Source organism: Tenacibaculum holothuriorum, from assembly GCF_002120225.1.
GTDB classification, from domain to species: domain Bacteria; phylum Bacteroidota; class Bacteroidia; order Flavobacteriales; family Flavobacteriaceae; genus Polaribacter; species Polaribacter holothuriorum.
Genome location: NZ_LAPZ01000002.1, coordinates 230,685 through 346,027 on the forward strand (window position 1 = coordinate 230,685; position 115,343 = coordinate 346,027).

The window sequence follows — 115,343 nt, forward strand, 5'->3', positions numbered from 1 at the left end:
ATATTATTTGCTTTAATAAGTATTCCAAGTATTTACATCATTTCTCCAATGATTCAGCTTTTCCCTGTTGCTTTAGGATTAAAAGTGTTATTCATTTCAGCAATTTTTACAGTAATATTATTCGGATTTATTTTACCTATTTTCTATTCTGAAAAGAAGAAAAGTAAACTTCAATTTTTAATGCTATTTTTCGCTATTTATTACTTTATTTCAGCAAGTATGAATAGTGGATACTCTGTAGATAAAAAACTACCAAATAGTTTAGTCTACATTCAGAATGCTGATACAAACGAATCTTATTGGGGAACTTATAATAACAATTTAGATGCTTTTACTCAACAAGTTTTTGATGATAATTATAGTTCAGGAAGCGTTTCTTTTGCTGAAGGAAAAAGTAAGTATAATACACGTTTTACATTCCATAAAAAAGCCAAAAACATTAAGCTAAAAAACTCATTAATTCCTATTGAAAAAGATACAATTTATAATAACCAAAGACACATTGATTTTAAAATTGAACCACAGAGAAGAATCAACAAATATGAATTTATAACCAACTCCCCTTTAAATATTGAGAAATTTACCGTAAACGGAATTCTTGTAAATAACGGAAAACCATTTACCAATGAAGGAACGCTGTTAATCTATCAAATGGGAAATACCGATAAGGATTTGAATATTTCATTAACCATCGATGAGAATGAAAAACCTAACATAACACTTAATGAAATTTCTTACGATTTACTGAATAATACTGAGCTCAACATAAAGCCTCGTAGTGAAAACATGATGCCAATGCCTTTTGTTACAAACGATGCTATAATTAGTTCAAGAAAATTAAAACTCTAATAAAAAGCCTCAACAAAATGTTGAGGCTTTTTATTCTATTTAAGTTTATTTTAGTCTATTTGAGAAACACGCAAAGTGTTTACCATTCCTTTAGCTTTCACTGGCATAGAAGAAAGGTTAATCACAAAATCTCCTGTATTTACAAACCCTTTTTCTTTAATAATTTCGTTAACATCATCAACTGTATCATCAGTACTTAAATTTCTGTCATAGTAATAAGCTCTCACTCCCCAAAGTAAATTTAGTTTTCCTAAAATTCTTTTTTCAGAAGTAAATGCAATTACATGTGATTTTGGTCTCCAAGCCGAAATTTGAAACGCTGTATAACCACTATTTGTTAATGTAGAAATTGCAGATGCATTAATATCATCTGCCATTAAAGCTGCATGGTGACATACCGATTTAGTTATAAAACGATTTGTACGAATATGCGGTGCTTCTTGCGGAACTTTAATTAAATCTGAAAATTCAACACTACCAATAATTTCTGTCATTTTCTTAATAACTCTTACTGGGTGTTTACCTACTGATGTTTCTCCAGATAACATTACAGCATCTGCTCCATCCATAATAGAGTTTGCAACATCATTTACCTCTGCTCTTGTTGGTACAGAGTTTTCAATCATTGTTTCCATCATCTGTGTAGCAATAATTACCGGAATTCTTGCTTGTTTAGCTCTATGCACTAAACTCTTTTGAATTAACGGAACATCTTGCATTGGAATTTCTACACCTAAATCTCCACGGGCAACCATTAACCCATCACAATATGGTATTAACGCATCAATATTTTCAACTGCTTCTGGCTTTTCTATTTTTGCAATTACTGGTACTCTATAACGTGATTTTTGTTTAATTAAATCACGTAACATACGTAAATCTTCTGGTGTACGCACAAATGAAAGTGCAATCCAATCTACTTCTTGCTCTAAAGCAAAAACAACATCTTTTTTATCTTTCTCTGTAAGTGCAGGTAACGAAATTGCTGTATTTGGAAGATTAACTCCTTTTTTAGACTTTAAAGGGCCACCGACAATAACCTTAGTTACTACTTCTTTTTCTTTATCTGTAGATACTACTTCGAACTGTAACTTACCATCATCCACTAAAATATTTTCACCAACTTTTACATCTTTAGGAAAACGTTGATACGTCATAAAAGCTCTTTCTACTGTACCCGTGCATTCTTCAGTTGTAAATATAAATGTATCTCCAGCTTTAACCTCTACTCCATCTTCCATTACACCCACACGTAATTTAGGACCTTGTAAATCGGCAAGAATAGCCACATTATAACCTCGTTCTTTATTAATTTCTCTAATTTGACGAACTCGTTCTTTTACAATATCGTAATCGGCATGAGAAAAATTAATACGGAAAACGTTCACTCCAGAAGCTCCCATTTCTGCTAAAATTTCTTTAGTATTTGTTGCGGGTCCTAGGGTAGCTACAATTTTGGTCTTTTTATTGTGTGGCATAGGTTAAAAAATTAAATTTTCTTTTGATTTTAGTGTATCTGTTTCTACTGTATAAGAGGTTGCTATCTGCGGAATATATTTTATTTTCTCCAACGTTTTAATGATGTACTCGTACTCGAAATCTCCTTCTATTTTTAAAAAGTAGTCGACTTTTTTCTTTTCAGGAATTAAATACGTTTTTACATCACTTTCTTCAAATAAAGTAGTAAGATCAGTTTTTCGTTTTTCTTTAAAAACATTCGTAATTAAAAACCAATTATTATCTAACTCTTTATCTAAGTACTCAAAAACGGGATAAGACGACTTATTATTATTGTTATTAAAGTCTAAATCGTAATTAGCTCTGGTTAGCTTAATTCCTAAATATTTGTTGAGTAAATATGCAAGTTTATAATCATTTAATGGTGTATGAACACTTATTAAAGTATACTCACTACAACAAAAATCATTGATTTCTAACGAATAAGACTGCATAGACAAACCTCTATTTTCTTATTGCTAAGTTAAGGAATGAAATGATAAGAAATTGTGAAATTAACGAAAACGTTTTCGGCTAAGTGTTAAGAACTCTTCATTTGAGTTTGCATTGCATAGTACACTCTTTTGGCTGCAATTTCTTCTGCCTTTTTCTTAGAAGTAGCTCTTCCTTTTGCCATAACTGTGCCCTCAATACTTATTTTCACACTAAAGTGCTTTTTATTTTGGTTACCAGAATCTTCGTAAGATTGAAAACTATACTTTTTCTTATTCTTTTGACACCATTCTATAACATAACCTTTATAGCTACTTATTTTGCCTTCTAAGCGTTCTAAATCTACATAAGGTAATATTACTTGTTCGTAAATAAATTGATGACAGTAGTTATATCCTCTATCTAAATAAATAGCACCTATTAAAGCTTCGAAAATGTTTCCATGAATATTATCACTAATATGTTCTTTAGCAATATTACTCTTTACAAATCGAATAAGTTCTAAATCTTTACCTAAAGAATTTAAATGTTCTCTACTAACTACTTTAGAGCGCATTTGGGTTAAATATCCTTCGTTTCCTTTAGGAGATTCTTTGTATAAATAAGATGCTATTACAGAACCTAAAATAGCGTCGCCTAAAAACTCTAAGCGTTCATAATTAATCGGATTTCCTTTGCTATCAACTAGTTTTAGAGAACGATGTGTAAAAGCCTTCTTATAATGAGAAAGCTTTATAGGTTTAAAATTTAATAATTCCTTTAATTCGTAGTAGAAGTCCTCGTCTTCTTTAGATTGTGGCTTTACTATTCTACGAAGAAAATTCATTCATTAAATTTTAGTCCAACTTTTTAAAAGCAACACATGCATTATGACCACCAAAACCAAACGTATTGCTAATTGCAACTTTAATATCTCTCTTTTGAGCTTTATTTAATGTTAAGTTTAATTCTGGATTGATATTCTCATCAACTGTAGTGTGATTAATCGTTGGAGGAACCATACCATGTTCCATAGCCAATAATGTTGCAATAGATTCAATTGCTCCTGCAGCTCCCAACAAGTGACCTGTCATAGATTTTGTTGAGTTAATGTTGATGTTTTTAGCATGATCTCCAAATACTTCAGAAATTGCTTTTAATTCAGCAACATCTCCTAATGGTGTAGAAGTACCATGAGTGTTAATATGATCAACTTCTTCTGGTTGTAAGCCAGCATTTTCTAAACAGTTTTTCATTACTGCTATCACTCCAACTCCTTCTGGGTGAGGTGCTGTCATGTGGTGAGCATCCGAAGATAATCCTCCACCAACAACTTCAGCATAAATCTTAGCGCCTCTTGCTTTAGCATGTTCGTATTCTTCTAATACAATTGCTCCTGCTCCTTCTCCTAAAACAAATCCATCTCTAGTAGCGTCAAAAGGTCTAGATGCCGTTTTATGATTTTCATTGTTTGTAGATAAAGCGTGCATTGCATTAAAACCTCCCATACCTGCAATTGTAACTGCAGCTTCTGAACCTCCTGTTACAATTACATCACAATGACCTAAGCGAATGTAGTTTAAAGCATCTATCATAGCGTTTGCTGATGATGCACAAGCAGATACTGTAGTATAGTTAGGCCCCATAAATCCGTTTTTAATAGATATGTTACCTGGTGCGATATCTGCAATCATTTTTGGGATAAAGAATGGATTAAACTTAGGAGTTCCATCTCCATTAGCGTAGTTTAAAACTTCGTCTTGGAAAGTTTCTAATCCACCAATTCCTGCTCCCCAAATTACACCAACGCGTAATTTGTTAACTTCATCTAGATTTAATTTAGCATCTGCAATAGCTTCATCTGAAGCTACCATAGCATATTGCGTAAATCTATCCATTCTACGTGATTCTTTTCTATGTATGAAATCATTCACGTTGAAGTCTTTCAATTCACATGCAAAACGAGTTTTGAACTTGGCAGCATCGAAATACGTTATAGGTGCTGCTCCGCTAACTCCGTTAACTAAGCCGTTCCAATATTCTTCTTTATTGTTTCCTATTGGCGTTAATGCGCCAAGTCCAGTTACTACAACTCGCTTTAATTGCATATAATTCTTATTTTTTTGCGTCTTCTATATAGCTAATCGCTTGACCTACTGTACCAATATTCTCAGCTTGATCGTCTGGAATTTGAATATCAAATTCTTTTTCGAATTCCATGATTAACTCAACTGTATCTAAAGAATCTGCTCCTAAATCGTTAGTGAAGCTTGCTTCGTTAGTTACTTCGTTATCGTCTACTCCTAATTTGTCTACGATAATTGCCTTTACTCTTGATGCAATGTCTGACATAATTTTATAAGTTTTAAAATTTAAAATCGGGGCAAAAATACAAATCTTAGCTTTTAATTCTAATTTTTGTTAAAAAATTGTGATGTCTAAAATAAAAAAAATACTTCAATCTTTTACTATTCTTGCCTTTGTTGTTAATAATTATTCTTTTTTTTGCAGTAACAACACAACAAAAAACCAATGAAACGTATCGTAATTTTTGCTTCGGGCTCTGGTACCAATGCCGAAAATATTATTAAATACTTCCAAACTTCATCTGTTGCTAACGTTACTCATGTGCTGTCTAACAATGAGCATGCCAAAGTTTTTGAGCGTTGCGAACGCTTAAATATAGACGCTTCATTATTTGATAAAGAGAGCTTTAGGAAAGATGACACGGTACTTAATTTTTTACTAACGGAAGCCGATTTTATTGTTTTAGCTGGTTTTTTATGGAAAATTCCAGAAAAAATTGTGGAAGCTTTTCCAAATAAGATCATAAATATTCATCCTGCTTTACTTCCTAAATACGGAGGAAAAGGTATGTATGGAATGAATGTTCATAAGGCAGTTAAGGAAAATAATGAAGTAGAAACTGGAATAACAATTCATTATGTAAATGAGAATTACGATGAAGGGGCTGTTATTTTTCAGACTTCTACCTCACTTTCAGAAAATGATACTCCTGAAGATATTGCTAAAAAAGTTCATGAATTAGAATATTTACATTTCCCAAGAATAATTGAAGAAATCATCATAAAAACTACAATTTAAAATGCCTAAAAAAAAGTTTTATGTAGTATGGAAAGGAAAAAAAGCAGGAGTTTTTACCTCTTGGAATGAATGTAAAAAACAGGTAGATGGTTTTCAGGGAGCGCAATACAAAGCTTTTGCTAATAAAATAGATGCTGAAAAAGCGCTTACAAAATCTTACGAAAAGTATAAAGGTAAAGACACTAAAAAAACGGTTTTATCTCCTACTGAAAAAGCTAAATACGGAACTCCAATTATGGAAAGTATTTCTGTAGATGCCGCTTGTGCTGGCAACCCTGGAATTATGGAATATAGAGGGGTTTTAACACACAATAAAAAAGAAATTTTTAGAATGGGACCTTTTAAAAACGGTACTAATAACATTGGTGAGTTTTTAGCTTTGGTTCATGGAATAGCCTTATTAAAAAGTAAAAATCAACCAATAATTCCTATTTATTCTGACTCTAAGATAGCCATGAGTTGGATTAAACAAAAACAATGTAAAACCAATCTTGTTTTTGATAGCTCTAATAAAGATATTTTAGATTTAATTAAACGAGCAGAGAATTGGTTAAAAACTAGCACATATAAAAACCCCATTTTAAAATGGGAAACCAAAGCTTGGGGAGAAATTCCTGCTGATTTTGGTAGAAAATAAAAAAGGTTGAGTTTAAAAACTCAACCTTTTAATATTTATAATAGTAGTAGTTACTTAATTGCAATGTTATTCGCTTCTTTCCAGTGTTGTACACTTGCCACAGCATTATCTTTGTAGTTAATTTCTTTAAGTCCATCATTACTCCACATAAACCATTTCCCTACTTTTTTCCCGTTTTCATAGTGGGCAATAGCAGTTTTATTTCCTTTTACATCAAAAGTAGTCCAAGTTCCAGCTAATTTTTTATCCTTAAAAAAGCCTTGCTCTTTTACTTTACCATTCTCATGAAAGAAAGTAACTTTTACTAATTCTCCTGCTTTTTCGTATTTAGGCTTTATTTCTTGTGCACTCATTAACGAAACTGACAACATACATGCTATAACTACTATTTTTTTCATATTCAATACTTTATTGATTAACACTTACATTACAAATATATTTAAAAGTTTACAAATTTCCAACATTTACATAACATTAAATTAACATTGAGTGTTTTATAAAGAATTTTCAACTTTAATTAGAGCATATTTTTTAATATATTTACAAGTAGATATTAACCGATAAAAAAATTATTATGGCAGTAATGAAAGTTATTGAGATTTTAGCTAACTCAGAAAAAAGTTGGGAAGATGCAACCAAGAAAGCAGTAAAACAAGCATCAAAATCTGTTAAAGGTATTAAATCTGCCTTTGTGCAATCTCAAAGTGTTGTAGTAAACGACGATGAGGTTTCTGAATTTAGAGTGAACTTAAAAGTTACTTTTGAAGTAAAGTAATTTATGTATATAACTACTACTATAGCGGTTTAGAAAATTTTCTAAACCGTTTTTTATATTTAAAATTAAAAATTATGAATACCCTTAACTTAATTTTCCTTGGCTTAGTTGCTTTAATTCATATATATATTGTCGTATTAGAAATGGTTTTATGGACTAAACCTAAAGGAATAAAAACTTTTGGATTAAAGAGCAAAGAGTTTGCAGAGGAAACTAAAGTATTAGCTGCAAACCAAGGTTTGTATAATGGGTTTTTAGCCGCTGGTTTAATATGGAGTATGATATCACAAAAAACTGATGTAGCTATTTTCTTTTTAGCATGTGTATTTGTCGCTGGAATTTATGGAGCCTATTCAACCAAAAAACCAAGAATATTCTTTATACAGTCTATACCCGCTTTACTTGGTATATTATCTTTCTTAATGTAAATTGCGCTTTCAAATTTAACACTATACTACTACCCAAATAATTATTAATTTATAACATTCAATTTTATTAAACATGGAAAAGTATTGGAATAAAATTCAAACTTTACTTATCGATTACACTCCAAAAATATTAACCGCTTTAGCTATTTTAATAGTTGGTTTATTTGCCATTAAATTTATAGTAAAAGCTACTAAAAAAGTAATGCAAAAACAAGGAGTAGACGTAACACTTCAACGATTTTTAGGTGATTTAATTAGCTGGTCTTTAAAAGCTTTATTATTTGTAACTGTAGTTTCTAAACTAGGTGTTGCTACAACTTCTTTTGCTGCTATTATTGGTGCTGCTGGTTTAGCGGTTGGTTTAGCCTTACAAGGTTCTTTATCTAACTTTGCTGGTGGTGCACTAATAATGATTTTTAAACCTTTTAAAATAGGCGATTTAATCGAAGCACAAGGAATTACTGGTGTCGTAAAAGAAATTCAAATTTTTACAACTCATGTTAACACTCCGGGAAATCGTTTAGCTATTATACCAAACGGAGCATTATCAAATGGAAATATTATCAACTACACAGCCGAAGGTAAACTACGTGTAGATTTAACTTTTGGTGTTTCTTACGATGCTGACATTAAGAAAACAAAAGAAATATTAATGGAAGTTTTAACTTCTAACCCAAAGGTATTACAAGATCCTGCACCATCTGTAAACGTTTCGGAATTAGCAGATAGCTCAGTAAACTTTGCTGTTAGACCTTGGACTAACACTGCTGACTATTGGGATGTTTACTTCGGGACTACAGAAAATGTAAAACTAGCACTAGATAAAGCTGGTATTGAAATACCATATCCACACTCGGTTGAGATTCAAAAAGAAGGTTAAACTTTCTTCTTCTCAGAAGTAACCACAAAGTCCTTTAAATAAAAAGGTTCAAAATAGGCGACATCTTCGATGTCGTCTTTTTTATATTTATGAAAACTTAAAGCAGCCATTTCTTTTGCTGATGGAAACTTATCGTCTATAAAATTAGCGTTCTTATGTTGAATAACTTCTTTACATTTTGCAGCTCCGTCACCTAAGAAATATACATTTCCTTTTTCTAAATATTCTGAGAAAGAATTTTTATCAATAATCTCTGCTTTTATTTCTCTTGCCTGATTTCCTTCAGCATCATAAACTGAGGAATACACTTCCATTCTTCTAGCATCTAACATTGGTACTATTACTCCATCTTTAACAGTTATAGAACTTGCTAAAGATCTCAGTGTTTCAATAGAAATTAACGGTTTATCTAATGAAAAGCATAATCCTTTTGCTGCTGAAACCCCAATACGTAAACCTGTGTATGATCCAGGACCTTTACTTACTGCAATTGCATCTATTTCTGATTTAGAAATCTGTGCTTCTTCTACTACTTCATTAATAAAAGGATGTAATTTTTCTGCATGTGAATAATTACCATCATTCAGCTCTTTAATCGCTATAATCTTTCCTTCTTTTGCTAAACTAACCGAGCAGTTTTTTGTTGCCGTTTCTATATTGAGAATAATTGCCAATGTAATCAAATTTTAAGCAAAGATACTTAAAAGAAAAAACCTTGCTGAATTAGATTCAACAAGGTTTTTATACTATTATTTTGTACTATTTAATCTATAATAGATTCACCAAAGTAAAACTTAAGAACTTTTGTTCTAAATACATAATCGTACTTAGCCCTAATCATTGCTCCTTCTGCATTTACTTTTCGGTTTCTTACTTGATCATAATCAAACTGAGTCATAGCACCATAATTATAACTTTCTTGTGCGTTTTTAAATGCTTCATTTTGAGCTTCTAAAGAAATTTTAGCGGCTTCAAAAGTTTTAGCAGCAGCTTTTGCATCTAAGTAAGCTTGTTCTATTGTTTGACGTAATTGTAATTTTTGATTTTCTAAAGCTAATTCAGAATTTTCTTTACTTATAATAGATTTAGCTACTCTGTTTTTTGTTTGTAAACGATTAAATATTGGAATATTTACATTTACTCCTAAAGAGTAATTTAATTGATTATTCAATTGTTTAAACAACCCAGGCTCACCTAAATCTCTCTCTAAATCATAATAAAAGTTAGTTCTTGCTCCAGCAGAAGCAGTTACTGTTGGATAATAAGCACTCTTTTGAATATCTATAGCTAATTCAGAGTTTTTAACATTAAGTTCGGCTCTATCAATTTCTGGTCTATTGGTCAGTGCTTTATTATATACTTGGGTTGCACTATTATATAACATTGCAGATGATGGAGAATCTATTGTTAATTTTTCCACATCAAAATTATCTGAAGAAACTTGTAACAACTGTGCTAATCTCAACAAAGCTAGATTCAATGTATTTTCTTGAGTAACTACATTTTGAGCATCAGCTACAGCAGTAGACTGAACATTTAATAAATCTCCTTTAGGTATTGCCCCTGCATCAAATTGAGCTTGAGCTCTTTCAATTTGTTTCTTACTGATCTCTGCTTGAACTTGGGCAACAGATAAGTTTTCTTTTGCAAACAATACATTTAAATACGTGTTAACTACATTTAAAGAAATATCGTTCTCAATTACTTGCAAATCTAATTTACTTCCTTCTACACCCAACAATGCTTGTTTTTTAGTATTTAAGTTTCTAAAACCGTTAAAAACATTAATACTTGAAGTAACACTACCAGATCCTGACAATGAGTTTGTTGATCCTACTCTAGTATTAGTTACCTGATTAATAACTGGTCCGATTGCAAATGACGATCCACCAGAAGCATTTAAATCAGGTAAAAAATTACCTTTAGCTATAGCAACATCTTTTTCAGCCAACTGAACATTTAACTGGTTTTGCTTTACTGAAATATTATTCTTTAAAGCATAATCGACACATTCTTTAAGTGTCCATTTTTTTTGTGAAAAAGTTGCAGTAACAGATAGTAGTAAAGTGGCTAGTAATACAATTTTAGTTTTCAAAACGAATTCTTTTTTGGTTTATATAAGCTTTTCAATTAGTAATCCAAAAAAAGAAAACAATATAAAAAGCTAATTATCAGTATTTTGACAAAACAAATTAATTAAAACATGTTCAATTATGAACAATAATTAATATAAAATTGAACATGTTTTAATTAATTGCTTCTATATGACGACTAAAATTAAATTATGTTACACTATTTTTTTCTTATTGAAGTGTTAATTTTCTGCTTTCCTTCTATATCTTATTAAAAGATAAAAAAGTAACGCCACCAAAACGTATGGAAACACCATTAAATACGTGATTCCGTTATTTACTCCTTCAGCTATAGTTTCATTACCTCCTTCAACCACAGCTTTACACATTGCGCATTGAGCTGAAACTTCAACAGAAAAAAATATAACGAATAGTATAAAAAGTTTTTTAAACATAATAAGGTGATATCATTAAATAAACCACTACCCCACTAACTGCAACATATAACCATAACGGGAACGTAATTTTCGCTATTTTTTTATGCTCAGGAAATTTTCCTAATCTAGCTCGCATAAAAGTTACCAATACAAATGGGATGATAATTATTGATAATACAATATGAGTAAATAATATAAATAAGTAGATGTATTTTATAACTCCTTCACCTCCAAACTTAGTCGAATTAGAGGTCATATGATACGCTACATACATTATTAAAAACAACACTGAACATACAATAGCTACTGTATTTAATTGTTCATGCAGTTTTCTGTTTCCTTTTTTTATAACTACTACCGATGCTACTAATAAAACAGCTGTTAATGCATTAATACTTGCATAAATAGGCGGTAGAAAACGAAGAGGTTCTACATCTAAACCTAACTCTCTTAAATTAACTCTAAATAATAATGCTACTGCTAATGGTATTACAATTGATACAATTGTAATAAATCGTTTATAGTTTTTTTCTTGTATTGATGTATTACTCATTTAACAACAATTTAATATCTTCTTTTAATTCTTGAATTTGATCTGAAAGACCGTGTTCATCTAACGCTCTATAGAATGCGATAGGGTTTCCATGTTCATCGTAACGAGATCTTAAGTTTCCATCTTTATCTACCAATGCAAACATACCAGAGTGATAAAATCCGTCGTGAGTTTCATCTCCTATACCAACAGGTAATTTAAATCCGTCGTTAGATAATTTAAAAACTACATCGTCTGGTTTTCCTGTTAATAGATTCCAGTTTTTATGATTAATTCCATAATGAGAAGCATAGCTTTTCATTACATCTGGAGTATCGGTATCTGGATTAATAGAAAATGATGCTATACCGAAATTTGGATTTCCTAAGAACTCATTTTGAATCGTTACCATTTTTTTATTCATTATCGGGCAAATGGTAGAACATGTTGTAAAGAAGAACTCTACTACATACACTTTACCATCATAATCTTTATTGGTAATTGTTTTTCCATTCTGATTGATAAACTCAAAATCTGGAACTTTATTAAACGTATGTAAATCGGCTTTTTTGAAGTGTTTTATAATTTTTGGTACTGAATAAATACCAAAAAGCAAAACTATAAACGAAATTCCTACGTATGAATATTTACTTTTTTTCATTTTTAATTTTATCTATTCTTCTTTCTGAACTACCATATTTCTTTAAAGCAAAACTGTATTCTGCTAAAACAACTTTTACATCGTCATGCATGTCATTTTTAAGTTCTGCTACAGACTTCATATCATACCCAAAAAGTCGTTTGTCTTTTTGACCATTAATCGTAGACTTTCCTCTTCTTAATTGATTCTCTTTATCAATAATATATGCTTTTGAAGAATGATAATTATCGTCTAATTTAGACTCTAATTTCAATCCTTCATAAATCGCTTCTATTTCTTTTTCTGAAACCGTCACAAAATGCCATTTTATTAAATTGGTATTTATTTGAAGTTTCTTTTTAATTTTCTCAATCTCTTCTTCTTGTCCTTTAGCTACTAATGCTATCAGCTGAAAATCTGTATACCCATAAAACTTTTTATATACTTTTTCATTTAGGTTATACAATTCTCCTTCAGCAGCAATCAAATCATTCCCTAAGAAAGCTACTACTGTAACTTTATTTTTAAAAGTTTTGTTTTTATCTACTAAAGAAACATCTAATATATCTTTAGAAACTACAGGTAATTTACCAAAGTTATGTGTGCCTAGTTGTAAGAAAATATAGAACAACAACGGAACTATAAACAAAGTAAACAGTACAATATATTTTTGAGTTTTAGTCATTTTTTGAGTTTAGTTTTAGGCAAAAAAAAGGTGGTTAAACACCACCTTATATTTTATTAAAAACATATTACCATTTTACAAGTGGTGCTAATGTTTCGTGTAAATAACTTCCTTCTATTAAAACGATAAACGTTAAGTAAGAAATTAAGAAAACTGCAGTCCAAACTAAAGAACGTCTAAACCATTTTTTCTCTCCTTCTAAGTGCATGAATGCCCATGCAATATAATATGCTTTTACAATTGTTAAGATTAAGAATATCCAGTTTAACCAACTAGTTCCAAAACCGTTTAAGTGTAAACTTTCTGGCTTAGCAATACCTAATCCTACCTCGACAGCAGTTACTACCGATAAAATTGCTAATACAATCCAAATTCTTTTTGTGTTAGATTCGTGTGCGTGACCCATTTTTGCTATCTTTTTATGATTATACTAAGTAGAAGAAGGTAAATACAAATACCCAAACTAAATCTACAAAGTGCCAATATAAACCTACTTTTTCTACCATTTCGTAATGTCCTCTTCTTTCGTAAGTACCTAAGATAACATTAAAGAAAATGATGATATTTAAAACAATTCCTGAGAATACGTGGAATCCGTGGAAACCAGTAATAAAGAAGAAGAAATCTGCAAATATTGGGTTACCATATTCGTTCTCTATTAAGTTTGCACCTTCAACAACCCTAGTTGCTAATGCTAATTGCGCTAAACTTTCTTCTCTAGATAAAACAATTTTTTGTTTTGTTTCAGGATTTACTCTTTCAGTTCTAATTAATAAAGATGGATCTTTTTTAAATGCCTCTTGTACCTGAGCTACAGAATATTGAGCAATTGCAGGCTCTTGATCGAACCAAAGACCATTTTTACGTGTATGATGAATTCTATCATCCTTTCTATCTGTATGGATAAAATCTGCTAATGCTATTTGATGCCCATCTTTTACGAATTGTAAAATATGATTATCAGAAGTTTTAACAGCTCCGTAAGAACCTTTAATAAAAGTTTTCCATTCCCATGCTTGAGAACCAACGAAGATTAAACCAAAAACAATAGTAGCAAACATATACCATGCTACTTTTTTCTGTTTCATTTGATGACCTGCATCTACCGCTAACACCATTGTTACCGACGACACGATTAATATAAAGGTCATAAACGCTACATAATACATTGGGAAATTACCATGTATAAACGGAATGTGAGTAAACACTTCGTCGGCAATTGGCCAAGAATCAATAAATTTAAAACGCGTTAAACCGTACGCTGCTAAGAATCCAGAAAAGGTTAATGCATCTGATAAGATGAAAAACCACATCATCATTTTACCATAACTAGCGCCAAATGGTTTTGCTCCACCTCCGCCCCAGGTTTCTTTGTTATCAGAATTTACAGCAATATTTGCTCCCATAAATATCTTGTTTGTTAATTTTTGTTAAAACAATGCGCCAAAATTACGCAATTTTCATCACCTAATAAAATAGAAAAAGAAAAATAGATAAATCCACAGTACATCTACGAAATGCCAAAAGATTGCACCTAGTTCAAACCCAAGCATATCCGTTGATGAATACTTCTTTTTATAATGATTATAAATAACAACTAAAAGCACTATAACCCCTGCTAATAGGTGTATTACGTGCATAAATGTTATTCCTATGATAAACGATGTAGATACTGTACTTTCTGGTCCTGTAAAAAATAATCCAACAGATTTTAGTTCATTAAAACCTACATATTGATACCATACAAAACCTAGACCTAATAGTAATGTTGCTATTAACAATATAAATGAACCTTTTATATTGTCTTTTTTTAACATTCTTTGAGATAAAAACAATGTTATGCTACTTAAAACAATAAGTACCGTACTTGTATAAAAAGCAGGAGGTAAATCGAAAGAAACCCAATCTTCTCTATTCATACTTATCACATAAGCACTAGTTAAACCTGCAAAAAACATAATCATGCTAATAATAGCAATCCACAACATTGGTTTTGCCGATTTTCTTTTTCCTTCTCTTAATTCTTCCTGTAACGTTTGTCCGTTCATTAATGTAAAAATTTATCAACCACATATATTATTGGCACAATGGTAATATAAAACACACTTGCCAACATTAATTTTCTTGCATCAGTATTTTGCTCCGACTTATATAATTTAAAAGCATAAAACAGCATTAAACAACCTAATAAGAAAATGATTATTGCTGTTATCGGGTATATATATAACTTTCCTGTAACTTTTAAAACTGGCGCTACCGACATTAAAATCATAACACAAGTGTAAAATATAATTTGCACTACAGCCCCTTTGTCTTTTTTATCCATAGGAAGCATATGCAAACCTGCTTTATTATACTCTTCGTACTGTAACCAACCTATTGCCCAAAAATGTGGAAATTGCCAAAAAAATTGAATCATAAACAAGAATCCTGCTTCAATTCCAAAATTACCTGTTGCCGCTACCCAACCTAACATAAAAGGAATCGCTCCTGGAATCGCTCCAACAAAAACTGCTAGTGGAGTTACCGCTTTTAGTGGTGTATAAGCACTTGTATATAAAAAAATTGAAATTGCACCAAAAAGCGCACATTTAGGATTTATTGAATACAATATAGCTATTCCAGCTATGGTAAAAATCGCAGCAATTATTAATGCCACAGTAGTACTCATTCTACCTGAAGGTAAAGGACGATTTTTAGTTCGTTGCATTAAAGCATCAATATCCTTTTCTATTACTTGATTAAATGCATTTGAAGCACCCACCATTAAATATCCACCTATAGCTAATAGTAATACTACTGAAGTTTGAATTGTTTCGGCCCCTAACAAATATCCCGTTATAGAAGTAAACACAACACTTACCGATAACCCAACTTTAGTTAATTGTTTAAAATCGGAAAACATAGTTTTTAACGACATCTTATCTTCTGCAATTGAAACCAACTTTTGCTTGTATTATAAAATTTGTGCAAAGATATTTTATTCTTAGTTAACCACCATATTTTTTATGAATTATTGAAATATTTAAAAAAACTTAAAAAATAGCTTTGCAATTAAAAAAACAGTGTTATATTTGCACCCGCATTACAACTAATGCAACGATCATTAAAATAATGACTACGCGAAAGTAGCTCAGGGGTAGAGCATCACCTTGCCAAGGTGAGGGTCGCGGGTTCAAATCCCGTCTTTCGCTCAATCCTTTTAAGAGATTATGCTGAAGTGGTGGAATTGGTAGACACGTTGGACTTAAAATCCAATGAGCCGTAATGCTCGTGCGGGTTCAAGTCCCGCCTTCAGTACCAATAAGCCTCACTTTAATGAGTGAGGCTTAATTTTAAAAGTAGTCAAAAAAGCATAATCGCTGAAGTGGTGGAATTGGTAGACACGTTGGACTTAAAATCCAATGGGCCGTAATGCCCGTGCGGGTTCAAGTCCCGCCTTCAGTACAAAAGCCTTAACAAATTTGTTAAGGCTTTTTTTATACACAAGATTTAACATCACTTTTTAATTTTCAACCAACAAAAAACCCAAAAACATAAAGTTTTTGGGTTTAAATTATTTTATATAATTCTAATTACTCTACAGTAACCGATTTAGCTAGATTTCTAGGTTGATCTACATTTTTCCCTAACATTACCGCAATATGATACGACAACAATTGTAACGGAATTGTAGTTAACAATGGTGTAAATGCCTCTTCAGTATCTGGAATTTCAATCACATGATCTGCAATTTCTTTTACTGTTGTATCTCCTTCTGTAACTACAGCTACTATCTTTCCACTTCTAGACTTTATCTCCTGGATATTACTTACCACTTTTTCATAATGCCCTTTATTAGTGGCAATTACAAAAACAGGCATGTTTTCATCTATTAATGCAATTGGACCGTGCTTCATTTCTGCAGCTGGATACCCTTCAGCATGTATGTATGAAATTTCCTTTAATTTTAAAGCTCCCTCTAACGCTACTGGGAAATTAAACCCTCTTCCTAAGTACAAACAATTTTTAGCATCTTTATAAATAGAAGCAATATTTTTAACATGCTCATCAATCTCTAATAACTTTTCTACTTGTGCAGGAATTAACTGCATTGTTTGTAAATATGTTTGAAAAGCAGCTTTAGACAAGGTTCCTTTTTCTTTAGCTAACTTCAGTGCTATTAAAGAAAGAACTGTAATTTGTGTAGTAAATGCTTTGGTAGATGCAACTCCAATCTCAGGACCTGCATGCGTATAAGCTCCTGCATGAGTTTCTCTTGCAATAGACGAACCTACTACGTTACAAACTCCAAAAACAAATGCCCCTTTAGATTTCGCTAATTTAATAGCCGCTAAAGTATCTGCAGTTTCTCCAGACTGAGAAATAGCTATTACCACATCTTTCTCAGTAATAATCGGATTTCTATATCTAAACTCTGAAGCATACTCAACCTCTACTGGTATGCGTGCCATATCTTCAAAAAGATATTCTCCTACTAAACCAGCATGCCAAGATGTACCACAAGCAACGATAATAATTCTATCGGCATTTAAAAATTTAGGTAGATTATCATCAATACCTGCCATTCTAATAATACCTTCATCAGCAAGCATTCTACCCCTGTAAGTATCAATTATAGCTTTAGGCTGTTCATGAATTTCTTTTAACATAAAGTGATCGTAACCGCCTTTTTCAATTTGCTCTAAACTTAGTTGAAGTTCTTGTATATTAGCATCAACTAATTTATCATCATCAATCTTACGAACCTTTATTCCTTTATCCTTTTTGATAATTGCCAACTCACCATCTTCAAGGTAAATAGCATCTTTTGTGTACTCAATAAACGGAGAAGCATCAGAAGCTACAAAGAACTCTTTATTTTCTTTTCCTACCCCAATAGCTATTGGACTCCCTAGGCGGGCCACAACCAATTCATTAGGTTTTGTTTTATCAAAAACAGCAATAGCATACGCTCCTATAACTTGTGTTAGTGCTATCTGCACTGCCTTACCCAGTTTACAAACTTCGTTTTTCTTAACCTCCTCTATTAAGTTTACTAACACTTCAGTATCAGTATCACTTTTAAACTTGTATCCTCTGGTAATTAACTCTTTTTTTATTGTATCGTAATTTTCAATAATTCCATTATGAACAATTACTAAATTTCCAGATTCAGAAAAATGAGGATGAGAATTGGTGTCATTAGGTACTCCATGAGTAGCCCAACGTGTGTGTCCAATACCTATCCTTCCGGATTTTCTTATTTCTTCTTTATTAGTGATTATCTCTAAATCTGAGACCTTTCCTTTGGTTTTTGATAAGTGCATTTTCTCACCATCATACATCATAATTCCAGCACTATCGTAACCACGATACTCTAACCTCTTTAAACCATTAATCACAATTGGATAAGCTTCTCTATACCCAATATATCCTGTAATACCACACATAACAATTAGTTTTTTTCTTTAGAAAATGATATTTTTAATACAGCTTTTTTTTCTCCATTAGCTGTATTTCCATTTAATAGTGTAACTCCTCTTGGATTCCAGTTTCTAGATGAAACATTTTCATCTATTTGATTATTCTTAATAGCGTCATCAGTAGGTGAATTATACACCTTTAACACAAGTGAAGAAAAATCATTGGCAGAACCATCAAATAAATCAGAAATATAATCAGTTATTCTAAATAAATATTTTTCTGGTTTCTTATCAGCATTTTGTAAACTCCCTCCAAACAGTGCTATCTCCCTATATGCATCGGTTAATTGAGCTGGAGCATTTCCATCATCTTTATTTTGATATAAAAATAACCTCTGAGGAACTAACGCTGTATCTTTACTAATCTCTTGATTCACATAAAAACCTAACGAAGCATCGTTAATTAACAGTTTAGCCCCTCTAATTTTTCTTAACTCAGCTAGCTCTTTCAAATCTAGATAGTTATTATTATCGACATCTAACTCCGTTAAATCATCAATATTATTATTATTTGAATCTCCTTTCAACTCATTAATAGCATCAGCATCATTTAAATTTAACCCTAACACTTTTACTTGAGCCATTGTACCTGCTGTTCCTTGAATTTTAAAATTTTCTGCTGGTGTAGCGTTAGTAGCAGGAGTCATCTTATATATACTGTTTTTTACACCATTGAAAGCAAAAGAATATGTTCTTGGCAAAGTATCTTTTACTGATAAATTTGTTTGCCCTTCTTTTTTCTCAAACGTAGTAATTGTATAATATATATCTAAAGCAGCGTTAGACCCTAACTGTAATGGAACCATCGAACCATCGTTTCCTGAAGCCTCTACTATCACACCTCTAAAGTAATCGTTAAAAGCAGCAGCGGTTTCAAATTCTACATCTTTCCTCTTATCCCAAAACAATTCTTTCATTTTGTTTCTATCTAATTGGATTCTGATAAAAGGTGTAGTAATTCTCTTAGTAGCATTGTCAACTATCTTAATAGTATCATTGTACACATTACCATTACTCAACTTTCTCTCTAATGGTAAAATTGTATCCTTTGCTTTCGGGGTAAAATCATAAGCCTCTCCTTTATCATTTAAAACCTCAGCAGAATTAGCTTTTTCATAAATTTGGTTAGATAAAAATTTATTTGATTGTGCTGGATTAGATGGATCTAATGTATTTAAAAATGTATTATTTCTATATACGTTAATTTTTGTAGCTATAGACTCATTACCCAAGACAGAATCTAATCTAAACTTTGGCTCACTATCTCCAGTTGCTCTTGTATTTACCGCAGTATAAGGTATTTTTAAATAAACATAATCTAATGTAAAAACTGAATCTACTTTTTTACTCTCATCAGTTGTATCATCAATAGATAATTTATCATCCAAAGAAAAATTAGCAGGCACAGTTAATTGACTTACAAAAGAAGCTTCAATAGTTTTATAATCTCCGCTGTTATATACTCCTAACCAATATTCTCTTAAAGATCCAATACCAATATTATCGGCACGAACTTCATCTAAATCAATTGGAGTTATTTCCAATTCTAATGGAAAACTTCCTGTACTAAATTGTCCATTATTTACAATATTAGTACCTATATCATTAAAATCTTTTTCACAAGAAATGGTTATTGCTAACACAAGTAAGCAAACACCTATAATACCAAGTTTTTTAATCATTTTACTCGCTTAATTCTAATACGTTTTCTTTATAAAATTCTAAATGCGATTCGGTTAGTACTTCTTCAGAAGGAAAATCTAAAACCTTAACATCTTTTTCAGCTATATAAGCTTCAATTTCGTCAGATAAAGTTTCACTACCTTTTATGATAGCATCTGAGTTTTCAATAGCACTTTTTAATATATTAGTATGGTTTGGTGTTTCAAAAACTGTAGTTCTTTCTTCTTCAATTTTATCAAAACGAACCTTATTTGCTAATTCTGAATTTAACTCACCTTCGAATCCGCTATTATACAGCGAAGTTACAATCTTACTTTCGGCAAACAATGGTTCTTCTTTATAAAATTCTCTTAAATATAGTGGAAGTAAAGAAGCCATCCATCCATGAACATGGATAATATCTGGTGCCCAGTTTAATTTTTTCACGGTCTCAACAACTCCTTTTGCAAAGAAAATCATACGTTCGTCATTATCATCAAATAACTTATCGTCTTCATCAGTATACACAGCTTTTCTTTTAAAGTACTCATCATTATCGATGAAATAAACCTGCATTCTTTCTTTAGGTATAGAAGCAACTTTAATTATTAATGGCATATCCATATCATTAATAATCAAATTCATACCAGACAAACGAATTACTTCATGTAATTGATGTCTTCTTTCATTGATAACCCCAAAACGAGGCATAAAAATACGTGTTTGAACTCCTTTAGAATGTGCATGTTTAGCAACATTGAATGCAGTAGACGATAACTCTGTTTCTGGTAAATAAGGTATAACCTCAGAAGAAACATATAATATTCTCTTATCCTTCATTAAATCGAACTCTTTTTATAAAGTTGCAAAATTACGAAATTTTATGCTAAAATCGTGTTAAATTGCTAATTTTGCGCACGTATTACAAAAACCTTACATGAAAATTTTCGAAAAAAAGGCAGATTTAAAAAAGTATTTAGCTTCATTAAAAAATGAAGATACTAAAATCGGATTTGTTCCTACCATGGGCGCATTACACGAAGGACATCTTTCTTTAGTTAAAAGAGCTAAAAAGAAAAACGATGTAACTGTGGTAAGTATTTTTGTAAATCCCACTCAGTTTGATAACAAAGAAGACTTAAAGAAATACCCTAAAACACTTGAAAATGACATCAAATTATTGGAAAGTGTTAATTGTGATGTTCTTTTCACACCATCTGTTGAAGAAATTTATGCAGAAAACGTTACTGCTGAAAAATATAATTTTGATGGATTAGAACATCAAATGGAAGGAAAGTTTCGTGATGGTCATTTCGATGGTGTTGGAACCATTGTAAAAACTTTGTTTGAAATTGTAGAACCTACCACTGCTTATTTCGGAAAAAAAGATTTTCAGCAATTACAAATCATAAAAAAATTAGTTGAGAAATATAATATTCCTGTAAAAATAAAAGGAAGACCTATTTTTAGAGAAAAAGATGGTTTAGCCATGAGTTCTCGAAACACACGTTTAACAAAAGAGCACAGAGAAGCTGCTCCTTTCATATACAAAACATTAAAAAAAGCCAAGAAAAAATTTGGCACAAAAAATGCTAATGAATTAACCAAATGGGTAAATAAACAATTCAAAAAACACCCGTTATTAGAATTGGAATATTTTACCATTGCCGATGAATCGACTTTACAAACAGTTACCAATATTGATCCTACAAAAAAATATCGCGCATTTATTGCCGTTTTTGCAGGTGAAATTCGCTTAATAGACAACATGCGTTTAAAATTAAAATAGTTACTGTAGAGTTTCATCAAAAAATTAATCAGAAAACTTAAAAAAATAGTAATTTTGCCCCTATGTTAGTTCAAGTTGTAAAATCTAAAATTCACCGAGTAAAAGTTACTGGTGCAGATTTAAATTATATTGGAAGTATTACCATTGATGAAGATTTAATGGATGCTGCAAATATTATTGAAGGAGAGCGAGTTCAAATTGTAAACAACAATAACGGTGAGCGTTTAGAAACGTACGCTATTCCAGGACCAAGAGGAAGCGGAGAAATCACCTTAAATGGTGCTGCTGCTCGTAGAGTTCAAAAAGGAGACACACTTATTTTAATTGTATATGCTTTTATGGAATTAGAAGAGGCAAAACAGTTTAAACCGGCTTTAGTTTTTCCTAACGAAGCAGACAATACGCTTACTTAATTTTGAATTTAAAAAAAGTCTTAAAAATTATATTACCTCTCATTTTGGGAGGTTTTTTAGTTTGGTATTCTATATCAAAAGTGTCAATAGACACCTTATTACAATACTTTAAAAATGCGAATTATTGGTGGATTTCTTTAGGTTTATTCTTCGGAATATTAAGCCATCTTTCAAGAGCTTATCGCTGGAAGTTCTTATTAGAACCTATGGGTTATAAACCCGATTTTGGTAATAGCATCATGGCAGTTTTAGTAGCATATTTAGTTAACTATGCAGTACCAAGAGCAGGAGAAGTTTCGAGAGCTGCAGTAATGACTAACTACGAAGACATTCCTTTTGAAAAAGGATTCGGAACTATTGTTGCTGAACGTATTGCAGACTTATTAATGATGTTAATCATTATTACATTCACGTTATTTGTTCAGTTTGACTTCATCTACGAACTACTTACTAAAAACTTTGATCCAACTAAAATTGGAATAGGGCTTTTACTACTATTTATTAGTGGATTTATCTTTACGAGATATGTAAAAAAAGCACAATCAGGAATTGGGTTAAAAATTAAAAACTTTATTTCTGGATTAATAGAAGGCGCAACCAGTATTTTCAAAATGAAAAACAAGTGGGCATTTATATTCCACACGGTTTTTATTTGGTTAATGTACATAGCAATGTTTTGGGCAACGATTCCGGCAGTTGAAAATTTAAACGTTCCTTTTGGAGCTGTTTTAATTGGCTTTATCGCTGGCGGATTTTCAATCGCAGCCACTAATGGTGGTATTGGTCTATACCCTATTGCTGTTGCAGGAGCTTTTGCCTTATTTGGAATTCCGGAAGAACCAGCGAGTGCATTCGGTTGGATTATGTGGACAGCCCAAACAGCTATGATTATAGTCTTTGGAGGGTTAGCATTTTTAATGCTGCCATTATACAATAAAAATAAAAAGACCAGTTAATACTGGTCTTTTTTTGTTTACATAGTGTAAAAAAACTGTTCGTTAGTTATTTTCCCATCTTTTACTTCAAACACACAAACTTCTTCCATTTGTTGTCTTCCTCTGTCTTTAAAAGTGATGTCAAAAGCCATTTTTGAAGTAAAATGATTCGCTGCAATAACTGGTTCAGAAATTTCGTTAGAGTGAAATTCTTGCACATTTTCTAACCATTGTTTACTCTTGTTATAAACTTCTTGTTTGCCTTCCACTAATTCTCCATAAGGAACCCCTGGCATTTCTTTACTAACAATAGTATCTGCATACAATTCATTAATGCATTCTAAGTTTTTTCCTTCTCTGCACATTTGCGCCCATTTGTTTGCTACCTCTTGTGTTGTCATAACCTATGATTTTAAAAATTAACCCTTTACAAGTTAATTAAAATTACAAAGCAAAACATGTAGCAATAAGTTATTATTTAGTTAATTAAAGCATTTTTTAATCGCATACTTTCTTCTATTTTTGTATCAATTCTGAAATGACCTTATTAAAATGGCTAAAACCAAAACAACTTTTTTCTGTCAAAACTGTGGAACCCAACATGCAAAATGGACTGGACAATGCTATGCATGCAAAGAATGGAATACGATTGTTGAAGAAGTTGTTCAAAAGGAAGAAAAAAGAAGTTGGAAATCATCTACAGATACTCAGAAAAGAGTTACTAAACCTTTGCGAGTAGAAGATATCCAGTTAAATCCAGAAGAACGTTTTGGAACTAAAAACCAAGAATTAGATACGGTTTTAGGCGGTGGATTGGTAAAAGGTGCTGTTGTTTTATTGGGTGGAGAACCTGGAATAGGGAAATCTACCTTATTATTGCAAATAGCTTTACAAATTCCACAGAAGGTGTTGTATGTTTCTGGGGAAGAAAGTCAATCACAAATAAAAATGCGTGCAGAACGATTGGATATGAAAAATTCTAATTGTTTAATTCTTACGGAAACCAACACTCAACAGATTTTTAAAAATATTGAAGAAGTTCAGCCAGATGTATTGGTAATCGATTCTATTCAAACCTTGCATACCAATTCTATTGAAGCATCACCAGGAAGTATTTCTCAAATACGCGAAACTTCTGCTGAATTGATAAAATTTGCCAAAGAAACTGCGACTCCCGTATTATTAATTGGGCATATTAATAAAGAAGGACATATTGCAGGACCAAAGATTTTAGAGCATATGGTAGATGTGGTATTACAATTTGAAGGTGACAGAAACCATACTTACCGAATTTTACGTTCACAAAAAAACCGTTTTGGGTCTACTGCAGAATTAGGGATTTATGAAATGCTTTCAGATGGATTAAGAGAAGTATCAAACCCATCGGAAATATTAATCTCTAAAAAAGATGCTGATTTAAGCGGAACTGCAATTGCTTCAACCTTAGAAGGAATTCGCCCTTTAATGATAGAAATACAAGCTTTGGTTTCTACTGCGGTTTACGGAACCCCACAACGTACAACTACGGGTTATAATCTAAAGCGTTTACATATGATCTTAGCGGTTTTAGAAAAACGTGCTGGATTCAAATTAGGAGCAAAAGACGTGTTTTTAAATATCACAGGTGGAATTCAAGTAGATGATCCTGCAATAGATTTAGCGGTAGTTGCAGCTATTTTATCATCCAATCAAGATTTGGCGATTAACCCAGATGTATGTTTTGCTGCAGAAGTTGGGTTAGCTGGTGAGATCCGTCCTGTATCTAAAATAGATCAACGAATTACTGAAGCTGAAAAATTAGGTTATAAAACTTTTGTAACTTCTAAGTATAATAAAATCACAAGCAAAAATCATTCTATAAAACTGATTTTGGTTAGTAAAATAGAAGAGGCTTTTGCTACGTTGTTTGCTTAAGATTAAGCAACAGTAGTTTTTATTCTGTCATCCATTTTATTAAATCTTTTTCGTTTACGATTGCCCAAGAATGTGGATGCCTTTCTCCGTTTGCACGATAACCTCTATTTTTTGTTTCAATAAGTTCAATGTTTTTACTTCCGAACTCAGTTTTTAATTTATCTGATAACTTTTTAAGATAATAGGCATTTAGGTCTTCATAATTGTTTTTTCTGTTCTCTTGCCACCATTTTAAATCAGGTTCTGTGTAAAGTCTAATTTTTAGATTTTTAAGGTTCCTTAAATTTTGGATGTTTTGTGTTTCAAGAGTGAAAGGTGAATTATTTTCATATTTAGCTATTCCGTCTTTCGGGTTTCCAAATTCTTTGTCAAAAAAGCTTTTTATCCAAGTTGCCTCTTGAATAGAAGGCTGTGAAAAATTTAGTTTTAAATTTTTTTGAGCCGTTTTATAAAGTGCTAAAAGGTCAATAGGTGAATCCACCACAAATACTCCTTTGGATTGAATTTTGCTTTTATTCTGAACAAGATAATCACTGATTAAAAGACTAACATTCCCACCACTTGAAAAGCCACCAATAAACACATTTTCTTTGGGTAGATTATTTTCGAGAACTATTTTTTCTAACTGCTCAACCAATTCTTGTTTTTCTATTTGTGTTAAGAATAAACGCTGGTTTAAATTCATTGCCAAAACTGAAAAACCATTTTCTATGCTTATATCCGAAATTTTAAATTCAGATAATGTGTTTTTGGCATCACAAGGAAAGCAAGGAAATAAAATCAATAAACCTTTTTGTTTTTTAGCCTTGATTAACTCGTATTCAGAAGTTATTATACTTTCTGATATTGGTTTTTCAGTGAAATCACTTTTCTTGTTTTGTCCTTTACAGGAAACTAAAATTAAAACTAAAATTATGATAAGTGTTCGCATTTCTCAAATTGTAGTTAACGATTAGTATATGAAAAGCAGGCGGTTGCGAATGACTAAACATTCGGTTAATCACAAAGTTTGACACGAGCCAAAAGCCTTGAATTTATTAATGTTTCGCCTATTTTTTATATACATTGTTAGCTGCTGGTGCTATTTTCAAATTGTTTCCTAAATTTTTCCCACCTTCCAAATAAGTATGGCCAATCTGTTTCTAAATTAGTATAAGTGGAAGATTGTTGGTCAAAGTAATTAATGAGATAATCCAACTGAAAATGACTTTCTTCACTAATGTCTTTGAGTTGTTTTAATAAAAATTCTATAACTTCATTAAGATTCGGTCTGTCAGAAGGATTTATAGAAAGCATTTTTTTTATGAATTCGAATGAATCTGTGTCAATGTTTATTCCTGTCGGTAACCTTATTTGACAACCTTCCTTAACCCATTTCTGCCAAGGAGCAACTCTTGTCCATTTTTTGCTGTTTTCTCCTTTAGGTGTTGGATAAAAATCACTAAGTTTAATACCGACAGGATGAAATCCGTCTGTAATTAATTCAAAGAATATAACACCTAAAGCAAAAATGTCTGATGCCTGAGATAATTCACATTTACCCCATTGCTCAGGTGACATATAAGGTCGTTCTCCATCATATACTTTGTAATCAATGAAAGCGTTTGCAAGTCCAAAGTCCGCAACAATTGCAAAATCATATATGTCTAAATCAGGTAGTCCAACAAAATTATTTTTTATATTCTGAATGAAAATGTTTGAAGGTTTTAAGTCCTGATGCGCGACCAAACCTTTACTGTAACAATGTCTTAAACCAATACAAGTATAAACCATAATTGAAAGTTTTGTTACTTGACTTGATTGGCCTGTTCTAATTATGTTTCCTAAATCGTTCCCCCAATATCTGAAAGAAGCAATTGGAACATTATATGCAGAGTCAAAGTCATATGCCCAATGGACAAATTTGTTATGGTAGAATGATAATTGAAGTTTTAATTCCCTTACAAAACGGTTTGCGATTTCTGCATCAGAAACATTTCTTAGTGGTTTGGGCACTTTGATGCAGGTATAACGTGGATGGGTGTTTACCCCTTGGTCAATCAGATATATGTCTCCGCACATACCACCAGTAAGAAAAGAACACGTTCCCTTACTATGAAAAGATTCTAAATAGAGTTCTTTTTGTCTGTCGTCTAATTGATAAAAATTAAAGTCTTCGTTCATTATTTAGATAACAATTGTCCGTTGGTTTGTGGATCGTTATACTTGCAGCTAACTAGTTATATCTAATAAAATATATTGTTTTTAGGTTAAATATTTCTTGATAATAAAACATTTACCTTGTTTTATCTGCTTAGTTATTTGTTCTTAGGAAGCCCCAAAATATAATATCCTTGTTTTTTCCCTTTTACATTTTTAGCGTGGTCAATCTTCCATGTATAAGAATCGTTTTGTAAGTCTTTTAGTAAATAGTTTTCTATATCCTTAAATGTGTACATTCTAACTAAAGACGCTTGTCCGTCCCAAGCATATACTAACGGAATTATCGGAATTAAATAAGTAAATAGTACTTGCTTAAATGTTAGGTTTTTTACAAAAGGAGTCATAAAAAGTACCATTACTACCATAATTACGATTGAAATAGGCAATAGCAACCACCAAAGGAGGATAGGGATGTTATTTTCTCCCATTTCATAAATCAATAAAGGTTGTTTGTTCTCTTGTGCTGTTTTTAAAATATTTTTTGCGCTTTCTGGCGGCATATGATGAAAACTGTTCATCATTGTTTTTAATCCTTCGGGAGCATTTTTAAAATCAGTTGCATTTAACGATTCATGTTGGTAGCGAACGTTTTTAATGTTTAAACTGTTAATATTGTTTACAACTGAGGCATTCGGATATAAATCGGTAAGTAATAAGTTAACTGGCGTATTACTGTTTTTATTTATTTCTTCAATTACATCAATCATCACTCCACCAGAACCAGAACCTAAATCAACAATTTGTTTAAAATCATGTTGCATTTTAATATCGTGGATAAGAGCAGCAACAACATCTTTAGTCTTTAACATTTTAAGAAGTAGTGCCAATAAATTAGTAATACTACTTCTAATAAAAGATGGAAGCCAATTAAAATCTTCAAACTCAAAAAGCTGTATACGTTTCATAAAACAATAATTTTGACTTAAAGATAAAGAAAAACCCTTGCTAGAGGCAAGGGTTTCAATTCTTTTAAATGAAATTTAACAGCATCCGCCACCATCGTAATGGTAGGTAGATTCTGAAAAATAAATATCGTCTCTACCTAAAGCTTTTAATGCTGCTGCTGTTTTATCGCAAATAGCTAAAGGCTGGTTTTTTAATAAAGTATGTCCTGCTCCATCATCAAAGTAATCTTCGTCACCAAAATAAATAGCAGCTTTTCCTGTAAAAACACAAGGTCCATCTTCTGGCATTGGATCTTTAATTGCTGCAACTTCAATAGACTCAATATAAATCAATTCATCTGTAGGATAATTCTTCGGATCTAAAATTCTATAAGGTTTTCTTGCTCTAATTTCAATCGTTCCAAAACCAGCATCAGTAAGCATTTTTACATATTCAGCAATTGGTAAACTTCCGCTTAAACACAAAGCACGTAAACGTTCATCGTTACGTAATGTTTCGTTCATTGGTTGTTCACAAGTAGGGTCACTCATTACCAAACGTCCGTGTGGTTTTAAAACACGATACATTTCAGCAATCGCTTTCTTTAAATCGTCTGTTTTAAAGATGTTGAACAAACAGTTTTGTGCTGCCACATCTACCGAATTATCTTCAACAGGTAAATTTAAAGCATCTCCTTTACGTAAGTCTACAAACTCACTTTTAAACCAGTCGTTTTCCTCCTCGGCAATTTTAAAGTTTTTACGAGAAGCTTCTAACATTTCATCCACAACATCCAATCCAATTACACCTCCTTTATTTCTATTGAAGTAAGCAAATTGTAATAACTCCATTCCACCACCAACACCAACATATAACATTTTTGGATTGTTGGTTAAATCACGTGCATGTACTGTAGAACCACATCCGTAGTTCATTTCTTGCATAATTCTTGGAATTTTTAATCCTGGTAATTCCCATATTGGATTGGTAGTACAACACAAACCAACATCTGGAGTTAAGGCTGCTTCTTTATATACATCTTTTGTAGTTTCTAAATAACTCATATTTTTTGAGATAAGAGAGACGAGAAACAAGAAGTAAGACAGTTTTATAGTTTATCTTGATTCTTGAATCTAAAAGTCTTGATTCTATAATTGTTCTATTAATTCTTTAAATAATGTTATCATTTTCGGTTCTGCTTTTCCTGCAACTTCAATAATTTCCTGAATATTCACAGGTTGTAAGTTTTTAGGATCACATTCATCTGTTAAAACTGAAACTGCAACACATGATAACTGTAAATGTTTTGCAACAATAACCTCAGGCACAGTACTCATACCAACAGCATCAACCTCTAAAATTTGAAGCATTCTGTATTCTGCTCTCGTTTCTAATTGAGGCCCTACAACACTTGCATACACACCTTCTTTTAAATCTATGTCGTTAGCTTTTGCAATAGCTTTCATTTTGGTATTCAATTCTTTTGAATATGGCTCTAGCATATCGGCAAATAAATCACCCATTTCACCAGCTCTTTTAAAAGCTAAAGGTGAACTTCCTTGAAGGTTTAAATGATCATCAATAAGCATTAAATGACCTTTTTTGAAATTTAAGTTCACTGCTCCTGCTGCGTTAGAAATCAACAAGATTTTAATCCCTAAAGCGTGCATGCTTCTTATTCCATAGGTAACTTCCCATAGATTATAACCTTCATATACATGAAAGCGACCCGACATTACCAAAACTTTTTTCCCCGAAAGTGTACCGTAAATCAATTTTCCTGAATGGAATTCTACAGTTGCTTGTGGAAAATGTGGAATTTCTGAATATGGAATTTCATGTTCAATATCAATTTCATTTACAAGTTTTCCTAAACCTGTTCCTAATACAATTCCAACTTCTGGATTTGAAATTCCTTTATCTTGAAGAAACGTTGTTGTTTCTTGTAACTGTTGTTTTTTTAGCATTTTACTATTTCGTTTGTCATTGCGAGGAACGAAGCAATCTTTTATCATAAGATTCCTTCATTTCATTCGGAATGACGATTATTTTAAAAATTGTTCGAATACAGGATTGTCTTTGATATCGTCAAAAACATCTACATCATTTAAGGTTTCCAACAAATGTACAGAAACGTTTTGTAAATCATTTAATGTGTCTTGTCGTACAGTTGATGTTCCCCATTCTTTGTTTTGAAAAACTGCTGGATGCATAACTTTCATTCCTAATAGATAATATCCACCATCTTCGGCAGGTCCTATTACCACATCATTTGAATTGAGTTTTTCAAAAGCTTCGTTGATATGTTTTTCTTCTAAATCGAATAAATCGCTACCAACAATTAATATCTTTTCATAATTATTATCAAAACCGTTTTGAAAAGCATTGTGCATTCGAACACCTAAATCTTCACCAAACTGCGGGTACTTTTGATATATTGAAGCATCCCAAATATCATTCTCTCTAACTTTTACCGAATAGTAAACTGCTTTATCACAAGCTATTTTTTGCGTAACTTCTTTGGTGTGATTTAATAAGAATTTATAAATGTTTAACGCAGCTTCGTCTCCAACTGTTTTTGCTAAACGTGTTTTTACTTTTCCTAATTCTGGATTTCTGGTAAAAATCAATAATAAGTTTTTACTCATATATCTTTTCTCCTTTATGTAGCCACTTGCTCCATTCTTTATTGAAAGCGTGGACTTTTTCTGTAGGTTTATTTTGATTGTTAACTACTGTGTTATTTTGGTTTTTCCACTCGAAAATCCCACCGTATAGATTAAATACATTCGTGTATCCTGCTTTTTGAAGTTGTTCAGCAATATCTTCAGAACGGATTCCTAATGAGCAGTATACAACTATTTTGCTGTTTTTGTCTTTTGGAAGTTTTTGTAATGTTTTTTTTAAACTGAAAAAATCATAACCAACACAAATAGCATTTTTAAGGTGACTAACCTCGAACTCTTTAAGTTCTCTAGCGTCTAATAAAATTGTATTGCTGTCTTTTTGTAAATCAGACACAGTAATATAAGGAACACTTTCTGTATTGTATTTTTTCAATAGCTGTTTTAAATTCTTTTGAGAAAAAGAACTCACAGAGATTAAACAAAGAAAGAATACAATATTTTTCATGTTTTACGCTACAGTTCCTTGACAACTACTTCCTGCTCCTGCAGTACAACCATAACAATGTTGATTGATAATAATATTTCTGTTTTGTAATAACTCTTCATTATACTCCGAAATATGTTTTGCTTTACTATCAACTTTTAGGTTTAGCATTTGGTTGAAATCGCAATCGTACAAATAACCATCCCAACTTATTGATAAGGTATTGGTGCACATTACATTTTCTACAGCCATCGGATTATATGCTTCTACCAACGCGTACATATAATCTTCGTAATTTTCAGAAGCTATTAAATAATCTAAAAATCGGCTTATGGGTAAATTGGTAATTGCAAATAAACTGTTGAATGAAATTTCAAAATCTTCGTTTAAAGCTTTTTTGAAATCACTCTCTAAAGCAGCCTGATCTCCTGGTAAAAATGCACCAGATGGATTGTATACTAAATCTAATTGTAAGCCAGTTCCGTTAACTCCATAACCAACTTCATTTAGCATTTGTAATGCTTTGATTGATTTATCGAAAACTCCATCACCACGTTGTTTGTCAGTTTTACCACGAGTCCAATGAGGCATCGAAGAAACAACGTGTACATTATGTTTTTTGAAGAACTCAGGTAAGTCGTAATACTTTTTATTAGCTCTAATAATTGTTAGATTAGAACGAACAATAAAGTCTTTAATTCCTGCTTTTGAAGCTTCTTCTACAAACCAACGAAAATTAGGATTCATTTCTGGAGCTCCACCAGTTAAATCTAAGGTATGCGCTCCTGTTTTTCGAATTACGTCTAAACATTGTTCCATGGTTTCTATGGTCATAATCTCTTTTCGATCTGGACCCGCATCTACATGACAATGCGCACAAACTTGGTTACACATGTAACCAACGTTTATTTGTAGTATTTCGAGTTTTTTAGGTTTTAGAGGAAACTGATTGGTTTCTCTAATTTTTTTGGCAAACGTAGGTAGTTCACCATCAGCAAAAATTCCATTCGATAAAATTTCTAACTGACGCTGTGTATTTGCTAAATCATTATTTCGTGCTAAAAGCGATTTCTTCATAATAAGTTTTTATGCGTCGTTATTAGCATAATCTATTAATGTTTCTATTACTTTATCTGAATCAAAACTTTCACTCTCTTTTATTTCATCCATAAAATCATTAAAGAAATCAAAGTCGAAAAGATTGTGAAATTTAGTGTTGTTTTCTTCGATAATTAACCTTCCTTCAGAATGTTCAATTTCAAAAAAAGCAAGCTCAGAATTTATATGAATTTCATTTTCCATATAAATCTCAATACATTCAGAATCTACATTCAAAGAGTTACTTTTTAAAAAAGAATTAAAATGGACATTACTATTGAATATAGTTAACTAAATTTATTAGTTTCATTCTACATCTCCAATTTATTCACTTTGTTCATCATTTGAACTCCGTGTACTAAAGTAGCTCCACTTTTAATGGCTGCTCCTACATGAATAGCTTCCATCATTTCTTCTTTAGTAATTCCGCGCTGTAAACCGTCTTTTGTATACGCGTCTATACAATATGGACATTGTTCTGTATGTGCTACAGCTAATGCAATTAAGCTTTTTTCGCGAGCTGTTAAGGCTCCTTCTTCAAAAACTTTTCCATAATAGTCAAAGAACTTGTTTCCAAGTTCTTCGCTCCATTCTGTTATTTTACCGAACTTACGTAAATCGGCTGGGTCATAGTATGTTTTAGACATGTGTTTAATTTTCTGATGAAAAGTAAAAATACAAATTGTTTTAAGAATTGGTATTTAGATTACTTTCCGTTTAAACTCCAATCGTATTCTAAGTGTTTAATCTTTGCTTTCTTACTAATCTTTGTATTAGCATACTTGTTTATGTAATCAATTAAAGATCCTTTTTTAGTAAAATCCCCTTTGAACCATTCGAATATTTTAGATAATTGAATTTTGTCTTCTGAGATCTTGTTACGCTTAGGATCGTTGATAAACTTCTTCATTAAAGCTTTGGTCTTAGCGTTATAGTTTGCTTCTGTAAAAGCATAATTTGGTAATTGAGGACAAGAACCCGAAGCGCAGTTTACTGCTACGTGAATTTTAGGGTCGCTATATTTTTTACGTAAAATTTCGTGTTCTATTTGATTTAAAGTATAGATTTTACCTCCAACTTTAGCAAAAGGAATCTCCCAAGCATTTTTACCCTTCTTTTTAATTTTCATAATACTTTTAAGTGGGTAATTATCTAAAATCAATTTGATCGTATATGCGTTATAAGCATTAGCCCAAAATGCTTTTGCTTTTGCTGCTGACCAAGATTTTTGAGGTTTCGTTGCTGCTAAATAATCTAAGTAAGATTGAAGTTTTGCTTCATCTTTTTTAAACTCTTTATAGTTTACATTTCCACTAGCACTTACGTGTTTTTTTAATAGTGCATTATATTCTTTTGTTTGTGCAAAAACACTTGCAATTAAAAATAAGCTAACTAATACTAATATTTTACGCATGATTTTCTGTTTAATCTGTGAGTTTAGACGTGAACATGCATTATACATTACAAAGAGTGTTCCGAAAAAGTTAAGATTTTGAACCTAACGTTACAAACACTGGTAAATGATCTGAAAACCCTCCTTGATACCAAGGACCTATATAGGTTCTAAATGGCGTTCCTTTCAACTTTCCTTTGTGTACTTTTAACCAATCTTTATTAAAAATTTTGGCTTCACAAAACGATAAACTTGTTTCGCCTTCTAAAAAGGTTCTTGATAATATAATTTGATCAAACAAATTCCATTGTCCTCTAAAAGATAACGTTCCTTTTCCTTTCTTATGTAAGTTTTCCATAGGATTAAAAAGATCTGCCTTCATTAAATGTTCTTTGATACTTTCACTTGAAGGATCATCATTAAAATCTCCCATAATAATTATATTTGGATATGGAGTTTCTTTTTTAATGTTTTCAATTACTTCATGAACCAAATTTGCTGAAGCGATTCTTTTATGCTTTGTTTCCTCTTCTCCATCTCTCCTAGAAGGCCAATGATTTACAAAAACATATACTAATTCATTTTTAAGCATTCCTTTTACAACTAACAGATCTCTTGTGTAGTCTATAATTCCTTCGTCATCTTCAAAATGAATCGCATGTTTATCTGAACTAATGGGTATAAATAAATCTTTCTTATATAATAAAGCCGTATCTATCCCTCTTTCATCTGAAGAATCATAATGAATATAACCGTAATTATATTTTAGTAAATTTTTATGCTGAGTTAAGTCTTTTAAAACCTGTTTGTTTTCTACTTCTACTAAACCTATGATTGCTGGAGCATGAGTTGAATAGTTTTTACCCAATTTAGGTAACACTGAAGATATCTTTCTTAGCTTATGATTATATCTTTTCTTATCCCATTTTTTTCGACTATCAGGAGTAAAATCGTCATCTGCTGTATGTGGATTATTAATTGTATCGAATAAATTTTCTACATTATAAAATGCAATTGTATAAGTATTTTTTCTTTTGAATTTTCGCGTCATATGCTCTTGTTTTCTATTTCGAAAATACAAAAATATATATCGACAAAACATTATGATAAAGCTTCAAATTGATAACTTGATGTTAAAAACTCATAAATACTTTCTTTTTGATAAACCTCTATAAGAGTAGTAATGAAAAAGTTTAAGTAATTTCTTCTTTTCAAAGAAGATTACTCAATATTACCCTAGTGTAAATAAGTTTAATTTTTAACTATTGGCAACTATTAAACTATGATTCTATAACTCTTCTCATAATTGTAAACCATTGATTTTGAGGTATTTTTACAGCATTAAAATTAAACTATAAGAAGATATATAAAAACTTAAAACAAGATTTACACTTCTACAAAATGCCTTTACGTTTGGTACAGAAGTAAAAATAGGAAAGAATAAAAAAGCCTTTAAGATAAACTTAAAGGCTTTTGTTTTATTAGTAATTGAAAGTAAACGAACCGCTTGTAATTATTTTCGCTTTTAATTTATCATTAGAATCGCATTTTTCTAATTTTCCAGAAAAATTTCCGGAAAGAGTAGTATCATCATTCTTAGAAACTATAAGTGTTAAGTTACTTGTTGCATTACAAGAAGAACTTCCTACAGTTACTCCTCCATACGTATAAGTTTAACCATTATCTGTATATGTAAATACTCCTAGTGTATTATTTCCTACTGCTCCTTTTTCTAATAAAAACGTGATTACTTTTGCTGTTGAACTATTAATTGTTGCCGTTAATTGAACAACTTCATTAGTCCCAAAAGGGTTTTGTGCATTTTTATTTACAACTATAGTGTTAAATACTTCTTCTTTTCCATCAATAACAACTTTAAGTTCATTCTTATTTCCTGAGCTTACATCATCATCATTTCCTGAACAAGAAACAAGAGATAAAGTACTAACTAGTAAGAATAGATTGAATAATAATTTTTTCATAGTTTTTTGTTTAAAAATTGATTTCGAAAATACCAAATCTATTAAAAAACAAAAGCCAAAACTTTATTAAGTTTTGGCTTTTTTATATTATAGAAATATGTTTATTCTAATTATTTAAAGCTATGTTTTAACATTTGGCTACGCCTAATTGTTAAGTGCTTCTGCTCCACCAACAATTTCTAAGATTTCTCCAGTAATTGCAGCTTGACGTGCTTTGTTATAAGTTAACTTTAATTCGTCACGTAATTCCTTAGCATTATCAGTTGCTTTGTGCATTGCAGTCATACGAGCTCCGTGTTCGGCAGCAAATGAATCACGAACAGCTTTATATAATTGCGTTTTTAACGATTTTGGAATTAACTCTAAAACGATTTCTTCTTTCGATGGTTCGAAAATGTAATCTAAGTTTACATTAGCGACACTCTCTACAGGTTTAATTGGTAAAAATTGCTCTACTTGTGGTATTTGAGTAGCAGCATTTTTAAATCTGTTGTAGATAACTTCTATTTTATCGTAAGAACCGTCAACATATAAATCCATTAATTTTTCAGCAACTCTAGCAACATTATCAAAAGTTAATTCATCAAAAATATTACTTCTATTTTCGATTACAGTATAATCTTTAGATAAGATATCGTTACCTTTTTTACCGATAGTTAATAATTCAACAGTAGCATTATTGTATTTTTCGTTGATTGTATTAACTGTCTTTTTAACAATAGACGAGTTAAAACCACCACACAAACCTCTGTTAGAAGTTACAACTACTAATAACACTTTGTTTACTTCTCTTTGTGTAGAATATACTCCACCAGCATCACTATCTAAAGTAGCGCTTAAGCTTTGTAATAATTCTGTAAGCTTAGATGAATACGGACGCATTGCTGTAATAGCATCTTGAGCTTTTTTCAACTTAGCAGCCGATACCATTTTCATGGCAGAGGTAATCTGCATTGTTGATCCAATTGAAGTAATTCTGTTACGTATTTCTTTTAAGTTTGCCATCTAATTTGAACTTAAAATTATAAAGCTTCCCGCATTTTACTGCGGGAAATTGATTTTATTTATTAATTAAGCTGAATATTTAGCTGAGATCTCTTTAGCAGCATCTTCTAATACAGCTACAGCTTCATCAGTTAATTTTCCTGCTTTTAAAGTATCTAAAGTATCTCTATGCTTTGCATTTAAGTACTCGATATAACTAGCTTCGAATTCTTTTACCTTGTTTACAGGTACATCTTTTAATAAGTTCTTAGAACCTGCATAGATAATTGCAACCTGATCTTCAACTGTAAAAGGATCTCCTTGATTTTGCTTTAAGATCTCTACGTTACGCTTACCTTTTTCGATTACGTTCATTGTAGCAGCATCTAAATCAGAACCAAACTTAGCAAATGCTTCTAATTCACGGTACTGAGCTTGATCTAACTTTAATGTACCAGATACTTTCTTCATTGACTTAATCTGAGCTGAACCTCCTACACGAGATACAGAAATACCTACGTTAATTGCAGGACGTACACCTGAATTAAATAAATCAGACTCTAAGAAAATCTGTCCATCAGTAATCGAAATTACGTTTGTTGGGATATATGCAGAAACGTCTCCAGCTTGAGTTTCAATAATTGGTAATGCAGTTAAAGATCCTCCACCTTTTACCATACCTTTTAATGACTCTGGTAAATCGTTCATTTCAGCAGCAATAGCATCGTCATTAATAACTTTTGCAGCACGCTCTAATAATCTTGAGTGTAAGTAGAAAACGTCTCCAGGATACGCCTCACGTCCTGGTGGACGACGTAATAATAAAGATACCTCACGGTAAGCAACTGCTTGTTTAGATAAATCATCATAAACAATTAAAGCTGGTCTACCAGTATCACGGAAATATTCTCCGATTGCAGCTCCTGCGAATGGAGCATATACCTGCATTGGTGCAGGGTCAGATGCGTTAGCAGCTACGATAGTGGTATATGCTAAAGCTCCTTTTTCTTCTAACATGTTTGCGATTGCAGCAACTGTAGAACCTTTTTGACCTACAGCAACGTAAATACAGTAAACTGGCTCACCTGCATCGAAAAACTCTTTTTGATTTAAGATAGTATCAATAGCAACTGTTGATTTACCTGTTTGACGGTCTCCAATGATTAACTCACGTTGTCCACGTCCAATAGGAATCATTGCATCTACAGACTTAACACCTGTTTGCATTGGCTCAGTTACTGGCTCACGGTAGATTACCCCAGGAGCTTTACGCTCTAATGGCATTTCATAAGTTTCTCCTGCGATTGGTCCTTTACCATCGATTGGGTTACCTAATGTATCTACTACACGTCCAACAATTCCTTCTCCTACTTTTAAAGAAGCAATTCTTTCTGTACGTTTAACTGTAGATCCTTCTTTAATACCTGTTGATGCTCCTAATAATACAACCCCAACGTTATCTTCTTCTAGGTTTAATACGATTCCTTCTAAACCGTTACCAAAATCTACTAATTCACCGTACTGAACGTTTGATAAACCGTACACACGAGCAATACCATCACCCACTTGTAATACAGTTCCAACTTCGTTTAACGTAGCTTTCGCTTCGAAATTTGTTAATTGTTCCTTTAAAATTGCTGATACTTCAGCTGGTTTAATTGCTGCCATCTTAAATCTTTTGATGTATAATTAAATTTTTGGAATATAATGACTATTGTCAAATTCTCTTCTTAATTCATTAAATTGGTTAGAGATACTTGCATCGTACTGCACATCTCCTACACGTAAAATAAACCCTCCTAAGATTTCAGGATTTACTATATTCTCAATATTAGCTTTGTTTCCAGTTATTTCTTCAACTTTAGCTAATACTTTCGCTTCTAATTCTTTTGTCAAAGGTACTGCTGTTGTAACCTTTGCAACTTGCATGCTCTTATAATAATCGTAAATAACAGAGTATTGCTTTGCAATAGGCTCTAACATTAACATACGTTTGTTTTCTTCTAATAAGTTAAACAAACCTTTAATTACATTATTTACTTTATCGCCAAAAAGTGCTGTTAAAACTTTACGCTTATCTGCAGCTTTTATTACAGGGCTTTTAAGCATTGAATCTAAATCGCTACTTCCAGCAATTGTCTCAACGATTAACTTCATGTTATCGTTAACTTCTGTTTCTTTACCTGCTTCTTTAGCTAGGTTTAAGATTGCTTTTGCGTAACGTAATGCTGGTCTTGCTCCTTTCATTGAATGATTAGTTTAAAGTAACTTCTTCTAACATTCCTTCAACAAGCTTTAATTGATCATCTTGTGAAGCTAATTCTTTCTTAACAACTGTTTCTGCAATACCGATTGATAAATCAGCTACTTTTTTCTTTAATTCAGCTACAGCTGCTTGTTGCTCTTGTTTAATTGTTGCTTTAGCATTTTCAATCATAATAGCTGCTTGCTCTTGAGCTTCTTCTTTAGCCTCTGCAACAATATTATCCTTGATCTCACGAGCTTCTTTTAACATAGCGTCTCTTTCAGCTCTTGCTTCTTTTAACAATCTATCATTATCAGCTTGTAAGTTTTGCATTTCTTTCTTTGCTTCTTCAGCAGCATCTAATGCATTTTGAATTCCTTCTTCACGCTCTGTTAAAGAAGCCATGATAGGTTTCCAAGCAAACTTTGCTAATAAAAATAATAAGATAAGAAGGATTACCATTTGCATGATAAACAATCCTGGAGAAAAATCATTTAATAACTGATCCATTATATATTGAATTTATTCTTTTAAATTTTGTTTTGTTTAATTTGAAAACATTTCCTGCAACCAACCGTTACAGGAAAATGTTTTACTTTTTTGTTTCTTGGGAGATTATTTTCCTAAGATTAAAGCACCGAATGCTAATCCTTCTAATAATGCTCCGATGATGATCATCGCAGTTTGGATTTTACCAGCAGCCTCAGGTTGACGAGCAATTCCTTCCATTGCTTTTCCACCGATTTGACCTAATCCGATTCCTCCACCGATTACGATTAATCCTGCTCCAATTAAATTGTACATACTAATTGATTTATATAATTAAACAAATTCTTATTCTAAATTAATGTGCATGATCGTGTTCATGCTCTTCTACTGCCATACCAATAAATAAGGCAGATAACATTGTAAAGATAAACGCTTGTAAAAACGCCACTAATATTTCAATTACCGAAATAAACAATGTCAATAATAATGAAATACCTGTAGAAGCTACTGCACCAAACTGAGCTTTTAAAGTAATCATTAAAGCAATTAAGCTCATTACCACGAAGTGACCTGCTGTAATGTTTGCAAATAAACGCACTAATAATGAGAAAGGCTTAATTAAAATAAAACCTACCAATTCGATAACTGCTAATATTGGTCTTAATATTTTAGGAACCCCAGGCATCCATAATGTATGTGCCCAGAAATCTTTTGTTCCACTTGTAATGTACACTACTAATGTAAACAATGCTAAACAAACTGTTACAGCAATTTGACCTGTTACGTTAAACCCTAACGGAGTTAACCCCATTAAGTTTAAGATCCAGATAAAGAAGAATACCGTTAATAAATATGGCATAAACTTCTTATATTTCTTTTCACCAATGTTTGGTCTTGCAATTTCATCTCTTACGTATAATACTAAAGGTTCTAAAACGCGACCTACTCCTGTTGGGATAGCTCCTTTTTTGTAACTTTTAGCTAAAGAACCAAAACCTAAGAACATTAATAAACCTGCTAACAACATTCCGAACACAGACTTAGTAACAGAAAAATCTAATACTTTGTGAGCATTTGTAGCGTGGTGAGTTTCATCAAAAGCAACCGTTGTAGCTCCTTCGTTTAATTCGTAAATTTTACTGTGAATCTTTACTAACTTAACATCCCCTTTGTCTACGATTACAGTTCCGTCATCATTATGATGGAAAGCTGAAGACATAAAAGTCTTTAACCCTTTACTAGTCCACACTATAACCGGCAACGGAAAACCAACATGTTTACGTTCACCAGCATCGTTTGTATATGAATACAAAGCGAAGTCGTGCGAATCTGCTAAGTGATGTTTAATATAAGCGTTAATTTGTTCTGGTGTTTTTACTTGCTCTCCTTTATCTGAAGAACCACCACCTCCTGCAAATGCAGTGAACGAAGAAAATACTATTGCTAGTACTGTTAAAAACTTGATAGAATTTTTTGCTATCATCATACCTTTACTAAATATAGATTTATGCTCTCTAAATTTCCGTGCAAAGGTAAACAATTAATTAAAACTACAAACCCTTTTTTTATCTTAGTTTTTTTAAGATGTTTTTTTTAGGTTTTTTGTTTTAATTTTAACCAAACTGTTTGTTATTCAACAGTTTTGAAACCGCAATTGCTTCAATAATTAAAAATAAGAAAAGTGGAATTACTAATGAGATTCTTTCGGGTTTTGTAAGTTGCTCATTTGCAAAGACAGATGCTTGAAAAATAAGTACAAAAAAACCTATTTTTAAAAAGATAGAAGCTAAGTATGCATACCCAGCTTGATTAGGCAAGTAACTAGCTACCAACTCTACAATAGTATATACAATTATTGCTGCTATTACATGAAAGCCATATACACTAAGTAATGAAAATGAAAGATAGGTTTCGTTCTTCATTAAGAACATATCGTGAGAAAAATAACTTACTGCAAACAATACTAAGATTGACACAATAAATAATATAATACGTTTAATCATTATCTTTAGAAAGTTTTGTTACTTGAACAATGACCGAAAGCATTGCTGCAAAAACGGCTACAAGTGTACAAATTTTTGTGTAAAGTTGATCGTTATTTGGATATTTTTGATCTAACCATTCACCTAGTAAGCTTCCTAGATAAATGGTTAAACCCATTTGAAGTGCAATTCCAGAAAAACGGATGTATTTATTAAGCGGTTTTTTCTTTTCGCTTTCCTTCATCTTTCTTTAATTCTTTTACCGCTCCTTTCATAGCACATGTAGCATTAAAAGTTGCTCCAGGTTCTACCGACAATTTACCAATAACAACATCTCCATTAATTGTTGCAGTAGACTTAACTGTTAATGTGTTAGACACCATTAACTCGCCAGAAAACTTCCCTTCTACATCTGCATTAGCGCATTCTACTTTTCCTTGAATAAAACCAGCATCACCAACTATAACTCTACCATCGGTTTTAATAGTACCTTCTAAAGTACCGTCTATTCTGAAATCTCCTTCAGAAATAATATCACCAGATATTTTGGTATTCTTTCCTATAAGATTTCTTTCCATAACTTTATTTTCTCCTGATTTTGATTTTTTACTTTCTTTACTAAACATGGTTTGGGGAATTTTTAAAAGAAGGTTATTTCTTGTTTTTTTCTAATCGCTTTATAATTTCTTGTGCTTTCTTACCTTCAACAGTATTCGCATAACTTAATGCTACAAAGTCTAAGGCTTTTTTATACGTGTCTTTATCTTGATATTTACCTATAGCTAAAGCTTTTAGGAGTGCAAATTTAGGAATTAAATTCGAATCTGCACCGCTTAAACTATATTTATCTATCTCATTAACAACCTCTTGAAACTTATTTTCTTTATATAAATAATAGAATTCTTTATACTTTAAATAGTCTTCGTCTTCTTTTTTAGACTCATCTATTTTCTTTTTAGGGTTTAAGATGATTTGTGCAAAAGTACTTTTTGGGTACTTTGTTACAATAATGTTCTTACTATAATCACTTTTATTTTTATCATTTTCTCTTTCATATAGTTGATATAAATGATAGTTAATTGGCAACTCTAATTTATTATCTGTTTTTTCTTTAGATAAACGCTCAAGATTTGCAATAGCTCTTTCGTTATTTTTAAACTGTTCTTTATAGATTAATCCTAATTGATACAATGCCTCGTTTTTTTCTTCAACCAAAGCATCTATTTCTTTTTTCTCGGTTGGAATTGCATCTAAATATGTAGCTAACTGATATTTCTTATTTACTTTTTCAGTAGAAGCTTCTACTTCCTCTTCATTTTGATCTTGACTGTTTGTAGATTTATCCGAAATTCTCCAATTATCTTCTAACTTTCTAGTTCCCCAAACTTTTTCAAATTCAGCTTTACCAAAACCAATAGATTGGGTGTTATAAAAATACCATTTCCCTCTGTTTGACGCATTGAATGATGAACCACCTCCAAACGAACTTCCGAAGTTCTGTGTATTTAATGCTAACTGACGAAGTTCTTCGTCTTCTTTTTTGATTTTCTCAATGTATTTTTCAAAAAATGCACCCCTCTCATCTTTGGTCATAGCAACTAAACCTAATACACTATCATTATATGTTACCGTATCTTCATACTTCTTTAGAGTTGCTAATCCTTTACTCTTTCTTTTTATTCTACGGATTCTTTTAAGATTTGTATATTCTTTAGGCACTACTTGCAAAACACTATCGTAGTACGAACCAGCATCAATATAATCTGCTTTGTTAAAAGCTATATTTCCTAAACGTTCAAAAGCAAATGTTTTTTGATAATCGGTATTGTTTTTAGCAGCTAATGATTTTTTGTAATATCCTACCGCATCATCGATACTATCACGAGCTTCTTCTAAAACTCCTGCTTGATAATACAAAGCATTTAAAAACTTTCTATTATCTGTGTTTTTTATCAATTTCTTAAGTCTATATAAAACTACCAACGAAGCTGTATCGTTTTCTACATTTTTTGCCAATTCTACATTAGCACGAATACGATATTTATAGGGTGCTTTCTTATAGTCTGCTAGCTTTTTAAACACCATAGCAGCAGAATCTTTTCTATTTAATTCACTATACACCTGACCAAGAATAAACATGTTTCTTGCTGCTTGTTCTTTATCGGTAAATGTTTCGGTAGATTTTGCTAAGTGCTCAATTACCTTCTGAATTGTATCTGTCTTTTCATACGCCATTGCTAAGGCTGTATGCGCTTTTTCTCGTTGTAAATCGGTAAGTGTTTTTTCGTTCTTGTCAAGCTCTAACAATAACTTCATAGACTCGATAGCTAATTTTTCGTTATCTAATCGAACATTTGTCTTTGCTCTCCAGATTTTAGTGTCGTAAATTAAATTTGCTTTAGGATAATTAGCTATTATATAATTGAAAGATTCAATAGCAGGAATAAAGCGCTGTGTGTAATATCTTGATTTTCCTAATAACAAATACGCATCATCTATTTGACGGTTTTTCTCATAACCTTTAATATTCATTGAATGCTTTTGAATAGCTTTTACTGCTTTTTCTTCAGCTTTATCGAATTTTGTAAGGTTTCTGTTTTCATCTTCCTCTTCAGCAGTGCTTAAATCAAAACCAGAACCTGGTTGAAGTGCTGGCGCTACTATTTTTCTATCATCAAAAGTTATGGGTTCTATTTGTAATCGCTCCCAATAATTATCTTGATGTTTATTTCTTACCTCTTCTAACCCCTTAAGAAAAGCTTGCTCACCATTAAACAACACATTGTATTTGGTGGTAAGTGCATGAAAATTTCTGTTTAAAAAAGCATCTTTCTTTACACTACACGAGTAGGCAATTATAGAAATTATAGTAAGAACTACGATTTTAGGTAATTGTTTCATAAAAAATACGCTTTTACTTTACAACAACTTTAATGGATTGTTATTGTACGTAAAAGCGTAAAAATAGTAATAAAAAGCTAATTTTAAAGGATTTCTTTTTAAGCAGAAAAATAGCTTTCTAATTCTTGTAATGTTTCTGGTGATGTTTCAATATCTTTTACTACATCTCCTTTATCTAAAACCACAATTCGTTCGCACACTTCGGTTACATGACTTAAGTCGTGACTCGAAACTAAAACTGTAATATCTCTATCTTCAGTAAGTTTTTTTATGATATTTTTTAAACGAATTTGTGTTGTAGGATCTAAATTAGCAAAGGGTTCATCTAAAATTACTACCTGAGGATTTCCCATCATAGCAGCAACAATACCGGCCTTTTTTTGGTTACCCTTACTTAAATCGCGTAAATACTTTTTCTTTCCTAAAATTTCTCCATTAAAAAACTCTTCAAATTGATTTAAGAATGTTTTTATATCTTCTTTGTTCATCCCTCTTAAATCTCCTATAAATTCAAAATATTCTTGAGGAGTTAAGTATCCAATTAAAAAGCTTTCGTCAATAAACGAGCCTGTAAAGTTTTTCCAATCTTCACTTGTGTTTACTTGAACATCGTGATTGTTAATTTTTCCGCTAGTTGGACGAATTAAATCTAATAATAAATTGAATAATGTTGTTTTTCCTGCTCCATTATTTCCAACCAATCCGAAAGATTGACCTCTTGGTATTTCTAATTCCTCAATATTTAAAACTTGAGTAGAACCGTATTTTTTTGTGATGTTATTTATTGTAATCATTGTGTCTTTGGTTTAGTTAATCTTTTTGTTTAAATCCGTGGATTGTAGCGTATTTCTTTTTTTGGTACATTCCTTCAATAAAGTTCATTATAGGTTTCTTTAACAAGAAAGAAATTACTCCAATTACAGCTATAGCAATTACTGCTGCATTGAATCCGAAAACCTTATTAATGATAGCATAAACAATTATTGGCATTATCATTACAGGAATAATAACAATAAACTGTGCTGCACTTGTTCCTTGTGTGTTCCCAAATCCGCTTGCGCTTAAATCGATTCTCTTCTTATTAAATGCTCCCATAAACAACATTATCAATGGTGTAAATCCTAAGTTGAAAAAGAACCCTGCGACAATTAATAAATATTTTTGAATACCAAAATAAATATATGGTGTACATAAAACGAATAAAACTGTAGTCATTACTGTCATTAAATACCATTTACTTTCTAAGAATTTACGGTAAGAAAAATTTTGACTCATAAACATTCTATAATGTTCACTATCCCAAGCTGGAATGAATTGCCCATAATTTAATGCAAAACCTCCCGTCATAAATATACATGCATATAATTGCATTACTTCTGAGTCTTTATAGGTTTCCATAGTAAAGAACATTAACCCGAAAAGTAAAAAGACAAAAGACATTAAAAACACTGTTTTAGTTCTTTTATTCCTCCAAATTAAACGCATATCATTTTTGATAAAAGGAGCTACATCTCCTAATTTATTTACAAATGACAAGTCTGAAGTTTTCACTTCTTTTTCTTCGGTTTGTACTGCCTTATCTAAATAAATAATCTTAGACAATTCTCTAAAATTCATGTAGTATAATACTCCAGCTAACACCATACCTACAACAGCTAAAACAGGGGTTTCATATATCGCATAAAAGATATTCCCAAACACTGAGGTAACATCAAATAATTGATATTTAAAAGAAAACCATAAAGCAGCAAGTACTACTAGTAAAATTCCAAAAGCAACATTGTTTTTGTTGATTAAAAAATTGATAAAGTTTAGACATAGTGCCAACATAAATATAAAAAAAGTCCACCCTAAAACACCAGCAACATTATATCCGTTTGCAATTAAAACTACTGCAAAAGGCACATACAATACTAATGAACTTACGTTAAAAAAAGAGAAAATTGATTTTGTTAATACATAGTTTACCAACTTACTTTTTTTAATGGGTAAGATTAACATTGGCTTGATACTCATTACTGGAATTTTCTGCATTAAATAGCGAAAAATTAAATCTACTATTATTAGGAAAATTAAGAATTGATTTACCAGCACAAATGGGTCAGTCTCTGGAAATTGTTTTTTTAAAAATGGATATGCAAAAACTCCTATAGATAAAAAGCTTACTAAAAGATATATCGCAAAAAACGCCATAATTATCTTAAGTGCTAAACTTTTCCCAAAGGATGCCGAACGAAAAAACTCTTTCCATTCTAATTTTAAAAAGCGTATAATCATTTGATTAATTAATTGGTTGATGCTTATAAGTAGCCAAAATTTATTTTTGTTACATAAAAAAAGCATCAATCTAAAAATTGATGCTTCTATATTTTCATTTAAATATAATTATGCCCATTTACAAAGTATGCCTCCCATTAAAGCTAACGTTACTACCCAATAACCAACATTCATAGCTATATATTTAAAACTTCTTCTTTCAAACAACGATTTAATTGTAATTACAGAACCTACAAATAACAACCCTAAAATTGTACCATGTAAAGCTCCATGACCAAAGGTTCTAAAACGGTCTCCGTAGTTTGTCATAAAATCTTGAAAATATACTGCTACATCACCAGTTCCTTCAGCAAAACCTGGTTCATTAATTAATGTAGAGAATGCTCCCCACTGATGAATTACCAATGTTTGTAACACAAATGCAATTAAAAAACTACATACATAAGACAAACCGAAAATAAGTGCCATATTAGCTCCTTTCATACTTTCTTCTGTAAAGCCCATTTCTTTCATCCAAGCTTTTCCAAAAAGTGGCCCGTACCAAATAGATCCCATAATCATTGGTACTAAAGCAGCTACAGCGCACATTAAAAAATTAAATTTCATAAGGTTATAAAGTTTTGGTTTATAACCAAATATAACAAAAAAAGCTTCAAACAAAATTTGAAGCTTTTTCTTAAAAGTTAAAAGTGCTTTTATTTAATTTTCATTGATTTAGCAATTGCTTCTAATTCAAAAACAAAATCTCTTTTATTTACAGATGGTGCGTAGGTAAACCCTTCGAAAACGATAAGTCTATTATTTTTCTTATCAACTATAGTATAATTTAGGAATGGTCCTGCCATAAAATCGTTTTTCACTTCCCACTTACCTCTAGTTTCATACGCTTTTTTTCCATCTAATTCCGTTTCGAATGTAAACGGTGTATAGGCTTGCTCAGTAATCATATACATTCCTTCTTTACTTCCAGGAATATACTTTTTACCAATAGTATCTCTTACCGCAGTAATATTATCAGCAACTTTAGTTTCGTCTTCTAAAGGAACGCTATAAATTAAAATATTATTTGTTCCATCCCCTCTTGCAATTCCACTTTTTAAATGTTGACGTAACCATAAGAAATCTCCCGTGTCATCAACCAACTTAAAACGTTTTGGAATGTCAATAGAAATCCCTAAGTTTTTAAGTGTTTTAAAATTTGAATCTGCTAAACGCTCTTTTTTAAAAAGACTTTGAAGAAATTTTATGTCTGCATTTTGAAATGTATGCATCATATCCTTTCCTTTTGTTTTGATTAAGTTAATTAATCCTTCATCGTCTTTTGCTGTAGCATATACCAATATTTGAGGTGCAGAATATTTATTTTTCTTAACAACTACTCCTTCTTTTTCTCCTTTTTGAACCAATAAAATCGCTCTTGTTTCTCTCACAAAAGATTTAAAACCAGAAGGATCTATTTGACTTACCGACAACAAGGTTTCTGGTTGTGGCAACCCTACTTGATGCTCTCCAAAAACAGTTCGAATTTCGTCTCCTACTTTTCCTTCCCAATCTAGGGTATTCATTACCACTAAAATTTTATTTACGGTTCCTACCGATCTTGGTAAAATAACCTCAGCTTTTTTACCTCCTTCTTTACAAGAAACTAAAACAGCTAGTAGTAGCATTAGTGAAAGTATTTTCTTCATAGTATTAGTTTTTAAAAATTTTAAGTTTCATTTGTGGTTTTAAGCTTTTTACACTCCAAATATTATTCCACTTTTTAATTTGCTCTATACTTACTGATGGAAATTTCTTTGCGATCTCCCATAACGAATCTCCTTCTTTAACTACATACACCTCGTACTTGCCTGACTTCAGCTTTTCTGAGTTTTTCTTTCTTGCTTTTGGTATTGCAATTTTCTTAGGATAAATACTTAATCGTTGTCCAATTTTTAAACGGTGATTCCTTAAACCATTCCATCGTTTAATATCACTTACGCGAACTCCAAATTTACTAGCTATCTTTCCTAAATAATCTCCACTCTTTACTCGATAACGAATACGTTTATCCATTTCGAAATATTTAGGCAATGGCTTTTCTCTCTTAGCTTCATCTTCTGCTGCTAACGTATAAATTTCTTGCTCTTTATCTAAGAAATCTACCATTTTTACACGAGGTAATCGCACACTATATTTCCTATTTTCAACAAATGGAATAATATCTAATTTATAGGCTGGATTTAAAAAAGAAATCAACTCTGTATCAATTCCTGTTTTTTCAGAAATTTGATCAAAACTCACCGTTCTTTTAACACGAACTGTATCAGTTTCAAAATTGAATATTTTAGGAGTTGTCGGATATAAATCATGCTCTTCTGCATATTCAAAAATATACATCGTTGCATAAAATGCTGGAACATATCCTGCTGTTTCTCTTGGTAAAAACGGACGAATATTCCAGTAATTACGATAGCCTCCTGAACGCTTTATTGCTTTTGAAACATTTCCTGGTCCTGAGTTATATGCCGCTAGAGCTAAATCCCAATCACCAAAAATCTTGTATAATTGACTTAAATATTTACACGCAGCAACTGTTGCTTTTACTGGATCTTGACGCTCATCTACATAAGAACTAACTTTTAAATCGAACTGCCTTCCTGTTCCGTACATAAACTGCCATAATCCTGTTGCTCCTACTCTAGATCTTGCATCTGGTCGTAAAGCAGATTCTACGATTGCCAAATATTTCATCTCTAAAGGAATATTGAACTGATCTAAATACTGCTCGAACATTGGAAAGTAATACTTAGCTCTTCCCATTAATTTCGGATAATATTTCGTTCTGTATTTTAAATATCCGTTAATTACTTTTTCTAAGGCAGGATTATACGCTAAATGAAAAGGAGTTCTCTCGTCAATAGATGCTAAACGTTTTTTTAAAATTTCAGTAGGAATTTTGGTATAAACACCTTTACCAAACTGAATATCTTTATCGTTAATTACATAACGAATACTATCAAATAAAGAGGAACTAAATTGCTCTTCTATTAACAAGCTATCTATCTTCTTTAAATCTGCATCGCTGTACAATTCAACTGTTTGTGGTTTTTCAATTGAATCTTTGGCAACGAATATAGAATCGACTTGTACTTTAAGACTATCTATGGGTTGTTGCGCAAAAATAGTTGCAGCTAAAAATAATAGTAGTAAAAAAGTTTTCTTCATTGTATACTTTTAGTGTTAATGACCTTTATTATTTCACTATCAAAGTCAATTATTATTTATCGCATTGCGATTAAAAAGTATGGTTTGGTTAATTTTACATATCTAATTCCACCACTATTGGGCAATGGTCTGAGTGCTTTGCTTCAGGTAAAATATAAGCCCTCGAAATTTTATCTTTTAACGGTTCTGTAACCATCGCATAATCTAAACGCCAACCTTTATTATTAGCTCTTGCATTTGCACGATAGCTCCACCAAGAGTATTCTTGCCTATCTGGATTTTTAAAACGGAAGCTATCTATAAATCCACTGTCGATAAATTTACCTAACCACTCACGTTCTTCTGGTAAAAAACCAGAAACTCCTTTCATTTTTGGATTATGAATATCTATTTCTTCATGACAAATATTATAGTCTCCACAAATCACTAAATTCGGAATGGTTTTTCTTAATTCAGTAGCATACTCTAAGATTTCATCCATATAATTGAATTTAAAATCTAAACGAGCCTGATTTGTTCCTGATGGTAAATACATACTCATTACCGAAACCTCATCAAAATCTACTCGAAGATTTCTTCCTTCAAAATCCATAGATTCGATTCCAGTTCCATACTCAACATGATTTGGTTCTTTTTTACAGAAAATAGCTACCGAAGAATAGCCTTTCTTTTCAGCAGAAAACCAATAATGGTAGGGATAACCCGCATTTTCAAATTCAGTTACATCTAATTGCTCTTTATGAGCTTTAGTTTCTTGAATACAAATTACATCTGGATTTGCAGCTTGAAGCCAATCAATAAACCCTTTTTTTAATGCAGCACGTATTCCATTTACGTTATATGAGATTATTTTCATTTCTAATTTCGTTCCAATTTATCTCTTCAGATATTTGTTTACAGTAATAGCATCCACTCTTATTCCCATCAATATTATACCATTTGTGAGCAGCACCAACAGAAAAACAATCAATTCCTTTCTCTCCAATTCCTAAATTTATCAAGAACCACGGTAATCTTTGCCTAAGCCAAAGTCTTATATAATATGGATGGTTTTTCAATGAATTAAATATCCATTTCTGGAATTACTCCATTAACCACTAAATCTCCTTCAGTAGCTGCTTGAATTTCTTCAACAGAAACTCCTGGAGCTCTTTCTAGTAAATGAAATGCATTATCTTTAATTTCTAACACTGCTAAATTGGTAACAATTTTAGTTACACAACCAACCCCTGTTAACGGTAAAGAACATTTTTTTAACAACTTAGACTCACCTCGTTTGTTGGTGTGCATCATTGCTACAATAATATTGTCAGCAGATGCTACTAAATCCATAGCTCCTCCCATACCTTTTACCATTTTTCCTGGGATTTTCCAGTTAGCGATATCTCCGTTTTGAGCAACTTCCATTGCTCCTAAAACTGTTAATTGAACATGTTGCCCACGAATCATTGAAAAACTTGTTGCAGAATCAAAAATAGATCCTCCATCTAAAACAGTAACGGTTTGCTTTCCTGCGTTGATTAAATCAGCATCTTCTGTTCCTTCAACTGGGAAAGGCCCCATCCCTAATAATCCGTTTTCTGATTGAAATTCAACTTCAATTCCTTCAGGTATATAATTGGCAACCAATGTCGGTATTCCAATACCTAAATTAACATACCATTTATCTTGTAATTCTTGTGCTATTCTTTGCGCTATTTCTTGTTTACTTAATGCCATGACTTACGATTTAGGAGTTACAGTTCGTTGCTCAATTCTCTTTTCATATTTCTCTCCTTGAAAAATACGTTGCACAAAAATTCCTGGGATATGAATTTGATTCGGGTCTAATTCTCCAGCAGGAACTAATTCTTCTACCTCAGCAACTGTAATCTTAGATGCTCCACACATATTTGGATTAAAATTACGGGCAGTTCCTTTAAAAATTAAATTACCCGCAGTATCTCCTTTCCATGCTTTTACAAACGAATAGTCTGATTTAAAAGCTGGTTCTAACACATACATTTTACCGTCGAACTCACGCGTTTCTTTTCCTTCAGCTACTTCTGTTCCGTAACCAGCAGGCGTATAAAACGCAGGAAAACCTGCTTGTGCAGCTCTACATTTTTCAGCCAAAGTTCCTTGTGGAGTAAGTTCTACTTCTAACTCGCCAGATAACATTTGACGTTCGAATTCATCATTCTCTCCTACGTAAGAAGAAATCATTTTTTTGATTTGTTTATTCTGTAATAATAATCCTAAACCAAAATCGTCTACACCTGCGTTGTTTGAAATACAGGTAACATCTTTTATTCCTAATCGTACCAATTCTGCAATTGCATTTTCCGGAATTCCGCAAAGACCAAAACCACCTAACATAAAGGTCATTCCGTCTTTAACACCAGAAACTGCTTCTTGTACGTTATTAACTTTTTTATTTATCATTGTTTAGTTGTTTGTTATGTTCTCGATACTAATTTATTCGTTCCTCATGAATTCATTCGAACTGACAGCCTTAGAGTTCGTTCTTTAATTCAAGGTAATATTAAAAATCGGTATCGTCTTCTTCCTCTTCTTTCTTTTCAACGTCTCCTTCTACCTTTTTAATTTCTTCACAATCAATTTTTATTGATAGTTCTCCAGAAGGTTTTTCAAAATCTTCTTTACTTATGTTTAAGGTTTTGTCTTCATAGCATTGTTTCATATACAATCCCCAAGTTGGTAAAGACATAGTAGCTCCTTGCCCATAACCAATTCCTTTAAAATGTGTTGCTCTATCTTCTCCACCTGTCCAAACTCCAGTTACTAAATTAGGAACAATTCCCATAAACCAACCATCTGATTGATTTTGAGTTGTTCCTGTTTTTCCTGCTATAGGATTGGTAAATCCGTATGGAAACCCAGTTGATATTTTAGAATGAGTAGTCCATTTTGAACGTAACCTAACTCCAGAACCAGATTGAGTAACTCCTTTCATTAGATCTAAAATCACATACGCTGATTCTTCACTTAATACCTCTTTAGTCTCTGGTACAAATTCTTCTAAAACGGTTCCGTTTTTATCTTCAATACGAGTAATCATCATAGGGCTTACACGTAAACCTTTATTTGCAAAAGTTGAATAAGCGCTTACCATTTCGATTAATGATAAATCTATTGACCCTAATGCTATTGAAGGATTTGCTTCTATTTTAGATTTTATACCTGCTGACTCTGCTAAACGTGCAACATTTATTGGTGAAACCTTGTCAATTAATTGAGCAGTTACAACGTTGGTAGATTTTGCTAAAGCATCCTTTAATGTTAATTCTCCACCATAATCATTGGTTGCATTTTTAGGTGTCCAATCTTCTGGCATTCCATATTTTTCCTTCGGAATTGTATATTTTACATTTGGCAACTTATCGCAAGGAGACATTTTTAGCTGATTGATAGCTGTTGCATATACAAATGGTTTAAATGTAGAACCTACTTGACGTTTTTGTTTTTGAACTGCATCGTACTTAAAATACTTATGATTAATACCACCAACCCACGCTTTAATATGACCTGTTTGCGGTTCTATTGAGGTTAAACCAGAACGTAAAAAATGTTTATAGTATATAATTGAATCGTAAGGAGTCATAACTGTATCTCGTTCTCCTTTCCAAGAAAAAACACGCATATCAGTTTCTGTATTGAAATTCTTTTCAATTTCTTTTTCAGACTTACCTGCAGCTTTTAAACGCTTGTATCTATCAGAATTTTGTTTTGCTCTTCTAATTATTCGAGAAATATCACTCTTTTCAATATCGTAAAAAGGAGCTGTTCTATTCTTCTTTTGTTCTTTATCGAAGAAAGATTGTAAGTTAGCCATATGAGCAGTTAATGCGTTTTCTGCATACTGTTGCATACGAGAATCAATAGTTGTATACACTTTTAATCCATCTCTATAAATATCGTATTTCTCTCCATTAGGTTTACTATTGTTTTTAGCCCATGTTTTAAGCTCTTGTTTTAGGTGTTCTCTAAAATATGTTGCTAAACCATCACTATGACTTTCTGGTGTAAACTTATATTTTAATGGTAACTTTTGTAGTGAGTCTTTTTCTTGCTGAGTAATCACTCCATTTTTTGCCATTTGAGCAAACACCACATTTCTTCTTTGTAACGATTTCTTTTTAGATACTTTTCTATGTGGATTGTACTGCCTTGGATTTTTAAGCATCGCCACTAAAATAGCCGATTCTTGTAAATCTAAATCCTTAGGCTCTTTACCGAAATAAATTCTTGCTGCAGAACGAATACCTGTTGCATTAAATAAAAAACCTTGTGTATTTAAATACATGGTCATTATTTCTTCTTTGGTATATTGACGCTCTAACTTTACAGCAACAACCCATTCTTTTAATTTTTGAGAAAGTCTTTTTAAAAGACTGCTTGCTCCTCCTTTATTAAATAGGTTTTTTGCTAACTGTTGTGTAATAGTACTTGCTCCTCCTTTTCTACCTAAGTTTGCAAAAGCTCTAGCAGTTCCTCTAAAATCGATACCAGAATGCTCATAAAAACGTTCATCTTCGGTAGCAACTAATGCCTTTACCAAATTAGGTGATAAGTCTTTATATTGAATTGGCGTTCGATTCGCTTTTATATAATATTTTCCTAAAGTTTTTCCATCTGCAGAAATTACTTCGGTAGCTAAATCACTTTGAGGGTTTTCTAACTGTTCAAAGGTTGGAAGCTCTCCAAAAGCTCCCCAAGAAGCTAATAAAAATAGGAAAGCAACAAATGAGAACCCTCCTAAGAAAATTCCCCAAAACCATTTAAGGTATTTTGTAAAACTTGTGGTTGTTTTCTCTGTCATTATTGTATTTTTTCAATTCTAAGACCAACATCAGTAATTCCATCTAAAGTTTCTACACCATTCACATCACCATTTTTTCTCATAGCTTGACGAATTTTGAAACTATAATCTCCTGAAGTTGGAAATAATATATGTTCTTTATAAAATAATTTATTCTCTTTTATATCTGTAAATCCCGTTCCTAAAAACTTTCCTGTTACATCTGCCATGTCGTACTCTAATGTATCGATGACTTTATTTCCGTCAGGAAACTTCATTTCTGTTATTACAAATAAATTGCTGAAAGGATAGCTTTTATTATTTCTAAGATTTATAAATACGTTTTTTCTTTGCACCGTATCGGTAATCGAAAAAGTAAACGCTACTTCGTTTTCTTTATGCCAAGTACTGTTGGGTATTGTTTTATACTCGTCGTACTCTCGTTTTTTGTCACAAGACAAAAAATTTAAGGTTACTAAAACAACAGATAAGATACTACTTAGTTTCTTTAGTATTTCCGTCTTTGTTTCCGGCATTCTTTGGCGTATTTTTTCTTCGATTGTTATTGTTTCTTCTCTTATTATTCTGAGGCTTTCTCTTATTTGGAGATTGTTGGTTTTCTCCTGTTGGTTTCGCCTCTGTTTTTTTCTTTTGATTTCTTGGTTTTTGAGCTTGTTTCAGCTGGTTTTGATTTGGTTTCTTTCTTCTAGAATCTTGCCTTTTAGCATCTAGTTTATTCCCTCCTGCATTTTTAGCTCCTGCTTTTTGAGGCGACTTCTTTTTATCTCGGGACTCCGTTTTCTTGTTATTAGAAGTATTTCGTTTAGGTCTTCTTCTATTTTTTCTTGGTTTTTTAGGAGCATCAAAACGTGTTAAACTATCTTGACCAACTACATTCTCAAAATCAATTTTTGGTTCTTCAGCTATTTCTGCCTCATAATCTTCTAACGGAGAAGACACTTCGTTATTTTCATTCAATTCAATTATTTCTTGAACTTGATCTAGCGACAGTTTGTACCACTTAAAACTTTCTTCTTTATAGGTATACCAAAGTAGTTTTTTAAAGATGTCCATTTTAACAAAAACAGCATCTCCTTTTTCAGTTTTAAGAACTAAATCTTGCTTAGGAAAAGATTCTAAAGCATCTAAATAACTATCTAACTCAAAATTTAAACAACATTTTAACTTACCACATTGTCCTGCTAACTTTAATGGATTTAGTGATAATTGCTGATAACGAGCTGCCGCAGTATTTACTTTTCTAAAATCTGTTAACCAAGTAGAACAACATAATTCTCTACCACAAGAACCGACACCTCCTAAACGAGCTGCTTCTTGACGCATACCCACTTGGCGCATTTCTACTCTAATTGAAAAAGCTCCTGCTAAATCGCGAATTAACTGACGAAAATCTACACGTTCATCTGCAGTATAATAAAATGTTGCTTTGGTTCCGTCACCTTGAAATTCAACATCAGAAAGCTTCATTTTTAATCCAAGCTTACTAATAATTTCTCGTCCTTTACGTTGAGTTTCTAGTTCACGATCTCTGGCAGTTTGCCAAACATCAATATCTTTCTGAGTAGCTTTTCTGTAGATTTTCTTTACGTTGTCACTATCTTCAGTAACCTTACGTTTTTTCATTTGAACTTTTACCAATTCTCCTGCCAAGGAAACAATACCAATATCGTGACCCGAAGATCCTTCAACAGCAACTACGTCTCCCATAGACACTGTAATGTTTTGAGAATTTCGATAAAAGTGTTTTCTTCCGTTCTTAAAACGAACTTCAAAAATATTATATGGAGCTTCACCGGAAGGTAAAGTCATATTCGATAACCAATCAAAAACAGCTAATTTATTTCCGCTACCACAAGTACCTGTTGCACAATTTCCATTGCTTTTACAGCCTTTTGGCACGCCGTCCTTGTTAGTTGAGCAACTGCTACAACTCATAATTTTTAAATATATCTTTATAAAACACTTCTTAAATCTGATTTTTAATCAGTATCAAAAAGTATTTTGTTATTGATTTTTAGCTAGATAACACTTCTTAAATGAAGTAGTTATTAATGAGTAAAGATACAGATTCTGTTGGAAAGTGAAAATGCAATTTTTTGTTAATGACTCTTTCTCTTTAATTCTACTACTTTTTAACAAAAGTAACACACAATTTTATAGTCTCTTCTAATTCTTTAGGCATTGTATTTTCTTTCCAAGGATGCTTCGCATTAAACACATGATTTGCATCTTTAACAACGTTAAAAACACTCCCAGGATTCCACTCGTGTTGTAATTCTCCTTCTCTGATTAAAACCGAAGTATCATTATCTCCATGAATAATTAAATGCGGTATTGTAAGTTCTTTAACTGCTCTTTTTATATTTAAACGGACTTCGTTTTCTTTAAAATTCTCATAAAACTGATAAAAGTGTGGCATTTGTTGTTTTGTTCTACCATTCAAAACATATTTTACGCCATCTTTTTTCCATTGTTCAAGTTCACCAATTGTAGCTGTTCTTTTTCCTAAATCACAAACTCCTGCTAAACTTATTACAGATTTTACTCTTTTATCTTCGGATGCTTTTATGGTTACAATTCCACCACCTCTACTATGTCCAATCAACGTAATATTATTAACATCAGCTTCAATAGTTCTTTGCTCTTTATTACAAACCCAATCGATAACTGTTTCTAAATCGTCTAATTCTTTGGTGTAATTATTATTTCCGAAAGCTTCTAAATCGGGAAAATCAATAGGTTGCTCAACAGTTCCTCCATTATAAGAAAAGTTAAACTTCACAAAGTAAAAACCTGCATTCGCATAAGCTTCAGCCATTAAGTTCCATGCTCCCCAATCTTTAAACCCTTTATAACCATGGCAAAAAATAACCACAGGCTTTGGTTGATGAGTTTCTTTGTAAAAAACATCAACTAAAATTGGTTTATCGTGTTTTCCTTCTAAAATATGATTAAGTATTTTCTTCATTTGATAAAAATAAAAAAGCGCATCAAAATATTTTGATGCGCTCTTAAAATTTATTTTAAGTGTAAATTATACCACACCTTGTGCTAACATTGCATCTGCAACTTTTACAAATCCTGCAATATTTGCCCCTCTTACATAGTCGATAGAACCATCATCGTTACTACCGTACTCTTTACAAGAAGCATGAATATCTTTCATAATTTGCATTAACTTAGCATCTACTTCTTCTCTTGTCCAGTTATAACGTAACGAGTTTTGAGACATTTCTAAACCAGATACTGCCACACCTCCTGCGTTAGAAGCTTTTCCTGGAGCAAATAATATTTTAGCTCTGTGGAATTCTTCAATTGCTTCTGGTGTAGAAGGCATATTTGCTCCTTCACTTACACAAACACATCCGTTAGCTACTAATGTTTTAGCAGCATCACCATCTAATTCGTTTTGCGTAGCACACGGTAATGCGATATCACATTTAACTCCCCAAGGCTTTTCTCCTTTAAAGAATTTAGCAGATGGATATTTCTCTACGTACTCATTAATACGACCACGCTTTACATTTTTAAGCTCCATTACGAAAGCTAACTTCTCTGCATCAATTCCTTCTTCATCATAAATATATCCCGAAGAATCTGACAACGTTACTACTTTAGCTCCTAATTGAGTAGCTTTTTCACAAGCAAACTGAGCTACATTTCCTGAACCAGAAATAGTTACTACTTTACCATTGAAAGACTCTCCTTGAGTTTCTAACATATTTTGCGCAAAGTATACGTTACCATATCCTGTAGCTTCAGGGCGAATTAAAGAACCTCCCCAAGAAGCTCCTTTACCAGTTAAAACTCCAGTAAACTCATTTTTAAGCTTCTTGTACATTCCGAACATGTATCCTATTTCTCTTCCTCCTACACCAATATCTCCTGCAGGAACATCTGTATTAGGACCAATATGACGGAATAATTCACTCATAAACGCGTGACAAAAACGCATAATTTCATTATCTGATTTTCCTTTAGGATCGAAATCAGAACCTCCTTTACCACCTCCCATAGGAAGTGTAGTTAATGAGTTTTTAAATACTTGCTCAAATCCTAAGAATTTTAAGATTGATAAGTTTACAGATGGGTGAAAACGTAAACCTCCTTTGTAAGGTCCAATTGCAGAGTTCATCTCAACTCTATAACCTCTGTTTACTTGAATCTCTCCACTATCATCAACCCAATTAACTCTAAATGAAATTACTCTCTCTGGCTCAACCATTCTTAATAAAATGTTCTTACCATTATATATTTCTTTAGAAGTAATGTAAGGAATTACTGTTTCCGCTACTTCTTGTACTGCTTGTAAAAATTCTGGTTCATGTTGGTTACGTTCTTTAACCAAATCCATAAACGCCTGTATTTTAGATTCCATAATTTAGTTGTTCTTTAATTACGATATTTACAATTTTGTCCTGCAAATATAGTTAATTTACAATTCGTTAAATTTTATTTTATCGTTTATTTTCCCTATTTCTACAACGTTTTCGCAAACAGTTTAAAAACCACGTTTTTTTTCGTAAAAAACTGTAAATTTGCAACCTAATTTTTCGGATTGAAACAATGTTAGACAAGGTAAAAGAATTGATTGGTGATGTTGAAGCTTTTAAAGCAACATCGAAAGAAGAAGTTGAAGCTTTCAGAATTAAATATTTAGGTAGCAAAGGTTTGCTTAAAGGTTTATTTGCAGAGTTTAAAAATGTAGATGCAGAATTACGTAAAGATTTTGGTCAAGCATTAAATAATTTAAAAAAATCTGCTGAATCTAAAGTAACAGAATTAAACGATGCTTTAGAAAGTGCTATTGAAGACAAAGGTGTTTATGGAGATTTAACGCGTCCTTCTGAACCAATCGAATTAGGTTCTCGTCATCCAATTTCTTTGGTTAAAAATCAGATTATTGAAGTATTTAACCGTATTGGTTTTACTGTTTCTGAAGGACCAGAGATTGAAGATGATTGGCACAACTTTACCGCTTTAAATTTACCAGAATATCATCCAGCACGTGATATGCAGGATACTTTCTTTATTGAAAAAAATCCTGACACATTATTAAGAACTCATACTTCTTCTGTACAGGTACGTTATATGGAAAACAACGAGCCTCCAATTCGTACAATTTCTCCTGGACGTGTATTTAGAAATGAAGATATTTCTGCGCGCGCACACTGTATTTTCCATCAAGTAGAAGGATTATATATAGATACCGATGTTTCTTTTGCCGATTTAAAACAGACGCTTTTATATTTTACCAAAGAGATGTTTGGTAAATCTAAGATTCGTTTACGTCCGTCGTATTTCCCATTTACTGAGCCAAGTGCAGAGGTAGATATTTACTGGGGATTAGAAACTGAAACAGATTACCGTATTACCAAAGGAACTGGTTGGTTAGAAATTATGGGATGCGGAATGGTTGATCCGAATGTATTAAAGAACGCCAATATTGATCCTACAAAATATAGCGGCTATGCTTTTGGAATGGGAATAGAGCGTATTGCAATGTTATTATACCAAATTCCAGATATTAGAATGTTCTATGAAAACGATAAGCGTTTCTTAGAGCAATTTAAGTCTGTGATTTAATTTTTTAAAAAATAATAAAATAGAGATAAAAGAGGAGAGACAAGTAAGTCTCTTTTCTTGTTTCTTATCTCTCTAATCTTTATAAGAAATGAGAAAAGATATTCATATACCAAAGGTTACTGGAGTAGAAATAGCTGTTGTTTTAGACAAAAACGAAAAAGACAACACCGATGAATGGGGTGTATATATCATCAACAGAAAAAACGTTGACTTAGAAATGGTTGTTATCGTTTCTCAAGGATTTTCTGAAACTAAAAAAACCTCTTTATTTAGAAGAAAAATAGATGTATTACCAGCAAACTCATACTCTAAATTTGAAGTAATGCCTCCAGAACTATTTGCCTTAGATAATCGTTTTCAAGTAACATTCTTTGAGAATAATCAGTTACACGATAAAACTTATATTTTTCAAGCAGAAACTATTCAAGAAGGATTTGCACGTGACATCGATATGTTAGACAAAAAAGGAATAGCTATTAAATAGATTCGTAAGTTTCTACAGTAATATCTGCCATTACATTTCCTGTGTGTTTGGTACTTAACGGTTCAAACAAAAGCAAATGTACCTCTTCTTTGGCTATAGGCTTATGATCTACTCCTTTAGGAACAATATAAAACTCTCCTTCGTTTAGCGTAATAATCTCATCTCGTAACTCAAGAAGTAACTGTCCTTTTAAAACCATAAAAAGTTCATCTTCATTTTCGTGGTTATGAAAAACAAATTCTCCTTTAATTTTCGCCAATAAAATTTGTTGACCATTTAATTCTCCTATCTTCTTTGGAGACCATCTATCTGAAAACAGATTTAACTTTTCTTGAATATTTATTACTGACATCGTTTTAGCTTATACTCCCTTTGGTTCGTATTAGAGCTCATTAAATTACTCTTTTTCTATGATTATATTCAACCATGTTTAATTTAACACAACTATTTTTTATTTGTTAAGCTCTTATTGTTTTATAATTATATTGAAATTTCTTTCCCTAAATTAGTTCTTTTAAAACTAAGTACATGTTTTTATCTATTCAAGATATTGTAGCGCAATTCTCCAGTTGGGTTTGGGGGCTTCCTTTGTTAATTCTACTAATTGGTGGTGGACTATTTTTATTCATCTACTCAGGTTTAGTTCCCTTCCGATATATGGGACATGCCATTGCAATCTTACGTGGTAAATACGACAAACACGATTCTCCTGGAGATTTATCTCATTACGAAGCTTTATCATCTGCAATTGCTGCTACGGTTGGAATGGGAAATATTAGCGGAGTTGCCATTGCAATAGCCACTGGTGGACCCGGAGCAATATTTTGGATGTGGGTAAGTGCATTTGTAGGTATGGCAACTAAATTTTTCACTTGTAGTCTTTCTATTATGTATCGAGGAAAAGACGAAAACGGAAATATTAAAGGAGGGCCAATGTATGTTATTACCGAAGGTTTAGGTAAAAAATGGAAACCTTTAGCTGTCTTTTTTGCTTCGGCTGGTTTGGTAGGAACCTTACCTGCATTTCAAGCCAATCAATTAACGCAAACGTTGGTAGATGTTTTTCAAGTAAACGAAGGCAATTTATTTACATCTAAACTATTACTTGGTTTCGTTATAGCACTAATTACTGGACTTGTTATTTTTGGCGGAATACAACGTATTGGCAAGGTAGCAGGTAAATTAGTACCAGTTATGGTTGTTATTTATTTGATAACTGTACTTACTATTTTAGTTTTAAGAATTGAACAAGTGCCAGAAATATTCTCCTTAATTTTTTCGGATGCTTTCTCTGGAAAATCAGTTTTGGGTGGTGCTTTAGGAACATTGATTATAACTGGAGTAAAACGAGCTGCTTTTTCTAACGAAGCAGGATTAGGAACTGCACCAATGATGCATGGAACTGCAAAAACCAAAGAACCAATTCGAGAAGGTTTAGTTGCTATGTTAGGTCCAGCAATCGACACACTTTTAGTATGTACTTTAACAGCGTTGGCAATTCTTTCTGCAGGAATTTGGAAAAACTTTTCTGGAAACGGAATTTCTTTAACCTTAGCTTCTTTTGATGCTGTTTTACCAGCAAGCATAGGAAGTATTATTCTTACAATTTGTGTGTTAATTTTCGCGTTCTCAACGTTGTTTACCTATTCTTTTTACGGTTTTAGTTGTTTAAGCTATTTAACCAATAGTAAAATCGGTAAATATTATAATCACATCTATATAATTACCATTGTTATTGCTGCTATCATTAAGTTAGATTTTGTTATTAACTTAATCGATAGTGCCTATGCCTTAATGGCAATTCCTACAGTATTATCCACATTGATTTTAGCTCCAAAAGTTAAAAAAGCAGCGACAGATTATTTTACCCGTTTAAAAAATCAAACCACTTAAATCATTCTTCGTTCATTTCCGTTTATTTACGTAATTTTGCACCTCAAAATTTCAAGAAATGTACAGAACGCATACTTGTGGCGAGTTAAGAGCGTCGCATATCAATACAGAAGTAACCCTTTCAGGTTGGGTGCAAAAATCACGTGATAAAGGATTTATGATTTGGGTAGATTTACGTGATCGTTACGGAATTACACAGTTAATTTTTGATGAAGAGCGTACTGCTAAAGACTTAATGGAAAAGGCAAAAACCTTAGGACGCGAATTTGTAATTCAAGTAAAAGGAACTGTTATCGAACGTGCTTCTAAAAATGCAAACATTCCAACAGGAGATGTTGAAGTTTTAGTTTCTGAATTAGAAATTTTAAACGAAGCAAAATTGCCACCGTTTACTATTGAAGATGAAACAGATGGAGGAGAAGATATTCGTATGCAATATCGTTATTTAGATATTCGTCGTAATCCAGTGAAGAATAGTTTAGTATTCCGTCATAAAGTTTCTATGGAAGTTCGTAAATATCTTTCTGACAAAGGATTTATCGATGTGGAAACTCCATATTTAATTAAATCAACTCCAGAAGGAGCTCGTGATTTCTTAGTACCTTCTCGTATGAATGCTGGTCAGTTTTACGCATTACCACAATCGCCACAAACCTTTAAACAATTATTAATGGTAGGTGGAATGGATAAGTATTTCCAGATTGTAAAGTGTTTTAGAGATGAAGATTTACGTGCCGATCGTCAACCAGAGTTTACTCAAATAGACTGTGAAATGGCTTTTGTTGAGCAAGAAGATATCTTAGAAATTTTTGAAGGAATGACGCGTCATTTATTAAAAGAAATCAACGGAGTTGAGGTAGATAAATTTCCAAGAATTACGTTTGATGAGGCAATGCGTAAGTACGGAAATGACAAGCCAGATATTCGTTTTGGGATGGAGTTTGGTGAGTTAAACGAAGTAGCACAACACAAAGAATTCAAAGTATTTAACGATGCTGAACTAGTAGTTGGTATTGCTGTTCCTGGAGGAGCTTCGTATACACGTAAAGAAATTGATAAATTAATAGATTGGGTAAAGCGTCCACAAATAGGAGCTTTAGGAATGGTATATGTAAAGTGTAATGAAGATGGTTCATTTAAATCGTCTGTAGATAAGTTCTACGATCAAGAAGATTTAGCAAAATGGGCGGAAGCTACAGGAGCAAGAGCAGGAGATTTAATCTGTGTACTTTCTGGGAATACCAATAAAGTGCGTGCACAATTAAGTGCGTTACGTATGGAAATGGCAGAACGTTTAGGTTTACGTAAACCAGATGAGTTTGCACCGTTATGGGTAATCGACTTCCCATTATTAGAGTTAGATGAAGAAACAGGTCATTATCATGCAATGCACCACCCGTTTACTTCACCAAAACCAGGTCAGTTAGCGTTATTAGATACAAATCCAGGTGATGTAAAAGCAAATGCATACGATTTAGTATTAAATGGAAATGAAATCGGCGGAGGTTCTATTCGTATTCACGATAAAGAAACACAAGCGATCATGTTTAAGCATTTAGGATTTACCGAAGAAGAAGCAAAAGCTCAGTTCGGATTCTTAATGGATGCATTTGAATATGGTGCGCCACCGCACGGAGGTTTAGCATTTGGTTTAGACCGTTTAGTAGCTATTTTAGGAGGACAAGAAACCATTCGTGATTTTATCGCATTCCCTAAAAACAACTCTGGTCGTGATGTAATGATTGATGCACCAGCAACAATTGACAATGCACAGTTAGAAGAATTAAGTATTCAATTGGATGTTAAAGAATAAATCAAAATATAAAATTATGAAAAAGATAAAAAGTCTATTACTTTTAATCACTTGTATCATTATTACGTCATCATGTTCAGATAATAATGGAGTAGATAATTTGACAGATAAAGAGTTGTTATCTAAAAAATCTTGGATTTTTAACAAATTTGAATTTTTAAGCTCTTCTTTCAATCCGCATAATTTTACCCCTGAAAATTTTGAAGATCGAGTAAATACTGTATATAAAGATTTAAGCATAACCTTTAACTCTGATGAAACTGGTAAGATTAAATCATCAAACATAAATAAAACCTTTACATGGAAATTAGTTGATAACAAATTAACAATGACACTTCCTAATCCTACTGAACCGACAGATGATGTTGTTGATTATATTCTTTCTATTAATGATACTGAAATGCAATTAAAAATGATAGATAGTTTTACTTTATTTATACAAAATAAAGAGGTAAATGCTAAAGGAATTCAATATTATAAATAAGTAAAATATTATTATATTATTATGTCCCGTTCTAAATTAGAGCGGGATTTTTTGTTACTTTTAATGTATAATAGACTTTAAAATGAAAAAACTACTCATACTTCTTATTTCAATTGTATCTGTTCAATCATATACTCAAGAGCTTACAGGAAAACAATTGTTAGATAAAGCAATTCAACATCATGATCCGAATGGAAATTGGAAAACTTTTAACGGAACTTTGTTCGTTACTATGGAAACTCCTAAAAGACCAAATAGAGATAGTGAAATACAAATAAATCTTCCAGAAGAATATTTTTATATCAAGGCTACTAGAGGAGAAAACACTACAGAATATACTCTCAATAAAGAAAATTGTTCAATTAGTTTCAACAGAAAAACACCTACAGAAACTGAAAAAAAGGAACATAAATTAAGTTGTAAAAGAGCAAACTTGTATAAAAATTATTATACGTATTTGTATGGACTTCCGATGAAATTAAAAGACAACGGAACCATTATACATGATAAAGTGGAACGTAAAACTTTTAAAGGAAAAGAGTACTTGGTGTTAAAGGTTACTTATGATCAAAAAGTAGGTTCGGATACTTGGTATTTCTATTTCAATCCGAAAACCTATGCAATGGAAGTGTATCAGTTTTTTAAAGATAAACCTAACAGTGGAGAATATATTTTACTAACAGGAGAAGAAGCTATCAACGGAATTAAAATGCCTAAAAATAGAGCATGGTACTACAATAAAAATGATGGTTATTTAGGAACAGATATTTTAAAAAATAAATAATATCGTTGCGAGAAATGGGGCAATCGTTTATTTTATCCGTAAAGTTTACCGTAAAATGCCAAACACAAAACAACTATTTAAAAAATTACTCATTTGGAGGTATAAATACATTTCTGAAAGACAGTTTGTATATGTGCTGAGTGTTTTAGTTGGTTTTTTAGCGGGTTTAGGTACGTTGGTACTTAAAAATTTTACTTACTTTTTTCAAAATATTTTAGAAGGAAAATTTGTCAAAGATATTCATCATTTACTCTATTTTATTTTCCCAATAATTGGACTTTTTATTGTTTTTTACATAAAAAACAAGTTCATCAAAAAAGAAATAGGACATGGTATTTCAACTACCTTACATGCTATTTCTAAAAGAAGCGGAATCATAGAACGCTATAAAATGTATGCTTCTTTATTAACAGCACCTATTACGGTAGGATTTGGAGGTTCAGCAGGATTGCAAGGACCTGCTGTAAGTACAGGAGCAGCATTAGGGTCGGGAGTAGCGCAGTTGTTTCATATGAATACCAAAACACGTATGTTACTTATTGGATGTGCTACCGCTGGAGCAATGTCATCGATGTTTAAGGCACCCGTTGCAGCCATTATTTTTGCAGTAGAGATTTTTAGTTTAGACTTGGCCTTTGCATCCTTAGTCCCGTTGTTGTTGGCATCTGTTTCAGCAGTGATAACTTCTTATTTTTTCTTAGGAAAAGATGTATTATTAGGATTTCAATTACAAGATGAATTTCAAATAACCGATTTATTGTTTTACGTGTTGTTAGGAATAGGCACTGGAATCGCCTCAGTATATTTTTCTAAAATCTATTTTGCAATTACCAATTTTTTCAAAAGAATCAAGAAGCCTAAACATCGTCTAATTTTTGGAGGAATTATCATTGGTTTGCTACTGTTTTTAATTCCACCTTTATATGGAGAAGGATACCATTTAATTAATAGTTTATTAGAAGGAAATGCAGTAGAAGCTTTAAAAGATATTCCTTATAGTTTGAACTTCGAGAATACATGGACAGTCATCATTTTTTTATTGATAATTACCTTGTTTAAAGCCATAGCAATGACCACTACATTTGCCGCAGGCGGAGTAGGAGGTATTTTTATTCCAACGTTAGTAATGGGAAGCGCTTTAGGAAATGTATTTGCCAAAGTTATTAATCAGTTTGGAGGAAATGTTTCGGAAAGTAATTTTACTCTTATTGGAATGACGGGATTAATGGCGGGAGTGCTTCATGCTCCTTTAACTGCCATTTTCTTAATTGCTGAAATTACGGGAGGGTATGAGTTGTTTGTGCCTTTGATGTTAGTAGCAGCCATTTCATATGCGTTGACAAAGTATTTTGTATCAAACTCTATTTACACTATTGAATTGGCTAAAAGAGGGGAGTTGATTACACATGATAAGGATAAGAATGTGATGATGATGATGAAAATAGATAAGTTAATTGAGAAGAATTTTGTAGCTATTCATCCAGACATGACTTTAGGAGAAATGTTAAGAGAAGGGGTCGCAAAATCATCCAGAAACTTATTTCCAGTATTAGATGATAAACAGCGTTTTATGGGAGTTGTTTTATTAGATGATATACGTCCACTATTGTTTGAACAGGAGATGTATGATAAGCTAACCATTGAGGTGTTAATGAAGAGTGCACCAGCGGTTATTTTTCATAATGATACCACAGAACAAGTAATGCAAAAGTTTAAGGAAAGTGGGGCTTGGAACCTTCCTGTAGTAAAAGATAATAAGTACCTAGGATTTATATCAAAATCTAAATTATTATCTGTTTATAGAAAGAAACTTATTGAGGTTACTGTTTAAAAAGAAATGCCACCATTTTATCTGGAAAATCTGTAAATCCACCATCTACATTTGCGTCAATCAATAAAACATGTATCATTTCATCAAATGAAGAAAACTCGTCTAACTGATCTGCTCTAAAAGTATACGGGTGTACTTTTAAACCATATTTATGAGATCGCTCTACTAAACTTGTAAAGGCAAATTTCCCATCTACTTTTTTCGATATAATTTGTTTGTACCAAGGACCAATACCATCTGCATAGGTAGCAAAATGTTTTAACCGCTTAGTTTCTTCTTCAAATTCGATTAATTGAACTAAAAACAAGTTCGAGTTAAGCTCTTTTCTCACACGCTCTAGCTCTTTGGCGTCAAAACATTGAAAAATACATTTGTCGGATTTGGTTTTATATCCATATTCGCGAAGAACATCCAAAGTAATTTTGGCAATGTCTTTTCCGTTGGTATGATGAAACTCTGGATTTTTAATTTCAGGATAAATCCCAATATTCTTACCAGTACTATAGTTTAATCCTTGAATCAGTTCTATTTCTTGCTGAAGAGAATGCAGTTTGAAGTTTCCTTTTCCTTTTGGAAAACGATTTGAGTAAAACTGTTTTCCTGTTTTAGGATTAAATCGTTCTGTAACTTGTAATTGTTGTAATTCATCGAAAGTAAAGTCAATTACATAATAACGATTGTCAGCTCTTTTTCTGTCAGGAAAAACTTCGTAAGCATTGGTAACATCATCTAAATAAATATCATGAATCACTACTGGGACATCGTCTTTACTTAGTACCAAATCTTGTTCTATATAATCTGGATTCATTGCATGGGCCATAGCTTTGGCTTCCATAGTGTGCTCAGGTAAATATCCAGAAGCTCCTCGATGTGCAACTACAATTTTGTTTCCCATAATTTTTGATGATGATTTAGAGGTGTTACAATTGTATAAAATACATAAAACAAATATGAAAATTAGTTTTTTCATGAATGATAAATTTTAAGTATTGTGTTAATATTTAAAAGATAGATAATTCTGTTACTGTAGTGAAGCTTTCTAAAAACTTCATCCCTCTATAAGAGTTGCCTTTTTCATTTAGTTTCGGGCTCCAAACAGTAATACAATATCTGCCTGGGTGAACCGCTACAATTCCTCCTCCAACACCACTTTTTCCAGGGAGTCCAACCCTAAAAGAAAACTCTCCAGATTCGTCATAGAAACCACAGGTTTGCATAATGGCATTTATTCTTTTCGTTTTACTTATACTAAGTACATTTTCTCCTTTGATATTAAAGTTGGTATTTGCCAAAAACATAAAAGTTTTTGAGAGTTCTTGACATGTCATTTCTATAGAGCACATATTAAAATAGAAATCCAAAACTTGTTCTGGATGATTGGTTATGTTTCCAAAAGACTTAATATAGTTACATAATGCTTTATTTCTATAACCAACAGAAGCCTCTGATTTTGCTACTGTCTCTGAAAATTGAATTTGATCACAATTGCTAATTTCTCTTACATATGTTAAAAAATCCTCTTTAGGGTTTTTAAGCTCACTTACAAGAATATCACAAATAACGATTGCACCAGCATTGATAAACGGGTTTCTAGGGATACCGTGGTCTGATTCTAATTGAACTAAAGAATTAAAAGAGGTTCCAGAAGGTTCTACACCAACACGATCCCATATACGATCCCCTAGTATTTTATAAGCCAAACTCAATGATAAAACCTTTGATATACTCTGAATAGAGAACTTTTTTTGCCAGTCTCCAATTCCATGTTCTTCATGTTCAGTAGAAAGAAAACATGCACCAAAATTATCTGCACTAACTTTTGCTAGCTCTGGAATATACGTAGCAACAGTACCATTGTTTTCTTCTGAAACAACGGTTTGATAAATATCTTTTAAAACAGCTTTATAGTTAATTGTTTTAAGTTCCATGTTTTTATTTAATTCAAAAAAATCTAGAACTAAAATAAAGGAATTTATCGAACAGTAAATGTTCTCTTTTCTGATTTTTAGAAATAAAAAAGACCCCATGAATATGAGGTCTTTTATGTAGTCTAATATGTTTATGATTTTAATAAGCTCGTTTGTCGTTTCCTTCGTAATAATTTATAAAGGCATTGTTTACTACTCTATGACCTCCATCGGTAGGATAGTTACCTGTAAAATACCAATCTCCTAAATTATCCGGACAAGCTTTGTGGAGTCCACTTACCGGTTGGAAAATTACTTCAACATCTGCTTTAATTTCAGAGGTCTTCAACATTTCAGCAATCTTCATAGAAACTTGCTCATCGGTAAAAGGAGCATAAATCTCTTTTACATAATTAACAATGTCTTTGTCTTGATTTGCTTGTTGTTGTTTACATTTATTGTAAACGTCCTCTATTATTTGCTCTTGACCAGTTTCTTTTAATAATTCAACTGCTGCTTTAAAGGCAATAAAATCACCAATTTTAGCCATGTCAATTCCGTAACAATCTGGGTAACGAATTTGAGGTGCAGATGATACTACCACTATTTTCTTAGGGTTTAAACGGTCTAAGATTTTGATAATACTCTTTTTTAAGGTTGTACCACGTACAATACTATCATCTATAATTACTAAGTTGTCGGTAGGCTTTACTACTCCGTAAGTAACATCGTAAACGTGTGCTACTAAGTCGTCTCTACTACTGTCATCAGTAATAAAGGTACGAAGTTTAGCATCTTTAATTGCTATTTTTTCAAAACGCGGACGTTGTGATAATATCTCCGTAACACGTTCTTTTGAAAGCTTTCCTTCACCAGCGATAATAGCATCTGTTTTTTGTTTGTTTAAAACGTCTTCTGCAGCTTCAATCATTCCAAAGAAAGAAGTCTCTGCTGTATTTGGTATGTATGAGAAAACAGTGTTCTCTAAATCGTGGTCTATAGATTTTAAAACTTCAGGGAAAACATATTTTCCTAAGTTTTTACGCTCTTTATAAATAGAAGCATCACTACCTCTTGAGAAATAAATACGCTCAAAAGAACAAGCTTTCTTTTCTCGTTGAGCCAATACTTCTTTCATAGAAACATTGCCGTTTTTCTTTATGATAAGCGCATTTCCACGTTCAATTTCCTTAATTTCTTCAATCGGTACGTTGAACGTAGTTTGAATTACCGGTCTTTCAGAAGCAACTACTACTACTTCATCGTCTTTGTAATAAAAAGCAGGTCTAATTGCTGATGGATCTCTTAATACAAATGCATCACCATGTCCAATTAATCCAGCCATAGCATAACCTCCATCCCAGTTTCTAGAAGAACGCTGAAGTATACGCTGAATATCTAAATGTTCTTCAATAAATGGAGACGCTTCTTTTTTACTTAACCCTTCAGCTTTAGCTCTTAAATACAAATCGGAAACCTCGTCTTCTAAGAAATGTCCAATCTTTTCCATTACTGTAACAGTGTCGGTAGCTTCTTTTGGGTGCTGACCTAATTCAACAAGTTCTTTCATTAACTCACCAGAATTGGTCATATTAAAATTACCTGCAACAATTAAACTTTGATGCCTCCAGTTACTTTGACGTAAGAAAGGATGTACATTTTCAATGCTGTTTCCACCAAAAGTTCCATAACGAACATGACCAAGAAATAAGTTTCCTAAATATGGAATGTTCTCTTCTTGCCATTTTACATCATTAAGTTTGTCTTGGTTTTTATCGAAAACTCCGTTAACACGTTCGTTAATTTGTCCGAAAATGTCTTGAATAGGACGTGTTTTGTTAGAACGGATTCTACTAATATATCTCGTTCCTGGTTCTACATTAAATTTAATACTTGCTAAACCTGCACCATCTTGTCCGCGATTGTGCTGTTTTTCCATTAGTAAGTACATTTTGTTTACTCCATAAAACGCGGTTCCGTATTTGTCTTTGTAATACTGTAATGGTTTTAGTAAACGAACCATTGCAATTCCGCATTCGTGTTTTATAGCATCACTCATTTAATTGTTTTCTATTTAGTTGTGTTGTAGGTGTTGTATAAAAAAATCCGCACCAAAAAGCGCGGATTTATATATTATGATAATTCAATATCGAATTGTGTTAACTCTTTAAAAGCCTGCAAACGAGTTTGAACTTCTTCGCTTGTTAGCTCTTCCATTCGTTGTGTTCCGAATTTCTCAACGCAGAACGAAGCTAAATTAGAACCGTAGATAATTGCATTCTTCATATTTTCAAAAGAAATATCTTCGGTCTTTGCTAAATATCCGCAGAAACCTCCTGCAAATGTATCTCCTGCTCCTGTTGGATCAAATACTTCTGCTAATGGTAATGCTGGGGCATAGAACATTTTTCCTTCGTTAAATAATAACGCTCCGTGTTCTCCTTTTTTAATTACCACATATTTAGGTCCCATTTCATGAATCTTCTTAGCTGCATTTACTAATGAATACTCTCCGCTTAACTGGCGAGCCTCTTCATCATTGATTGTAATTACATCAATACGCTTTAAAACTTCATGTAAATCGTTTAAAGCAATGTCCATCCAGAAATTCATAGTATCTAACACTACTAATTTCGGGCGTTCATTCATTTGATCTAAAACTGAAGCTTGTGTCAATGGGTGTAAATTACCTAACATTACGATACCAGCATCTTTAAATGCTTCTGGTACTACAGGTTGAAAATGCTCTAATACATTCAATTCAGTAACTAAAGTATCACGAGAGTTCATATCGTTATGGTATTTACCACTCCAAAAGAACGTTTTTCCATCCTTTACAATTTCAATTCCATCGGTATTAATACCTTTATTTTCCATCATATCTAAGTATGACTGTGGAAAATCTCCTCCAACTACAGAAACTACTCCTGTCTTTACTCCAAATTGAGAAGCTGCTAAACCTACGAAAGTTCCTGATCCTCCTAAAATCTTATCTGTTTTACCAAAAGGTGTTTCAATAGCATCAAAAGCTACCGTACCTACTGCTAATAATTTACTCATTTCTTAAATTTAATATGTAATTTTGCACATTCAAATAAAATCTGTCTGCGACAGTGCAAAAATAGTTCTAAAAAATGACTATCAAAGAAATACAAGAAGAAATTATTGATGAGTTCTCAATGTTTGAGGATTGGATGGAGCGTTACGAGTATATTATTGAATTAGGAAAATCGTTACCTTTAATAAATGACACTTATAAATTAGATGAAAACTTAATTAAAGGATGCCAATCTAAAGTATGGTTACATTCTGAATTAAAAGGTGACATCATAGAGTTTACTGCAGATAGTGATGCTATTTTAACCAAAGGAATTGTTGCGTTATTATTACGCGTTTTTTCCGACCAAACACCACAAGCTATCTTAGATGCCGATACTAATTTTATTGATGAAATCGGATTGAAAGAACATTTGAGTCCAACAAGGGCAAATGGATTGGTATCTATGGTTAAGCAAATAAAAATGTATGCTATTGCACAACAGAGTAAGTTAAACACTTAAATACAAATATTATTATGAAAAAGGTTTTTAGTTTATTATTGATTATTATTTTTTTGATTAGTTGTTCAGAAAACAATGAAGAAGAAATAAGTAAAACACCAAAATTATTAACTAAGATAACAACTACTGAAGTTTCTTTGAATAATGGAGTACCTCAAACTTTAGTTTCTACAACAGACATAATTTATGATACTGACAATAAATTAGTCCAGTCAGCATATAATGAGCATAATGGTTCTTTTATAGAAACAAGTAAATTTATATATTCTAACAACAAATTGACTCAAAGAGAAAATTATAATACAAATAATGAGTTGATAGGAAAAACTACATACGAATATAATGGAGAAAATATTATAAAACGTTCTTCATATGGAAATGGAGGAACGACACTATCTAAAGAAAACTCTTATACTTACAATTCAAATAATCAATTGATTAAAAATGTAGAAGTTGGGTATTTTGGCAGTCAACCACAAACTTATACAAGAAAATATGAGTATTTACCTAATAGTCAAGTAAAAGTAACAAACACAAGTAATAATAATTATTTCGTTGTAACTTTTGACAATAAGAAAAGACCAGAAGCTGAAATTCCTTACTTAATGCCAATTTTAAAACTAGAAGCTGAATCTACTTTACCCAACAACCCAACAAAATGGGAAGATTTTTTAAATGGGCAACTTAATCACTCAAATACCATAACTAACGAATATGATAGTGAAAACTTCTTAGTTAAGAGAATTACGAATAATGGCGCAAATTCAAGTTACACTAGAGAATACACCTATAACAAATAACAATGACAGAAGATAAATTAGAAGAATTAGGAGATAAAATAGTTCGTGTATTAAAGACAATATACGATCCAGAAATACCGGTAGACATTTACGAGTTAGGTTTAATCTATGATGTTTTTGTTTCTGAAGAAAACGATGCAAAAATATTAATGACATTAACGTCACCTAACTGTCCTGTTGCAGAAAGTTTACCAGTAGAAATTGAAGAAAAAGTAAAAACATTGAAAGAAATTAACAACTGTGAAGTTGAAATTACTTTTGATCCTACTTGGACACAAGACATGATGAGTGAAGAAGCTAAGTTAGAATTAGGTCTTTTATAAAATAATGGCAGAAGAAATAATAAATAGAGTAGCAAATAGCAGTCTTATAACTATTGACTTAGAAGATTTTTATCCATCAGGAAATCGTGTTCTTTTCGATATTAAAAATTGGTTATATGAAGGGTTAATTCTTCGTGAAAAAGACTTTAGAGAACACGTTAAAAATCATGATTGGTCTCAACACCAAGATAATTATGTTGCTTTAACATGTTCTTCGGATGCTATAATTCCTTCTTGGGCATATTTATTATTATCAACCCAATTAGCTCCTTTTGCTAAAAAAGTAGTTGTAGGAAATCTTGAATTATTAGAAACTGTTGTATATCAAGAAATCATCAATAATTTAAACATTTCTGAATACGACAACAAGCCTGTAATTATTAAAGGTTGTACCAATAAACCTATTCCTGCTTCTGCATATACTTTACTTATTGAGAAAATTCAGCCTGTAGCTAAAACCATTATGTTTGGCGAGGCTTGTTCTACAGTTCCGTTATATAAAAAGAAAAAATAAACTCCTTAGTTTTCATAAGTAATGAAAAAACTACTACTTGCGATTTTCGTTTGTTGTTCTTTCACTATTTCCTCTCAAGAAAAAAAAGATAGTATTTCTAAAAAATGGACTATTAACGGAAAGCTTACTTTTTTATTCAATCAATCTGCGTTTTCAAATTGGGTTGCTGGTGGAAACAATACAATTGCAGGAAATATTGCTATTAACTACGATTTCAATTACAAAAAAAGAAATTGGAACTGGGATAATAAAATCACTTCTTCTTACGGATTGAGTTATGTAACCAGCCAAGGTGTAAGAAAAACAGACGATAGATTTGAGTATAATTCTTTATTAGGATTAAAAGCACAACAGTATTGGTATTTTTCTTTTTTCAACAATTTTAAGACACAATACACCAACGGATACGATTATAAAAAAACACCTAAAGAGAAAATTTCAAGTTTTTTAGCACCTGCATATTTAAGTTTTGGTCCGGGTATGCTTTGGAAAAAATCTGATAATGCAAGAATAAACATTGCGCCTGCTACTACTCGATTTACCTTTGTTTCTGATGAATTTTCAGGAAAATACGGAGTCCCTGAAGGCAAAAATTCTGTATTCGGATTAGGTTTTAATCTATCTGCTTACTACAAATTTCTAATAATGCAAGATGTAACTATGGAAAACATTTTAGCATTGTATTCAGACTATCTAGAAAAACCACAAAATATTGATATTGATTATCAAATGAACTTCTTTGTAAAAGTTAATAAATACTTATCAATGAATATTGCTTTTCATGCCATTATTGATGATAATGCTTCAAGTAAAATTCAGCTAAAACAAGTGTTTGGATTAGGTGTGAATTACCTTTTCCATAAAATGTGACTTTTTTAAAATATCTTTGTCTAACATTTAAGTAAAGCGTAGTTTTGCGCTCCAAATTTTTGAAATCAAATAAAAAACAATGAAAAAATTATTAGCTATAGCATTATTTATCGGTGCAATAACCGTAAATGCTCAAGACAAAAAAGAGAAAAAAAAGGAAGAAGGTTGGAAAAGAACTGGTAATATTTCTTTCTTGTTCAATCAATCTGCTTTTAACAACTGGTTAGCGGGAGGTACAAACAACATATCTGGTACTTTAGGCTTAAACTACGATTTTAACTACGCAAAAGGAGATTGGACTTGGGATAACAAGTTAATCGCTTCTTATGGTTTAACGAAGTTAAGAGGACAAAATTTACAAAAGACTGATGACCGTTTAGAGTTAAACTCTCTAGCAGGTAAAAAAGCTAGTGATTACTGGTATTACTCTGCTTTCTTTAACTTTAAAACCCAAATGTCTTCTACAGATGTTAACGGAGTTCAACAATCTCACTTTTTCTCTCCTGCATATTTCCAAATTGGTCCTGGTATGTTATGGAAAAAGCATGATAACTTAAAAGTAAACATTGCTCCTGCAACTTCTAAACTTATTGTTATTGATGGTGATTTAACCAAAAACGGAGAAGCTTTTGGTGTAGCTCAAGGAGAAACAACTCGTTATGAATTAGGTGCTTCTGTAAGCGGTTACTACAAGTTTAACTTAATGGACAATGTTTCTGTAGAAAACATTTTAAATTTATATAGTAACTATTTAGAAGATGCTCAAAATGTAGATATCGATTATACAGTAAACGTTGTAATGAAGATAAACAAATACTTATCTGCTAACTTAGCATTACAAACTATTTATGACGATAACGCATTTAAAGGTTTTCAAACAAGAGAAGTTTTTGGTTTAGGAGTAAACTACGGTTTCTAATCAAAGAACTAAAAATAAATACAGCAAACCTCAAGAGTTATTCTTGAGGTTTTCTTTTTTCCTTATTTTAGCCTAAAATTTTAAAAGAATGACTTTATTACTCATTTACGCAACAGTTTCTATTTTCTTTTCTTTTTTATGTTCTATACTAGAAGCTGTGTTATTAAGTGTAACCCCTACCTTTATTAATGTAAAAAAGAAAGAGGGAAAAGCTTTTGCTACAGAGCTTGAAGAACTTAAAAAAGATGTAGACAAACCTTTAATTGCTATTTTAACCTTAAATACAATTGCGCATACAGTTGGTGCAATTTTAGTAGGAGTTCAAGCTGAACAATTACCGTACAAATTCGAAATTTTAGGGATAAATGTGGTAGGTATTGTTTCTGCTATTATGACTATTTTAATCTTAGTAGTTTCTGAAATCATACCAAAAACTATTGGAGCTACTTACTGGAAAGGATTAGCAAATTTTACTGCTAAAGCTTTAAACGCTCTTATTTTCCCATTAAAATGGACAGGAATTTTATGGTTATTACAATTAACTACGAAATTAATTGGAGGTAAAGGAGCTCATGGAGAAAGTGTTTTAAGTAGAGAAGATTTTTCTGCAATGACAGATATTGCTGAACAAGAAGGTGTTTTTCAAGAAACGGAAAGTAACGTTATTCGTAATATGATAAACTTTAAAGAAGTTCAAGCTAAACATATTATGACTCCAAGAACCGTTTTAAAAACTGCGGATGAAAACCAAACTATTCAATCGTTTTTTGATGAAAATCAATCGTTACGTTTCTCTAGAATTCCTGTTTATGTAGATAATCCTGATAATATTTCTGGGTACTTCTTAAAAGATCAATTATTACTTTCAATCATTAAAGGTGAAGGTGACAAACCTTTAAAAGAAATTAAAAGAAATATAATTATTGCTAACAGAGATTTATCTATTCCTAACCTGTTTGAAAAATTAATTGAGCAGCGCGAGCATTTAGCTTTAGTTGTAGACGAATACGGAACTGTAAGTGGATTAGTTACTCAAGAAGATGTTATAGAAACCTTATTAGGCTTCGAAATAATGGACGAAAGTGATAATGTTGCAGACTTACAAAACTTAGCTAGAAAAAGCTGGGAAAGACGTGCAAAACGCTTAGGTATTATTGAAGAAGATACTACTGAAGAATAAATTATTTATATAAAAAAAGGAACTGAAAAAATTCAGTTCCTTTTTTTATTTTTGATGATGACTAATTAATTAGTCATTAATTGTCCAAGAAATGTAGTACATAGATCCAATTAAACCAGAACCTGGTGCTACTATATATTCTTTACCAGTTAAGTTAGTTCCTCCTAACTTAAATCTTGATTTTATAGATGGTACTCTATAGTTAACTTGAGCATCTAAAATTGTTCTCGCATCAACAACTCCATCTAAGAATCTAGACTCCCATACAAATGAATTTTGCCAACGTGCATTAATATTAAATCCGAAGTTTTTAAACAAGTTCGCATTACCAAATTGAACTTTAACTTTATGCTCAGGAGTATTGAAACCTGGCTTAAATTCTTCATCAGTACTTCTATCAAATCTAAATCTTGCCCAGTTATACGCTAATCCGAAATCAAACTTCTTAAAGAATTTCGTCTTTAATCCTAAACCAGCACCGTAAGAAGAAACCTCTGCAGTAGAGTTTGTTTTAATAGAAAAACGAGTTAAATCTCTGTTGTTCCATGCGTTTAATAATGCCGCATCAGGAGCCCCGTTAACAAACTCTCCATAATGAGCAACAAATGCAACTTTTTCTGTTAAGAAATCTTCATAATCGTTATAATAACCATTTAAGTCAATCTCTAATAAGTTTGTATCTGTCAAGTTGAAAACTCCACGATAACCAGCTTCAAAAGATTTTACTTTTTCTGGTTTTACTAAATTATAGTTTGCTCTTTGTGGGTTACCTTGGCTAACAGAAAGGGCTGAAAAAGATCTATCAATAGCATCTTGACCAGTTAAAATAGCTGTTGTCCCATCATTATTTGTTACATTAACTGAATATCTAGATAAGTTATCTTGAGCAGTTCCTAAAATATGTGTAGCTCCAGCAAAGAATCCAATATATTGATCTTGAGTAGTTGGATTACGGAAACCTGTTTGGAACGATCCTCTTAAAATATGATCTTTATTTTCACCTAAACCATAACTTAACGATACCCTTGGTGAAAAGTTTCCGTCAAAGTTTTGAGATTTATCATAACGAACAGATCCTGTAAATTTTAAACGATCATCTAAAAATTTCTTTTGAATTTGAGAATATAAACCAAATTCATCAAAAGATATTCTAGAGTTAGCATCTGTATAAATACTTCCTTGAGAATTTAAATTAAATAAACGGTAACTACCACCTACTTGTATCTCTGCCCATTCAATAACATCACGGAAATTATAATTAGCATCTGCATGATAAAAAGCTGATCTATCTAATAACTTAACACCTCCAGCTACATCTGAAGAAACTGTATTTAACGCTGCTTGATATTGTGCTGTTCCTGGAACTAATCTTCCTGTATCTGCAGCAGTTCTTCCTGCTAAATGAGCTGCTTGTGCATTATTAGCTGGCACATTTGGTATATTTCCAGTGAATGCTCTAGCATAAGCTCCGATATATTCTGCAAACCAACGGTTATTAGACTTCCAACTTTCATTTAAATTGATAGCTGCAAAACGTGTATCAAAAGAGTTTCCTGCATCATTTTCAGAGTAATAACCTCTTACGAAGAAATTCTTACCGATAAACTCTAACTTATGTTGCTGTAATAAGAAATCTTTAAGTGTATATCTGTTTGTTCCTTGATATATGTTATTATCTCCTCTATTGTAACGAGAATTCCATACTATTTCTAAATCTTCATTACCAAAAGGACGGAAATGTAAAGAAGCATCAAATTTTAATCCGTTTGCTCTATAATCAACTAAGTCTTTTTCTCTATATCCTGTTCTACTAACATTTACACTAGGAATTACAGCATCAGTTCCAACAGGTAAAATTCCTAAACGAACTAAATCTCTTGCAATACCATTAATATTACCAGAAACTTCATCTCCATAAATATTAACACCGTCATAATTTGGGTCTGAACCTAAATCTCCAACTCTTCTAAACCCTCCAGTTTCAACACCTCCAATTCCTGTAGTATTACTTTCATTATCTGCATGCCAGTCTTCACCTTCAAAATAAGTAAAGTTTACTTTTGCAGCAAATTTATTAGAAAAAGCATGTGCCATTCTAATTCCTACATCGTAAAAATTATTGCTTCCTGCTGCTTCTTGTCTAGTAATTCCTGTTTTAACGTAAGTGCTAATTCCACCGTACTCAAAAGGGTTTTTACTTCTTGCTAATAAGATACCGTTAAATGCATTTGCTCCATAAAGTGCCGATGCTGCTCCTGGTAAAATTTCTACACTTTCTACATCTAGCTCAGAGATACCAGCTAAGTTACCTACTGAGAAGTTAAAGATTGGCACAGAATTGTCTACCCCATCAATTAACTGTACAAAACGAGTGTTTTCAAATGGAGAGAAACCTCTTGTATTTACTGACTTAAATCCGATACTGTTTTCATTAACATCAACTTCTTTTAAGTTTGCTAAATCTTCATAAAACGAGATTGAAGTACCGTTTTTAACATCATTTAATCCTAAACGCTCAATGGTTACAGGAGATTCTATAATTCGTTCAGGAGCTCTCGAAGCAGAAATTACAACTTCGTCTAAAGACAAACTCTCTTTTAGAATTACATTAAGTTCTTGATTTGCATCAGTTACTTCGATGATTTCAGTTTTATATCCAACTGCTGAAACCTCTAAAGTAAATGGAAATTTTTCTTGTTTTGTTAAGGTAAAGTTACCGTCAATATCGGTACTAATTCTTTGTGTAGACGTTTTTACATTAGCACCAGGAAATGGCTCTAAATATTCGTCATAAACTTTACCACTAATAGTTTGTGCTATAGACACAATACTAAATAACATTAAAAAAACAATAGGTAGTTTTTTAATCATAAATTAAAGTTTTTGATTATCTGTTGTTACGTATAAAAAGATTGGAAGAATGATTTTATTCTTCCAACGAAAATGAAATAGGGAATCCGTATTTTACTGAAGTTCTTTCACCGTTTTTCTTTGCAGGAATAAATCTTGGTAATTGAGCAACTACTCTTTTAGCTTCCTCATTTAAGATCTCTCCTCCTTTTGGCCCTAGAGTTTTCACATTAGAAATGTTTCCATTTCTATCGATAACGAAACGAATCCAAACATCTCCTTGAATTCTTTCTCTTACTGCTTGCCCTGGATAACGGAAATATTTTTGAATATGCTTAATCATTTCCATGTTAAAGCAATCCATTCTATCTCCTTTACTTGAGTTTCTACATTCTTCAAATAAAGGAATTTTATCTACAGCACTAAATTTTTGTGCTTTTTTTAATTCTTCTACAGATAAATTACTTGTTAAACTCTTAATATTATCTTTCTTTAAAGCTAAAGAATTTGTTAATGCAGAGTTGTTAACTGTATTATTTACTCCAGAGGTGTTTAAATTATTAATACCACCTGCTACAGAACGCTTTTTAACAGCTTCTCTCTTTTTTAGATATCTACTTCTAGATGAAGATACTTTAACAGTAATTTGTCTTGATTTTTTATCTTTTGATTTTTTAGAATCTTTAATAGTACACTTAGTAATACTATTAGCATCAAAAGAATCTTCTGGTGCTTCACACACTTCTTTTTGAGCCATTAAGCTCAACGAAAAAGAAGAAGTTAATATTAAAAATAATAACTTTCTCATACTTTGGGAGGGTATTAGGGTTACTCAAATAATAATTAAAAACAGATAGTAGGTCGATCAATCTATTAATAACTTTCACTAAGATTTACTTTTTTCAACTCTTATGGAAAACCCAAAAAAGCTAAGCTCTTAGAACCTACAAACTTACACTATTTTTCACTAATTCCAATTTTTTAACACTCTCCTATTAAACTTTTAACATATTCCTATGCTTTTAGTAGGCTTATTTTGTTAATCTCACAAAAAACTAAGAAATAGTTTATTTTTCTTTGTTTTATTTAACTTTTATTGCAATAAAAAAGACAGTGTTTTAACATAAAACACTGTCTTTTTTATTATTTTTTTAAATTATTTACTGTAAACGGTAGTTTATAGGAAATGTATATACAACATTTGTAACTTTTCCTTTATGCTTTCCTGGAATAAATTTTGGAAGCTTTTTAACAACTCTTATCGCTTCTTTTTCTAACAACTTACCATTTTCTGGTCCTATAGTTTGGATGTTTTTTATTTCTCCTCTTTCGTTTATAACAAAGCTTACCCAAACATCTCCTTCAATTTCTTCTAAGAATGCTTTTTCTGGATACGTTAAATTCATTACTATATGATTACGCATCTCGTAATTAAAACATTCTTCTTTATCCATAAAATCTCCTTCACAATTTGCAAATTGAGGTATCTCTTCAACAGTATCAAAAGAAACTCCATTGGTAGTTTTTTCAAAAGCATTTAAAACTAATGCTACTTGTTTTATATTATTTTTAAGTGAAGACGCATCTGTTTCTGAAACCCCAGAAGTATTTAAACTTTCAATCCCTACAGCCTTATTTCTTCTTTGAATTCTTTTCTTTAGGTATCTTTTGCTAACTACAGCAACTTTCGACACCTTTTTGTCTCCTAACTTTTTAACCTCAACATTACACTTGTTAATTGTAAAATCGTCTTCAATCTTGGTTTCTGAACTTTCGCACACTTCTTGAGCAAAGAAATTACTCGTGCTAAAAAGTAGCATTATTACTATGATAAATCTTTTTTTCATAACCTAGTTATTAATTATAATGTAGCATCTATTCTTCTAAAAAAGAGAAATAGATTAACATAGAATAAAAAACCGACTAATAGCGTGAAGCTATTATCGCTTAACTCTAATTGGAATTAATGTTTTTTGAGAAATAGGTTTTGAGAAACTAGGACTTCCTAACTTCAATAAAAAAAGATGTAATAAATGAAATGCTTTTTGGGGTTTAAGATTTTTCATTTGGCTGGGGGATTAAGGGTTATTAATTGCTTTACAAAATTACTTTTTTTTAAGCTTCGATGGATTAAATATAATATTTTTTTATTTAAAAACAAATAATTATCTGTTTTTCTGAATGTTACTCAGTATATTCTTGGTACAAGAAATCGTTGTAAGGAAAACGTTGAATGTGTATTTTTCTTACTTCTTTATAAACCGTTTCTTTAAACTCTTCTAAATTACCTTTATTTAATGCTGAGATAAAAATACTTTCTTTTTGAAGATCATTCATCCAAGTTTTTTTCCAATCTTCTAAAGTATAATGTGCTTTGGTTTTTTCGGTTATCAAATCATCTTCGTCAATAGTTTGATGTGTATAAGCATCAATTTTATTGAAAACCATAACTGTAGGTTTATCTACACTATCAATTTCACCAAGAATTTTATTTACTGAAGCAATGTGATCTTCAAAATTTGGATGAGAAATATCTACCACATGTAGTAATAAATCCGCTTCTCGTACCTCATCTAACGTAGATTTAAAAGACTCTACTAACTGTGTTGGAAGCTTACGAATAAATCCAACTGTATCGGTCATTAAAAACGGAATGTTTTTTATCACCACTTTTCTTACCGTAGTATCTAACGTTGCAAACAGTTTATTTTCTGCAAAAACCTCACTTTTACTAACTACATTCATTAAGGTTGATTTCCCAACATTTGTATAACCAACCAATGCAACTCGAACCATTTTTCCACGGTTCTTTCGTTGTACAGCCATTTGTTTATCAATAGCTACGAGTTTCTTTTTAAGTAAGGTGATTTTATCTCTAATAATACGACGGTCGGTTTCTATTTCTGTTTCACCAGGACCACGCATACCAATACCTCCTTTTTGTTTATCAAGGTGAGTCCACATTCGAGTTAATCGAGGTAATAAATATTCGTATTGTGCTAATTCTACTTGCGCTTTTGCAGAACTTGTCTGTGCTCTGTTCGCAAAAATATCTAAAATTAAATTGGTTCTATCTAAGATTTTACAATCAAGAATTCGCTCGATATTTCTTAACTGAGCAGGACTCAATTCGTCATCGAAAATTGCAGTTCCAATATTGTGTGTTTCGATGTATGCTTTTACATCGTCTAACTTACCTGTTCCTAAAAAAGTTTTCGGATTTGGCTTCTCTAACTTCTGAACAAAACGCTTCACAGCAACTCCTCCTGCTGTAAGTGTTAAAAACTCTAATTCATCTAAATATTCTTCCGACTGTTTTTCGTCTTGATGTTGGGTTATAAGTCCTATTAAAACCGCTTTTTCAGAAATTGCTTTTCTAGTTTCTATCATAAGGATGCAAAATTACGAATTTATTGCAATTGCTTCTCTATAGATGCTACATCTAAACCACATTGTTTTTGAAGTTCTTCAACTGTGCCATGATGAATAAACTTATCTGGAACACCTACTATTTTAATCTTATTTTTATAATTTTTGTTAGACGCGAATTCGCTAATGACGCTTCCAAAACCTCCCTGTACAGTTCCGTCTTCAATAGTAATAATGGTGTTGTGTTTTTTAAAAACCGAATGAAGTAATTCTTCATCTAAAGGTTTTACAAAACGCATGTCGTAATGTGCTATTTCATCTTTATGTTCACAATTATCAATTGCTTTGGTAACATTATTAGCTATTGTACCTATGGTTAAAACGGCTACATTCTCTCCTTCTTTTAAACAAAGACCTTTACCAATTTCAATTTTTGAAAATGGAACTTGCCAATTTTCAATTTCACCTTTTCCTCTTGGATAACGAATCGCCATAGGCTGCTGTAACCCTAATTGAGCGGTGTATAAAATATTACGAAGTTCTATTTCATTTCTTGGAGCAAAAACAATCATATTAGGAATGCATCGCAAATAAGCTATATCGAAAACTCCATGATGCGTCGCTCCATCTTGACCAACTAATCCTGCTCTATCTAAACAAAAAATTACAGGTAAATTTTGCAATGCAACATCGTGAATTATTTGGTCATAAGCTCTTTGTAAAAATGTAGAATACACATTACAAAACGGAATTAACCCTTCTGTAACCATACCTGCAGCTAATGTTACTGCGTGTTGTTCGGCGATTCCCACATCAAAAGTTCTTTCAGGTAATTCTTCTAACATAAACTTTAAAGAACTTCCTGTTAACATTGCTGGCGTAATTCCTACAATTTTCTCATTCTGTTTTGCCAACTCTACTATCGTTTTTCCAAATACATCTTGAAACTTCGTATACTTACTTGCTTGTTTTGGCAAAACCTCTCCCGAAATTTTATCAAATTTACCCGGAGCATGATATTGTACTTGATTTTCTTCCGCCTGCTTTAATCCTTTTCCTTTTGTAGTAATTACGTGCAAGAATTTAGGTCCTTTTACTTCTTTTAAACGATTCAGTTCTCTCAATAATTCCTCAAAATTGTGTCCGTCGATTGGACCTGAATAATCAAAGTTTAAAGCTTCAAAAATATTGTGTTGCTCTACATCGTTTCGAGTAGATTTTATTCTTGTTAAATAATCTTTTAACGCTCCTACCGACGGATCAATCCCGATTGCATTGTCATTTAAAATCACTAATAAACTGGCATCGGTATCTCCTGCATGGTTTAAGGCTTCAAAAGCCATTCCGCTAGCAATGGAAGCATCTCCAATTATTGCAATATGATGTTTTTCATTTTGTTGAAGTTGAGACGCAATTGCCATCCCTAAAGCTGCCGATATTGAAGTAGAAGAATGTCCTACACCAAAAGTATCGTATTCGCTTTCACTTCTCTTTGGAAAACCAGAAATTCCATCTAATTGTCGATTGGTATGAAAAACATCTTTTCTTCCTGTTAAAATTTTATGTCCGTAAGCTTGATGACCAACATCCCAAACCAATAAATCATCTGGAGTGTTAAAAACATAATGCAAAGCAATTGTTAATTCAACCACACCTAAACTTGCTCCTAAATGTCCTTCTTTCGTAGCCACAACATCTATAATAAATGCCCTCAATTCTTTTGCTAACTGTGGAAGTTGTTCTACTGTAAGATTCCTTAATTCTTTAGGATAATTTATGTTTTGTAACAAGGTGTTTTCCATGTCGCAAAAGTACAAAAAGCTTGCTATTAGACTTAGAAAAGCATAAAACTTTGTAGTTTTGCTGTATGAGCAAATTGTATTTAGTACCAACTCCTATTGGAAATTTAGAAGACATCACTTTTCGCGCTATTTCTGTATTAAAGGAAGTAGATTATATTTTAGCTGAAGATACTCGCACAAGCGGAAAGTTATTAAAGCATTTTGAAATTGACACACCTATGCAATCGCATCACATGCACAACGAGCATAAAACAGTAGATACAATTGTGAAACGTTTACAAAATGGTGAAACATTTGCTTTAATTTCTGATGCTGGTACTCCTGCAATTTCCGATCCTGGTTTTTTATTAAGTAGAGCTTGTGTACAAAACAACATAGAGATTGAATGTTTACCTGGTGCTACTGCTTTTGTTCCTGCATTAGTAAATTCTGGGTTGCCCAACGATAAGTTTGTATTTGAAGGTTTTTTACCTGTTAAAAAAGGTAGACAAACTCGTTTGAAATTCTTAGCGGAAGAAAGCCGCACTATGATTTTTTACGAAAGTCCGCACAAGTTATTAAAAACCTTAACTCATTTCTCTGAATATTTTGGAGAAGATCGACAAATATCAGTTTCTAGAGAATTGACAAAATTATTTGAAGAAACCAAACGAGGAAGTATAAAACAAGTTTTATCATATTTCACAACAAAACCCGCCAAAGGTGAAATTGTAATCGTCGTTGACGGGAAAAAATAATTTTTCTTAATTAGCAATTAATTTATATTCTGGATAATGTTTTTCTAGTAATTCTTCAGATTTCTGAGGAATTACAATTAACGTTATATAAGAAACTAGTATAGTTAACACCACCATAAGTGAGACGAAAAACCTTCTTAATTCACTCATTTCTATCAACTCTTTATTATTAGGAAGGGAAAATTCAAACGCATAAAACATAATAAGAACAACACTACCAATTCCTTGAGCCATCATTATATCTTCTAACATCCATTTTTTTCCTGTTTTTGAAGTTTTGTCCTTGATTTTCTTTTTAAACTGATATATTTTAAATAATTCAATAAAAATTATAGTAAAATAAACTGCCATATAAAGATTATACGCTTGGGAAAATTCTTGAAGCTGATAAAAAATAACAAATAACATTATAGTAACTGCTATTTTAGGAAGTTTAAACCACTCTTTAACAAAGCTTAAAATAAGTTTAAAGTATTTTTTATTCATTTGTTTTTGCTTCTCTTCCACCACATTCATAAAACCGAAAACACCAAACTTTTTAAATGACTTATCTCTAGCTTGTTCAAAAGTTAATGCTGGGAATCTCTCCCATATTTGTTCAATATCATTTGCTAAATGATCTACCAACTCTGTTTGTACATCGTAATGCTCAACATAATGCTGACGTGTAAAACTGTATAAATCTTGTATTTGTTGATCGTTTAATTTCATTATGCTATAAGTTGTTTATATATGTTGTTAACTTTTTTATATTCTTTGTTGAAAAAGCTTATTCCGTAAAACGATTGTATTGTAATGAACCAAAAAAACACCGTAGTCAATAATCTATAATTTAATACATCTATCTCAAAAAGTTTTGGCATATATATAAATGCATTTATAAACATTAAAGAAAAAGTTGCCTTACTCAATGCACTTTCTAATTGAACAGATTTACGAACCCTGTATTTTGTTAAATAATAAAACAAAAAAGCTATCATAACTGCTAAATAAGAAAAGAGAACAATTTTAAAAACTAACTCATATTTACTTATTGAATAAAATACAATCAAGTAACTCAAACTAAACACTATAGTAGACGTATTAATTATTGATGTTTTAAAATATTTCCAAAAGCTTCTTCCATATTCTCTAGAATATACGTTTAGTTTTTCGGCTATTACTTTTTCAAAGCAACTTCCATTGAAATTTTCTTTCCAACCTAAAGAAATAAAAGAATCTTGAACAGCGTCTTTAAACTTTTCACCTAAATCAATTCTTTTTTCAACATCTGTTACTACATGGTCTAGCATTTCCATACGGATATCCCAATAATTCACACCATCTTTTTCTAAACGATTTTCTATGTATTGAACTTGTTCTTCAGTTAACTGCATTTCAAACTATATTTTTTTACAGTTAAAAAATGGCGTTTGTATAGTTTTATACCTAATTGACAAACAAACAAACTGAATAGTAACATCGCTATTTCAAAAATATCTAATCCTCCGCTTTGGGTTAAAAACGAACCAAATAACATAAAAGGAAATAGAATATATGGTAATACTTGACTATTGTATAGAAAACTATAAGATGTTTTAATTTTTGACTTTCTTATTAAAAATCCCCCAACAAGAATTAAAGCTGCCGAAATATAAATCCAAACTTGTGCCATAAAGTTTAGTATTTGTATTCCTTTAAAAGAAACTTCCTGTTTAAAATTTAATAACAATAGCATTATGGCAAAAACACTCCAGATTTTAATTGCGTGTGGTTTACCGTATTTTTTAAGTTTTTCAACAACGACTTTGGGTTTTACATAAGCATAACCTAAGTAAACACTTGAGTCTTCTTCTAATAACTTATTCCATTTGAACTTAACTTTTTCAAAAGCTTTTTCAAAACTTACGGTATTAGTAGCTTGCTCTATTTCTGATATAACATGGTCTAAAACTTCAATTCTCACATCAATATATTGTAGCCTTTTTCTATCTAAATACCATTCTATTTGTTGTATTTGCTCTTTGGTTAATTGCATCATCTAGTTTAATAAAGCCTTGTATTTTGTTAAAATAATTTTCTTTTGTCTTCTCAAAACGATATAAGCTGAAACGCCATATATAAAAGTAAAAAACCAATAACCTGTAAAAATAAATTCGTTCTGAATCAACCAATTTTTAAACCCTAAATTATCTGCTAATGTTACCATTAAAAAAGGCAACCATATTTCTGCGCCTAAATATTTAACTTCATCTAATTTTCTTAATGGTTTTTTATTTATCATACCAAAAATGGCAGAAACTATCATTATTAAGTGTGTAGAAACAACAAATATTAACCAAGCGTTTTTGTTACTAATGCTTTTAGAAATTAAAAAAATAATGAATAGAGTCAGTATTGTTATCGGTAATAACTCTCGAGAAGTAAAAAAGCTAAAAAATTGTCTCCATGTTTGTTTTCCATATGTTTTCTTTACATTTTTCACCTCATTATTAATAAAACCTTTTATAAAGTTTTCCTCATTTGATAAGTATTGATAAAAATCATCTCCTCCTTTTACCTCAAAACCACAAATTAAGTGATCCATTAATTCAATTTTCACTTGCGGACTTAAATTTGGAAACTTCTTATTTAAATACTTACTTAAAAACTGTAATTGTTCGTCTGATATTACTATTTTCTTTTCCATATTCTAATACATTATTCCAACCCAAGCTTAGGATTTACCAACTGCTGCATCGTATTTAAAAACTCTTGCATGTCGGCCAACCGATTTACAGTTTCGGTAGTTCCTTGCTCGGTAAGTTTGTAATATTTACGTAAACGATTTCCTACTTTAGCAACTTCAACATCTAATAAACCTTCAGCTTCTAACTTGTGTAGTGCCGGATACAAAGCTCCTTCAGTTATATGCAATTCTCCCTTTGTTAATTCTTTTACTTTTTGTGTAATTTCATAGCCATACATCTTATCATTTTGAGCCAATAGCTTCAAAATAATCGTTTGTAATGAGCCTTTATATAATTTTTGATTTCCCATAATAGTGAGATATTTCTTTATACCTAAAAAACTTAGGTATGCAAATATACATAATTTTCTTATACATAAAAATCTTAGGTATAATTTTATCATTTCAATAACAGCTCATTATTTAATAGTTCGTTATTTTTGCGCCTCAAATAAAAACTTACATGAGTAATTTTTACAAACTAGCTATTCAGAAAGTAATCAAAGAAACTAAAGACGCTGTTTCTATTTTATTTTCAATTCCAACAGAATTAAACAATGCTTTTCAATTCAAAGCAGGACAATACATAACATTAAAAAAAGAAATTAACGGTAACGATATTCGTAGAGCATATTCTATTTGTTCTTCGGAAAAAAGCAACGAAATTAAAGTTGCTATTAAAGCTGTTGAAAACGGAACTTTTTCAGTATTCGCTACTACTCAATTAAACGATGGTGATATAATTGAAGTAAGCCAACCAGAAGGAAAATTTATTTTAGAACCCCAAGAAAACAAAAACTACCTGGGTTTTGTTGCCGGTAGCGGAATTACACCCGTATTATCAATGGTAAAAACTACTTTAGAAAATACTACCACTGCTACTTTTACTTTAATTTATGGTAACAAAACTGCAGAAGACACTATATTTTACAATGAGTTAAATGGTTTACAAGAGCAATACCCTAACCGATTTAACCTACATTATGTTTTTAGTAGAGAAAATGTTGAAGGTTCTTTATTCGGAAGAATTGACAAAGGTCACGTAAACTACTTTATTAAAAACATGCATAAAGATTTTTCTTTCGATGCTGCTTACTTATGCGGACCAGAAGAAATGATTAACATAGCTTCTGAAACATTAGAAGAAAATAACTTCTCTAAAGAAAATATCCATTTCGAATTGTTTACAGCTTCTACTTCAGAAGAAAATACTTCAGAAATTAAAGATGGAGAAACAGAAGTAAAAGTTGTTTTAGATGATGAAGAAGAAAGCTTCACAATGAAACAGACCGACACAATTTTAGCTGCTAGTTTACGTAATAAATTAGATGCTCCATATTCTTGCCAAGGCGGAGTTTGTAGTAGCTGTATTGCAAAAATTACTGAAGGAAAAGCAGTAATGACTAAAAATTCTATTTTAACAGATGATGAATTAGAAGAGGGTTATGTGCTTACTTGTGTTGCTCATCCTACAACCTCTAAAATTGTAGTTGATTTTGACGAAGTATAGTTAAAAACACCCTATATACAAACTTAAAAACTGCTATCTTTATAAACTATGGATATTTCTCAATTTAAAAACCCTTATTTCATTGGTTTTTTTATGGCTTTTATGATTGGGCCAGTGTTTTTTATGCTTTTAAAAACAAGTATTTTAAAAGGAGCTAGAGCTGCTATTGCTTTTGATTTAGGTGTTATTTCTGGAGATATATCTTTTATGTTAATTGCTTACTACGGTAGTAGAACTTTATTAGAAAAAATAAAAGATGATCCTCGTTTATTTTTAGTCGGAGGGTTAATTCTTGTAATATATGGTTTAATCACTTATTTAGATAAAAGCAATAAAAAAGAAATCGACGAAACGAATGTTGAAGTACCCAAAGCCAACAATTATTTTAAACTTTTTATTAACGGGTTCTTTTTAAACTTTATAAATATTGGTGTTTTAGCAGGATGGTTAGGAATAATGGTAGTTATTGGACCTTCACTTGACATGGATCCCAACAGTATTTTTTGGTTCTTTGTAAAAGTTATTATTGGATATGCCTTAACAGATTTAGCTAAAATACTACTAGCGAAGCAATTAAAAAAGAAAATGACTCCTCTAGTTATTTACAGAATTAAAAGAGCAATGGGAGTTGTTCTTATTATTTTTGGAGCTTTTTTAATGCTAAAAGCATTTATTCCTCTTGAAGAGATAATGGATAATGTAAGTTAAAAACCAAGAATAAGCTGCGCTATTAAAAAGTAAATTAAGATTCCAAATATATCATTGCTCGTGGTAATGAAAGGTCCTGTTGCAATCGCTGGATCAATTCCTCTTTTATCTAAAAACAGTGGAACAAAAGTTCCTATTAATCCTGCAACTACTATTACAACCACAAGTGACACTGAAATTGCTAGTGCTTTCATTAAATCTTGTTCATAAACAAACACGAATACAAATAAGAACAACGCTAAAACTACTCCGTTTAGTAAAGCAAGAAGCATTTCTTTTATCAATCTACTTTTTATACTTCCTTTTACATCATCATTCGCTAAACCTTGCACAATAATTGCTGAAGATTGAACTCCAACATTACCTGCCATTGCCGCAATTAATGGAGTAAAAAAGAACAGAACTGCGTTTTCTTCAAAAGTATGTTCAAACTTACCCATTATTAAAAAAGCTCCAATACCACCTAACAATCCTAAAAACAACCAAGGTAAACGAGCTTTTGTTAAGTCTAAAATACTATCATCAGAATCTACGTCTTGTGTAATACCCGCTGCTAACTGATAATCTTTCTCCGCTTCTTCTTTAATTACATCTACAATATCATCAATTGTAATCCTACCAACCAAAACACCTAATTCATCTACAACAGGAATAGCTTCTAAATCGTACTTACGCATAACATTAGCAACATCTTCTGCAGAGTCATGTACATTTACAGAATCTACTCTTGGTATATACACGTCAGCAATTTTTGCTCTGGTTGATGCCATTAATAAGTCTTTTAAAGAAAGGCGCCCTTTTAACTTTCCGTCATCATCTATTACATAAATAGAATGTACTCGCGTTACCTCTTCGGCTTGTACACGCATTTCTTTTACACAAGTTAACACATTCCAGTTTTCGTTAACTTTTACCATTTCCTTTGCCATTAATCCTCCGGCAGAATTTTCATCGTAACGTAAAAGTTCTACAATTTCTTTCGCGTGCTCTTTGTCTTCTATTTGTTGCATTACCTCCTGCTTACGATCTTCAGGAAGTTCTGCAATTACATCGGCAGCATCATCGGTATCTAATTCTTCTATTTCTTCGGCAATCTCTTTATCGGTAAGCTGTTCAAGAATTTTTTCACGAACATCATCATCAACATCCATCAGTACTTCTGAGGTTGTTTCAGAATCTAATAAACGAATAATATACACTGCTTCATCAAACGATAATTCGTCTAATACTTCAGCAATATCTGCATGGTGAACATCGGTAAAAAAATCGGCTAATTGGGTATTATTCTGCGCTTGTACTAAGTTGCGCACATCTTTTAAAAGCGCTCTGGTTATCTCTAATGCCATAGCTTATTCGTTTTTACTCGAGTTGAGATTTATATTCTATTTTCTAAGCTATTGTGCTTTGAAAAAGTTATTCATTGACTAGTTCTCGATACAATTTTTCGTTCCTCAAAATTACTCGAACTGATAACACAATAGTTACTTCTAAACGTTATCGTTAGCTAACATTTTTGTTAACTCGATAAACTTTTGCACCGATAATTGTTCGGGACGCATCGCAAATATAGGGTCTTCTTTTAAGGTATCCGAAAGATTGAAAGATTTTAAACTGCTTCGAAGCATTTTTCTTCGTTGATTAAATGCAGTTTTCACTACTCTAAAAAAGAATTTTTCATCTACTGGTAAAGTATAATTTTCTTTTCTGATTAATCGGATTACTCCAGAGTCTACTTTCGGTGGTGGATTAAATACCGATGGCGGAACTGTAAACAAATATTCTGCATCATAGAAAGCTTGAGTTAGTACCGATAATATTCCGTAGGTTTTGCTTCCTTCTTTTTCGGCAACTCTTTGTGCTACTTCTTTTTGAAACATTCCAGAAAACTCAGGTACCAAATCACGATTCTCAATAGCTTTAAAAACTATTTGAGATGATATATTGTATGGAAAGTTACCAATAATAGCGACTTGCTCTCCGTTAAACGTTTTGGATAAATCTTGCTTTAAAAAATCTCCTTCAATAATACTGAAGTTATCGGTAGAAGTATCTAATTTAATATGCTCTACGGGAAATGTTTCGTGTAAATATTCAACAGATTCAGAATCGAGTTCCATCACTGTAATCTTTGGTTTCTTTTCAAGTAAATACTTGGTAAGAACTCCCATTCCTGGACCAATTTCAAGCACATTATTATATCCGTTTTCAGTTAATGAATCGGCTATTTTTTTGGCAATATTTTCGTCTTTTAAAAAGTGTTGCCCTAAATGTTTTTTAGCTTTTACAGTCATGTTTTTATCTCGATGTTTCAGTTTTTAGATACAAGAATAAAGAGTCAATCTTATTCTAACATCTTGATTTTTTTTCTGAAAAGATTAATTACTATTTACTGTTGGGTAAAATTCATTAATTACTTTTAACTCAGTACGGAAAGCTAACATTTTATCAGCAAATTTCTGCATTCCGTCTGTACGTAATTTTTCTGCATCGTACTTATAGTAATCGTCTAAATCTTCTCTTGTTTTAGCTGTGTACTGGATTGAATAGGTTACTCCGCCCATATCTTCTTTTACTAAAACCTGAGTCATTTTAGCACTTACAAATCTTCCTGTTGCTAATACTTCTGGAATATGATTTTCTATCCACACTAACCATTCTGCGTGAACACTTTCATCTATATTAACTGTTACGTTGTATATATACATTTTACTCCTTTTAATGGTTTTTAAATATTGTCTCCTCTTAGCTTTCGATACTTCTTTCGAGCATCAACTAAATAGATACTATTTGGGTGGTCAAAAATAATCTTTTGATAGTATTCTTTTGCCTTTTCTGTATTATTTAATTTGTTATTGTACAACTCTGCTACTTTGTAATATACATCATCTACTAAAATTCCTTTTTCATCTACAGCTAAAACTTTTGCATAAACTAAAAGGGCTTCGTCGTACATTTTCTTTCTCTCATATAATGTTGCTTGTTTAAACAACATATCATCTTCAATAGATTGTCCTTTGTAATTTGCTATAACATCTTCTATTACAGTTATTGCTTCGTCATTTTTTTGTTGATAAGCAAGTAAGTCTGCCTTTGCATATTCTTTTAATCCTGTTGAAATACTGTCTTTCGGTTCATTGTCTGATATTACTAAAAACAAATAAGCGGCATCGTTAGCAGTTAACTGAGAAGTAGAACCTTTTAAAACTTTTAATTGTGCTTTTGCCCACTTGAAATCTCCTTTAAAATATGACGTTTGTGCACCTCTATATCTTGCCTCCTGACCTAATCTACTATTTTTATGTTTCGTCTGTACTTGAGCAAAGTATATTAATGCTTTATTAAACTTTTCAGCAAAAACCAATGCTTCACCTAACTTAAGCTTCACTAAAACTTTTAAATATGGTGAATTTGCAAATTTTTTAGCTTCTTCTAAAATTTCTATTGCTTTCCTTGGATTCTTCTCTTTAAACAATACATAATTAGCATACGATACTTGAATAGGAACTGTATTACTATTTACTCCATAATCCTTTAACGCATTTAAAAACTGTTCTTCAGTATCAGCGCTTTCTTCTTTAACAGCTATTAGTAACTTTCTGTTAAGCGCAAAGAATTTATCTCTTGGATAATTGGTTCGTTCAATAACCATATCGAAACACTCTTTGGCCACTTGGTAATCTTCATTTTCAAAAGCTATTTTGCCCAATTCTTTAATTCCAGATAAATTATCAGCATCTCTAGCCAATAATGCTTTATGCTGAATTAAAGCCTTATTGTATTCTTTTTGTTTGATAAATAACCATGCTAATAGGTTGTTCCAAATATCTTTTGGATTACTGTTCGATTTTCGTAATAAAGCTCTTTTAAAGGAAACATTGTTTTCATTTTCTGAATCATCAGTAATGTATCTACTCGTAAACCTTTTTACTGTACTTAGATAGTTTTCATTTTTATCAACCATATCTACATACGATGCAAACATTTTATCAAACTCTCCTTGCTCACCATAAATCTGGGCTAACTGAAATCCGTAGTTAGCTCCATTATTTTTTTGCATTGTAAGCTCATACGCTTTAATTGCTAAGTTGAGTTTGGAATAACTTCTGAAAAAATTAGCGATAATTCCGCCAAAACTTGGTTGTTTATTTATGGAGTTAATTGCTTTTTCATATTCAACATTTGCTAATTCCTGATTTTGCTGACGCTCATAATTTTGTCCTAAAATTACATTTAGGTAACCTAAATCGGGCTGTTGCTTCAATCTACTATTTATCAAATTTTCTACAATATGAAACTGATTGGTTTCTTGATAGCATTTTACTAACCTTTCTAAATATGTAGTGTTATATGGACTTTTATCATATAAAGACTTATATAACTGAATAGCCTTTTCATATTCATTATTTCTAAAATAATTTTCAGCAACAATAAATTGATTCTGTTGCCCGAAAACGAACATGCTAAACCATAAAAAAGAAATAAATAGAATATATTTTTTCATCAATTATTTAAAAAAATTAATATCACCTAAAAAGTAAAGATACTCAAAGTTTTACGAATACTACTGTTAATTAAATCTACTGTTTTTTGTTAATTAATTATTAAAAACACTGTTTTCAGAAGAAAGTTTGTAACATTTTGGCACGAAACTTGTCTATATAATAAACATAACTAAACATCGAACACTATGAAAAATTTAACTAAGCAATACGAAACAGCAAAGAACAACGCTAATATGTTTATGAAAAACGGACAAATATCTAAATATTTTGAAGCGTTATTAGAAATGAATAAATACAAAAAACTAATGGTAGCAGTGGTTGCCAACTAATATATATTTTTGAAGGGGAACAAAAAACCCAAGTTTCTTAATTGAAGCTTGGGTTTTTTACATTTATAATTTTGTTATTTTAGTCAATCATATCAAAACCGCAATAAGGAACTAATACTTCTGGTACTTTAATTCCTTCTGGAGTTTGATAGTTTTCTAAAATCCCTGCTAATACTCTTGGTAAAGCTAAAGAACTGGCATTTAAGGTATGTGCTAATTGACTTTTTCCTTCTTTATTTTTGAAACGTAATTTTAAACGATTCGCTTGATACGCTTCTACATTTGATGCAGAACTAATTTCTAACCAACGATTTTGTGCTGTTGAGTATACTTCAAAATCAAAAGTTAATGCTGCAGTAAAACCAGTATCTCCACCACATAAACGTAAAATTCGATATGGTAATTTTAACTCACGTAAAATTCCTTTAATATGTTCAACAATATCGTTTAATGCATTGTAAGAATTATTTGGGTGTTCAACACGAACTAACTCTACTTTATCAAATTGATGTAAACGATTTAATCCACGTACATGAGCTCCGTAGCTTCCTGCTTCACGACGAAAACAAGGAGTATACCCAGTGTATGCCTTTGGTAAATCGCTTTCTTGTAATAAATCTCCTCTATGCATATTTGTAATTGGCACTTCAGAAGTAGGTATTAAATATAAATCGTCTGCAGTTACATGATACATTTGTCCTTCTTTATCTGGTAACTGACCTGTACCAATACCTGAAGCTTCATTAATTAAGTGAGGAACTTGAACCTCTGTATAACCAGCAGCTGTATTCTTATCTAAGAAATAAGAGATTAATGCACGCTGTAAACGAGCTCCTTTTCCTTTATATATAGGAAAACCTGCTCCGCTTACTTTTGCTCCTAATTCAAAATCGATAATATCATATTTCTTAGCCAATTCCCAGTGAGGTAATGCTTCGTCTCCTAAATTAGGAACAATACCTTCTTTGAAAATTTCTTCGTTGTCTTCTTCATTAACTCCAGCAACCACAGATGCGTGAGGAATGTTAGGAATTTGATATAACAACTCTGTTAACCTATCAGCGGCAGCATTTAACTTTTCAGTTAATTCTTTATCTTGAACTTTTAACTGCCCAGTTTTTTCTTTTAATAAGTTAGCTTTCTGAACTTCTCCAGATTTAAAAAGACCACCAATTTCCTTGGATATTTTGTTAGATTCAGCTTTAACATTATCTAATAAAACTTGTGTAGCTCTACGAGTTTCATCAGTAGTTAATACTTCGTTAATCATTTCCTCGGCATTCGTAAAATTACGTTTTGCCAATCCATCTAAAACAGTTTGTTTGTTTTCTCTAATAAACTGAACCTGTAACATCTTTTTATTTTTTTAAGAACCGCAAAGATATAGGATGTTACAATTTTAAACAATGCTATTGTACAATTGTTTTTAAGTAGTTTAAAGTATTTTCTTTATCCTTTTTTAATTGAAGTTTTAATTCTTCTACTGAAGAGAATTTTTCTTCCTCTCTTAAATAGTATAATAACTCGATTGTTATTTGCTGATTGTATAGGTTTTCATCAAAATCGAAAAAATTAACTTCTATAGTTCTATTAGCTCCATTTACTGTAGGACGATTACCTATATTCATCATACCATGAAACCTTTCTCCATTAATTTTTGCTTTTACAACATATACTCCCTCTTTAGGTATAAGTTTGTAATTCTCTTCAATATGAATATTTGCTGTAGGGAATCCTATTTTTCCTCCCAACTGGTTTCCTTTTACAACTTTTCCTGTTAAAGAGAAATTGTATCCTAAATATTTATTAGCTGTTTTTAATCCTCCTCCTTGTAATGCTCTTCTAATTTTAGTAGAACTTACTGATACGCTATCAATATCCTGCGCTGGAATTTCTTCTACAGTAAAATCAAATAAATGAGAATACTCAGTAAGTTGCTCAATATTTCCTTCTCTATTTTTTCCAAAATGATGATCATAACCTATAACTAATTTACTAACATCAAGTTGGTTTACTAGTACATTTCTAACAAAATCTAACGCGGTTAGTCGAGAAAACTCTTTACTGAATGGATGAACTATTAAATGGTCTAACCCAGTTTTGGCTAATCGTTGTGCTCTTTCTTTAATGGTATTAATAAGTTCTATAGAAGCATCTTGTTGCAATACCATTCTAGGATGAGGAAAAAAAGTTAACACTACTGATTCTTTATTATCTCTTTTCGCCTCAGCAACCAAGTTTTCTATTATTTTTTGATGACCAATATGTACGCCATCAAAAGTACCAATAGTAACTATTGTTTTTGTGTTGGGTGTAAAATCAAAAATTGATCGGGTAATCTTCAATTGATATAAATTTTATACAAATTTACGACTTGTATGAAAATGCAAAAAGCACATCTTAAATTTATGTTATAAAAATGTAAGTATATCAAAAAAAAGAGCAGAAGTATATCAAAATATCAGTTTTATTACTCTTTTATTTAAAAAACCAAAAAAAATTGTATTTTGCACAGCAGTTAACAAATTATTTTACATTATGATTAAAAAACTATTACTAGTTGCATTTGTACTCTTTGGTAGTAGTCTAATGATGGCACAAACTACCATTAGTGGTACTGTTAATGATGCTTCTTTAGGCGGACCTTTACCAGGTGCAAATATTAAAGTTTCGAGAAAAGCGGTAGGAACTACTACCGATTTTGATGGGAAGTTTACTTTAACAGTGACAGACACCCCTCCTTTCACCCTAGAAATTTCTTCTTTAGGGTATGGTACAAAAACAGTAGAAATTACAAAAAACAATCAAGTTGTAACTGTTGATTTAACAGAAAACGCAACTTCTTTAGACGAAGTAGTAGTATCGGCTTCTAGAACTCCAGAACGTGTTATGGAATCTCCTGTAACTATTGAACGTTTCGATTCTAGAGCAATTAAAAACTCATCTTCTCCATCATTCTATGATGCTTTAGAGAACTTAAAAGGTGTAGATATCAACTCAAGTGGTTTAACATTTAAATCGGTAAACACACGTGGTTTTGCTTCTTTTGCTAACGAACGTTTTGTTCAGTTAGTAGATGGAATGGACAACTCATCTCCTGCCTTAAACTTTGCTTTAGGTAACTTATTGGGTATGTCTGAATTAGATGTTAAAAGTGTAGAAATTTTACCAGGTGCTGCTTCGGCTTTATATGGAGCAAATGCATTTAACGGAATTATGTTAATGCGTAGTAAGAGTCCTTTTGACGATCAAGGAATTAGTGCCGTTGTAAAAACAGGAATTACAAGCCAACAAGCTGCTGGTGATAACGGTTTTGTTGACACTAGTGTTCGTATGGCATACGTTTTTGATGATTATTTTGCTGCTAAAGCTACTTTATCTTATTTAGAAGGTGAAGAATGGCACGCAACTGATTATAGAAATACAACTGGAGTTGGAGGAACATATGCTCCAGGAACAAGAGATACTAGATTAGATTATGATGGTGTAAATGTTTATGGTGATGAAGCTGTAATAGATTTAAAAACTGTTGTTGACGGGTTAGTAAGTAACGGTTCATTACCTACTTCTGCGCTTGGTGTCGTGCCAAATGTAAGAGTAAGTAGAGATGGTTATAATGAAGTTGATTTAATGAGTAATGAAGCTAAAAGTTTAAAATTTGGTGCTGCATTACACTACAGACCTTTAGGTAATGATAGAGTAGAGATTATTTGGAATTCAAAATTTGGTAGAGGTAATACGATTTATCAAGGTCAAAACAGATACAATATTGCTAACTTCTTTATGGAACAACATAAATTAGAAGTTAGAGGTAAAAACTTTTTTGTAAGAGGTTATTATACTGGTGAAGATGCTGGTGATTCTTATGATACAAGATTCTTAGGATTAAACTTAAACAATCAATGGGTTAGAAACCCTGTCACAAACCAAATTGTTGCACCTCAAGATGCGAATAACACTTGGTTTGCTAGATATGTATTAGGTTACTTCAATGCAGCTACTCAAGGTGGTCTTACTGATTCTCAAGCTCATGTAGCAGCAAGGAATTTTGCTAACGTAGGGAGATTAGTTCCTGGAACTCCAGAGTTTCAAGCTGCCTTTGACAAAGTTACTAATGACCCAGACTTATTAACTGGATCGAAGTTTAGAGATAATACTAACTTATATCATGTAGATGCAAACTTAAATTTAAGAGACTATATTGATTGGGCTGAAGTTCAATTTGGAGGTTCATATAGAAGATTCAAATTAAACTCATTCGGAACAATTTATACTGATGGAACTGGACCAATTAGATATAGTGAATATGGTCTTTATACTCAATTGCAAAAGAAAATGATGGAAGATCGTTTAAAGTTTACTGGTTCTGTTCGTTATGATAAAGCACAAAACTTTGATGGTAACTTCTCTCCAAGGGTATCTTTAGCGTATGCTGCTGGTGAAACAAAAAACCACAACTTTAGAGCATCATTCCAAACTGGTTTCCGTAATCCTACAACACAAGATCAATATATAGGTTTAGCAACTGGTGCAGGAGTATTAATTGGTACTGCTGAAGACAACTTAGACAGATATACATCATTACCTCAAAGTGTATCAACTGCTGGTCAAGGTTTATCTGGACTAGGAGCAACAACAACATTTACTGGAAGAGATGCATTTACTAGAGCTTTCTCTGCAACTTCTTTAGCTACTTACGGTGCTGCTGTAGCACAAGCTATAGCTGGAGGAACTAACCCACAACAAGCTGCTTTAGCTAATGCTGGTTTATTACAAAAATCTGATTTTGATTTAGTAAAGCCAGAAAAAGTAACTTCTTTTGAAGTTGGTTATCGTAGTGCAATTCCAACAGGAGACACAAAAATTGGTATAGATTTTAGTGCTTATTATAACGATTATCAAGATTTCATTGCAATCAAAAATATTGCTGTACCTCTTTATGGTGGTTTTAATGCAGATGGTACTCCAAACGCATTAGCTGTTGCTGCTGTAGGTAATGGAGATTACACTGGTGTTGGTTTTAGAACGAACTCTAAGGCTGATGTTAGTTCTTATGGGGTAGGTTTAGGTATTAACACAAAAATATTTAAAGGATATAATTTAGGGTTTAACTATACTTGGTCTAGATTTAGCTTTGATCAAGCTTCTGATCCAGATTTTGAGCCATCTTTTAATACTCCAGAGCATAAAATTAAATTACAATTTGGGCATTCAAATTTATTCGAAAACTTCGGATTTAACATTAATGCTCGTTGGCAAAATTCTTTCTTATGGCAATCTTCTTTCTTAGAAGGAACTGTTGACGCAAGAACTGTATTAGATGCTCAGGTAAATTATAGAATTCCAAGTTTAAAATCTGTAATAAAAGTTGGTGGTGCTAACCTAACAGGTGAAGAATACTTAAGTGCTCCTGGTGTTGGTGCAATTGGTTCTCAATACTTTATTTCTTGGACAATCAATAACTAATTAAGAATTAACAATGAAAAATTATAATAAATATTTATTAGGTCTATTAATTTCTACGGGATTAGTTTCTTGTGATGTTAATAACGACTTAGATCCTATTCCTGAAGAGCAACCTGCAGTTGTTGAACTTAATGTAAATGGATTAGATTTATCGAAATATGTTTCTGTAGGTGCATCTTTCACAGCAGGGGTTACTGACGGAGCTTTATTTATAGCTTCTCAAGAAAATTCATTTCCAAATATATTAGCTTCTAAGTTTAAAATGGCTAACGGAGGAGATTTTTCTCAACCTCTAATGAATGATAATATAGGTGGATTTGTAACTACAACAGGGGTAGTTGCTCAGCCACCAAGACTATATTTTAACGGAACTGGACCAGCAGAATTAAACGCAACTCCAACCACAATATTTGGAGCACCTGCAGCTAATGCTGGTAATTTAAATAACTTTGGTGTTCCTGGAGCAAAAAGCTTCCATTTAGTGACTCCAAATTATGGTAATCCAGCAGGTTTAGCTACGTTACCTTTAACAGCCAATCCTTATTTTGTAAGAATGGGAGCTCCTTCGGGCACAACTATTATGACTGATGTTGCTGCTGCGGCACCTACATTTTTTACCTTATCAGAAATAGGAGGTAATGATGTATTAGGTTATGCACTTTCTGGTGGGTACAACCCAGAAGTAAAGCATCCAGTTACAGGAGCTGTAATAGTACCTGCATCTAATGCTATATACCAGTCAGATAATATGGTTAGTCCCGCTAATTATGGAGCAAATGATATTACAAATACTGATGTTTTTGCTCAAACTTTTAATGGTATTGTAGGAGCATTAACAGCTGGTGGTGCAAAAGGTGTAATTGTTACTTTACCATACATAACTAGTTTAGCACATTTTACAACTGTACCTCACAATCCTTTAGACCCTAGAGAAAATTCTGAGTTAGCAGGACAAGTACCTCTTTTGAATACTGTTTACGGAGCTATTAATCAAATTTTTATAGGAGCAGGTCAAACTAACAGAGTTATAACATTTGACCCAAATAATACTAACCCTGTAGTTATTAAAGATGAGAAACTACCAAATTTATCTAGTGTTATAACTACGCAACTTGTTGCAAGTCCTACATTTGCTCCTTTCGTACAGTCTTTAGGGTTACCGGCTCAAGCTGCTCCTTTAGTTGCTAAATTATTAGGAGACCAATACGGGCAAGCAAGACCTGCAACGGCTAACGATTTATTAGTATTACCTAGTAGTACAGTTATTGGTACTGTTAACACTAAAAGTGTACAAACATTAATGGGACAAGGAATTCCTCAAAATTTAGCAGGGCAATTTTCTGCTGAAGGGATTACTTTACCTTTAGAAGATAAATGGGTATTAACTCCTGAAGAGCAAAAAGAAATAAAAGATGCTACAGATGCTTACAACCAAACTATTACAGCAGTTGCAAATGCAAATGCGAATGTTACTTTAGTTGATTTGAAAGATGTTTTAAATCAAGCATCTATGAGTGGTGTTGCTTTTGACAACTATACTTTAACTACTCAATTAGTTTTTGGTGGTTTAATTAGTTTAGACGGGGTTCATTTAACTGCTAGAGGTTATGCTCTAATGGCTAACAAAATTTTAGAAGCTATGGATAAGCCAGAAGCTGAAGGAGGCTTTGGAACAAACTTTACTAAAGCTACTAATGGATTAGCTAAGGCTGGTGATTATCCGACTAATTACTCTGCAGCTTTACGATAAAAATAAATTTTATAAATAAAAAAAGGTGAACTTAATTGTTCACCTTTTTTTATTTATTGGCATTTTCTTTCCATTCATTAATCATATCATCTGTAATGATATATTTTTTATATCTCCCTTCTCTGTATCTTGAATAGATAAAAACTGGCATTAATACAAAAGCCATAAAGAACACACCTAACCCCATTACTACCTGTGCATTATCTTTATCAGCATACAACATATAAGCTCCTACAAGCATCCAAACTAAGAAGATAACGAACAATACTATTACGACTTTTTTCATCCTTAAAAACGTTTAATTAGCGCAAAAATAAAAAATCCTATCATGTTCATGATAGGATTTTAGATATATAAAATTGTTATTACATTTTCATTAACCAAGAACGAACATCTACTTCTTGTTTAATAATGTCTCTTAACTCTTCAATTTTAACACGTTTTTGCTCCATCGTATCTCTATGACGAATGGTAACTGTATTATCTTCTAAAGTATCATGGTCTACCGTAATACAGAAAGGAGTACCTGCAGCATCTTGACGACGATATCGACGACCTACTGCATCTTTTTCATCATAAGATACATTGAAATCCCATTTTAAATCATCAACAATTTTACGAGCTACTTCTGGCAATCCATCTTTTTTAACTAATGGTAAGATTGCTGCTTTTGTTGGAGCTAAAACTGCTGGTAACTTTAAAACTGTTCTCGTAGTTCCGTTTTCTAACTCTTCTTCTTGTAAAGAGTTAGAAAAAACCGCTAAGAACATTCTATCTAAACCAATAGAAGTTTCTACTACATAAGGAACATAATTTTTATTTTCTTCATGATCGAAATATTGTAATTTCTTTCCTGAATGTTCTTCGTGTGCCTTTAAATCGAAATCGGTACGTGAGTGAATTCCTTCTAATTCTTTAAATCCGAATGGGAATTTAAATTCGATATCAGCAGCTGCATCTGCATAATGTGCTAACTTTTCATGGTCGTGAAAACGATAGTTATCTGCTCCCATTCCTAATGACAAGTGCCACTTTAAACGAGTTTCTTTCCACTTTTCGTACCATTCTTTTTGAGTTCCTGGTTTTACAAAAAATTGCATTTCCATTTGCTCAAATTCACGCATTCTAAAAATAAACTGACGTGCTACAATTTCATTACGGAAAGCTTTTCCTGTTTGTGCAATTCCGAAAGGAATCTTCATACGTCCGGTTTTTTGTACGTTCAAAAAGTTTACAAAAATACCTTGTGCTGTTTCTGGACGTAAGTATAAATCCATTGCAGTATCTGCAGAAGCACCTAATTTTGTACCAAACATTAAGTTGAATTGCTTAACGTCTGTCCAGTTTTTAGAACCTGTTAACGGATCAGCTATTTCTAACTCTTCAATCAATGCTTTTACATCCGCTAAATCTTCATTTTCTAAAGACTTACCTAATCGACCTAAAATTGCATCAATTTTTTCTTGGTAGCCTAAAACACGTCCATTTGTAGCTAAAAATTCTTCTTTGTTAAAAGCATCTCCAAAACGTTTTGCAGCTTTTTTAACTTCCTTTTCAATTTTACCTTCAATCTTAGCACAATAATCTTCTACTAAAACATCAGCTCTATAACGCTTTTTAGAATCTTTGTTATCAATTAAAGGATCGTTAAATGCATCTACGTGACCAGAAGCTTTCCATGTAGTTGGGTGCATTAAAATAGATGCATCGATACCAACAATATTTTCGTGCATTTGCACCATTGCTTTCCACCAATAATCACGAATGTTTTTCTTTAACTCTACTCCGTTTTGAGCATAATCATATACCGCACTTAATCCGTCATATATTTCAGAAGATTGAAATACATAACCGTATTCTTTTGCGTGCGATAATACCTTTTTAAATTGATCTTCTTGTTTTGCCATGATGCAAAAATATAGGTTTTAAGTAACATTTATTACTTCAATAATATACATTTGTAAAAAAAATTGATTTTAGTATTATGAAGAAACTCCTACTCGTTAGTTTTTTACTACTTACTAGTTACGTATCCATTGCACAAGTCTTAAAAAAAGGACCTTCAAAATGGATTAACCCTGTTGATTATATTACTGAAACATCGATAACAGAGGAGCAAATTAATCAAGGTAATTTGCTTTTGCTATATGATGAGCAAATCAACATTAATAGAGAGGAAATTTATTTTCATCTAGCAACAAAAATCACAGATAATGTTGGTGTTCAAGCTGCTTCTTCAATACAAATTGATTATGACCCAAGTTACCAAAAACTAATAATTCACTCTTTAAAAATAATTAGAGAGGATGAAGTTATAGACAAAATTAAAACTTCACATTTTCAAAATATTAGAAGAGAATTAAATGCTGAAAATTACATTTATGATGGTAGCTATACAGCTTTAACTAATTTGAGCGACGTTAGATCTGGAGACATCGTTGAGTATAGTTATAGTATTAAAGGTTTTAACCCTATTCATCAAGGTAAATTTTCTGCTGTTTTTAATTTAAACTCAAGTCAACCAATAGGCTTATTATCTCTTAAACTGATTTCAAACAATCCAATAAAAACAAAATTCTTTAATACTAATTCTGAATTAAAAGTTCAGAAACACAATGGTAAACATACTTATTCTTATGTTAAAAAAAATGTAGAAAGTTTTCTTCCTGAAAACAATCAGCCTATATGGTATATTAGTTCTGAAATTTTAAATGTAAGTACATACAAATCTTGGAAAGAAATAGTTGATTGGGGAGTGAAAAATTTTAATGTAAATTCTTCTTTAAGTCCTTCATTAAAAAAGAAAATTTCAGAAATTAATTCAGAAAACAAAAGTGAAGGAGAGAAAGTAACAGCTGTTTTAAACTTTGTACAAGATGAAATACGTTACTTAGGCTTAGAAAACGGAATTGGCGCTTATAAACCTTTTTCTCCAAATAAGGTTTTTAAACAAAGGTATGGAGACTGTAAAGACAAGAGCTTGTTAATGTCTACTATGCTTAATGAATTAGGTATTGAAGCATATCCGATGTTAGTTAATACTTATTTAAAATCAAGCATAAAAGATTTTTTACCAGCTACAGAGCATTTTAATCATTGTGTTGTAAAGGTTATCGATAAAAACAAAACTCAACTATATTATGACCCTACAATTTCAAATCAAGGAGGAAATCATGAGAATACTCATTTCCCTAATTACAGGCAAGGTTTAGTACTAAAACCTGGTAATGATAATTTTGATGATATTACTTCTTATGCTAATAACCTTGTAGAGATTGTAGATAATATCTACATTGATAAAAACGGTAAAGAAGGTTCTTTAGAAATAACCTCTACTTATTATGGTCATGATGCTAATCTAATTCGAAGCTATTTCAAAAACAACAGCATAAAATCTATTCAAAAGGAATACGAAAAATACTATTCTAAACATTTTAACGAAGTAAGAAGTACTTCTTTACCTAAATTTACAGACAATATTGAAGAAAACTCTTTAGTAGTTAGAGAAACCTATAAAATAGACAACTTATGGAGTTCTACTATTGAAGATGATAAAAAGACAGTTTCTTTTCACCCTTATTCAATTACCGAAATACTAGCAATGCCTTCAAAAACCAGTAGAGAAACTCCATTTGCTTTAACCTTTCCTACTGAAAGACATCATACTATTAAAGTTCACTTACCTAAACATTGGAATATTAGTCAAAATAGTTTTAATATAAATTCCCCGAGCATTTACTACGACCAAGATGTTTTTTATAGTAGAATGAATAAAGTTGTTTCTATCGAACATTCATTAAAAATAAAAAAAGATCACGTTGCTGTAGAAGATTTTCATGAATTCTATAATGATTTAAAAGATATTGATAAACAAATAACATATAACTTCATTGTACCCAAAGATGGAGCAAATACATTTAATGAGACTGAGCAAACATCATCAATCGCTTTGAATATTTTAGGCTCATTCATTTTTTTAACAATCCTTGGATTATTCATATTCTTAGCATTTAAATTATACAATTATAATCCACAACCTAAAATAGAAAAGTATTTTGAGGATAATAAACAAATTGGAGGTTGGCTAATTTTATTGGGAATTGGGCTTTGTTTAGCCCCTTTAAAAATATTTATTCAAGTTCTATTTGAGGAAAATTATATTACGGGAGGTTGGATAATGTATTTAACCCCTAATGTCTTTCAACAAAACCCTAGTATTGCATTCATAACATTATTCAGACTCGTCTTAAATACCTTAATGTTCGTTTATGGGCCTTTAGCAATTATATTATTTTTCCAAAGAAGAAGTAGTTTTCCAAAAGTACATGCTATTTACCTGGGCATTATATTTTGTTCTTCTTTAATAATATATCTAATGGCAATGAGTTTATATAAATATGAATACATGAAGAATTATGAAACAAATTTACTTTTAATTTCATTTATCTTTTCAGCTATTGTTATTCCATATTTATTAACCGCAGATAGAGTAAAAGAAACATTTGTAAAAACAAAAAAAGAGAGGCTTTAAAAGCCTCTCTTTTTTATTTTATTTATACTCTTATCTCAACTTAACTACTGCGTTTCCAGAATAAACTCCATCTACAAAAGCACTAATAGTGTATTTTCCTCGATTAATATCGTCTCTATTTACTAATACAAATGATACTAAACTAATTCTATCATTTCTATAATCTACATTAACAGAATCACTATACGTAATATTATCTCCATTTTTTAGATTCATATTTCCTTTTGCAGCGATTACTTGCTTATTTTCATCAAGAATTTGAATGTAAACTTTCTTGTCACCTGCTTCAGTAACGGGGTTATCTAATAAATCAAAATTAATTTTAAAAGCGTCTGTCCTACTAGATCTTGAAGTTGATGTTAATTTACCACTACTTCTTTCTTTCATAGCAATAGCTTTTACTGGAGTAGTTTTTATAATACCTGCTACAGCTACTTTAGCTTTTAAATTTTCAGAAGATTCTTCAAGCTCTTTATTTTTTTCTTCTAACTCTGTATTTAAGTTTTCCTTTTGCTCTATAATTTCTTTTGCTATAGTATTTTCTTGAGCCAGAACTGTGTTTACAGTATTTAAAGAATCTACTTTTATAAACAATTTTTTATTTTCTCTTTCTAAACTTGCTATTCGCTTTCTATATCTTCTTATTAAGTTATAGTTGGTTTCTTTTAGGTTTTTTACAGAATCTTTTAGCTCCTGCATTTTTACTATTTCTTTTCTTAATCGTTTAGATAGGCTCTTTTTTTGAACCACTACAGTAGTATAGTCTTTTATAATTTCATCTAACTCATTTTCTAAATCGGCTTTTTCTTGTTTAAAAACCTCTTTTAACGAAGTATAATCATTAGATTGTTTTACTGTAAAAAACGATAAGAATAGTAATACTAAAAGTAATACGAGTAATACAAAGTTTTTAATTTTTGATTTTGACATAAGGGGGATTTTTGGTTATAATTTAACTTATCTTAATTTAACTTTTACGTATCCTGAGTAAACCCTATCTATAAAAACATTTATTATATACTCCCCTTTAGTAATGTTTTTATTATCTACATATATATAGGCTTTAACTTCTAAATTTTTATTCTCATAGTTTGTTTGAAACTTTTCACTATAAGAAATAACTTTTCTGTTCTTTAATCTTATTTTTCCTTTTGATTGATGTAATTTTCCTTCTGGATTTATTAGCTGAAAATGGACATCTTTTTTCCCTTTTGTGGCTACTTTATTTTCTAACAATTCAAAAGTAACTTCAAATGCTTCAGTTTTACTAGACCTTGAAGTGCTTGTATATTTACCACTTCTTTTCTTTTTCATTGCCTCAACATCTAAATCAACAGCTTTTAAAATCTCAGCATTAGCAACTCTTGCTTGTAACTCATTTTTTCTATAAGTTAAAACTTTATTTTTTTTGTTAAGGTTATCATTTAAGTCTTCTTCTTTCTCTAACTCTTCTTTAACCTCAACATTTTCTTCTAACAGCCTTGAGTTATGATCACTCAAAGAGTCTATTTGAATAAAAAGGGATTTATTTTGTCTTTCTAAATTAACAATTCTCTTACGATAATCAGTAATTAAACTATAACTAGAGGATTTTAAGTTTTGAATTGTATCTCTAAGCTTAATAATTTTATTTAGCTCTTCTTTAAGACGAGAGGAAACATTTTCTCTACGAGAAATGGCGTCTTGATAATCTTTAATAATAACATCTAGCTCTGATTCGAGTTCGTTTTTTTCTACTTCGAATGCTTGTCTTAAATGTGAATAATCTTTGGCATTCTGGTAAGACAGATAACCTATAATCACAACTAAAACAAGTAAGAAACTTATTAAGCCTTTACTTTTTATACTAGAAATCATCACTAGGGGGTATGATGAGTTATTAATTGGTTCGCTGCTAAAATACTATTTTTTAGCACATTTATACACAAATGCTGGCGGAAAATTTAGTGGTTCAAAATCTAACCTTATATTTTCACCAAATACTTTCTTTAACTTTTTATAGTATGTTAAACTATATTGGTACTGAATAAAAAGTCCTTTTCTCTTCAATACTTCATGGCTTTTAATAAGAATATTATGTGATATGTTTTTAGGAATAATAGTTAAAGGTAAGCTTGATATAATATAATCGGCTTCTTTAAATCCTAATTTATTTAATTCTTCAATAATATCTTCTGCTGAAGCTTTTATAAGCACTATTTGATCGTGCTTTATTTTTTCTAATTCTTTAAAAAAAGCATCATTAATTTCAAAACAAATTAAAGTAGTTTGAGGCTCTAATCTTTCTAAAATACTTTTTGTAATAGCTCCATCACCAGGACCTAACTCTACAATAACTTTTGCTTTAGAAAAATTAATATTCTTAAGCATTTTATTTGCTAAATATTTAGAACTAGGAACTACAGTTCCTGATGTTTTATAATTCTTTACGGCTTCTTTAAAAAACTTTAATTTTTTATTCAATTTATTGATATAGTGTGTTTTTCGTATTTTAATGCTCAAACGCTTTGTAAATATGCAATTTTTAAAAGACTTTTTGTATTTATTTTTTCCTAAAATATGTATAACATGTCAAGAGAACCTATTAAGTAACGAGTATATTCTATGTACTATGTGTAAGTACGACTTACCGTTAATTGATAACAATACGCATACCAATAAAAAATTAGCTTCAATTTTCTTCGGAAAAACAGATATAAATATGGTAAAAAGCTTTTTATACTATAGAAAAGAAGGAAAAGTTCAGCAATTAATTCATCATCTCAAATACAAAAACAGAGAAGATATCGGTTCTTTTTTAGGAAACTGGTTTGGGCATCAACTAAAAGAACAAAAATTATTCACAAATATTAATTATATAGTTCCTGTACCTCTTCATCCTAAAAAACTAAAATTACGTGGATACAATCAAGTTACTAAGTTTGGAATTTCTTTATCAAACATTCTTAATATTGAATACAAACCGAATATTTTAATTAGAACTTCAATCTCAAAAACCCAAACACTAAAACAACGTTTTGAGCGTTTTTCAAATACTAACACAAAATTCAAACTTACCAATATTCAGTTTTTTGAGAACAAACACATTCTTTTAATAGACGATGTAATTACAACTGGTGCTACACTAGAAGCCTGTTGTAACGAACTCTTAAAAACTAAAAATATAACAATTAGTATAGCTACTTTGGCTTATACAGAAAAAACATAATTTGTATGCGCATATTTAGTACTTTTGATATTGATTTTAAACCTTACTTTGTGAAGTATTTAAAAATAATATCGGTACTTTTTATAACCTTTCTTATTACAAATTGCGCTAGAAGAGGAAATCCTGATGGAGGTCCTAAAGATGAAACTGCTCCTATAATGGTTACCGCAAAACCTCCGTATGAATCTACGGATTTTAAGGATGATAATATTCGTCTATACTTTGATGAATATATTGTTTTAAAAGACTTAACAAAACAACTTGTGGTTTCGCCCCCGTTAAAAACACCAGCTGTTATAACTCCGCAAGGTACTGCTAGTAAATACATCAATATAAAAATATTAGATACGCTAAAACCAAATACAACTTATACTTTTAACTTCGGAAATGCAGTACAAGACAATAATGAAAACAATAAAATAGAGAGTTTTAAATATGTCTTTTCTACAGGAAGTTATATTGATTCTTTAAAAACTCAAGGAAATGTAAGCGATGCTTACAATAAAAAAACTGACAAAAACATTAATGTAGTTTTATATAGAATTGACAGCACTTTTAACGATTCTATTGTATATAAACGTAAGCCAGATTATGTTACAAATACGCTAGATTCTACCGTATTTAAAATTACCAATGTAAAAGAAGGAAAATACCTTGTTGCTGCTTTAAAAGAAGAGGCTAACGACTTTATGTTTAATAGTAAGACAGATCAAATAGGATTTTTAAAAGACCCTATTACATTACCAAAAGATAGCGTTCTAAAACTTCCTATTCGTTTTTTTAGAGAAGTTCAGCCCTATAAATTTAGAAGAGGAAAAGAAGTTACTAAAGGAAAAATTGAATTTGGTTTTGAAGGAAAACAAAGCAACATGAAAGTTCAATTACTTTCTAGGGTTCCTGAAGATTTTAAAGCTTTTTCTGAATTTGAAAAAGACAAAGACACGCTAAACTATTGGTACACTCCTAATAATGTAAAAGACTCACTAAACTTTATTGTTACTAATGAAAGTTTTATAGATACTGTTACTGTACGTTTAAGAAAAAAGAAAATAGATTCTTTAACGGTAAACTCTAACGTATCAAGGACTTTACATTTAAACGATACGTTGTTTTTAAACACAAATAATCCTATTACAAAAATCGACGAATCTAAGTTTTCTTTAATAGATGCTGATACTGTTGATGTTCCTTATGAACTCAAAAAACTACATTTTAACAAGCTAGCTTTATTATTTAAAAAACAGCCTAAAAAAGGATATATATTTAAAGTGCTTCCTAAAGGAATTATCGATTTATACGAAACTACAAACGACACACTTAACTATCGTTTTGCTACGAAGACAACAGAAGATTATGGAAGTATCATTTTAGACATTCAAAAAGAAACCAAAGTTCCTATAATCATTGAGCTTTTAGATAAAGACCACGTAGTAAAAACTGTGTACTTAAACTCTTCGAAAAAAGTAGAATTTAACCTACTACCACCTAAAGAATACACTGTAAGAGCTATTGTCGATGAGAATGATAATAAAATGTGGGATACAGGAAGTTACTTACAAAAAATTCAACCAGAAAGAATCGTATATTTTGAAGAACCATTTAAGCTAAGAGCTAACTGGATTCAGAATGAAACCTTTATTATAAAAGATAATCCAGAAGAGTAAATTTACCTTCTGGATTCTTTCTTTTTTATTTTGAAGCTAAAGAGTTATTAACTACAAAACCTTTTATTTTAACCGTTTTTCTTTCTGTTTTAGCATTAGAAATAATCGTAAACATCTTAGAGAAACCTCCAACAATATTGGTGTTATACGACACTTTTATTTCTCCTTTTGCACCAGGCATAATTGGTTTTTCGGGTTTCTTAGGCACTGCACAACCACAAGTAGAAAATACATTTTTTATAATTAAAGGAGCATCCCCAACATTGGTAAATTCAAAAATTTTAATTCCGTCAGAGCCTTTTGCTATTTTTCCGTAGTTAATATTTTCTGTTTTAAATTTAAATTCTTGTGCGTTTGCAACTGTTACTGCAAAAACTAAACTTAGTAAGGTAATTAGTAATTTCATTGTTCTATCTATTTAATGTGATTATTTATCTCTTGAAGTGTTTCTAAAATTTCTTTTTTCTTCGGATTTAATGCCAACGCTGTACTATAACTTTGTAAAGCCTTTTTATACTTTTTTGCTTGATACAAAGCTTCTCCATAACTATCAAAAACATTCCATTTATACGGATACATTTTGGTGTTTAATTGAAAAACAAAAAGAGCTTTATCTATTTGATTAGATCGAAGTAATTTGTATCCATACGTATTTAATTCTCTGCTTCCTTTTGTATACTCAGCCAAATACGGAATTAACTCTACTTCTTCTTTTTTAATTTTATCAAGGTTTTTAGCTTTAAACAGAGCGTTTAAATAATGAACAACTGCATAGTTTGGAGCATATTTTTTTCCTTCTATAATTTTAGAAATATCTCTTTCAAAATCTTGCTTCGGATATTCAACAATTCTCCCAATTTCAGTTCCATCTTTATAAAAAATAAATGTAGGAACTCTATGTACATTTAATCCTTTTTCTTCTCCATTTGGTGCTTCTTTATAAGCTTCCTTTGTTTTGTTTACAGCGTAAACTTCTAAATTTTTAGCGTCAAAATTTACCTTATCTAACACTTTATAAAACTTAGGTAATTCTCTTTTACTATCACCACACCAACTTCCGTAAAAAACTTTTACAGTATAATCATTCATCTTATTTTTCAGCTTTTTTACCACATTCGTGTTAACAGCATAAGCATCGTAATTTTTTTCAAACCATGAGAAGTCTTTATTTTTAAAAGCTTGTTTATTTGTTTTTCCTAAAAGCATTGGTTTACCTTTAGCGTCAGCTATAATTTTATTTATGTTTTGAGACCATAAACAGCTTGATAACAAGAATAAGACTAACGTAATTTTTGTGTTCATTTTAAGTTGATTTTTCCTCGAAACTACACAATGAAATACTCCTTAAAAACTTAATTTAACAAGCAATACATAAAACTGTATCAACAACATTTTAGCGAGTATCAACTGCATTTCGTACAGAGAAGAATGCATTTTGTACCTTTAATTTGATGGAATGTGATTTATTGAGTACTTTCAAATCCGAGAAATGAAATTGAACAGAAAACATAGCACACAAATTATAATTCACACATTATTTTGGGCATTATTTGTCTTTGTTTCGCTATTTGTTTTTACGGAGTATTATTGGGCAGAAAATCCGTTCTTACAGTACTTTTTCCTTTTAGTTTCTATTGTATATGTAAACTATTTTATACTACTACCTTACTTTGTTAAAAAGAAATGGTACGCCTTGTATAGCTTACTTTTTACAGCTATTTCGTTTTTAGCGACTCAATTGTATTGTAATGTTTTTACGCGCTGCGGTTGCTCTTTCTTAAAATGTTTAAGTGATTATTTATGGCAAACATTGGTTCCGTTATTATTCTTCTCTTTTTTATGGATGTTGTTTAAATATTTAGATGAACAAGATAAATTAGAAAAAGCTACTCAAGAACGAACCGAAATGGAGCTCAAATTTTTAAAAACACAAATTAATCCGCATGTATTATTAAATAATTTGAATACCATTTATGCGTATTCTATTGAAAAACCTTCAAAAACTCCCGATTTAATTTTAAAACTTTCAGAAAACTTAAAACACGTTTTATACGAAACAAACTCTAAGAAAGTTTCCTTAAAAAAAGAATTGAATTTTATTGAAAACTATATTGAATTTCAACGAATTCGTACCGAAGGAATTAAAGAAATAGCATATCATCAAACTTCAGATAAAACAACTTATAAAATCGCTCCTTTATTATTAATTACACTTATTGAAAATGCATTTAAACACAGTACTACTCATAGTAAAATCTTCATAGAAATTAATACTGAAAATAGTGTGCTTAATTTTACATCAAGCAACACTTACAAAGTTGAAAGTAAACAAAACAACAATGCTATTGGCTTGGAAAACTTAAGAAAAAGGTTGTTTTTGTTGTATCCAAATAATCACCAATTGACTATAGATGAACAAGAAAGTTTATTTACCGCTAAACTCACATTAAATCTAGAATAACACACGCTATGAAATGTATTATTATTGAAGATGAATTACCAGCACAATTAATTTTAAAAAGCTATATTAAAAGGTT

Annotated in this window: 121 protein-coding genes and 3 tRNA genes (2 of these 124 cut by a window edge); 39 read left to right on the plus strand and 85 right to left on the minus strand. The window is 31.5% G+C overall.

What is annotated here, in order from left to right:
• On the plus strand, window positions 1-849 hold the final stretch of the coding sequence (locus WH52_RS03915; RefSeq protein WP_086029626.1) for a M20/M25/M40 family metallo-hydrolase. Its footprint begins 1,449 nt before the window's first position; only the last 849 of its 2,298 coding nucleotides appear in the window; its start codon lies off the left edge, out of view; it ends in the stop codon at window positions 847-849.
• 50 nt (window positions 850-899) lie between these two features.
• On the opposite strand, the gene pyk is transcribed toward WH52_RS03915, so the two are convergent.
• From pyk to WH52_RS03940, 5 genes are all read right to left on the minus strand, one after another.
• A complete protein-coding gene (gene pyk / locus WH52_RS03920) occupies window positions 900-2,327 on the minus strand; it encodes a pyruvate kinase (protein ID WP_086029627.1) in 1,428 nt (475 codons plus the stop codon).
• A 3-nt stretch (window positions 2,328-2,330) separates the two neighbouring features.
• Window positions 2,331-2,801, minus strand: coding sequence for an IPExxxVDY family protein (locus WH52_RS03925; RefSeq protein WP_086029628.1), 471 nt, complete (start codon window positions 2,799-2,801; stop codon window positions 2,331-2,333).
• An 86-nt stretch (window positions 2,802-2,887) separates the two neighbouring features.
• A complete protein-coding gene (rnc, locus tag WH52_RS03930; RefSeq protein ID WP_086029629.1) occupies window positions 2,888-3,625 on the minus strand; it encodes a ribonuclease III in 738 nt (245 codons plus the stop codon).
• Between the two features lie 10 nt (window positions 3,626-3,635).
• Complete coding sequence (gene fabF / locus WH52_RS03935) at window positions 3,636-4,886, minus strand: beta-ketoacyl-ACP synthase II (RefSeq protein WP_086029630.1); 1,251 nt, start codon at window positions 4,884-4,886, stop codon at window positions 3,636-3,638.
• Between the two features lie 7 nt (window positions 4,887-4,893).
• Window positions 4,894-5,130, minus strand: a complete 237-nt coding sequence (locus WH52_RS03940) for an acyl carrier protein (protein WP_028891431.1) — start codon at window positions 5,128-5,130, stop codon at window positions 4,894-4,896.
• A 180-nt stretch (window positions 5,131-5,310) separates the two neighbouring features.
• On the opposite strand from WH52_RS03940, the gene purN reads away from it, so the two are divergent.
• Both purN and WH52_RS03950 read left to right on the plus strand, forming a co-directional pair.
• The gene (gene purN, locus WH52_RS03945) at window positions 5,311-5,883 is read left to right on the plus strand and encodes a phosphoribosylglycinamide formyltransferase (RefSeq protein ID WP_086029631.1); all 573 of its coding nucleotides are present in this window, start codon (window positions 5,311-5,313) and stop codon (window positions 5,881-5,883) included.
• Between the two features lies 1 nt (window position 5,884).
• Window positions 5,885-6,520, plus strand: a complete 636-nt coding sequence (locus WH52_RS03950; protein ID WP_086029632.1) for a ribonuclease H1 domain-containing protein — start codon at window positions 5,885-5,887, stop codon at window positions 6,518-6,520.
• 50 nt (window positions 6,521-6,570) lie between these two features.
• Here the strand turns inward: WH52_RS03950 and WH52_RS03955 are convergent, their stop codons facing one another.
• Window positions 6,571-6,918, minus strand: coding sequence for a toxin-antitoxin system YwqK family antitoxin (locus tag WH52_RS03955; RefSeq protein ID WP_086029633.1), 348 nt, complete (start codon window positions 6,916-6,918; stop codon window positions 6,571-6,573).
• Between the two features lie 176 nt (window positions 6,919-7,094).
• Between WH52_RS03955 and WH52_RS03960 the strand changes: the two genes are divergently transcribed.
• The 3 genes from WH52_RS03960 (at window position 7,095) to WH52_RS03970 (ending at window position 8,603) form a co-directional block, all read left to right on the plus strand.
• The gene (locus WH52_RS03960) at window positions 7,095-7,295 is read left to right on the plus strand and encodes a dodecin family protein (RefSeq protein WP_086029634.1); all 201 of its coding nucleotides are present in this window, start codon (window positions 7,095-7,097) and stop codon (window positions 7,293-7,295) included.
• Between the two features lie 74 nt (window positions 7,296-7,369).
• Window positions 7,370-7,723, plus strand: a complete 354-nt coding sequence (locus tag WH52_RS03965; RefSeq protein WP_086029635.1) for a DUF1304 domain-containing protein — start codon at window positions 7,370-7,372, stop codon at window positions 7,721-7,723.
• A 73-nt stretch (window positions 7,724-7,796) separates the two neighbouring features.
• A complete protein-coding gene (locus tag WH52_RS03970) occupies window positions 7,797-8,603 on the plus strand; it encodes a mechanosensitive ion channel family protein (RefSeq protein WP_086029636.1) in 807 nt (268 codons plus the stop codon).
• On the opposite strand, the gene tsaB is transcribed toward WH52_RS03970, so the two are convergent.
• The 10 genes from tsaB to cyoE all read right to left on the minus strand — a co-directional run bounded on the left by tsaB (window position 8,600) and on the right by cyoE (window position 15,889).
• Window positions 8,600-9,277, minus strand: a complete 678-nt coding sequence (gene tsaB / locus WH52_RS03975) for a tRNA (adenosine(37)-N6)-threonylcarbamoyltransferase complex dimerization subunit type 1 TsaB (protein ID WP_086029637.1) — start codon at window positions 9,275-9,277, stop codon at window positions 8,600-8,602. The two genes, WH52_RS03970 and tsaB, sit on opposite strands and share 4 nt — an antisense overlap.
• 89 nt (window positions 9,278-9,366) lie before the next feature.
• The gene (locus tag WH52_RS03980; RefSeq protein ID WP_086029638.1) at window positions 9,367-10,698 is read right to left on the minus strand and encodes a TolC family protein; all 1,332 of its coding nucleotides are present in this window, start codon (window positions 10,696-10,698) and stop codon (window positions 9,367-9,369) included.
• 219 nt (window positions 10,699-10,917) lie between these two features.
• On the minus strand, window positions 10,918-11,064 hold the full coding sequence (locus WH52_RS03985; protein ID WP_317041836.1) for a hypothetical protein: 147 nt from the start codon (window positions 11,062-11,064) through the stop codon (window positions 10,918-10,920).
• A 58-nt stretch (window positions 11,065-11,122) separates the two neighbouring features.
• Complete coding sequence (locus WH52_RS03990) at window positions 11,123-11,665, minus strand: DUF420 domain-containing protein (RefSeq protein ID WP_086029640.1); 543 nt, start codon at window positions 11,663-11,665, stop codon at window positions 11,123-11,125.
• Window positions 11,658-12,305, minus strand: coding sequence for an SCO family protein (locus WH52_RS03995; RefSeq protein ID WP_086029641.1), 648 nt, complete (start codon window positions 12,303-12,305; stop codon window positions 11,658-11,660). Before WH52_RS03995 ends, WH52_RS03990 begins: the two co-directional genes overlap by 8 nt.
• The gene (locus WH52_RS04000; protein WP_086029642.1) at window positions 12,292-12,969 is read right to left on the minus strand and encodes a thioredoxin domain-containing protein; all 678 of its coding nucleotides are present in this window, start codon (window positions 12,967-12,969) and stop codon (window positions 12,292-12,294) included. Before WH52_RS04000 ends, WH52_RS03995 begins: the two co-directional genes overlap by 14 nt.
• A 67-nt stretch (window positions 12,970-13,036) precedes the next feature.
• Window positions 13,037-13,375, minus strand: a complete 339-nt coding sequence (locus WH52_RS04005) for a cytochrome C oxidase subunit IV family protein (RefSeq protein ID WP_086029643.1) — start codon at window positions 13,373-13,375, stop codon at window positions 13,037-13,039.
• 19 nt (window positions 13,376-13,394) lie between these two features.
• The gene (locus WH52_RS04010) at window positions 13,395-14,375 is read right to left on the minus strand and encodes a cytochrome c oxidase subunit 3 (RefSeq protein ID WP_086029644.1); all 981 of its coding nucleotides are present in this window, start codon (window positions 14,373-14,375) and stop codon (window positions 13,395-13,397) included.
• 57 nt (window positions 14,376-14,432) lie between these two features.
• Entirely contained in the window at window positions 14,433-15,017 is a 585-nt protein-coding gene (locus tag WH52_RS04015) for a cytochrome c oxidase subunit 3 (protein WP_086029645.1), read from the minus strand.
• Window positions 15,017-15,889 carry a heme o synthase gene (cyoE, locus tag WH52_RS04020; RefSeq protein ID WP_086029888.1) on the minus strand — a complete coding sequence of 291 codons (873 nt, stop codon included), beginning with the start codon at window positions 15,887-15,889 and terminating at the stop codon, window positions 15,017-15,019. Before cyoE ends, WH52_RS04015 begins: the two co-directional genes overlap by 1 nt.
• Before the next feature lie 202 nt (window positions 15,890-16,091).
• Between cyoE and WH52_RS04025 the strand changes: the two genes are divergently transcribed.
• The 3 genes from WH52_RS04025 to WH52_RS04035 all read left to right on the plus strand — a co-directional run bounded on the left by WH52_RS04025 (window position 16,092) and on the right by WH52_RS04035 (window position 16,416).
• Window positions 16,092-16,163: transfer RNA gene (locus tag WH52_RS04025), tRNA-Gly, on the plus strand.
• A 20-nt stretch (window positions 16,164-16,183) separates the two neighbouring features.
• A tRNA-Leu gene (locus WH52_RS04030) sits at window positions 16,184-16,272 on the plus strand.
• Between the two features lie 58 nt (window positions 16,273-16,330).
• Window positions 16,331-16,416, plus strand: a tRNA-Leu gene (locus WH52_RS04035).
• A gap of 128 nt (window positions 16,417-16,544) precedes the next feature.
• Here the strand turns inward: WH52_RS04035 and glmS are convergent.
• From glmS to WH52_RS04050, 3 genes are read right to left on the minus strand one after another with little or no spacing between them, the layout of a single operon-like run.
• Window positions 16,545-18,401, minus strand: coding sequence for a glutamine--fructose-6-phosphate transaminase (isomerizing) (glmS, locus tag WH52_RS04040; RefSeq protein ID WP_086029646.1), 1,857 nt, complete (start codon window positions 18,399-18,401; stop codon window positions 16,545-16,547).
• A gap of 5 nt (window positions 18,402-18,406) precedes the next feature.
• Entirely contained in the window at window positions 18,407-20,116 is a 1,710-nt protein-coding gene (locus WH52_RS04045) for a DUF4270 family protein (protein WP_086029647.1), read from the minus strand.
• A gap of 1 nt (window position 20,117) precedes the next feature.
• The gene (locus WH52_RS04050) at window positions 20,118-20,936 is read right to left on the minus strand and encodes a glycogen/starch synthase (RefSeq protein ID WP_086029648.1); all 819 of its coding nucleotides are present in this window, start codon (window positions 20,934-20,936) and stop codon (window positions 20,118-20,120) included.
• 97 nt (window positions 20,937-21,033) lie between these two features.
• On the opposite strand from WH52_RS04050, the gene panC reads away from it, so the two are divergent.
• The 3 genes from panC (at window position 21,034) to WH52_RS04065 (ending at window position 23,254) form a co-directional block, all read left to right on the plus strand.
• Entirely contained in the window at window positions 21,034-21,885 is an 852-nt protein-coding gene (gene panC / locus WH52_RS04055; RefSeq protein ID WP_086029649.1) for a pantoate--beta-alanine ligase, read from the plus strand.
• Between the two features lie 62 nt (window positions 21,886-21,947).
• The gene (panD, locus tag WH52_RS04060) at window positions 21,948-22,298 is read left to right on the plus strand and encodes an aspartate 1-decarboxylase (protein WP_086029650.1); all 351 of its coding nucleotides are present in this window, start codon (window positions 21,948-21,950) and stop codon (window positions 22,296-22,298) included.
• A gap of 2 nt (window positions 22,299-22,300) precedes the next feature.
• Window positions 22,301-23,254 (plus strand): lysylphosphatidylglycerol synthase transmembrane domain-containing protein, encoded by a 954-nt coding sequence (locus tag WH52_RS04065; RefSeq protein WP_086029651.1) that lies wholly within the window; start codon window positions 22,301-22,303, stop codon window positions 23,252-23,254.
• A 17-nt stretch (window positions 23,255-23,271) separates the two neighbouring features.
• On the opposite strand, the gene WH52_RS04070 is transcribed toward WH52_RS04065, so the two are convergent.
• Window positions 23,272-23,634, minus strand: coding sequence for a SnoaL-like domain-containing protein (locus tag WH52_RS04070; protein ID WP_086029652.1), 363 nt, complete (start codon window positions 23,632-23,634; stop codon window positions 23,272-23,274).
• A 151-nt stretch (window positions 23,635-23,785) separates the two neighbouring features.
• On the opposite strand from WH52_RS04070, the gene radA reads away from it, so the two are divergent.
• Window positions 23,786-25,147 carry a DNA repair protein RadA gene (gene radA, locus WH52_RS04075; RefSeq protein ID WP_086029653.1) on the plus strand — a complete coding sequence of 454 codons (1,362 nt, stop codon included), beginning with the start codon at window positions 23,786-23,788 and terminating at the stop codon, window positions 25,145-25,147.
• A 19-nt stretch (window positions 25,148-25,166) separates the two neighbouring features.
• Here the strand turns inward: radA and WH52_RS04080 are convergent, their stop codons facing one another.
• The 12 genes from WH52_RS04080 to WH52_RS04135 all read right to left on the minus strand — a co-directional run bounded on the left by WH52_RS04080 (window position 25,167) and on the right by WH52_RS04135 (window position 34,887).
• Entirely contained in the window at window positions 25,167-25,931 is a 765-nt protein-coding gene (locus WH52_RS04080) for an alpha/beta fold hydrolase family protein (protein WP_143592045.1), read from the minus strand.
• A 284-nt stretch (window positions 25,932-26,215) separates the two neighbouring features.
• Window positions 26,216-27,310, minus strand: coding sequence for a protein kinase domain-containing protein (locus WH52_RS04085; RefSeq protein ID WP_086029655.1), 1,095 nt, complete (start codon window positions 27,308-27,310; stop codon window positions 26,216-26,218).
• Between the two features lie 134 nt (window positions 27,311-27,444).
• Window positions 27,445-28,254, minus strand: a complete 810-nt coding sequence (locus WH52_RS04090) for a hypothetical protein (RefSeq protein ID WP_086029656.1) — start codon at window positions 28,252-28,254, stop codon at window positions 27,445-27,447.
• Between the two features lie 75 nt (window positions 28,255-28,329).
• Entirely contained in the window at window positions 28,330-29,298 is a 969-nt protein-coding gene (arsM, locus tag WH52_RS04095) for an arsenosugar biosynthesis arsenite methyltransferase ArsM (protein ID WP_086029657.1), read from the minus strand.
• 84 nt (window positions 29,299-29,382) lie between these two features.
• A complete protein-coding gene (locus WH52_RS04100; RefSeq protein WP_086029658.1) occupies window positions 29,383-30,201 on the minus strand; it encodes a purine-nucleoside phosphorylase in 819 nt (272 codons plus the stop codon).
• 78 nt (window positions 30,202-30,279) lie between these two features.
• Entirely contained in the window at window positions 30,280-30,882 is a 603-nt protein-coding gene (locus tag WH52_RS04105; RefSeq protein ID WP_086029659.1) for a TIGR04282 family arsenosugar biosynthesis glycosyltransferase, read from the minus strand.
• Window positions 30,875-31,366, minus strand: coding sequence for a rhodanese-like domain-containing protein (locus WH52_RS04110; protein WP_086029660.1), 492 nt, complete (start codon window positions 31,364-31,366; stop codon window positions 30,875-30,877). Before WH52_RS04110 ends, WH52_RS04105 begins: the two co-directional genes overlap by 8 nt.
• Before the next feature lie 3 nt (window positions 31,367-31,369).
• Entirely contained in the window at window positions 31,370-32,425 is a 1,056-nt protein-coding gene (gene arsS / locus WH52_RS04115) for an arsenosugar biosynthesis radical SAM (seleno)protein ArsS (RefSeq protein WP_086029661.1), read from the minus strand.
• A gap of 6 nt (window positions 32,426-32,431) precedes the next feature.
• Window positions 32,432-32,680, minus strand: a complete 249-nt coding sequence (locus tag WH52_RS14950) for a hypothetical protein (protein ID WP_198938371.1) — start codon at window positions 32,678-32,680, stop codon at window positions 32,432-32,434.
• Window positions 32,681-32,754: 74 nt separating this feature from the next.
• Window positions 32,755-33,090: an arsenosugar biosynthesis-associated peroxidase-like protein gene (locus tag WH52_RS04125; protein WP_086029663.1), complete on the minus strand. Its 336-nt coding sequence runs from the start codon at window positions 33,088-33,090 to the stop codon at window positions 32,755-32,757.
• Window positions 33,091-33,149: 59 nt separating this feature from the next.
• The gene (locus tag WH52_RS04130; protein WP_086029664.1) at window positions 33,150-33,857 is read right to left on the minus strand and encodes a DUF547 domain-containing protein; all 708 of its coding nucleotides are present in this window, start codon (window positions 33,855-33,857) and stop codon (window positions 33,150-33,152) included.
• Window positions 33,858-33,927: 70 nt separating this feature from the next.
• A complete protein-coding gene (locus WH52_RS04135) occupies window positions 33,928-34,887 on the minus strand; it encodes an endonuclease/exonuclease/phosphatase family protein (protein WP_086029665.1) in 960 nt (319 codons plus the stop codon).
• 437 nt (window positions 34,888-35,324) lie between these two features.
• On the opposite strand from WH52_RS04135, the gene WH52_RS04140 reads away from it, so the two are divergent.
• Window positions 35,325-35,507: a hypothetical protein gene (locus WH52_RS04140; RefSeq protein ID WP_086029666.1), complete on the plus strand. Its 183-nt coding sequence runs from the start codon at window positions 35,325-35,327 to the stop codon at window positions 35,505-35,507.
• Window positions 35,508-35,509: 2 nt separating this feature from the next.
• Here WH52_RS04140 and WH52_RS04145 read toward each other — a convergent pair whose 3' ends face one another.
• The 25 genes from WH52_RS04145 to gdhA form a co-directional block, all read right to left on the minus strand.
• The gene (locus WH52_RS04145) at window positions 35,510-35,818 is read right to left on the minus strand and encodes a hypothetical protein (RefSeq protein ID WP_086029667.1); all 309 of its coding nucleotides are present in this window, start codon (window positions 35,816-35,818) and stop codon (window positions 35,510-35,512) included.
• Window positions 35,819-35,962: 144 nt separating this feature from the next.
• Window positions 35,963-36,823 (minus strand): ATP synthase F1 subunit gamma, encoded by an 861-nt coding sequence (atpG, locus tag WH52_RS04150; RefSeq protein WP_086029668.1) that lies wholly within the window; start codon window positions 36,821-36,823, stop codon window positions 35,963-35,965.
• A 66-nt stretch (window positions 36,824-36,889) separates the two neighbouring features.
• On the minus strand, window positions 36,890-38,470 hold the full coding sequence (gene atpA / locus WH52_RS04155; protein ID WP_086029669.1) for a F0F1 ATP synthase subunit alpha: 1,581 nt from the start codon (window positions 38,468-38,470) through the stop codon (window positions 36,890-36,892).
• 21 nt (window positions 38,471-38,491) lie between these two features.
• Window positions 38,492-39,049 carry an ATP synthase F1 subunit delta gene (atpH, locus tag WH52_RS04160; RefSeq protein ID WP_086029670.1) on the minus strand — a complete coding sequence of 186 codons (558 nt, stop codon included), beginning with the start codon at window positions 39,047-39,049 and terminating at the stop codon, window positions 38,492-38,494.
• A gap of 7 nt (window positions 39,050-39,056) precedes the next feature.
• The gene (locus tag WH52_RS04165; RefSeq protein ID WP_086029671.1) at window positions 39,057-39,557 is read right to left on the minus strand and encodes a F0F1 ATP synthase subunit B; all 501 of its coding nucleotides are present in this window, start codon (window positions 39,555-39,557) and stop codon (window positions 39,057-39,059) included.
• A 105-nt stretch (window positions 39,558-39,662) separates the two neighbouring features.
• On the minus strand, window positions 39,663-39,851 hold the full coding sequence (atpE, locus tag WH52_RS04170) for an ATP synthase F0 subunit C (RefSeq protein WP_004569351.1): 189 nt from the start codon (window positions 39,849-39,851) through the stop codon (window positions 39,663-39,665).
• A gap of 40 nt (window positions 39,852-39,891) precedes the next feature.
• Complete coding sequence (gene atpB, locus WH52_RS04175; RefSeq protein WP_086029672.1) at window positions 39,892-41,022, minus strand: F0F1 ATP synthase subunit A; 1,131 nt, start codon at window positions 41,020-41,022, stop codon at window positions 39,892-39,894.
• 127 nt (window positions 41,023-41,149) lie between these two features.
• Window positions 41,150-41,539 carry a DUF6168 family protein gene (locus WH52_RS04180; protein ID WP_086029673.1) on the minus strand — a complete coding sequence of 130 codons (390 nt, stop codon included), beginning with the start codon at window positions 41,537-41,539 and terminating at the stop codon, window positions 41,150-41,152.
• Complete coding sequence (locus tag WH52_RS04185; RefSeq protein WP_086029674.1) at window positions 41,532-41,762, minus strand: AtpZ/AtpI family protein; 231 nt, start codon at window positions 41,760-41,762, stop codon at window positions 41,532-41,534. The genes WH52_RS04180 and WH52_RS04185 overlap by 8 nt, the downstream gene beginning before the upstream one ends.
• Window positions 41,731-42,144, minus strand: coding sequence for a bactofilin family protein (locus tag WH52_RS04190; protein ID WP_086029675.1), 414 nt, complete (start codon window positions 42,142-42,144; stop codon window positions 41,731-41,733). The genes WH52_RS04185 and WH52_RS04190 overlap by 32 nt, the downstream gene beginning before the upstream one ends.
• 25 nt (window positions 42,145-42,169) lie before the next feature.
• The gene (porW, locus tag WH52_RS04195) at window positions 42,170-44,419 is read right to left on the minus strand and encodes a type IX secretion system periplasmic lipoprotein PorW/SprE (protein ID WP_086029676.1); all 2,250 of its coding nucleotides are present in this window, start codon (window positions 44,417-44,419) and stop codon (window positions 42,170-42,172) included.
• Between the two features lie 98 nt (window positions 44,420-44,517).
• Window positions 44,518-45,213, minus strand: a complete 696-nt coding sequence (locus WH52_RS04200) for an ABC transporter ATP-binding protein (protein ID WP_086029677.1) — start codon at window positions 45,211-45,213, stop codon at window positions 44,518-44,520.
• 16 nt (window positions 45,214-45,229) lie between these two features.
• The gene (locus WH52_RS04205; protein WP_086029678.1) at window positions 45,230-46,696 is read right to left on the minus strand and encodes a DUF5687 family protein; all 1,467 of its coding nucleotides are present in this window, start codon (window positions 46,694-46,696) and stop codon (window positions 45,230-45,232) included.
• A gap of 108 nt (window positions 46,697-46,804) precedes the next feature.
• Window positions 46,805-47,302: a DUF1761 domain-containing protein gene (locus tag WH52_RS04210; RefSeq protein WP_086029679.1), complete on the minus strand. Its 498-nt coding sequence runs from the start codon at window positions 47,300-47,302 to the stop codon at window positions 46,805-46,807.
• Between the two features lie 89 nt (window positions 47,303-47,391).
• Window positions 47,392-48,384: a DUF4837 family protein gene (locus WH52_RS04215; protein ID WP_086029680.1), complete on the minus strand. Its 993-nt coding sequence runs from the start codon at window positions 48,382-48,384 to the stop codon at window positions 47,392-47,394.
• Window positions 48,385-48,388: 4 nt separating this feature from the next.
• A complete protein-coding gene (locus WH52_RS04220; RefSeq protein ID WP_086029681.1) occupies window positions 48,389-49,903 on the minus strand; it encodes a lytic transglycosylase domain-containing protein in 1,515 nt (504 codons plus the stop codon).
• A gap of 94 nt (window positions 49,904-49,997) precedes the next feature.
• Window positions 49,998-50,759, minus strand: coding sequence for an exodeoxyribonuclease III (locus WH52_RS04225; protein ID WP_086029682.1), 762 nt, complete (start codon window positions 50,757-50,759; stop codon window positions 49,998-50,000).
• A complete protein-coding gene (locus WH52_RS14860) occupies window positions 50,740-50,961 on the minus strand; it encodes a hypothetical protein (protein WP_233131513.1) in 222 nt (73 codons plus the stop codon). Before WH52_RS14860 ends, WH52_RS04225 begins: the two co-directional genes overlap by 20 nt.
• 4 nt (window positions 50,962-50,965) lie before the next feature.
• A complete protein-coding gene (locus tag WH52_RS04230) occupies window positions 50,966-51,622 on the minus strand; it encodes a CoA transferase subunit B (protein ID WP_086029683.1) in 657 nt (218 codons plus the stop codon).
• A 3-nt stretch (window positions 51,623-51,625) separates the two neighbouring features.
• Complete coding sequence (locus WH52_RS04235; protein WP_086029684.1) at window positions 51,626-52,327, minus strand: CoA transferase subunit A; 702 nt, start codon at window positions 52,325-52,327, stop codon at window positions 51,626-51,628.
• A 100-nt stretch (window positions 52,328-52,427) separates the two neighbouring features.
• Window positions 52,428-54,725, minus strand: a complete 2,298-nt coding sequence (locus WH52_RS04240) for a penicillin-binding protein 1A (protein WP_086029685.1) — start codon at window positions 54,723-54,725, stop codon at window positions 52,428-52,430.
• Window positions 54,725-55,240, minus strand: a complete 516-nt coding sequence (locus tag WH52_RS04245; protein WP_086029686.1) for a gliding motility lipoprotein GldH — start codon at window positions 55,238-55,240, stop codon at window positions 54,725-54,727. The genes WH52_RS04240 and WH52_RS04245 overlap by 1 nt, the downstream gene beginning before the upstream one ends.
• Window positions 55,200-56,660, minus strand: a complete 1,461-nt coding sequence (locus tag WH52_RS04250) for a PSP1 domain-containing protein (protein ID WP_086029687.1) — start codon at window positions 56,658-56,660, stop codon at window positions 55,200-55,202. The genes WH52_RS04245 and WH52_RS04250 overlap by 41 nt, the downstream gene beginning before the upstream one ends.
• Before the next feature lie 190 nt (window positions 56,661-56,850).
• On the minus strand, window positions 56,851-57,693 hold the full coding sequence (locus WH52_RS04255) for an alpha/beta hydrolase family protein (protein WP_086029688.1): 843 nt from the start codon (window positions 57,691-57,693) through the stop codon (window positions 56,851-56,853).
• Window positions 57,694-57,759: 66 nt separating this feature from the next.
• A complete protein-coding gene (gene gdhA, locus WH52_RS04260; RefSeq protein WP_086029689.1) occupies window positions 57,760-59,103 on the minus strand; it encodes an NADP-specific glutamate dehydrogenase in 1,344 nt (447 codons plus the stop codon).
• A gap of 188 nt (window positions 59,104-59,291) precedes the next feature.
• On the opposite strand from gdhA, the gene pheS reads away from it, so the two are divergent.
• The gene (pheS, locus tag WH52_RS04265; RefSeq protein ID WP_086029690.1) at window positions 59,292-60,311 is read left to right on the plus strand and encodes a phenylalanine--tRNA ligase subunit alpha; all 1,020 of its coding nucleotides are present in this window, start codon (window positions 59,292-59,294) and stop codon (window positions 60,309-60,311) included.
• An 88-nt stretch (window positions 60,312-60,399) separates the two neighbouring features.
• Entirely contained in the window at window positions 60,400-60,795 is a 396-nt protein-coding gene (locus WH52_RS04270) for a hypothetical protein (RefSeq protein ID WP_086029691.1), read from the plus strand.
• On the opposite strand, the gene WH52_RS04275 is transcribed toward WH52_RS04270, so the two are convergent.
• The gene (locus WH52_RS04275; RefSeq protein ID WP_086029692.1) at window positions 60,788-61,147 is read right to left on the minus strand and encodes a cupin domain-containing protein; all 360 of its coding nucleotides are present in this window, start codon (window positions 61,145-61,147) and stop codon (window positions 60,788-60,790) included. The two genes, WH52_RS04270 and WH52_RS04275, sit on opposite strands and share 8 nt — an antisense overlap.
• Window positions 61,148-61,323: 176 nt before the next feature.
• Here WH52_RS04275 and WH52_RS04280 point away from each other — a divergent pair, with 176 nt between their 5' ends.
• The 5 genes from WH52_RS04280 to WH52_RS04300 all read left to right on the plus strand — a co-directional run bounded on the left by WH52_RS04280 (window position 61,324) and on the right by WH52_RS04300 (window position 67,600).
• The gene (locus tag WH52_RS04280; RefSeq protein ID WP_086029693.1) at window positions 61,324-62,688 is read left to right on the plus strand and encodes an alanine/glycine:cation symporter family protein; all 1,365 of its coding nucleotides are present in this window, start codon (window positions 61,324-61,326) and stop codon (window positions 62,686-62,688) included.
• A 58-nt stretch (window positions 62,689-62,746) separates the two neighbouring features.
• On the plus strand, window positions 62,747-64,501 hold the full coding sequence (gene aspS, locus WH52_RS04285; protein ID WP_086029694.1) for an aspartate--tRNA ligase: 1,755 nt from the start codon (window positions 62,747-62,749) through the stop codon (window positions 64,499-64,501).
• 16 nt (window positions 64,502-64,517) lie between these two features.
• Entirely contained in the window at window positions 64,518-64,985 is a 468-nt protein-coding gene (locus WH52_RS04290; protein ID WP_143592047.1) for a hypothetical protein, read from the plus strand.
• Window positions 64,986-65,067: 82 nt separating this feature from the next.
• Window positions 65,068-65,769, plus strand: coding sequence for a DUF6503 family protein (locus WH52_RS04295; protein ID WP_086029696.1), 702 nt, complete (start codon window positions 65,068-65,070; stop codon window positions 65,767-65,769).
• Between the two features lie 55 nt (window positions 65,770-65,824).
• Window positions 65,825-67,600: a chloride channel protein gene (locus tag WH52_RS04300; RefSeq protein ID WP_086029697.1), complete on the plus strand. Its 1,776-nt coding sequence runs from the start codon at window positions 65,825-65,827 to the stop codon at window positions 67,598-67,600.
• Here the strand turns inward: WH52_RS04300 and glpQ are convergent.
• The 4 genes from glpQ to WH52_RS04320 form a co-directional block, all read right to left on the minus strand.
• A complete protein-coding gene (gene glpQ / locus WH52_RS04305) occupies window positions 67,590-68,570 on the minus strand; it encodes a glycerophosphodiester phosphodiesterase (RefSeq protein ID WP_086029698.1) in 981 nt (326 codons plus the stop codon). The two genes, WH52_RS04300 and glpQ, sit on opposite strands and share 11 nt — an antisense overlap.
• A 31-nt stretch (window positions 68,571-68,601) precedes the next feature.
• A complete protein-coding gene (locus tag WH52_RS04310; protein ID WP_198938382.1) occupies window positions 68,602-69,513 on the minus strand; it encodes a glutaminase in 912 nt (303 codons plus the stop codon).
• A 154-nt stretch (window positions 69,514-69,667) separates the two neighbouring features.
• Window positions 69,668-71,566 carry an amidophosphoribosyltransferase gene (locus tag WH52_RS04315; RefSeq protein WP_086029700.1) on the minus strand — a complete coding sequence of 633 codons (1,899 nt, stop codon included), beginning with the start codon at window positions 71,564-71,566 and terminating at the stop codon, window positions 69,668-69,670.
• A gap of 74 nt (window positions 71,567-71,640) precedes the next feature.
• Entirely contained in the window at window positions 71,641-72,567 is a 927-nt protein-coding gene (locus WH52_RS04320; RefSeq protein ID WP_086029701.1) for a PfkB family carbohydrate kinase, read from the minus strand.
• Between the two features lie 74 nt (window positions 72,568-72,641).
• On the opposite strand from WH52_RS04320, the gene WH52_RS04325 reads away from it, so the two are divergent.
• The 7 genes from WH52_RS04325 (at window position 72,642) to WH52_RS04355 (ending at window position 77,673) form a co-directional block, all read left to right on the plus strand.
• Entirely contained in the window at window positions 72,642-73,067 is a 426-nt protein-coding gene (locus WH52_RS04325) for a SufE family protein (protein ID WP_086029702.1), read from the plus strand.
• Window positions 73,068-73,081: 14 nt separating this feature from the next.
• Entirely contained in the window at window positions 73,082-73,867 is a 786-nt protein-coding gene (locus WH52_RS04330) for a hypothetical protein (RefSeq protein WP_143592049.1), read from the plus strand.
• 2 nt (window positions 73,868-73,869) lie between these two features.
• Window positions 73,870-74,190 carry a DUF59 domain-containing protein gene (locus tag WH52_RS04335; RefSeq protein ID WP_086029704.1) on the plus strand — a complete coding sequence of 107 codons (321 nt, stop codon included), beginning with the start codon at window positions 73,870-73,872 and terminating at the stop codon, window positions 74,188-74,190.
• Between the two features lie 4 nt (window positions 74,191-74,194).
• Window positions 74,195-74,704 carry a DUF2480 family protein gene (locus WH52_RS04340; RefSeq protein ID WP_086029705.1) on the plus strand — a complete coding sequence of 170 codons (510 nt, stop codon included), beginning with the start codon at window positions 74,195-74,197 and terminating at the stop codon, window positions 74,702-74,704.
• A 21-nt stretch (window positions 74,705-74,725) separates the two neighbouring features.
• Window positions 74,726-75,574, plus strand: coding sequence for a DUF3078 domain-containing protein (locus WH52_RS04345; protein WP_086029706.1), 849 nt, complete (start codon window positions 74,726-74,728; stop codon window positions 75,572-75,574).
• A gap of 79 nt (window positions 75,575-75,653) precedes the next feature.
• Complete coding sequence (locus WH52_RS04350) at window positions 75,654-76,493, plus strand: DUF3078 domain-containing protein (RefSeq protein WP_086029707.1); 840 nt, start codon at window positions 75,654-75,656, stop codon at window positions 76,491-76,493.
• Between the two features lie 88 nt (window positions 76,494-76,581).
• Window positions 76,582-77,673 (plus strand): CNNM domain-containing protein, encoded by a 1,092-nt coding sequence (locus WH52_RS04355; protein WP_086029708.1) that lies wholly within the window; start codon window positions 76,582-76,584, stop codon window positions 77,671-77,673.
• Window positions 77,674-77,742: 69 nt separating this feature from the next.
• Here WH52_RS04355 and WH52_RS04360 read toward each other — a convergent pair whose 3' ends face one another.
• From WH52_RS04360 to dxs, 5 genes are all read right to left on the minus strand, one after another.
• Entirely contained in the window at window positions 77,743-80,544 is a 2,802-nt protein-coding gene (locus WH52_RS04360) for a TonB-dependent receptor (RefSeq protein ID WP_086029709.1), read from the minus strand.
• A gap of 55 nt (window positions 80,545-80,599) precedes the next feature.
• The gene (locus tag WH52_RS04365; RefSeq protein WP_086029710.1) at window positions 80,600-81,331 is read right to left on the minus strand and encodes an energy transducer TonB; all 732 of its coding nucleotides are present in this window, start codon (window positions 81,329-81,331) and stop codon (window positions 80,600-80,602) included.
• A gap of 352 nt (window positions 81,332-81,683) precedes the next feature.
• Window positions 81,684-82,370 carry an energy transducer TonB gene (locus WH52_RS04370; protein ID WP_086029711.1) on the minus strand — a complete coding sequence of 229 codons (687 nt, stop codon included), beginning with the start codon at window positions 82,368-82,370 and terminating at the stop codon, window positions 81,684-81,686.
• 337 nt (window positions 82,371-82,707) lie between these two features.
• A complete protein-coding gene (gene hflX, locus WH52_RS04375) occupies window positions 82,708-83,913 on the minus strand; it encodes a GTPase HflX (protein ID WP_086029712.1) in 1,206 nt (401 codons plus the stop codon).
• 20 nt (window positions 83,914-83,933) lie between these two features.
• Complete coding sequence (gene dxs / locus WH52_RS04380) at window positions 83,934-85,694, minus strand: 1-deoxy-D-xylulose-5-phosphate synthase (RefSeq protein WP_086029713.1); 1,761 nt, start codon at window positions 85,692-85,694, stop codon at window positions 83,934-83,936.
• Window positions 85,695-85,759: 65 nt separating this feature from the next.
• Here dxs and rsmI point away from each other — a divergent pair, with 65 nt between their 5' ends.
• Window positions 85,760-86,431, plus strand: a complete 672-nt coding sequence (rsmI, locus tag WH52_RS04385; RefSeq protein ID WP_086029714.1) for a 16S rRNA (cytidine(1402)-2'-O)-methyltransferase — start codon at window positions 85,760-85,762, stop codon at window positions 86,429-86,431.
• Between the two features lie 6 nt (window positions 86,432-86,437).
• On the opposite strand, the gene WH52_RS04390 is transcribed toward rsmI, so the two are convergent.
• Genes WH52_RS04390 through WH52_RS04410 form a run of 5 tightly spaced genes read right to left on the minus strand, consistent with a single transcriptional unit; the run spans window position 86,438 to window position 89,449 of the window.
• Window positions 86,438-87,142 carry a hypothetical protein gene (locus tag WH52_RS04390; protein ID WP_086029715.1) on the minus strand — a complete coding sequence of 235 codons (705 nt, stop codon included), beginning with the start codon at window positions 87,140-87,142 and terminating at the stop codon, window positions 86,438-86,440.
• A complete protein-coding gene (locus WH52_RS04395) occupies window positions 87,142-87,807 on the minus strand; it encodes a hypothetical protein (RefSeq protein WP_086029716.1) in 666 nt (221 codons plus the stop codon). Before WH52_RS04395 ends, WH52_RS04390 begins: the two co-directional genes overlap by 1 nt.
• Window positions 87,798-88,451 carry a hypothetical protein gene (locus WH52_RS04400; protein WP_086029717.1) on the minus strand — a complete coding sequence of 218 codons (654 nt, stop codon included), beginning with the start codon at window positions 88,449-88,451 and terminating at the stop codon, window positions 87,798-87,800. Before WH52_RS04400 ends, WH52_RS04395 begins: the two co-directional genes overlap by 10 nt.
• The gene (locus WH52_RS04405; protein ID WP_086029718.1) at window positions 88,452-89,099 is read right to left on the minus strand and encodes a hypothetical protein; all 648 of its coding nucleotides are present in this window, start codon (window positions 89,097-89,099) and stop codon (window positions 88,452-88,454) included.
• 11 nt (window positions 89,100-89,110) lie between these two features.
• Entirely contained in the window at window positions 89,111-89,449 is a 339-nt protein-coding gene (locus WH52_RS04410; RefSeq protein WP_086029719.1) for a PadR family transcriptional regulator, read from the minus strand.
• 152 nt (window positions 89,450-89,601) lie between these two features.
• Here WH52_RS04410 and WH52_RS04415 point away from each other — a divergent pair, with 152 nt between their 5' ends.
• Window positions 89,602-90,648 (plus strand): ferredoxin--NADP reductase, encoded by a 1,047-nt coding sequence (locus tag WH52_RS04415; protein WP_086029720.1) that lies wholly within the window; start codon window positions 89,602-89,604, stop codon window positions 90,646-90,648.
• 48 nt (window positions 90,649-90,696) lie between these two features.
• Window positions 90,697-91,356 (plus strand): LysE family translocator, encoded by a 660-nt coding sequence (locus WH52_RS04420; RefSeq protein ID WP_086029721.1) that lies wholly within the window; start codon window positions 90,697-90,699, stop codon window positions 91,354-91,356.
• On the opposite strand, the gene mgtE is transcribed toward WH52_RS04420, so the two are convergent.
• The 4 genes from mgtE to WH52_RS04440 form a co-directional block, all read right to left on the minus strand.
• Window positions 91,353-92,702: a magnesium transporter gene (gene mgtE, locus WH52_RS04425; protein WP_086029722.1), complete on the minus strand. Its 1,350-nt coding sequence runs from the start codon at window positions 92,700-92,702 to the stop codon at window positions 91,353-91,355. The two genes, WH52_RS04420 and mgtE, sit on opposite strands and share 4 nt — an antisense overlap.
• 141 nt (window positions 92,703-92,843) lie before the next feature.
• Window positions 92,844-93,647 (minus strand): 16S rRNA (adenine(1518)-N(6)/adenine(1519)-N(6))-dimethyltransferase RsmA, encoded by an 804-nt coding sequence (gene rsmA / locus WH52_RS04430; RefSeq protein WP_086029723.1) that lies wholly within the window; start codon window positions 93,645-93,647, stop codon window positions 92,844-92,846.
• 84 nt (window positions 93,648-93,731) lie between these two features.
• Window positions 93,732-94,061: a DUF4286 family protein gene (locus tag WH52_RS04435; protein WP_086029724.1), complete on the minus strand. Its 330-nt coding sequence runs from the start codon at window positions 94,059-94,061 to the stop codon at window positions 93,732-93,734.
• Window positions 94,062-94,081: 20 nt separating this feature from the next.
• The gene (locus WH52_RS04440) at window positions 94,082-95,857 is read right to left on the minus strand and encodes a tetratricopeptide repeat protein (RefSeq protein ID WP_086029725.1); all 1,776 of its coding nucleotides are present in this window, start codon (window positions 95,855-95,857) and stop codon (window positions 94,082-94,084) included.
• Window positions 95,858-96,043: 186 nt separating this feature from the next.
• Between WH52_RS04440 and WH52_RS14955 the strand changes: the two genes are divergently transcribed.
• Window positions 96,044-96,187 (plus strand): hypothetical protein, encoded by a 144-nt coding sequence (locus WH52_RS14955; protein WP_198938373.1) that lies wholly within the window; start codon window positions 96,044-96,046, stop codon window positions 96,185-96,187.
• A 79-nt stretch (window positions 96,188-96,266) separates the two neighbouring features.
• Here the strand turns inward: WH52_RS14955 and serS are convergent, their stop codons facing one another.
• Window positions 96,267-97,541: a serine--tRNA ligase gene (serS, locus tag WH52_RS04445; protein ID WP_086029726.1), complete on the minus strand. Its 1,275-nt coding sequence runs from the start codon at window positions 97,539-97,541 to the stop codon at window positions 96,267-96,269.
• Between the two features lie 55 nt (window positions 97,542-97,596).
• Window positions 97,597-98,532, minus strand: a complete 936-nt coding sequence (locus tag WH52_RS04450) for a bifunctional riboflavin kinase/FAD synthetase (RefSeq protein WP_086029727.1) — start codon at window positions 98,530-98,532, stop codon at window positions 97,597-97,599.
• A 193-nt stretch (window positions 98,533-98,725) separates the two neighbouring features.
• Between WH52_RS04450 and WH52_RS04455 the strand changes: the two genes are divergently transcribed.
• The gene (locus WH52_RS04455) at window positions 98,726-101,653 is read left to right on the plus strand and encodes a TonB-dependent receptor (RefSeq protein ID WP_086029728.1); all 2,928 of its coding nucleotides are present in this window, start codon (window positions 98,726-98,728) and stop codon (window positions 101,651-101,653) included.
• Window positions 101,654-101,666: 13 nt separating this feature from the next.
• Window positions 101,667-103,403 carry an SGNH/GDSL hydrolase family protein gene (locus WH52_RS04460; RefSeq protein WP_086029729.1) on the plus strand — a complete coding sequence of 579 codons (1,737 nt, stop codon included), beginning with the start codon at window positions 101,667-101,669 and terminating at the stop codon, window positions 103,401-103,403.
• Window positions 103,404-103,452: 49 nt separating this feature from the next.
• Here the strand turns inward: WH52_RS04460 and WH52_RS04465 are convergent, their stop codons facing one another.
• Both WH52_RS04465 and WH52_RS04470 read right to left on the minus strand, forming a co-directional pair.
• Window positions 103,453-103,689 carry a hypothetical protein gene (locus tag WH52_RS04465; protein WP_086029730.1) on the minus strand — a complete coding sequence of 79 codons (237 nt, stop codon included), beginning with the start codon at window positions 103,687-103,689 and terminating at the stop codon, window positions 103,453-103,455.
• Window positions 103,690-103,768: 79 nt separating this feature from the next.
• Window positions 103,769-105,310, minus strand: coding sequence for a glycine--tRNA ligase (locus tag WH52_RS04470; RefSeq protein WP_086029731.1), 1,542 nt, complete (start codon window positions 105,308-105,310; stop codon window positions 103,769-103,771).
• Window positions 105,311-105,387: 77 nt separating this feature from the next.
• Here WH52_RS04470 and WH52_RS04475 point away from each other — a divergent pair, with 77 nt between their 5' ends.
• Window positions 105,388-107,934, plus strand: a complete 2,547-nt coding sequence (locus WH52_RS04475; protein WP_086029732.1) for a DUF3857 domain-containing protein — start codon at window positions 105,388-105,390, stop codon at window positions 107,932-107,934.
• 30 nt (window positions 107,935-107,964) lie between these two features.
• On the opposite strand, the gene WH52_RS04480 is transcribed toward WH52_RS04475, so the two are convergent.
• The 3 genes from WH52_RS04480 to WH52_RS04490 are packed head-to-tail and all read right to left on the minus strand — an operon-like array spanning window position 107,965 to window position 110,397.
• Window positions 107,965-108,864 carry a hypothetical protein gene (locus WH52_RS04480; RefSeq protein WP_086029733.1) on the minus strand — a complete coding sequence of 300 codons (900 nt, stop codon included), beginning with the start codon at window positions 108,862-108,864 and terminating at the stop codon, window positions 107,965-107,967.
• A 27-nt stretch (window positions 108,865-108,891) separates the two neighbouring features.
• A complete protein-coding gene (locus tag WH52_RS04485; RefSeq protein ID WP_086029734.1) occupies window positions 108,892-109,791 on the minus strand; it encodes a hypothetical protein in 900 nt (299 codons plus the stop codon).
• Window positions 109,792-109,836: 45 nt separating this feature from the next.
• Window positions 109,837-110,397: a class I SAM-dependent methyltransferase gene (locus WH52_RS04490; RefSeq protein WP_086029735.1), complete on the minus strand. Its 561-nt coding sequence runs from the start codon at window positions 110,395-110,397 to the stop codon at window positions 109,837-109,839.
• A gap of 148 nt (window positions 110,398-110,545) precedes the next feature.
• On the opposite strand from WH52_RS04490, the gene WH52_RS04495 reads away from it, so the two are divergent.
• Both WH52_RS04495 and WH52_RS04500 read left to right on the plus strand, forming a co-directional pair.
• Window positions 110,546-111,142 carry a ComF family protein gene (locus WH52_RS04495; RefSeq protein WP_233131514.1) on the plus strand — a complete coding sequence of 199 codons (597 nt, stop codon included), beginning with the start codon at window positions 110,546-110,548 and terminating at the stop codon, window positions 111,140-111,142.
• Window positions 111,143-111,147: 5 nt separating this feature from the next.
• Complete coding sequence (locus WH52_RS04500) at window positions 111,148-112,806, plus strand: Ig-like domain-containing protein (protein WP_086029737.1); 1,659 nt, start codon at window positions 111,148-111,150, stop codon at window positions 112,804-112,806.
• A 25-nt stretch (window positions 112,807-112,831) separates the two neighbouring features.
• Here the strand turns inward: WH52_RS04500 and WH52_RS04505 are convergent, their stop codons facing one another.
• Both WH52_RS04505 and WH52_RS04510 read right to left on the minus strand, forming a co-directional pair.
• Entirely contained in the window at window positions 112,832-113,212 is a 381-nt protein-coding gene (locus tag WH52_RS04505; protein ID WP_086029738.1) for a DUF1573 domain-containing protein, read from the minus strand.
• Between the two features lie 8 nt (window positions 113,213-113,220).
• A complete protein-coding gene (locus WH52_RS04510; RefSeq protein ID WP_086029739.1) occupies window positions 113,221-114,108 on the minus strand; it encodes a thioredoxin domain-containing protein in 888 nt (295 codons plus the stop codon).
• A 187-nt stretch (window positions 114,109-114,295) separates the two neighbouring features.
• Here WH52_RS04510 and WH52_RS04515 point away from each other — a divergent pair, with 187 nt between their 5' ends.
• Together WH52_RS04515 and WH52_RS04520 are read left to right on the plus strand one after the other, a co-directional pair.
• Window positions 114,296-115,267, plus strand: a complete 972-nt coding sequence (locus WH52_RS04515) for a sensor histidine kinase (RefSeq protein ID WP_086029740.1) — start codon at window positions 114,296-114,298, stop codon at window positions 115,265-115,267.
• Between the two features lie 8 nt (window positions 115,268-115,275).
• A protein-coding gene (locus tag WH52_RS04520) for a LytR/AlgR family response regulator transcription factor (protein ID WP_086029741.1) crosses the window boundary here: on the plus strand, window positions 115,276-115,343 show its 5' end (the start). 613 nt of this gene lie beyond the right edge of the window; only the first 68 of its 681 coding nucleotides appear in the window; it begins with the start codon at window positions 115,276-115,278; its stop codon lies beyond the right edge, outside the window.

Coding starts and splice junctions, on each gene's coding strand:
- WH52_RS04400 (WP_086029717.1), bottom strand. CDS start 88,451: ATGATGCAATTAACCAAAGAGCAAATACAACAAATAGAATGGTATTTA.
- WH52_RS04045 (WP_086029647.1), bottom strand. CDS start 20,116: ATGATTAAAAAACTTGGTATTATAGGTGTTTGCTTACTTGTGTTAGCA.
- pyk (WP_086029627.1), bottom strand. CDS start 2,327: ATGCCACACAATAAAAAGACCAAAATTGTAGCTACCCTAGGACCCGCA.
- WH52_RS04145 (WP_086029667.1), bottom strand. CDS start 35,818: ATGAAAAAATTATTATTCAATCTATTCTTACTAGTTAGTACTTTATCT.
- WH52_RS03940 (WP_028891431.1), bottom strand. CDS start 5,130: ATGTCAGACATTGCATCAAGAGTAAAGGCAATTATCGTAGACAAATTA.
- WH52_RS04455 (WP_086029728.1), top strand. CDS start 98,726: ATGATTAAAAAACTATTACTAGTTGCATTTGTACTCTTTGGTAGTAGT.
- purN (WP_086029631.1), top strand. CDS start 5,311: ATGAAACGTATCGTAATTTTTGCTTCGGGCTCTGGTACCAATGCCGAA.
- WH52_RS03985 (WP_317041836.1), bottom strand. CDS start 11,064: ATGTGTAAAGCTGTGGTTGAAGGAGGTAATGAAACTATAGCTGAAGGA.
- WH52_RS04180 (WP_086029673.1), bottom strand. CDS start 41,539: ATGATTAAACGTATTATATTATTTATTGTGTCAATCTTAGTATTGTTT.
- WH52_RS03990 (WP_086029640.1), bottom strand. CDS start 11,665: ATGAGTAATACATCAATACAAGAAAAAAACTATAAACGATTTATTACA.
- rsmA (WP_086029723.1), bottom strand. CDS start 93,647: ATGACTGTAAAAGCTAAAAAACATTTAGGGCAACACTTTTTAAAAGAC.
- WH52_RS03970 (WP_086029636.1), top strand. CDS start 7,797: ATGGAAAAGTATTGGAATAAAATTCAAACTTTACTTATCGATTACACT.
- WH52_RS04295 (WP_086029696.1), top strand. CDS start 65,068: ATGAAAAAACTACTCATACTTCTTATTTCAATTGTATCTGTTCAATCA.
- WH52_RS04240 (WP_086029685.1), bottom strand. CDS start 54,725: ATGACAGAGAAAACAACCACAAGTTTTACAAAATACCTTAAATGGTTT.
- WH52_RS04270 (WP_086029691.1), top strand. CDS start 60,400: ATGAGAAAAGATATTCATATACCAAAGGTTACTGGAGTAGAAATAGCT.
- WH52_RS04300 (WP_086029697.1), top strand. CDS start 65,825: ATGCCAAACACAAAACAACTATTTAAAAAATTACTCATTTGGAGGTAT.
- hflX (WP_086029712.1), bottom strand. CDS start 83,913: ATGATAGAAACTAGAAAAGCAATTTCTGAAAAAGCGGTTTTAATAGGA.
- fabF (WP_086029630.1), bottom strand. CDS start 4,886: ATGCAATTAAAGCGAGTTGTAGTAACTGGACTTGGCGCATTAACGCCA.
- WH52_RS03955 (WP_086029633.1), bottom strand. CDS start 6,918: ATGAAAAAAATAGTAGTTATAGCATGTATGTTGTCAGTTTCGTTAATG.
- WH52_RS04000 (WP_086029642.1), bottom strand. CDS start 12,969: ATGACTAAAACTCAAAAATATATTGTACTGTTTACTTTGTTTATAGTT.
- dxs (WP_086029713.1), bottom strand. CDS start 85,694: ATGGAAAACACCTTGTTACAAAACATAAATTATCCTAAAGAATTAAGG.
- cyoE (WP_086029888.1), bottom strand. CDS start 15,889: ATGTCGTTAAAAACTATGTTTTCCGATTTTAAACAATTAACTAAAGTT.
- WH52_RS04510 (WP_086029739.1), bottom strand. CDS start 114,108: ATGAACACAAAAATTACGTTAGTCTTATTCTTGTTATCAAGCTGTTTA.
- glpQ (WP_086029698.1), bottom strand. CDS start 68,570: ATGAAAAAACTAATTTTCATATTTGTTTTATGTATTTTATACAATTGT.
- aspS (WP_086029694.1), top strand. CDS start 62,747: ATGTACAGAACGCATACTTGTGGCGAGTTAAGAGCGTCGCATATCAAT.
- WH52_RS04480 (WP_086029733.1), bottom strand. CDS start 108,864: ATGTCAAAATCAAAAATTAAAAACTTTGTATTACTCGTATTACTTTTA.
- WH52_RS04225 (WP_086029682.1), bottom strand. CDS start 50,759: ATGAAAATAATCTCATATAACGTAAATGGAATACGTGCTGCATTAAAA.
- WH52_RS04330 (WP_143592049.1), top strand. CDS start 73,082: ATGAAAAAGGTTTTTAGTTTATTATTGATTATTATTTTTTTGATTAGT.
- rsmI (WP_086029714.1), top strand. CDS start 85,760: ATGAGCAAATTGTATTTAGTACCAACTCCTATTGGAAATTTAGAAGAC.
- WH52_RS04210 (WP_086029679.1), bottom strand. CDS start 47,302: ATGAAATTTAATTTTTTAATGTGCGCTGTAGCTGCTTTAGTACCAATG.
- WH52_RS04325 (WP_086029702.1), top strand. CDS start 72,642: ATGACTATCAAAGAAATACAAGAAGAAATTATTGATGAGTTCTCAATG.
- WH52_RS04345 (WP_086029706.1), top strand. CDS start 74,726: ATGAAAAAACTACTACTTGCGATTTTCGTTTGTTGTTCTTTCACTATT.
- radA (WP_086029653.1), top strand. CDS start 23,786: ATGGCTAAAACCAAAACAACTTTTTTCTGTCAAAACTGTGGAACCCAA.
- panD (WP_086029650.1), top strand. CDS start 21,948: ATGTTAGTTCAAGTTGTAAAATCTAAAATTCACCGAGTAAAAGTTACT.
- WH52_RS04230 (WP_086029683.1), bottom strand. CDS start 51,622: ATGGCATTAAGTAAACAAGAAATAGCGCAAAGAATAGCACAAGAATTA.
- WH52_RS04135 (WP_086029665.1), bottom strand. CDS start 34,887: ATGACGCGAAAATTCAAAAGAAAAAATACTTATACAATTGCATTTTAT.
- WH52_RS04370 (WP_086029711.1), bottom strand. CDS start 82,370: ATGAAAAAAAGATTTATCATAGTAATAATGCTACTTTTTAGCACGAGT.
- WH52_RS04410 (WP_086029719.1), bottom strand. CDS start 89,449: ATGGGAAATCAAAAATTATATAAAGGCTCATTACAAACGATTATTTTG.
- serS (WP_086029726.1), bottom strand. CDS start 97,541: ATGTTACAGGTTCAGTTTATTAGAGAAAACAAACAAACTGTTTTAGAT.
- WH52_RS03950 (WP_086029632.1), top strand. CDS start 5,885: ATGCCTAAAAAAAAGTTTTATGTAGTATGGAAAGGAAAAAAAGCAGGA.
- WH52_RS04355 (WP_086029708.1), top strand. CDS start 76,582: ATGACTTTATTACTCATTTACGCAACAGTTTCTATTTTCTTTTCTTTT.
- WH52_RS04500 (WP_086029737.1), top strand. CDS start 111,148: ATGCGCATATTTAGTACTTTTGATATTGATTTTAAACCTTACTTTGTG.
- WH52_RS04185 (WP_086029674.1), bottom strand. CDS start 41,762: ATGAAGGAAAGCGAAAAGAAAAAACCGCTTAATAAATACATCCGTTTT.
- WH52_RS04420 (WP_086029721.1), top strand. CDS start 90,697: ATGGATATTTCTCAATTTAAAAACCCTTATTTCATTGGTTTTTTTATG.
- WH52_RS04005 (WP_086029643.1), bottom strand. CDS start 13,375: ATGGGTCACGCACACGAATCTAACACAAAAAGAATTTGGATTGTATTA.
- WH52_RS04050 (WP_086029648.1), bottom strand. CDS start 20,936: ATGAAGGATAAGAGAATATTATATGTTTCTTCTGAGGTTATACCTTAT.
- WH52_RS04255 (WP_086029688.1), bottom strand. CDS start 57,693: ATGAAGAAAATACTTAATCATATTTTAGAAGGAAAACACGATAAACCA.
- WH52_RS04110 (WP_086029660.1), bottom strand. CDS start 31,366: ATGAAAAATATTGTATTCTTTCTTTGTTTAATCTCTGTGAGTTCTTTT.
- WH52_RS04340 (WP_086029705.1), top strand. CDS start 74,195: ATGGCAGAAGAAATAATAAATAGAGTAGCAAATAGCAGTCTTATAACT.
- WH52_RS04390 (WP_086029715.1), bottom strand. CDS start 87,142: ATGAAATTAAACGATCAACAAATACAAGATTTATACAGTTTTACACGT.
- WH52_RS04125 (WP_086029663.1), bottom strand. CDS start 33,090: ATGTCTAAAACATACTATGACCCAGCCGATTTACGTAAGTTCGGTAAA.
- WH52_RS04460 (WP_086029729.1), top strand. CDS start 101,667: ATGAAAAATTATAATAAATATTTATTAGGTCTATTAATTTCTACGGGA.
- atpB (WP_086029672.1), bottom strand. CDS start 41,022: ATGATGATAGCAAAAAATTCTATCAAGTTTTTAACAGTACTAGCAATA.
- WH52_RS04280 (WP_086029693.1), top strand. CDS start 61,324: ATGTTTTTATCTATTCAAGATATTGTAGCGCAATTCTCCAGTTGGGTT.
- WH52_RS04320 (WP_086029701.1), bottom strand. CDS start 72,567: ATGAGTAAATTATTAGCAGTAGGTACGGTAGCTTTTGATGCTATTGAA.
- WH52_RS03925 (WP_086029628.1), bottom strand. CDS start 2,801: ATGCAGTCTTATTCGTTAGAAATCAATGATTTTTGTTGTAGTGAGTAT.
- WH52_RS04215 (WP_086029680.1), bottom strand. CDS start 48,384: ATGAAGAAAATACTTTCACTAATGCTACTACTAGCTGTTTTAGTTTCT.
- WH52_RS04290 (WP_143592047.1), top strand. CDS start 64,518: ATGAAAAAGATAAAAAGTCTATTACTTTTAATCACTTGTATCATTATT.
- WH52_RS03960 (WP_086029634.1), top strand. CDS start 7,095: ATGGCAGTAATGAAAGTTATTGAGATTTTAGCTAACTCAGAAAAAAGT.
- WH52_RS04475 (WP_086029732.1), top strand. CDS start 105,388: ATGAAGAAACTCCTACTCGTTAGTTTTTTACTACTTACTAGTTACGTA.
- atpH (WP_086029670.1), bottom strand. CDS start 39,049: ATGAAAGGAGCAAGACCAGCATTACGTTACGCAAAAGCAATCTTAAAC.
- WH52_RS03965 (WP_086029635.1), top strand. CDS start 7,370: ATGAATACCCTTAACTTAATTTTCCTTGGCTTAGTTGCTTTAATTCAT.
- WH52_RS04395 (WP_086029716.1), bottom strand. CDS start 87,807: ATGCAGTTAACTGAAGAACAAGTTCAATACATAGAAAATCGTTTAGAA.
- WH52_RS03995 (WP_086029641.1), bottom strand. CDS start 12,305: ATGAAAAAAAGTAAATATTCATACGTAGGAATTTCGTTTATAGTTTTG.
- panC (WP_086029649.1), top strand. CDS start 21,034: ATGAAAATTTTCGAAAAAAAGGCAGATTTAAAAAAGTATTTAGCTTCA.
- WH52_RS04350 (WP_086029707.1), top strand. CDS start 75,654: ATGAAAAAATTATTAGCTATAGCATTATTTATCGGTGCAATAACCGTA.
- WH52_RS04335 (WP_086029704.1), top strand. CDS start 73,870: ATGACAGAAGATAAATTAGAAGAATTAGGAGATAAAATAGTTCGTGTA.
- WH52_RS14955 (WP_198938373.1), top strand. CDS start 96,044: ATGAAAAATTTAACTAAGCAATACGAAACAGCAAAGAACAACGCTAAT.
- WH52_RS04015 (WP_086029645.1), bottom strand. CDS start 15,017: ATGAACGGACAAACGTTACAGGAAGAATTAAGAGAAGGAAAAAGAAAA.
- pheS (WP_086029690.1), top strand. CDS start 59,292: ATGTTAGACAAGGTAAAAGAATTGATTGGTGATGTTGAAGCTTTTAAA.
- mgtE (WP_086029722.1), bottom strand. CDS start 92,702: ATGGCATTAGAGATAACCAGAGCGCTTTTAAAAGATGTGCGCAACTTA.
- WH52_RS04130 (WP_086029664.1), bottom strand. CDS start 33,857: ATGCGTAAAATATTAGTATTAGTTAGCTTATTTTTAATTGCAAGTGTT.
- WH52_RS04090 (WP_086029656.1), bottom strand. CDS start 28,254: ATGAAACGTATACAGCTTTTTGAGTTTGAAGATTTTAATTGGCTTCCA.
- WH52_RS04205 (WP_086029678.1), bottom strand. CDS start 46,696: ATGATTATACGCTTTTTAAAATTAGAATGGAAAGAGTTTTTTCGTTCG.
- arsM (WP_086029657.1), bottom strand. CDS start 29,298: ATGAGTTATTTAGAAACTACAAAAGATGTATATAAAGAAGCAGCCTTA.
- WH52_RS04440 (WP_086029725.1), bottom strand. CDS start 95,857: ATGAAAAAATATATTCTATTTATTTCTTTTTTATGGTTTAGCATGTTC.
- WH52_RS04100 (WP_086029658.1), bottom strand. CDS start 30,201: ATGCTAAAAAAACAACAGTTACAAGAAACAACAACGTTTCTTCAAGAT.
- WH52_RS04105 (WP_086029659.1), bottom strand. CDS start 30,882: ATGAGTAAAAACTTATTATTGATTTTTACCAGAAATCCAGAATTAGGA.
- atpA (WP_086029669.1), bottom strand. CDS start 38,470: ATGGCAGCAATTAAACCAGCTGAAGTATCAGCAATTTTAAAGGAACAA.
- WH52_RS04435 (WP_086029724.1), bottom strand. CDS start 94,061: ATGTATATATACAACGTAACAGTTAATATAGATGAAAGTGTTCACGCA.
- WH52_RS04245 (WP_086029686.1), bottom strand. CDS start 55,240: ATGCCGGAAACAAAGACGGAAATACTAAAGAAACTAAGTAGTATCTTA.
- WH52_RS04465 (WP_086029730.1), bottom strand. CDS start 103,689: ATGAAAAAAGTCGTAATAGTATTGTTCGTTATCTTCTTAGTTTGGATG.
- WH52_RS04315 (WP_086029700.1), bottom strand. CDS start 71,566: ATGAGTGATGCTATAAAACACGAATGCGGAATTGCAATGGTTCGTTTA.
- WH52_RS04360 (WP_086029709.1), bottom strand. CDS start 80,544: ATGATTAAAAAACTACCTATTGTTTTTTTAATGTTATTTAGTATTGTG.
- WH52_RS04515 (WP_086029740.1), top strand. CDS start 114,296: ATGAAATTGAACAGAAAACATAGCACACAAATTATAATTCACACATTA.
- atpG (WP_086029668.1), bottom strand. CDS start 36,823: ATGGCAAACTTAAAAGAAATACGTAACAGAATTACTTCAATTGGATCA.
- WH52_RS04235 (WP_086029684.1), bottom strand. CDS start 52,327: ATGATAAATAAAAAAGTTAATAACGTACAAGAAGCAGTTTCTGGTGTT.
- WH52_RS04010 (WP_086029644.1), bottom strand. CDS start 14,375: ATGGGAGCAAATATTGCTGTAAATTCTGATAACAAAGAAACCTGGGGC.
- WH52_RS04275 (WP_086029692.1), bottom strand. CDS start 61,147: ATGTCAGTAATAAATATTCAAGAAAAGTTAAATCTGTTTTCAGATAGA.
- porW (WP_086029676.1), bottom strand. CDS start 44,419: ATGAAACAATTACCTAAAATCGTAGTTCTTACTATAATTTCTATAATT.
- rnc (WP_086029629.1), bottom strand. CDS start 3,625: ATGAATTTTCTTCGTAGAATAGTAAAGCCACAATCTAAAGAAGACGAG.
- atpE (WP_004569351.1), bottom strand. CDS start 39,851: ATGTACAATTTAATTGGAGCAGGATTAATCGTAATCGGTGGAGGAATC.
- WH52_RS04415 (WP_086029720.1), top strand. CDS start 89,602: ATGAGTAATTTTTACAAACTAGCTATTCAGAAAGTAATCAAAGAAACT.
- gdhA (WP_086029689.1), bottom strand. CDS start 59,103: ATGGAATCTAAAATACAGGCGTTTATGGATTTGGTTAAAGAACGTAAC.
- WH52_RS04365 (WP_086029710.1), bottom strand. CDS start 81,331: ATGAGAAAGTTATTATTTTTAATATTAACTTCTTCTTTTTCGTTGAGC.
- WH52_RS04250 (WP_086029687.1), bottom strand. CDS start 56,660: ATGAGTTGTAGCAGTTGCTCAACTAACAAGGACGGCGTGCCAAAAGGC.
- glmS (WP_086029646.1), bottom strand. CDS start 18,401: ATGTGTGGTATTACAGGATATATTGGGTATAGAGAAGCTTATCCAATT.
- WH52_RS04085 (WP_086029655.1), bottom strand. CDS start 27,310: ATGAACGAAGACTTTAATTTTTATCAATTAGACGACAGACAAAAAGAA.
- WH52_RS04220 (WP_086029681.1), bottom strand. CDS start 49,903: ATGAAGAAAACTTTTTTACTACTATTATTTTTAGCTGCAACTATTTTT.
- WH52_RS04200 (WP_086029677.1), bottom strand. CDS start 45,213: ATGATTACAATAAATAACATCACAAAAAAATACGGTTCTACTCAAGTT.
- WH52_RS04505 (WP_086029738.1), bottom strand. CDS start 113,212: ATGAAATTACTAATTACCTTACTAAGTTTAGTTTTTGCAGTAACAGTT.
- WH52_RS04165 (WP_086029671.1), bottom strand. CDS start 39,557: ATGGATCAGTTATTAAATGATTTTTCTCCAGGATTGTTTATCATGCAA.
- WH52_RS04485 (WP_086029734.1), bottom strand. CDS start 109,791: ATGATTTCTAGTATAAAAAGTAAAGGCTTAATAAGTTTCTTACTTGTT.
- WH52_RS04405 (WP_086029718.1), bottom strand. CDS start 89,099: ATGGAAAAGAAAATAGTAATATCAGACGAACAATTACAGTTTTTAAGT.
- WH52_RS04495 (WP_233131514.1), top strand. CDS start 110,546: ATGTGTAAGTACGACTTACCGTTAATTGATAACAATACGCATACCAAT.
- WH52_RS04070 (WP_086029652.1), bottom strand. CDS start 23,634: ATGACAACACAAGAGGTAGCAAACAAATGGGCGCAAATGTGCAGAGAA.
- WH52_RS04190 (WP_086029675.1), bottom strand. CDS start 42,144: ATGTTTAGTAAAGAAAGTAAAAAATCAAAATCAGGAGAAAATAAAGTT.
- WH52_RS04470 (WP_086029731.1), bottom strand. CDS start 105,310: ATGGCAAAACAAGAAGATCAATTTAAAAAGGTATTATCGCACGCAAAA.